Below are 115,343 nucleotides of genomic sequence, written 5' to 3' on the forward strand. Positions count from 1 at the left end.
GATCAGCCCCGGGTTGATGCCCTTGAGACGATCCTGGAAGGCCGGACCGACGTCCGTGAGCGGCGTGGTGCCCTGCATGCCGTCGAGCAGCGGTGCGGCCACCGACTCGCCGAGCGCGTTACCCATGTTGCCGTCCACGCCGTAGACCTTCATCCCGTCGGACGGGCCGATGCCGACCTCGTGCATACGGGTGATGATCTTCGCCGACTCCTCGAATCCGACCACCGCGACAGCGTCGGGGGCGAAGTCCTTGACCTGGTCGATCTCGGAGTTGAACGACTGCGCGTTGGGGTCGTAGATGATCTTCTGGATCTGGTCCTCGGGGATGCCCGCGTCGACGAGGTTCTTCTGGATGTTGTCGGCGAGCCCGGTTCCGTACGGGTCGTTGAGGGCCAGGATGGACACGCGCTGGCCGCCGTCGTCCGAGATGAGTTGCGACACAGCCTGAGCCTGCAACACGTCGGTGGGGGCGGTGCGGAAGTACTGGCCCTTGTCCGGGTAGCAGACGAACTGGTCGGACGTGTTGGCCGGGGAGAACATCACGACGCCGGCGCTGGACACCTTGTCGATGACCTTCAGCGACACCGAGGACGACGCCGCGCCGATGATCACCTGGGTGCCCGCGGCCAGTTCCCGGTCGACTGTGGTGTTCGCCGTGTCGGTGGTGGTGTCGCCCGAGTCGCCGGGAATCAGCTGGACCGGCTGGCCGAGGACACCACCGGCCGCATTGACGTCGTTGACGCCGAGCTGGGTGCCCGCCACCATCGGCGGTCCGAGGAAGGAGAGGCTTCCCGTGTCGGGGAGCAGAGTGCCGATCTTCAGCGGCGCCGTGGACGGGGCACCCGCTGCCGCCGCCTCTTCGGGCGTGCAGTCGGTGGAAACAGTGGTGGCCGAGGCAGAGCTGTCACTCCCACTCGCGGAGTCGTCGCCACTGTCCGAACTACAACCTGCCAGTGCGAGAGATGCCGCGCCGAGAACCGCGGCCGCCCGCACGAGGGTCCGTTTAGCCATCCAAACTCTCCTTAGATCACCTGAGTGCGGACGCCACCCGAGTTGGCGTCCGCTGTGGGATCAGACGCTAGCGGTCCGGCGGCTTTCGCGATCCGTCCAGAAAGGCTCGTGACCTTACTGTGATCTGAATACGACGAGTGTTTACGCGGCCGTAGCGTGGCAAGCCTCAGGCGCCGAGGAGAAGGCGCACGGAGTCGACGACACCTGACGCCGGAGACCCAGCGGTGGGCCGACGCCAGCCGATCCGCGGACTTCCCCGCCGGCGCCTGACGCCTCCGGCGAAAACGCGTCGCCCGTCGCCGATCTCGCGGGTCAGCTGGCGGGAGCTTCCCCACCGAGGGTCTCGAGCACCACCTGCGCGACCGCCTTCATCGTCGACCGGCGGTCCATCGCGGCCCGCTGGATCCACTTGAACGCTTCGGGCTCGGTCAGCGACTGCTTCTCCATCAACACGCCCTTCGCCCGCTCGACGATCTTGCGGGTCTCCAGACGCTCGGACAGATCGGAGATCTCCCGCTCGAGCGCGGTCACTTCCTTGAACCGGCTGGCCGCCAACTCGACCGCAGGAACCAGGTCGGCAGTGGAGAACGGCTTGACGAGATAGGCCATCGCCCCGGCGTCGCGAGCCCGCTCCACCAGCTCGCGCTGACTGAACGCTGTGAGAATGACCACGGGCGCAATACGTTTCGCCGCGATCTCCGAGGCCGCATCGATGCCGTCACGACGGGGCATCTTCACGTCCATGATCACGAGGTCGGGTTTGAGCTCCACCGCCAGGTCGACGGCGGCCTGCCCGTCACCCGCCTCACCGACCACGTCGTAGCCCTCTTCCCGCAGCATCTCGACCAGATCGAGCCTGATCAGCGCCTCGTCCTCGGCCACCACGACCCGTCGCGGCTGCGACGGCACACCTTGCTGCTGGGGAGCGTTCATGGCCACCATTCTCCTCTGCTCGGACGACCCCGGCACGGGGAGCGAACGTTAGAAGGGTACCGGTGGTTGACTCCCGACGGCGATCTTCTACAGTGGTACAGCGCAACACGCCCTCGTATCCCAATTGGCAGAGGAAACGGATTCAAAACCCGTCCAGTGTGAGTTCGAGTCTCACCGAGGGCACTGCCAGGATTTCTCGCGAATCGCAGGTCAGATGCATTCTCTGACCTGCGATTCGCATCTCGTCCCCCGTCACGGTGTTTGCGTCACCACTGGCCCGCGACCTGCCGGGTGGCGGCGTTGAGCCGGTTCCACAGGTTCACGGTGGCGATCGACAGGACCAGCGACGCGAGGGCCTGCTCGTCGTAGTGCCGGGCGGCCTCGTTCCACACGTCGTCGGGCACCGGGTCCGAACGGTCGCTCAACCGGGTCATCGACTCGGCCAGCGCCAGGGCCGCGCGTTCGGCGTCGCTGAAGTACGGAGCCTCCCGCCACGCGGCCACCGCGAAGATCCGCTCGTTGGTCTCGCCCTCCTTCTCCAGCTCACGCGAATGCATGTCGACGCACACGCTGCAGCCGTTGATCTGGCTCGACCGCAGATGGACGAGAGCGTGCGTCACCGGCGGCACGTCCGCCTTCGACGCTGCCTTTCCCAGAGCCAGCAGAGACTTCATGGCGTCGGGAACGATCATCGCGGGGTTGGTCATCCGGGCTTTCATGATTGCCTGCCTCCAAAGGTATTCGGGTGATCTGATGTCACACCGGGTGATTTTCGTTCTCACTGACATGACGAACCGCGACGGCAGAATGTGACAGATGAACGACGACGAAGTTCTGGCACACCGCTTCGAGGAGAGCCGGACGCATCTGTCTGCGGTCGCCTACCGGATGCTCGGCTCGATCAGCGAAGCGGAGGACGCCGTGCAGGAGGGCTGGCTCCGGCTCAGCCGTGCCGAGACCTCGGATGTGGAGAATCTGCGGGGCTGGCTGACGACGGTCGTCGCCCGGGTGTGCCTCGACATGCTCCGCTCACGGAAGATGCGCAGTGAGGAGCCCCTGGACGTCCATGTGCCGGATCCGATCGTGAGCGAGCTGGACGGGGCCGATCCCGAGCACGAGGCGGTGCTCGGTGATTCGGTCGGACTCGCGCTGCTGGTCGTGCTCGACACGCTGACGCCCGCCGAGCGGCTCGCCTTCGTGTTGCACGACATGTTCGCACTGTCCTTCGACGAGATCGCCCCGATCGCCGGACGCACCCCCGCCGCGTCCCGTCAGCTGGCGAGCCGCGCGCGCCGCCGCGTCCAGGGGTCGGGGCCGGTTCCGGATGCCGACCTGACCCGGCAGCGCGAGATCGTCGAGGCATTCATGGCCGCCTCGCGGGGCGGCCGGTTCGACGATCTCCTCGCCCTGCTCGACCCGGACATCGTCCTGCGGGCCGACGGCGGCGCGGACGGATCCTCTCTCGTGCGCGGAGCCCGCGCCGTCAGCGAGCAGGCCCTCACCTTCGCGCGCTTCGCTCCTTTCGCCCGGCTCGCCCTGGTGAACGGCGCCGCCGGGGTCGTGACCGCACCCGAGGGAAAGGCCATGTCCGTCATGGCCTTCACCGTCTCAGGTGGGAAGATCGCCCGGATCGACATCCTCGCCGACCCGCACCGCCTGCAGGTTCTGGGGCTCTCTTCCGCCGGCGACCGACGACCCCGCAGGTAGCGGCGGTTTTTTGTGCCCGATCCTGGGGATCTGCGCCGTCCTGCCAGTACCATGGTGGAACAGGTACGCCCTCGAGCACGGAGGTCACCCATGGAGCTCGGCACCGTCACTTTCACCTACGACGGGCGGGTAGCCCTTCGATTCCAGCAAGCGCTCTCGCACTCGCCGGAGAAGGTGTGGCGAGTTCTCACCGACCCGCAGTACCTGAAGGCCTGGTTCCCCGCCGACGTCGAATTCGACCTCACCCCGGGCGCCGAACTCGTCTTCCGGGTGACGCCGGAGCAGGTGCGCCGATTCGGGTTGCCCGCAGATCAGACCACCACCGGGACGGTCATCTCGGTGCATCCCGCGCACATCCTCGAGTACCTGTGGGACGCCGAGACCCTGCACTGGGAACTCGTCCCCGACGGCAGCGGAGGCTGCTGGCTGACGCTCACCCACACCGTGGAAGAAGAAGAATCCGCCTACGCCCACGCCGCCGGCTGGCACGCGGGACTCGAGGTGGTCGAAGCGCAACTGGACGGCCGCGAGGTCGACTGGTCCCCGTGGGATCGGGCCGACGAACTCGCCGCGTCCTACCGCAAGACGTCCTGACCACCGGATTCACCGACACGGGAGAAGCGCGTATCGCGGGCAGCACAACCACACCGGCAGCGACCTTCGTGAAGGAGGTCACCGGCGAGGCGACGCGACGCCGGGGTGTGCACGGCACCGACCTCGGCTGTCCCGCGCGCCTCGCCGACGGGAGAGTCGCGTTCTTCTTCGGCGACACGTTCAGCTCGCACGGCAGGCGGTGGCGCAGCCCCGTGATGTTGCGCTCCACCACCACCGATCTCCGGGGCGGCATCGAGTTCGACTCCGCGGCCGGCGGCCGGACGGCGCGGGAGATCCTGCCGAACGCGCACGATGTCCGCGAACTTCCCGACCGGGAATCGGCGGGCACCGAGTTCACCGTCGTTCCTGCCGACGCCGTCACGATCGGTGATCGGACGTATCTGTCCGTCGTCAGTGTGCACTCGTGGAGGTCACGTGCGTGGCCGACGAATTTCACGTATCTCGCCTGGTCCGACGACGGCGGCGAGAACTGGCACCGCTCACCCGCCCGCTGGGACAACCGTGGTGGGTCGCTCGATCAGCTGTGGACCATGGAGCGGCACGACGGCTACGTCTACGTCGTCTCGAGCGCGTTCGACCGCACCAATCCGGGTGGGATGATCCTCCGGCGGGTCCCCGAACCGTGCATCCTCGAGCCCGGAGCTTACGAAGAGTGGGGCTGGGACCGCGGCACGGGGTGGGCGTGGGGACAGCCCGCGACCCCGATCCTGCCGGGCCCCGTCGGCGAGATGTGCCTGCGACGGATCGACGGCACCTGGGTCCTCGCGTACTTCGATCCCGCCGCGTACGCGATCGTCACACGCACGGCGGAGCGCATCGACGGACCCTGGTCGGAACCGACCGTGCAGATCGCCGGCGGCGACTGGGGAGCGACGGACGGCACGTGGGCGCAGATCTACGGTGGATTCATCCATCCGGCGTCCACACTGGGCGAGCTGCATCTGTTTGTGTCGCAATGGAACCCGACGACCGGTGACCCTTATCGCGTCCTGCAGTTCACGACTCGGCTGGACGCCGGGTAGCCCGCCGCAGAGTCACCCGACGAGTTCCGACTCCGTCCACCGGCCCTCGCCCTCCAGTTCCACACCGCGGGAATGGAACTGGTTGAGGGTGCTGCGGTGACCCACACTCACCACGATGCTGTCCGGGAGTTCGGTCCGGAGCAGGGTGTAGAGCGTGTATTCCAGGCCCTCGTCGATGGCCGACGTGGCCTCGTCGAGGAAGATCACTGCGGGCCGTGCGATCAGCACCCGCGCGAACGCGAGACGCTGCTGCTCACCCGGCGACAGGATCCGCGTCCAGTCGGCGGTCTCGTCGAGCCGATCCCCCAGATTGCCGAGCGACACCTTCGACAACGCAGCGCGCACGACGTCGTCGGCCGCCGTCGGCTCCTTCGGATACGCCAGTGCGGTTCGCAGCGAACCGAGCGGCAGGTACGGCCGCTGGGACAGGAAGATGGCCTCTCCCGCGGGTCGCGACACCGTGCCGTCGGCGTACGGCCACAGATCGGCGAGCGTGCGGAGCAGGGTGGTCTTGCCCGAGCCGGACGGGCCCTTGACCAGCAACGACTGCCCGGGGGTCACGGTGAGCTCCAGGCCCTCGATGAGGGTCTGGCCCGTGGGGATGCGCACGTCCAGCTTCTCGACCTGGAGGTCGTCGCCCGACTTGCCGGTCTTCAGGATCGGAAGTTCGGCGGCGTGCTGGTTGTCGTTGGCCAGACCGTTGAGTCGGATGAGGGTGGCGCGGAAACTCGCGAAGTCGGCGTACGACTCACGGAAGAAGGACAGGGAGTCGTGGACCTGCCCGAACGCCTGCGACGTCTGCATCACGTCACCGAGCGACACCTGACCGGTGAACAGTCGGGGCCCCTGCACGAGGAACGGGAAGATGACGGCCGTCTGGTTGACGGTGAGGTTCCATCCACTGAACTTCAACGTCCGGAAGACGATCTGCCACATGTTCCGGATGACGTCCGCGAACCGTCCGGCAAGGGTGCGGCGCTCGACGTTCTCGCCGCGGTAGAACGCGATGCTCTCGCCGTACTCCCGCACCCGGATCAGCGCGTAGCGGAAGTTGGCGCCCAGTTTCTCGTTGAGGAAGTTCAGCTTGATGAGCGGCTTGCCGATCCAGAACGCCACCACCGTGGTCACCAGCACATAGATGTAGACGAGGAAGATCATCGCCCGCGAGATCTCGACGCCGAACACCGTCATCGGGCCGGACAGATCCCACAGGATCCCCGTGAACGACACGATCGACAGCACGGCCGTCACCGCGCCCATCGACAGCGAGCGGGACGTGGTCACGAAGTTGGTGATGTCGGCCTGAACGCGCTGGTCCGGGTTGTCGATCGCGTCGTCCAGGAACCGGTCACGGTAGTAGGCACGGCTGTCGAGCCAGTCGTCGACGAGATGGTGGTTGAGCCACGTCCGCCAGTCGATGTCGAGGGTCTGCCCGATCAGGTACTCGATCAGGGCCCGCACCACGTGGACGGTCGCCAGAAGGGCGAAGACGCGGAGGAAGTGCCAGAACGCCGACTCGTCCAGATTCTGGATCGAATCGTAGAAGTCGTTGTACCAGTAGGAGAACAGCACCGTCATCCGCACCGCGAAGACCGTCGACAGCAGCAGCACCGCCAGAATGGTCAACGGCTTGAGGCTGCGCCGCGGATTGAAGTACGGCGCGGCGAAGCGCCAGAACTGCCTCCCCCATTTGGTGAACCGCGCGAGCAGTATCACTACGACGACGAACGCGACGACAGTCATGACGTAGGCCTTGAGCAGCCACATTGCGCTGTCCCAGACGACGTTGTTCCAGTCCACGACCCATATCCCCGATCACGAGGTGAAACTCACCAGAAAAGATGGCGAAGTCTAACCCCGGACCTCGGTCATCGGCGAGAGATACGCACAGGACACGCGTCGATCCGCACCCACACATCGCCCGATGTCCCATTTGGGCGGTTTCGCCGCACGGGTGGGACATCGGGCAGAGAGAACGGGCGTCCGTCGACGGGCAGTCTACGAGTCCTTCTCGGGCTCAGGCTTTTTCAGGTTGCCCTCGTCGTCGACGTAATCGTCGAAGGCGGTACCCGACACCGTGCCGTCGGAGCCGGGCAGGACGACCGTCTCGCGGGCGCCCGGCTCGTAGCGGGCGTCGATCTCCTCCACCTTCTTCTTGGCTGCGGCCAGCGCCTCGTCGTCGGGAAGGGGAACTTCGGTCTCGGCCGGCCGGCCGGTGTTCTTCTGCTCGGGTGCGTCTGCGCTCATAGTGCACGTCCGTTCCGTTTCGGAGATTCCAGACCGACCATACGCCGCGGCCACCAGTTGGACTACCGTTCAAAACCTTTCGGTGGCAAGGAATGGCGGAGTCGCTACTTCCGCGGCGGGAAGTGGCGGATGAGACCTTCCTGGACCACGGTGGCCAGCAACTCGCCTTCCAGGGAGAAGAACCGCCCCGTCGCGAGGCCACGGGACCCTGCCGCAACCGGCGATTCGGTGGCGTAGAGCGTCCAGTCGTCGAACCGGAACGGCCGGTGGAACCAGATGGAATGGTTGACGGTGGCCGCGACGATCCGGTCCAGCCCCCACGACAGGCCGTGGGTGGTGATGATGGAATCCAGCACCGTGGTGTCCGACGAGTAGCCCATGACGGCCACGTGAATGAGCGGGTCGTCGGGAAGGTCGCCGTCCGATTTCATCCAGACCCGGTTGTGGGTGAGCTTCTCCCCCGTGCCCTTCATGATCCACGACGGGTCGTTCGCGTAACGCATGTCGATCGGCTTGAGGGCGTCAACGAACATCTTCAGTCGATCCTCGTACCCGAGGAAGTGGTCGCCCAGTGGCGGCAGCGTGTCCGGGAACGGGACGTCGGGCACCTCGACCGCGTGCTCGAGACCCTTGCCCCAGTCCTGGAACGCCGCCAGCATGACGAACAGTTCCTCACCGTTCTGCAGCGCCGTGACCTGTCGGTTCGCGAAGGCCCGTCCGTCACGGTGCCGCTCGACGCGGTATTCGATGGGTTCCTTGACGTCGCCGCCGCGGATGAAGTGAGCGTTGATCGCGTGCACGGCACGCTCGCCGCTCACGGTGCGGCCGGCGGCGACCAGTGCCTGGGAAATCAACTGGCCGCCGAACGTCCGGCTACCCACCTGCGCGGGATGCCGACCTCGGTACGTGTCCTCGCCGGTCTTCTCGAGATCGAGAAGTTCGAGCAGGGTCTGGAGATCGGTCTTCGCCGCGACTTCGCTCACCTAGTGGTCCTCTTCGCCGATTCTGTGGACGTGGATCAGGTTGGTCGAGCCTACGGTGCCGGGCGGCGACCCGGCCACGATGACCACCAGTTCACCCTTCTGGTACCGGCCCAACCCGAGCAGGGCGTGGTCGACCTGCCGCACCATGGCGTCGGTGCTCTCGACCGGGTCGACGATGAACGTCTCGGTGCCCCACGTCAGCGACAACTGGCTGCGCACCTCCGGCAGCGGGGTGAACGCCAGCAACGGCAGCGGCGTGTGCAGCCGCGCCAGCCGGCGCACCGTGTCCCCGGACTGGGTGAACGCGACCAGCGCCTTCGCGTCGAGGCGCTCCCCGATGTCGCGGGCGGCATAGGAGATGACACCGCGCTTGGTGCGCGGCACATGCGTCAGCGGCGGCACCTGGGTGGATTCGTTCTCCACCGCCTCGACGATCCGCGCCATCGTGCGCACCGTCTCCATCACGTACTTACCGACCGACGTCTCACCCGACAGCATCACCGCGTCCGCGCCGTCGAGGACCGCGTTCGCGACGTCGGACGCCTCGGCGCGGGTGGGCCGCGAGTTCTCGATCATCGACTCGAGCATCTGGGTGGCCACGATGACCGGCTTCGCGTTCTCCCGGGCGATCTGGATCGCCCGCTTCTGCACCAGCGGCACCTGCTCGAGCGGCAACTCCACACCCAGGTCACCACGGGCGACCATCACCGCGTCGAACGCCAGCACGATCGCCTCGAGGTTGTCGATCGCCTCCGGCTTCTCGAGCTTCGCGATCACCGGGATCCGGCGACCGACCCGATCCATCACGGCGTGAACCAGTTCCACATCGGCCGGCGATCGCACGAACGACAGGGCGATGAAGTCGACGCCGAGGCCGAGCGCGAACTCGAGGTCGGCGATGTCCTTCTCCGACAGCGCCGGGACCGACACGTTCATCCCCGGCAGGGACACACCCTTGTTGTTGCTGACCGGGCCGCCCTCGGTGACCCGGCAGATCACGTCGTTGCCGTCCACCCCGGAGACGACGAGACCGACCTTGCCGTCGTCGACCAGCAGGCGGTCACCGGCCTTGGCGTCCTCGGCGAGTTGCTTGTAGGTGGTCGACACCCGGTCGTGGGTGCCCTCGACCTCGTCGACGGTGATCCGCACTTCCTCACCGTTGGCCCACGTGGTGCGCCCCTCGGCGAACCGGCCGAGCCGGATCTTCGGGCCCTGCAGGTCGGCGAGGACACCGACCGCCTTCCCCGTCGCGTCCGAGGCGGCCCGGACGCGTTTGTAGTTCTCCTCGTGGTCGGCGTGTTCGCCGTGGCTGAAATTCAGCCGCGCCACGTCCATACCGCTTTCGACGAGCTCGCGAATACGGTCACCGGTGGCGGTAGCAGGTCCAAGTGTGCATACGATCTTCGTGCGTCGGTTCACGGCCTCGAGCCTAGTCGCCCCGCGCGCCCTTCTCCATTTAGACGACTGCCAGCGGGAGCGCCGTCGGATGCACCGGCGACGGGAGGTCCGACGCCCCGGTCAGATACACGTCGACGGCGTGCGCCGCGGACCTGCCCTCCGCGATCGCCCACACCACCAGCGACGCGCCGCGGTGCGCGTCCCCGCAGACGAAGACCCCGGGTGCGGTGGTCTGCCAGTCCGGGCCGCAGGAGAGCGATCCGCGCCGGGTGGGCGACAGCCCGTAGTCGTCGAGCAGCGGGCCGAGATCGACACCCTCGAATCCGATCGCGAAAAGCGCCAGTTCGCACGGTAATTCGATCTCCTCGCCGACCGGCGTGATGATGCGTTTGCCGTCCTCGCGGGTGACCCGGACCTCGGCGAGCACCATGGATCGGACGTTCCCGTTCTCGTCGCCGAGGAAACGCTGCACCGCGACCTGATACCGGCGGACACCGCCCTCGGCGTGCGCGGGCGACGTGCGCAGCACCATCGGCCACGCAGGCCACGGCGTCGCGGCCTCGTCCCGTTCCGTCGGCAACTCCGGGTTGTAGTCCAGCTGGGTCACCGACAGCGCACCCTGGCGGTGCGCCGTTCCGAGGCAATCGGCCCCGGTGTCGCCGCCGCCGATGATGACGACATGCTTGCCTTTGGCGGTGATCGTCGCGGGACCGTCACCCTCGCATTCCTTGTTCGAGGTGACGAGGTGTTCCATCGCGAGGTGGATCCCGTTCAGCTCCCGGCCTTCGACGGTCGTGTTGTCGCGGCCCCGGAGCGCGCCGATCGCGAGCACGACGGCGTCGAAGTTCTCGCGCATCTGCTCCACGGTGAGGTCGACGCCGACCTCGCAGTCGGTGACGAAGTGCGTACCCTCGGCGCGCATCTGCATCAGGCGCTGATCGAGGATCGCCTTCTCCATCTTGAATTCCGGGATGCCGTACCGCAGCAGTCCCCCGAGCCGGTCGTCGCGCTCGTACACGGTCACGTCGTGCCCCGCCCGGGTCAGCTGCTGTGCCGCCGCAAGGCCTGCCGGGCCGGAACCGACCACCGCCACCTTGCGGCCCGTCGCGATCATCGGCGGCTTGGGCACCACCGAGCCGGACTCCCAGGCGACGTCGGCGATGGCCTGCTCGATCCGCTTGATGGTGACGCTGCCGGTCGTGTGCGTGTCGGCGAGGGCGAGCACACACGCCGACTCGCACGGCGCCGGACACACCCGCCCCGTGAACTCCGGGAAGTTGTTGGTGGCGTGCAGCCGTTCACTGGCCGCCGACCAGCGGCCGCGCCGCACCAGGTCGTTCCACTCCGGGATCAGGTTGCCCAGTGGGCAACCCGCACTTCCCGAGTGGCAGAACGGGATTCCGCAGTCCATGCACCGCGCGGCCTGCTCGGACACCTCGGCGGCCCGCTCGGCCGGACTCTGCGGCACATACACCTCGTGCCAGTCGTGCACCCGCTCCGCGACCGGACGCTTGCGCGCCTCCTTCTTGACGATGTGCAGAAAGCCCTGCGGATCAGCCACGTGCCGCCTCCATGATCGCAGTGTCCACGTCGAGTCCCTCGGCCTTGGCGATCCGGGTCGCGTCCAGCACCCGCTGGTAGTCCACCGGCATCACCTTGGTGAACAACGCGGACCGCCGGGGCCAGTCGGCGAGCACCGACGCCGCCACCGCGGAACCGGTCCACCGGTGGTGCCGGGTGACCGCTCCGCACAACCAGTCGAGGTCGTCCGGGTCGGGTTGCAGGAGCTTCACCATCGCCGGGTTCACGTCCTCGGGGTCCAGGTCGAGGACGTACGCGATGCCGCCGGACATGCCGGCCGCCATGTTCCGGCCGGTCGGTCCGAGGATCACGACCCGTCCGCCCGTCATGTACTCGCAGGCGTGGTCGCCGACGCCCTCCACGACGGCCGACGCACCGGAGTTGCGCACCGAGAAACGTTCGCCGACGCGGCCCCGCAGATACAGCTCGCCCGAAGTGGCGCCGTAGAGGAGGGTGTTACCCGCGATCACCTGGGTTTCGGGGACGAACAGGACGTCGTCGGCGGGACGGACCACGATCCGTCCGCCCGACAATCCCTTGCCGACGTAGTCGTTGGCGTCACCGGTCAGGTCGATGGTGATGCCCGGCGGCAGGAACGCGCCGAGCGACTGCCCGGCGGAACCGGTGAACGTGAGCCGGATCGTGTCGTCCGGCAGCCCGGCGGCGCCGTACCGGCGGGTGACCTCCGCGCCGAGCAGCGTCCCGACGGTCCGGTTGACGTTGCGCACCGGCATCTCGATCTCCACGGTGTGCGCGTCCTCGAGGGCGCCCTCGGCCAGCTGGATGAGCGTGCGATCCAGCGCCCGGTCCAGTCCGTGGTCCTGATCGCGGTCCCGGCGCCGCTGCGGCAACGGCACACCGTCCGGCCCGGTGGGCACGGCGAAGATCGGGGTGAGGTCGAGTCCGCGGTTCTTCCAGTGCGCGATCCCCTGCGCGGTCTCGAGGACATCGGCATGACCGACGGCCTCGTCGATGCTGCGGAACCCGAGGTCCGCCAGGTACTGGCGCACGTCCTCGGCGACGAACCGGAAGAATTCCTCCACGAACTCCGGTTTGCCGGTGTAGCGCTTACGGAGCTCCGGGTTCTGGGTGGCGACACCGACCGGGCAGGTGTCGAGGTGGCAGACCCGCATCATGATGCAACCCGCCACGATCAGCGGGGCCGTCGAGAACCCGAACTCCTCCGCACCCAGCAGCGCCGCGACCACGACGTCCCGCGCGGTGCGCATCCCGCCGTCGCACTGGACGGTGATGCGGTCACGGAGACCATTGAGCACGAGTGTCTGCTGGGCGTCGGCCAGCCCGATCTCCCACGGCGCCCCGGCATGCTTCATCGACGTCAGCGGAGTGGCGCCGGTTCCGCCGTCGTTCCCGGAGATCAGGACCACGTCGGCGTGTGCCTTGCTGACGCCGGCGGCCACCGTTCCCACACCCACCGAGCTGACCAGCTTCACGTGGACCCGGGCCCGGTCGTTGGCGTTCTTCAGGTCGTGGATCAGCTGCGCGAGATCCTCGATCGAGTAGATGTCGTGGTGCGGCGGCGGCGAGATAAGCCCGACCCCCGGCGTCGAATGCCGGGTCTCCGCGACCCACGGGTACACCTTGTACGCCGGCAGCTGGCCGCCCTCGCCGGGCTTCGCGCCCTGCGCCATCTTGATCTGGATGTCGCTGGCGTTGATCAGGTAGTCGCTGGTGACGCCGAACCGCCCGCTCGCCACCTGCTTGACGGCGCTGCGGCGCGACGGATCGTAGAGACGGTCGACGTTCTCCCCACCCTCGCCCGTATTGGAGCGTCCGCCGAGATTGTTCATCGCGACGGCCATCGTTTCGTGGGCCTCGGCGGAGATCGAGCCGTAGCTCATCGCGCCGGTATTGAACCGGGTGACGATCCGCTCGACCGGTTCCACCTCGTCCAGCGGCACCGGCGGGCGCACGCCCTCGCGGAACGTAAACAGGCCGCGCAGTGCGCCACCGGCCTCGGCCAGCCGGTTGACCTCCTCGCTGTACTTCGCGAACACTTCGTGCTGACCGGTGCGGGTCGCGTGCTGCAGCAGGAACACCGTCTCCGGCGTGAACAGGTGCAGTTCGCCGTCGCGGCGGAACTGGTACTCGCCGCCGTCCTCGAGCCGCCGGTGGGCGAACTCGGCCGGGTTGTCCGGGTACGCCTGCCGGTGGCGGACGGTGACCTCGCGGGCGATCTCGTCGAGGCCGGCGCCGCCCAGCTTGCTGACGGTGCCTGTGAAGTACTCGTGGACGAGGCCGCGGTCCAGGCCGATCGCCTCGAACACCTGCGCCGCGGTGTACGAGCCGACGGTGGAGATGCCCATCTTCGACATCACCTTCAGGACACCCTTGCCGAGAGCGGTGAGGTAGTTCCGCACGGCGATCGTGTGCTCGACGCCGGTGAGTTCGCCCTCGGACACGAGGTCCTCGATCGACTCCATCGCGAGGTACGGGTTGACCGCGGCGGCGCCGTACCCGATGAGCAGCGCCAGGTGGTGGACCTCGCGGGCGTCACCGGATTCGACAACCAGCGCCACCTTGGTGCGCTCCTTGGTTCGCACCAGGTGATGGTGCACCGCGGCGACCGCGAGCAGCGACGGGATCGGCGCGCGGGTGTGGTCGGAGTCGCGGTCCGAGATCACCAGCGTCCGATAGCCGTCCGCGATCGCGGCGCTTGCCTGCGCCCGCAATTCCTCGATCGCCTCGGCCATCCCCGCACCGCCGCGCTCCACGTCGTACAGCGCACGCAGCACCGTCGCGGCCAGCCCCGGATGGTTGCCGTCGGCGTTCACGTTGATGATCTTGTTCAGCTCTTCGTTGTCGAGCACCGGCCACGGCAGCACGATCTGCCTGCACGACGCCGCGGTCGGCTCGAGCAGGTTCTGCTCCGGGCCCATGACCCGCGACAGCGACGTCACGATCTCTTCGCGGATCGCGTCGAGCGGCGGGTTCGTGACCTGCGCGAACAGTTCGACGAAGTAGTCGTAGAGTAGCCGCGAACGCTGCGACATGACCGCGATCGGGGTGTCCGTCCCCATCGAGCCGAGGGGCTCGCCGCCGGACGCGGCCATCGGCGCGAGCAGGATGCGCAGATCCTCCTCGGTGTACCCGAACGCCACCTGCCGTCGCACCACCGACTCGTGGTTGTGCTGCGCGTGCGGGCGATCAGGCAGCGTCTTCAGTTCGAGCAGACCGGCGTACAGCCACTCGGCGTACGGCCGCTCCGCCGCGAGCCGCATCTTGATCTCCTCGTCGGGCACGATCCGGCCCTCGGACGTGTCGACCAGGAACATCTGCCCCGGTTCGAGGCGGCCCTTCGCCACGACCTCCGCCTGCGGGACGTCGAGGACACCGCTCTCGCTCGCGAGGACCACCCGCCCGTCGACGGTCTGCCACCAGCGTCCCGGACGCAGGCCGTTGCGGTCGAGCACGGCGCCGACCACGGTCCCGTCGGTGAACGTCACGCACGCCGGTCCGTCCCACGCCTCCATCAGCGATGCGTGGAACTGGTAGAACGCCCGCCGGTCGGGGCACATCGACGTGTCGTTCTCCCACGCCTCCGGCACCATCATCATCACCGCGTGTGCCACGCTGCGGCCTGCAAGGTGCAGCAGTTCGAGCACCTCGTCGAACGACGCCGAATCCGACGCGTCGGGGGTGCAGATCGGATACAGCCTGCGCAGGTCGCCCGGGATCACCGAACTCGACAGCAGCGCCTCGCGGGCGCGCATGCGGTTCCGGTTGCCGCGGACCGTGTTGATCTCGCCGTTGTGCGCGACGAACCGGAACGGGTGCGCGAGCGGCCAGGACGGGAACGTGTTGGTCGAGAACCGGCTGTGCACGATCGCGATCGCACTCGCGATCCGGGGGTCGCGCAGGTCCGGGAAGTACCGCGACAGCTGGGACGTGGTCAGCATTCCCTTGTAGACGACGGTCCGGCTCGACAGGGACGGGAAGTACACGCCGCTGCCCTCGGACTCGACCTCGGGAGTGACCTGCTCGGCCCGCTTGCGCAGCGCGTAGACCAGGCGGTCGAGTGCCAGGCCGCCGGGCCGGATCCCGCCGACGGCGGGTGCGGTGACGAACAACTGGCTCATGTGCGGTTCGCAGGCCCGGGCCGTGGAACCGACGTCCGCGCCGTCCGGATCTACGGGCACCCGGCGCCAGCCGAGGATGTCGAGCCCCTCCTCGGCCGCGAGGTCGGACACGCGTCGTTGCGCGGCCGCCCGCGCCTGCGGGTCGTGCGGGAGGAAGCAGGTGCCCGCCGCGTACGTGCTGCTGCCGTCGTCGAGCGGCGCCGGGAGATCGAAGTCGACGACGTCCGCGAAGAATTCGGTGGGGAGCTGGAGGAGGATGCCGGCGCCGTCTCCGCTGTTCGGTTCCGATCCCGCCGCACCGCGGTGCTCGAGATTCTCGAGTGCGAGGAGTCCGTCGGAGACGATGGAGTGTGAGCGGCGGCCGTGCACGTCCGCCACCATCGCGACGCCGCAGGAATCGGCTTCCTGGTCCGGGTCGTACAAGCCCTGGGGACCGGGCAACTGAGAGAACAGCACCGATATACCTCCACATCGGCCAGGAAGACCACCAGTGTGTGCGCTCCGCACGTGCTGTCGGCGGCCTCCGCTAGCGGGGTCGCCACGACGGGCGCTAACTGCTTTTCGGGGGTCTACCGGGACAGCATCGGCCCGTGAAGGTTGTTACCGGACATACACCCGGCGCGCTCAGCTTACCAGGACCGATACCTCGCACGATATGCCGAATCCGGCCCCGGAAAGCACTGTGGCCCGTGTCGCATCAGCAACACGGGCCACAAATCGGCCGGGGATCGTCACTGCTCCCGCAGGGGTCGTCCGTACTTGTCCTTCACGCTCCCGGTCAGCATCATGATGCCGTCGACCAGCGGCCAGATTCCGCCGATTCCACAGGTGAGCCACGTGACGGCGATCTGCGCCACGGCGATGCCGGGCTGGTTCAGGTAGAATCGCCCGACTCCGAAGCCGCCGAGGAAGATCTGCAGCAGACCGGCGGTCAGCTTGGACTTGTCGGAGTACGGCTCACCCGTCAGCGGGTGCCTGCCGAACGGCGCCGACGGATCGGCGTACGCGTTGTAGCCGGCGGGGGCGTATCCGGGCGGCGGGAACCCCTGCTGGGGGTAACCCTGCTGCTGTCCGTACCCGGGCTGCTGATACCCGGGCTGCGGGTAGTCCTGCGACGACTGCGGAGCCGCCCCGTACTGCGCGCCGTAGTTGGGGTCGGGTGCGCCGTAGGTGGGACCGTCCGGTTGCTGCTGGGGGTTCTCGTACCCGGTGTAGGGCGCGGTCGGCGAAGTCGGCTCGCCCACGTTCGGGAACGGGGCCGTCGGCTCGGTGCCGCTCGGCGACGGGTAGGTCGGCGTGGACCCCCACCCCGGGCCGTTGCCGACACCGGAGTAGGTGTCCCAGCCCGGTCCGGTGCCGGTCGAACTCGGTGACGGCGTCGCGTCCGACGTGGCCGGCGGCTGGGACAGCGAAGCCTCGGCGGTGGCGTCGTAATCGAAGGGAGAGCCGAACTCGGGCGGCAGGCTCGACTCCGTGCTGTTCTCCGTGCCGTCGCTGCTCTTGCCCAGGTCGACCTTGTGTGCGTCCTCGGATGCACCCTTGCCGGAATCGTCGGATGCTTTTCCCGGTTCAGTCATTCGCGTCATCCTTCTTGCTGTCGATGGTCTTCGTGCCCGCCTCGCCGCCGGTACTCGCAGTACTCGCGGCCTTGTCGTCCGATACCGGCTCCGACGTGCCCTCGTCCTTGCCTGCGTCCTCGACGTTCTTCTCGGGCTCCTTCTCCGCGGTCTCGCCGTCGACCGGTTCGCCGTCGGCGGGCCGCAATTCGGCCGGGTCCTCGCGGCCCTTCGTGGCGGCGAAGAAGTACACCAGGGCCGCGACGAACACCAGGGCGGAGGTGAACGAGTTCACGCGGACGCCGGCGATGAGGCTCGCGTGATCGCTGCGCATCAGTTCGATCCAGAAGCGGCCGGCGCAGTAACCGGCCACGTACAGGGCGAACAGTCGGCCGTGACCGATGCGGAAGCGGCGATCGACCCACACGAGCAGGATCACGATCAGCACGTTCCACAGCGCCTCGTACAGGAACGTCGGGTGCACCACGAACGCGACCTCGCCGGTGGACACCCCGTCGATCAGCTGCGGCGACACCTGGCCCACGTCGTTGCGCCGCTCGAAGATCTCGAGCCCCCACGGCACGTCGGTCTCGCGACCGTAGAGTTCCTGGTTGAAGTAGTTTCCGAGCCGGCCGATCGCCTGCGCCAGCAGGATCGCGGGCGCGACCGCGTCGCCGAGCGCAGGCAGCGGGATGCCGCGACGGCGACACCCGATCCAGGCGCCGACACCGCCGAGCGCCACGGCGCCCCAGATACCGAGACCGCCCTGCCACACCTTCAGGGCGTCGACAGGGTCGCCGCCCTCCCCGAAGTACGTCGGCCAGTCGGTCATCACGTGGTAGAGACGGCCGCCGATCAGGCCGAACGGCACCGCCCAGATGGCGATGTCGAGGACGGTGCCCTTCTCGCCGCCGCGGGCGACCCAGCGACGGTCACCCCACACGATTGCGACGACGATCCCGACGATGATGAACAGCGCGTACGCCCGCAGGGCCACCGGTCCGACATACCAGACACCTTGCGGCGGACTCGGAATGTAGGCCAGTACGTCCACAGTGGAAGTCACGACGCCACGGTAGCGGAGCGAACGCCCTCGGCGAGTTCCTTCGTGAGCGAGCGCACCGCGTCCAGACCGCTCTCCGCGGCCGTGACCAGCGCAGATCCGACGATGACCGCATCGGCGTACGCGGCGATCTCGGCGGCCTGCGCGCCGGAGCGGACACCCAGTCCGACACCCACCGGAATGTCCGAGTGGGCGCGGATACGGGCCGTCAACTCGGGTGCCATCGACGACACCGCGTCACGGGCGCCGGTGACACCCATCGTCGACGCGGCGTACACGAAGCCGCTGCTCGCGTCCAGGGTCATCGAGAGACGTTCCTCGGTCGACGACGGCGCCACGAGGAAGATCCGGTCGAGGTCGTGTTCCTTCGACGCGGCGATCCACTCGCCGGCCTCCTCGGGGATGAGGTTGGGCGTGATCAGGCCGAGGCCGCCCGCGCTCGCCAGGTCGCGGGCGAACTTGTCGACGCCGTACTGCAGGACCGGATTCCAGTAGGTCATCACGACGGCCTTGCCGCCGACGGAGGCGATCGCCTCGACGACGGTGAACACGTCACGCACACGGACACCGTTCCGCAGCGCCGTCTCGGCCGCCGCCTGGATGGTGGGCCCGTCCATCACCGGGTCGGAGTAGGCGATGCCGACCTCGACGATGTCGCAACCGGACTCGACCATCGCCTTGAACACGTCGATGGACTCCTGCACGGTGGGGAAACCGGCCGGGAGGTACCCGACGAGCGCGGCGCGCTTCTCCTCGCGGCACTGCGCGAACGTCGGGGCGAGGCGCGAGAGTCGTTCGCTCACTTGGCCGAACCTTCCTTGTCAGTCGTGGTGGTCTCGGTCGAGTCGTCGGGATCGAACAGTCCGAACCACTTGGCGGCCGTGTCCATGTCCTTGTCACCGCGCCCGGACAGGCTGATGACGATGATTGCGCCCTCCCCCAGTTCTCGGCCCAGTCGCAGCGACCCGGCGACGGCGTGGGCGGACTCGATGGCCGGGATGATGCCCTCCCGCTCGGACAGCAGACGCAGCGCGTCCATGGCCTCCGTGTCGGTGACCGGCTCGTAGGTGGCGCGGCCGATGTCCTTGAGGAGTGCATGCTCCGGTCCGACACCGGGGTAGTCGAGGCCCGCGGAGATCGAGTGCGACTCGATGGTCTGGCCGTCCTCGTCCTGCAGCAGGTACGAGTACGCGCCCTGGAACGCGCCCGGGGTGCCCGCCGCGAACGTGGCGGCGTGCCGCCCGGTCTCGACGCCGTCACCGGCGGCCTCGTAGCCGACCAGCCGCACGGCCGGGTCGTCGAGGAACGCGTGGAAGATGCCGATGGCGTTGGAACCGCCGCCGACGCACGCCGTCACGGCGTCGGGCAGCCGACCCGTCAGCGCCTGCACCTGGGCACGCGCCTCCAGACCGACGACGCGCTGGAAGTCGCGGACGATGGTCGGGAACGGGTGCGGCCCGGCAGCGGTGCCGAAGCAGTAGTACGTGTTGTGGGCGTTGGTGACCCAGTCGCGCAGCGCCTCGTTGATGGCGTCCTTCAGGGTCCTCGACCCCGACTCGACCGACACCACCGAGGAGCCCAGCAACCGCATGCGGGCGACGTTCAGCGCCTGCCGCTCGGTGTCGACGGCACCCATGTAGATGACGCATTCGAGGCCGAGGAGCGCGCAGGCGGTGGCGGTGGCCACACCGTGCTGGCCGGCGCCGGTCTCCGCGATGATGCGGGTCTTGCCCATGCGCTTGGCGAGCAGCACCTGGCCGAGCACGTTGTTGATCTTGTGCGAGCCGGTGTGGTTGAGGTCTTCGCGCTTGAGGATGAGCCGGGCCCCACCGGCGAACTCGCTCATCCGTTTCGCCTCGAAGATCGGAGACGGACGGCCGGTGTAGTCGCGCTGGAGACGATCGAGTTCGTTCAGGAACGCGTCGTCGGCGCGGGCCTTCTCGTACTCGGCGGTGACCTCCTCGATCACTGCCATCAGGGCCTCGGGCACGTGCCGTCCGCCGTACACGCCGAAGTGTCCTCCGGCGTCGGGGTCGTGCGTCGTGCGCTCGGCGATTCCGGCGCTGGCAGTCGGCAGATTGCCACCCTTGAAGACGGTTTCCTGATTACGTGAAGTCACAGGTCCAGTCTGCCCCAACGCCGGGTTCCGCCGCCGTCCGGGTCAGTTCCGCCGACGCAGCCTCAGCGTGACGGCTTGGGGCAGGACGGGTGAGCGCCGGCGTTGACCAGATCGGCCACCGCCTTGCGCGGATCCCCGCTGGTGACGAGGCCTTCGCCGACCAGCACCGCGTCGGCTCCCGCGCCGGCGTACGCCAGCAGGTCGGCCGTGCCGCGCACACCGGACTCGGCGATCTTGATGATCTCGGTGGGCAGCCCGGGAGCGATCTCGCCGAACGTGTTCTTGTCGACCTCGAGCGTCTTGAGATTGCGGGCGTTGACACCGATGACCTTGGCGCCCGCCTCGAGCGCGCGGTTGGCCTCTTCCTCGGTGTGGACCTCGACGAGGGCCGTCATGCCCAGCGACTCCGTGCGGTCGATCAGCGACGCGAGCGCGTCCTGCTCGAGGGCGGCGACGATGAGCAGCACGACGTCGGCGCCGTGCGCGCGGGCCTCGTGGATCTGATACGGCCCGACGATGAAGTCCTTGCGGAGGATCGGGATGGTCACCGCGCGGCGGACGGCGTCGAGGTCCGCGAGGGACCCCTGGAACCGGCGCTCCTCGGTGAGCACGCTGATCACCCGGGCGCCACCGGCCTGGTAGGCGGCGGCCAACTCGGCGGGATCGGTGATGTCGGCGAGCGCGCCCTTCGAGGGGCTCGCGCGCTTGACCTCGGCGATGACTCCGATGCCCGGCTCGAGCAGGGCGGCCGCGGCATCGAGGGCCGGCGGTGCGGCAGCGGCGGCAGCCTTGACTGCGGCGAAGTCAAGGACGGCTTCGCGGGCGGCGACGTCGGCGCGCACCCCGTCGAGAATCGAGTCGAGAACGGTCATCGTGGCCCGAGTCCTTTCTGGGCAGAAACCCGATGTGAGGAACATCATCAGGGGTGAAGTCAGCCTAGATGGCACTCTGATTCTGTTTACGTTCGGGTCCCCGGGTCTTTGTCCGGTCCGTCAACTTTGTCGACAGGTTCGGCTTTCTTGTCTTCGACCGTAGGGTCCTCCCCCGCGTCCAGTGCGTCCCAGAGCATGCGCTGGGTGACGGGCCCCTCGGCCGAATCGGCGCCGGCCTTCTTCGCGGCGTCCCGTCGCGCACCGGGGCTGTCGTACTTGGAGGAGAGCCCGGCCCGCACCCGCGGACGGCGGACGAGTTCCACCGCGGCGGCGAGCGCCGCCAGGGCGCCCACCAGCGCCAGAACGGCGGGTCCGACGTGCACGGACACCGACTGGACCTCGGCGCGGCCCGGCAGCTCGGCCAGCCGGCCCGCGTCGTCGTCGGAGGCGCCGGAGACGATCAGCCCCACCGCGGGGACCGCGGCCCCGACGGCCACGACCGCGACGAGGACACCGAGCACCCGCAGCGCCCAGCCCTTCACGGCGAACGACGCGGCGATCGCGGCGACCAGGGTCAGCGCCAGCGGCGTGAGCGCCGCCGCCCACGTGCCGCCGACGAGCGCCGACGTGCGCTCCTCGCCGAGCCCGTCGGAGGAGGTGACCTCCACCCACGTCATCCGGGAGGCACCCCACAGACACAGAGCGGCGACCGCGAGCAGCAGCACCGAGATCATCGACCGGCGACGTCCCGCCTGCGCAGGTTCCCGGGCCGTCTCCGACGCGTCACTCACTGCGTGTCGCCTCCCAGGGTCTTCAGCGTGTGCGCCGCCGCGATCGCGCTGAGCACCGCCATCGCCTTGTTCCGCGCCTCGGTGTCCTCGTATTCGGGGTTCGAGTCGGCGACGACGCCCGCACCCGCCTGGACATACCCGATGCCGTCCTTGATCAGCGCGGTCCGGATCGCGATGGCCGTGTCGGCGTCGCCGGCGAAGTCGAGGTACCCGATGATGCCGCCGTAGATGCCCCGGCGCGTCGGTTCGAGTTCCTCGATCAGCTGCATCGCCCGGACCTTCGGCGCACCCGACAGCGTGCCCGCGGGGAAGCACGCGGTGACGGCGTCCAAGGCGTGCTTACCGTCCGCGAGGTGACCCGTGACGGTGGAGACGAGATGCATCACGTGGCTGTACCGCTCGATGTGGCGGTAGTCGTGGACCTTCACCGTGCCCGGTTCGCACACGCGCCCGAGGTCGTTGCGGCCCAGATCCACGAGCATCAGGTGCTCCGCGTTCTCCTTCTCGTCGGCGAGCAGGTCCTTCTCGAGCAGGATGTCTTCCTCCTCGGTGTGCCCGCGCCACCGGGTTCCCGCGATCGGGTGCGTGGTGGCGACGCCTTCCGACACGGTCACCAGGGCCTCCGGGCTCGAACCGACGATCGAGAACGCGGTCTCGCCGTCGCCGTTCGGCACGTTGAGCAGGTACATGTACGGGCTGGGGTTGGAGGCGCGCAGCATCCGGTAGACGTCGATCGGGTCCGCGGTGCAGTCGATCTCGAAGCGCTGCGACAGCACCACCTGGAATGCCTCGCCCGCCTCGATGTCTCCCACGAGTTTCTGCACGTCGGCGCCGAAACCTTCGGTGGTGCGCTGACGCCGGTAGTCGGGGGCGGGCTTCGCGAACGTGGACACGGTGGACGACGCCGGGGCTGACAGGGCGTGCGTCATCCGGTCCAGCCGCTCGACCGCGGAGTCGTAGGCCTCGTCGACGCGTTCGTCGGTGCCGTCCCAGTTGACCGCGTTGGCGATCAGGGTGATGGCGCCCTCGTGGTGGTCGACGGCCGCGAGGTCCGTCGCCAGCAACATGACCATCTCGGGGATCTGCAGATCGTCGGTGGCGTGCTCGCCGATCCGCTCGATCCGGCGCACCGCGTCGTAGCCGAGGAAACCCACCATGCCGCCGGTCAGCGGCGGCAGGTCGGGCAGCCGCTCGCTGCGGAGCAGTTCCAGCGTCTGGCCGAGGGCCGCGATCGGGTCGCCGCCGGACGGTGCGCCCGCGGGAACGTTGCCGTACCACGCGGCCTCGCCGTCGACGACCGTCAGCGCGGCGGGACTGCCCGCGCCGATGAACGACCATCGCGACCACGATCGGCCGTTCTCCGCCGACTCGAGCAAGAAGGTCCCCGGCCGGTTCGCCGCCAGCTTGGTGTACGCCGACAGCGGGGTTTCCGCGTCTGCCAACACCTTGCGCGTCACCGGGACCACCCGGTGTTCGGCGGCGAGAGCGTGGAACTGCTCGCGCGTGGTGGTCGAGTCGGACCCGCCGTCGGCCGGGGTGGCGGCGGACTCGGGTGCGGGAATGGTGGTGGGCTCGCCGTGCATGCCGACCATCATCCCAGGCGCACTCGTCGTGTCTGCGTGCGCGGGTAGCCTCGGCTCTCATGAAGCCAGGTCAGCTCGCACCGGAATTCACCCTGCCCGATCAGGACGGCATCGCGCGATCCCTGTCGAGCCTCCTCGAGGACGGCCCCCTGGTGCTGTTCTTCTACCCCGCGGCGTCGACGCCGGTCTGCACCGCCGAGGCCTGCCATTTCCGTGACCTCGGAATCGAGTTCTCCGCGGTGGGCGCGTCCCGCGCCGGGATCAGCACCGACGCGGTGGAGAAGCAGGCGTCGTTCGCGCAGGCGCAGTCGTTCGACTACCCGCTGCTGTCGGACGCCGACGGAGCCGTCGCGGAGAAGTTCGGCGTCCGGCGCGGACTGCTCGGCAAACTCGCCCCGGTGAAGCGGTCGACGTTCGTCATCGACACCGACCGCACCGTGCTCGAGGTCATCTCGAGCGAGTTCCGCGCCAACACGCACGGCGATCAGGCGCTCGCCTTCCTCCGGACGCGTCAGTCCACCTGAATCGACCGTTTGGCCAGCCCCATCCAGAAGCCGTCGATCAACTGCCGGGGGATCTGCTCCGGATCGCTCGAGGCGCCCAGCGTGACGAACAGCGGCGCGAAGTGCTCGATCGTCGGGTGGGCGTACGGCATGCCCGGCGCGAGCGAGCGGAAGTCGATGAGCGAATCGACGTCGCCCACGGCGAAACGCTCGTCCGCCCAGGCGTCGAACTCCGACGACCAGCCGGGCGCCTTCGCGTCGGGTGACGGGTCGCGCAGGAACGGCAGCCCGTGGGTGGTGAATCCCGAACCGACGATCAGCACACCCTGCTCGCGCAGGGGTCGCAGCCGCTCACCGAGGTGCAGCAGTCGCTGCGGGTCGAGCGTGGGCAGCGAGATCTGCAGGACCGGAATGTCGGCGTCGGGGTACATGACCGTCAACGGCACGTAGGCGCCGTGGTCCAGGCCGCGGTGCGGCTGGTGCGACACGGTCTCGTCGTCCGGCATCAGCGCCACGATCTGCGCCGCGAGTTCGGGGGCGCCGGGCGACTCGTACGTGGTCCGGTAGAAGCGCTCGGGGAAGCCACCGAAGTCGTAGACGAGGGGCGTGCCCGTGGTGGTGGATCCGATCGTGAGCGGCGCCGATTCCCAGTGCGCCGACACCATGAGGATGGCCTTCGGCCGCGGCAGGTCACCTGCCCACTTCGCCAGCTGCGACACCCACAGTTCGCTGTCGACCAGCGGAGGCGCACCATGACTGAGGAACAGTGCGGGCATCGTGGCGGTCATCGCGACTCCTTCGGATCCGAGATCCAACATCGACAGCCAATGTTGAACCTTCAAGTTACTATAGGAGTCAACCGATGGGCGCGGCAACTATTCCCCGGACACGATCCGGCCCGCGACGTGCTAACTATGTTGAACACGCTGCACGCGTGGATCGACGTACGGATGGAGGACAGCACTGATGAGTGGGAACGACGAGGGCAAGCCCGCAGAACCCGGCACCCGATGGCTCGACGCAGAGCAGCAGGAGGCCTGGCTCACCCTCATCGCCCTGGTCACCCGGCTCCCCGCCGCACTGGACACCCAGCTCCAACGCGACTCGGCACTCACCCACTTCGAGTATTTCGTCCTCGCCTCGCTGTCCGGCGAAGCCAACCGGCGCCTCCAGCTGTCCCTGCTCGCCCAGCGCGCCAACGCGTCACTGTCCCGGCTGTCGCACGTCATCACCAAGATGGAAAAAGCCGGCTGGGTGCGCCGCGAAAGCATCCGCGGCAGCCGCGGCTCCGACGCCGTCCTCACGGACGAAGGCATGGCCAAAGTAGTCGAGGCCGCACCCCCGCACGTCGAATCCGTTCGCTCACTGATCTTCGACGGACTGTCCGCCGAACAGGTCCGTCAGCTGTCCGAACTGTCCGGCGCCATGCTCACCCAACTCGACAAGAGCATCGCGTCAGGCACCGGCAGAGCCTGACTCACCCCAGCGGCGTCCCGCCGACACCCCAGCTGTCGCGCGGGACCTCGGTGATCGTCACCCACACCTTCGCGGGATCCTTGCCCGTCGCGTCGGCGTAGGCCTTGGTGACGGCCTCGATCGTGGCGCGCTTCTGCTCGGCGGTGAGCCCGGGGGTCTGGCTGATCTGAATGAGTGGCATGGCGAACATTCTGCCCGAGTGCCGGTGCGCTACTCCGCAGTGAGCAGCACGTCGGTGTCGAAGCAGGTGTGCGTGCCCGTGTGGCACGCCGCCCCCTCCTGGTCGACGACGAGCAGCACGGTGTCGCCGTCGCAGTCGAGCCGCACCTCGTGGACGTACTGCGTGTGACCCGACGTCTCGCCCTTCACCCAGTACTGCTGACGGGACCGGGAGTAGTACGTGCCCTTGCGGGTGTCGAGGGTGCGCGCGAGGGCCTCGTCGTCCATCCACGCCACCATCAGGACGTCGCCCGTCGACCGTTCCTGCGCGACAGCACTGAACAGTCCCGCCTCGTTGCGCTTGAGCCGTGACGCGATGGCGGGGTCGAGACTCATCGGACGGTGATCCCTTCTTCACGCATGGACTTCTTCACGTCGCCGATCGTCATGTCGCCGAAGTGGAAGACACTGGCCGCCAGGACAGCGTCCGCGCCGGCGCCGACCGCGGGTGCGAAGTGCTCGACGGCGCCCGCTCCCCCGCTGGCGATCACCGGCACGTGCACGGCGGCGCGCACCGCCCGGATCATGGGCAGGTCGAAACCGGCCTTCGTGCCGTCGGCGTCCATCGAGTTGAGCAGGATCTCCCCGACACCCAGTTCGGCGCCGCGGACCGCCCACTCGACCGCGTCGATACCGGTGCCGCGCTTGCCGCCGTGCGTCGTGACCTCCCACCCCGACGGGGTGTCGGGCTGACCCTGCGGCACGGTCCGCGCATCGACCGACAGCACGATGCACTGGGAGCCGAAGCGTTCGCTGAGTTCGCGGAGCAACTCGGGCCGGGCGATCGCGGCGGTGTTGACGCTGACCTTGTCGGCACCGGCGCGCAGCAACCGGTCGACGTCCTCGACGGTGCGGACACCGCCGCCGACCGTGAGCGGGATGAAGACCTGCTCCGCCGTCCGGCTCACCACGTCGAGCATGGTGCCCCGGTCCGCGGTGGACGCGGTGACGTCGAGGAACGTGAGCTCGTCGGCTCCCTGGGCATCGTATGCGGCGGCCAGCTCGACGGGGTCACCCGCGTCCCGCAGGTTCTCGAAGTTGACGCCCTTGACGACGCGTCCGGCATCGACGTCCAGACACGGGATCACTCGAACCGCCAGAGTCATTGCGTACGCCCTCCTGAAGGCTCGGAACGAGGATCACCCAGTGATCCGAGGATATCGAGAATTTCGCCGTGCACTCCGGGCGCTCCGGCGAGCACCGAGTCGGACGTCACGGTCCAGGGCTTGCCGCCGAGATCCGTCACCACACCACCCGCAGCGCGCACCAGCGCGACGCCGGCAGCGTTGTCCCACGCATTGTGGCCGAACACCACCGCGCCACCGAGTATTCCGGCCGCGGTGAACGCGAGGTCGACGCCGGTGGATCCGTGGATCCGGATCCGGGAGGACACCCGGCTGAGCTGCGCGAGGACCTGCAGCCGGTACGCGCCGGGGATGCGCCCGCGACTGTCGATGTTCAGTGCGCCCAAGCCCACGATCGACGACGCCAGCGACGTGCGACCGAGCGCAGGCAGGGGCGTGCCCCCTTCGAGCAGCGGACCGTCCGCGACGGCCGCATACCGGCGCCCGACGAGCGGCAGCCATGTGAGACCGAGAACGGGAACCCCGTCGTCGAGCAGCGCGAGCAGCGTGCCCGCCGTGGGCAGACCGGCCGAATAGTTGAACGTGCCATCGATCGGGTCGAGCACCCACACGGGTCCGCTGCCGAGGTCGGGGCCGCCGAACTCCTCGCCGTGCACGTCGATGCCGGTCCGGTCGCGCAGTTCGCCGGTCAGCCGCTTCTCGAGTTCGAGGTCGACGGCGGTCGCGAAGTCGTCGGGACCCTTGTGGACGGCGCTGGGCGCACCCACGCCCGAGACGAACCGGTTGTGCACGCCGTCGAGCAGCTCACTGGCGACGGCGAGGAGCTCCCGGGGATCACGGGACAGGGCCATGGCGGGAACTCAGCCCGAGACCGCGGCGAGCGCCTCGGGGAGGGTGAACCGCCCCGCGTACAGCGCCTTGCCGACAATGGATCCCTCGACCCCCTGATCGACGAGCCCGGCGATCGCCCGGAGGTCGTCGATGGTGGACACGCCGCCCGAGGCCACCACGGGAGCGTCGGTGGCCGCGCAGACCTGCGCGAGGAGTTCGAGATTGGGGCCGGTGAGGGTGCCGTCCTTGCTGACGTCGGTGACGACGTACCGGGAGCAGCCGTCCTTGTCGAGCCGGGCGAGCGTCTCCCACAGGTTTCCGCCCTCGGTGACCCAGCCGCGACCGCGGAGCTGGTATTCACCGTCGACGAGGCGCACGTCGAGACCGACGGCGATCTTCTCGCCGTACTTGGCGATGGCGCGGGCACACCACTCGGGGTTCTCGATGGCGGCGGTACCGAGGTTGACGCGGCCGCAGCCCGTGGCCAGTGCGGCCTCGAGCGACGCGTCGTCGCGGATCCCACCGGACAGTTCCACCTGGACGTCGAGCTCGCCCACCACGTCGGCGAGGAGTTCGCGGTTCGAGCCGCGACCGAACGCGGCGTCGAGGTCGACGATATGCACCCACTCGGCACCGTCGTTCTGCCATGCGAGGGCGGCATCACGAGGCGAGCCGTATCCGGTCTCGCTTCCTGCCTCCCCCTGGACGAGGCGAACAGCTTCACCGTTGACGACATCTACAGCAGGCAAAAGGACCAGGCTCACGTGCGACAACCCTAGTCGCTCAGCGGTCGGAACCCGGCTCCGGGTCCTCGGGATCGGGACCGTACGCGTTGCGGGTCATGCGTTTCGACACGAAGCCCATGGCCGCGATCGCACCTGCGACACCGAGCAGTCCGACGATCACCCCAAGGACGGGGCCCGGTTTCACCACCAGAATGATGGCGGTGGCGAGTACCAGCACCGCGGTGGCCGCGCCCATCGCGTACACGGCGAGCCTGCCGATCGACAGGTCGCCGCGCCCGTCCCCGGGCTCGGTCACAGACTGCGAACCCAGTTCCGGAGCAGCTCCGCGCCCGCGTCACCGGACTTCTCGGGGTGGAACTGGGTGGCGGACAGCGCGCCGTTCTCGACGGCGGCGAGGAACTTGCCGCCGTGGTCGGCCCACGTCAGGGCGGGGGGCGCCAGCCGCTCCGGTGTCGGCATGTCCCAGGACTGGGCCGCGTACGAGTGGACGAAGTAGAACCGGGTGTCGGGATCGATGCCGGCGAACAGCGTGCTGTTGTCGGGGGCCTCGACCGTGTTCCATCCCATGTGCGGCAGCACGTCGGCTTGGAGCCGGTCGACGGTGCCGGGCCATTCGCCGCAGCCTTCCGCCTCGACGCCGAACTCGACTCCGCGTTCGAAGAGGATCTGCATGCCGACGCAGATCCCGAGGACCGGCCGTCCGCCGGCCAGACGCTGACCGATGATCCGCTCCCCGCGGACCGCGCGCAGTCCCTCCATGCACGCGGCGAAGGCGCCGACGCCGGGAACGACCAGACCGTCGGCCGCGAGTGCGACCTTGTGATCGGATGTGACCTCGACGCGCGCGCCGGTCCGGGCCAGAGCGCGGGTGGCCGAATGCAGGTTGCCGGAGCCGTAATCGAGGACGGCAATCGTGGAGACGGTCATGACACAACCTTATCCGGCGGCTGCACGACGCCCGAGGGCGCGGCCGACGATCATCCCGGCGGCCGGGACCACCGCGACGGCCGTCGCCGCGACCGCGAACACCCAGGAGTACCCGGCCGCCGACGCGACAGCTCCGAGCGCCAGGGAACCGAAACCGGTTCCGGCGTCGAACCCGATGTTCCATCCGGCGCTCGCCGAGCCGAAACGAGCCGGTCCCGCGGCGGTGAAGATCATGACGAGGGACTCGTTCTGCACCGCCCCGAATCCGAATCCGAAGGCCAGGGCCGCGCACACCAGCAGCGGCACCGGCGCACTCGTCGCCGCCGCGACGGCGAACAGCACCAGGCCGAGGCACACGAACGTCAGGGCGGGAACCAGGGCGCGGCCCACCCCAAGCCTGTCGGAGAACGATCCCGCGGCGTATCGCCCGATCAGCGTCGCACCGCTGGAGACAGCGAGGATCACCCCGGCGAGCGAGGCCCGCTCCGAGATCGCGATGGGCAGCAGGCTGGACAGGCCGCCGAACGCGGCCGCGGAGATCGCGATCGCGAGCCACGGCGTGAGTAGGACCGCGAGCGGGATGCGGCCCTGCGACGCGCGATCCGCGGGGGCGTGGATCGCGGGGAGGCGCGCGATCGCGAGCACCGCGAAGGCGGGAATGAGGGCGCCGATCACGAAGACGGGGGTCGCGGACCAGTGCTGCATGATCGCGAGCCCCGCGGGCAGCCCGACCATCTGCGCGGCGGCCACCGCGATTCCCTGCGCACCCGTCGCCCGGCCGAGCACCTCGCGGGGAACGAGTTCGGCGACCAGCGCACTACTGGCGACGGTGAGCATGCCGAAGCCCGATCCCCGGACGGCAGACACGGCCAGCACCGGGATCGCCTCGGTCGACAGGAGGAGGAGCAGCGACGGCGGCCCGAGCAGCATGCAGCCGGCGGCGAGCACCCAGCGATGCCCCCACCTGCGCAGGAGCCGGGGCACACCGAGTTGGGTGATCACGGTCGCGGCCATGAACACGGCCGTCACGCTGCCGGCGAGCGTGTCGGAGCCACCGGACAGCGAGACGATCAGCGGCACCACGGGCAGCAGCACCGCCCAGCCGCCGAACGCCGCCGCGCCCATCACCATCGCGGCGGGCATGCCGCGGGTGCGGAGCAGGCCGCGGCGCGGCTCCACTGCGACGGGCACTACATCAACCTGAGAACGCCTGCCACGGCTGCCAGCACCGCCAGTGCCAGCAGCACGCCCGAGGCCAGTTTGTTGAACTTCCACATGGAGTACGCCCCGCCCGCCGCGATCCCCGCGGCGATGAACAGGACGTAGACGAGGACGACACTCACGAATGCGCCCGGATCACAGGCTGCCCTTGGTGGACGGCACACCCGTGACGCGGGGATCCGGTTCGACCGCCTCGCGTAGTGCGCGGGCGACGGCCTTGAACTCGGCCTCGGTGATGTGGTGCTGATCGCGTCCGTAGAGCACCCGCACGTGCAGGGCGATTCGCGCGTTGAGCGCGATCGACTCGAACACGTGCCGGTTGATCACCGTCGCGTACGGCACGCCCGGGTAGCCGCCGATGACGGCGTGCAGCAGGTGTTCGGGTTCGCCGGTGTGGACGCAGTACGGACGACCGGACACGTCGACCGATGCGTGGGCGAGCGTCTCGTCCATGGGGATGAACGCGTCACCGAACCGGCGGATGCCCTTCTTGTCGCCGAGCGCCTGACCGAGCGCCTGGCCGAGCACGATCGACGTGTCCTCCACCGTGTGGTGCGCCTCGATCTCGATGTCGCCCTTCGCGTGGACGGTGAGGTCGAAACTCGCGTGGGAGCCGAGCGCGGTCAGCATGTGATCGAAGAACGGGACCCCGGTGGAGACGTCGACGATGCCGGTGCCGTCGAGGTTCAGTTCGACGGTGATGCTGGATTCCTTGGTGGTGCGCTCCACGCGGGCGATGCGGTCGGTCATCCTCGGTCTCCTGAGCTGGTGAGTTCGGTGGCGGCGATCTCGTCGCTCGCCACGATGAAGGCGTCGTTCTCGGAGGCCAGACCGACGGTGGCGCGCAGGTACCCGGGGATGCCGACGTCCCGGATGAGCACTCCGCGGTCGAGGTAGGCCTGCCAGGCGTGGGCACTGTCGGTGAATTCACCGAACAGGATGAAGTTCGCGTCGCTGGGGATGACGCTAAACCCCGCGTCCTCCAATGCCTTCGACACCCGCACCCGCTCCGTGGCGAGCGCGTGCACGCTGGCGAGCGTCTCGTTCGCGTGCCGAAGCGCCGCGCGGGCAGCGGCCTGCGTGACCACCGACAGGTGATACGGCAGCCGGACCAGGAGCAGCGCCTCGATGAATGCCGGTGCGGCCGCGAGGTATCCGAGCCGGCCACCGGCGAACGCGAACGCCTTGCTCATCGTCCGCGACACCACCAGCTTCGACGGGTACTCGTCGATCAACGTCAGAGCGCTGGGCGCGTCGGAGAATTCGGCGTACGCCTCGTCGACGATCACGATGCCCGGTGCGGCGTCGAGGACCCGGCGCAGTTCCGCGATGCCGACGCTGTGCCCGGTCGGGTTGTTGGGACTGGTGACGAACACGACGTCGGGCCTGCGCTCGGTGATCGCCGCGGTCGCGGCGTCCACGTCGAGCGCGAAGTCGGCGCGCCGGAAGATCGGCAGCCACTCGGTCTCGGTGCCGTCCGCGATGATCGGGTGCATCGAATACGACGGCACGAAGCCCATCGCGCTGCGACCGGGACCGCCGAACGCCTGCAGCAGCTGCTGCAGGATCTCGTTGGACCCGTTGGCCGCCCACACGTTGTCGACCGTCACCGGCACCCCCGTCTGGCGGACGAGGTACGCGGCGAGGTCGGTGCGCAGTGCCACCGCATCACGGTCCGGGTAGCGGTGCAGTTCCCGCGCGGCCTCCCGCACGGACTCGGCGACGTCGTCGACGAGCGCCTTCGTGGGCGGGTGCGGGTTCTCGTTGGTGTTCAGCTGGACCGGGACGGTCAGCTGCGGCGCCCCGTACGCCGACTTGCCACGCAGATTCTCCCGGATCGGCAGGGCGTCCACCCCGATCGACGAACCCGGCGCATTCGCCGCGGTCACCGCAGCGCCTCGAACCGCAGCCGCACGGCCTCACCGTGCGCGGGCAGGTCCTCGGCGTTCGCGAGGGTGATGACGTGGCCGGAGACCTCCTTCAGCGCCGATTCGGAGTAGTCGACCACGTGGATGCCGCGCAGGAACGTCTGCACGCTCAGACCCGAGGAGTGCCGGGCGCAGCCCGCGGTGGGCAGGACGTGGTTGGACCCGGCGCAGTAGTCGCCGAGGCTGACCGGCGCCCACGGGCCGACGAACACCGCGCCCGCACTGGTCACCTTCGCGGCGACGGCGGTGGCGTTCTCGGTCTGGATCTCGAGGTGCTCGGCGGCGTATGCGTTGACCACCCGCAGTCCGGCTTCGACGTCGGAGACCAGGACGGTGCCCGACTGCGTGCCGGACAGCGCGGCGGTGACGCGCTCCTTGTGCTTGGTGATCTCGAGCTGCGCGGCCAGCGCCGTGTCGACGGCGTCGGCGAGTTCGACGCTGGATGTGACGAGCACGCTCGCGGCCATCACGTCGTGCTCGGCCTGGCTGATCATGTCCGCGGCGACGTGTACCGGGTCGGCCGTGTGGTCGGCGAGGATCGCGATCTCGGTGGGGCCCGCCTCGGCGTCGATGCCGACGAGTCCGCGGCAGAGGCGCTTGGCGGCGGTGACGTAGATGTTGCCGGGGCCGGTGATGAGGTCGACGGGGGCGAGTTCGGCGCCGTTCGTGTCGCTGCCGCCGTAGGTGAGGAGGGCGACAGCCTGACCGCCGCCGACGGCCCACACCTCGTCGACGCCGAGCAGGGCGGCCGCGGCGAGGATGGTCGGGTGCGGCAGACCACCGAACTCGGACTGCGGCGGCGACGCCACCACGAGGGACCGGACACCGGCGGCCTGCGCCGGGACCACGTTCATCACGACGCTGGACGGGTAGACGGCGTTGCCGCCGGGGACGTACAGCCCGACGCGGTCGACGGGCACCCACCGTTCGGTGACGGTGCCGCCCGGGACGACCTCGGTGGTGGTGTCGGTGCGGCGCTGGTCGGCGTGGACCTTGCGGGTGCGTTCGATCGCGACCTCGAGGGCGGCGCGGACGGCCGGATCGAGTTCGCCGAGCGCGCGGTCCAACTCGGACTGCGGCACCCGCACCTGCGCGGGACGGACGCCGTCGAACTTCTCGCTGAACTCGAGCGCCGCGTCGGCGCCGCGCTCACGGACCGCCTCGACGACGGGGCGAACCTGATGCAGGACCGCGTCCACATCCACTCCACCTCGAGGAAGTGCGGCGCGAAGTTCGGCCGTGGAAGGGGTACGACCACGAAGGTCGGTGCGGGCGAGCATGAGAGGTCCTCTCTGCGACTGTCGGGACACGGTGTCTCGGACGAGCGGACTGTTCGCGGAGAACAGGGCTCGACACCGATTATCCAGGATAGGCGCACCCCATTTTCACCGGTCGGCGGCCGACCGGGTTTCCGCCGGCACCGGTGCCGGCTCGTCCCACACCGGGGCGGGCTGGATCAGCGAGTGGATGAACCGCATCTTCTCCAGCACCGCGGCCGGAAGCACGAACGGATACAGGTCGTGGTGGCCCATCGACCTGTTCATCTGGTTGAGCGCCCACGACAGCGGCAGCCACCAGTCGATGATCTGGTCGAACCCCACGTCACCACTGAGTTCACTGCTCGTCGTCGCTCCGGCGGGCGCCATCGCGAAGGCTGCCGCCGTGTCGAGGGCATCGCGGATGTGCAGGTAGTGCGCGAAGGTCTCCGCCCAGTCCTCGGCGGGGTGCATCGTGGCGTAGGACGACACGAAGAGTCGGCCCCAGCCCTTCGGCGCGCCCTCGCGGTAGTGGCGTTTCAGCGCGGCCTGGTAGTCCTGGTCCGGATCCCCGAACAGTTCCTCGAACCGGGCGCGCTCGGCGTCGCCCCGGATCAGCATCACCTGGTAGTAGTGCCCGATCTCGTGCCGGAAATGGCCGACGAGCGTGCGATAGGGCTCGTCCATCTCGACGCGCAGCTGTTCCCGGTGCACGTCGTCGCCCTCGGCCAGGTCGAGGGTGATCACCCCGCCGGCGTGCCCGGTCACCACCCGGGTCCGTGCGCTCGACAGCAGGTCGAAGGCCAGCCCGGTGCCCGGGTCCTCGAACTTGGGGACGATCGGGAGACCGAGCTCGTCGAGTTCGAGAACGACCCGCCTCTTGTTGGTCTCGGCGGTCGCGAACGCGGCCATGCCCTCGTCGTCACCGTCCGCGGGACGCGTCCGCGTCAACCGGCACGACGTGCACAGGCTCTGGACGTCGTCGTTCCGGACGAGCCAGTTGCACTTCGCCGTGCCGGCATTCGCGCACCGCACCCAGGTTTCGCCGTCCACCTCCGCCCGGTCGGCGCCGTCGAGGACGACGATGGACCGGCTCGGCAGGTGGAATCCCAGGGCGCTGTCACATTTCAGGCAGAGACTGTTCTCGAACGACAGTCGTTGGCCGCATTTGCGACACATGAAGCTACGCACTGGTGTTCCCTCGGCTCGTCCCGCCCGCGTCCGAGAACGCAGGCGGGTGCCACGCTGGTGTGCGCGTCTCCTCGGAGGGTACCGCCGAGCCGGGGCGCCGAACCCGAGGGCCTAGAGGCGGGTGGAGTGCAGGAACCTCCTCGCCAGGTTTTCCTCGGTGGAGGCGCCGGGGGTCCACTCGGTGATCCACGGACCGGTGCCTTCGCTGGGGTCGACCACTCCCCGCTCCAGCCACGCATATCGTCCCTCGAGGATCGAGTGCGCGACCTGCTTGTCCACGTCGTCGGTGTTGTGCCACAGACCGTCGAACAGTTTCTCGACCCGCAGCGCCGACTGCCGGCAGAACACGTCGGCGAGTTCGTAGGCGGCCGCACCCTCGGCCTCGTTCTCCTCGCGCTGCATCTCCGCCTTGACGCACGTGGCGGACATCGCGAACAGTTCGGCGCCGATGTCCACGACCCGGCCGAGGAAGCCCTGCTGCTTCTCCAGCGCCGCCTGCCACCGGGCCATCCCGTAGAACGTGGAGCGGGCCAGCTTGCGGGAGTGCCGTTCGACGAACCGCAGGTGCTTGGCCAGGACGCCGAATTCGCTGTATGACGTCGGCACCTGCCCCTTGCCTGCCACGAGTTGCGGCAGCCACTTCGCGTAGAAACCGCTCGCCTTGGCGGCCGCGCGGGCCTTCGCACCGGTGTCGGCGTGCGGGTCCGCGAGATCGCCCGCCGCCGTGAGGTGCGCGTCCACGGCCTCGCGCGCGACCAGCAGCCGCATGATCTCGCTCGAGCCCTCGAAGATCCGGTTGATGCGCAGGTCGCGGTCCAGCTGCTCCACCGGCACCGCGCGTTCACCGCGGGCGGCCAGCGACGCCGCCGTCTCGTACCCGCGACCGCCGCGGACCTGGATCAGCTCGTCGGAGATGACGCAGGCCATCTCGGACGACCACAACTTGGCGAGCGCCGCCTCGATCCGGATGTCGTTGCGACCCTCGTCGTTCATCTGCGCCGACAGGTCCACCACGGCCTCGAGGGCATAGGTGGTCGCGGCCATGAACGACAGTTTGTTGGCGACGGCAGTGTGCTCGGCGATCGGCTTGCCCCACTGGACGCGGACGCCCGACCATTCGCGGGCGATCTTCAGCGACCACTTCCCGGCCCCGGCGCACATCGCCGGAATCGCCAGCCTGCCGGCGTTGAGGGTGGTGAGCGCGATCTTGAGTCCGTCGCCTTCCCGGCCGATCAGGTTCTCGGCGGGAACGCGGACCTTGTACATGCGGGTGACGCCGTTCTCGATCCCCCGCAGTCCCATGAACGCGTTGCGCCGTTCCACGGTGATGCCCGGGGTGTCGGCCTCGACGACGAAGGCGGAGATGCCGCCGCGGTGGCCTTCGCTCTTGGGTACCCGCGCCATGACGACGAGCAGTTCGGCGACGACGCCGTTGGTCGTCCACAGCTTCACGCCGTCGAGCTCGTAGGCGGCACCGCCCTCGATGGGGGTCGCGGAGGACGCCAGCCGCGCGGGGTCGGAACCGACGTCGGGTTCGGTGAGGAGGAAGGCGGAGATGGCGCCGCGGGCGCAGCGCGGCAGGAACTCGCGCTTCTGCTCGGGAGTGCCGGCCAGCTTGAGCGGTTCGGGGACGCCGATCGATTGATGCGCGGACAGCAGGGCGCCCAGGCTCGGATGCACCGAGGCGACGAGCATCAAGGCCCGGTTGTACGCGACCTGCGAGAGTCCGAGGCCGCCGTACTCCTCCGAGATCTTCAGGCCGAAGCACCCGAGGTCGGCGAGACCGCGGACGTATTCGTCGGGAATGCGCGACTGGGACTCGATGACGCTGCCGTCCATCTCCTCGCAGTAGGCACGGAGGCGAATGAGGAATTCCTCGGCCTTGGCGGCGTCCTCGGTGGCCGGGCGGGGGAAGGGATGAACCAGATCCAGCCGGAACCGTCCCAGAAACAGTTCTTTCGCGAAGGAGGGTTTGTCCCAGCCGGATTCCCTCGCCTCCTCCGCGACCGCTCGTGCTTCTTCCTCGGTGACCTTCGGAGCTGAGGTATCGACCATGACGCGCCTCCTACTGGCGGGTAGTCCTACTCACCAGTATCACCCAATCGGCGCACTCGGGACAGCGTTTCCGCTACTCTTCGGCCGATGCGGACTCCCTCGCGACTCCTGGGCGCCGGCGCGGTTCTGTTGTGCTTGCTGGCCCCAGCGACCGAGGCGCACGCCGCCCCTCTCCCCGACGACTTCCTGTGGGGCGTGGCGACGTCCGGGTTCCAATCGGAGGGTTCCTCACCCGACAGCAACTGGCGGCGGTATTCCGACTCCGGACGGACCCACGACGCGATCGGCAACTCGGTCGACTTCCGTCACCGGTACACCGAGGACATCGCCCGCGCCGCGGACCTGGGTGTCGACGTCTTCCGGTTCGGCGTCGAATGGGCCCGCCTGCAGCCCGCCCCGGGCGTGTGGGACGAGACCGAACTGCGGTACTACGACGACGTCGTCCACGAGATCACCAGCCGCGGCATGACCCCGATGATCACCCTCGACCACTGGGTGTATCCGGGGTGGGTCGCCGATCAGGGCGGCTGGGCCGAGCCGGACACCGTCGACTATTGGCTCGCGAACGCGCAGAAAGTGATCGAGCGCTATTCCGGTCTCGGTGCGCTCTGGATCACGATCAACGAACCGACCGTGTACGTGCAGAAGGAACTGACGTTCGGTGGCATCACCCCCGACCGGGCCCCGCAGATGCTCGACCGGCTCGTCGAGGTCCACCGCCGCGCCTACGACCTGGTCCACGAGAACGACCCCGGCGCCCGGGTGAGCAGCAACCTCGCATACGTCCCGGCCGCCATGGACGCGCTCGACGCCACCTTCGTCGACCGGATCCGCGACAAGCTCGACTTCCTCGGCATCGACTACTACTACGGCCTCTCCCCCGACAACCTCACCGCGGCACATGCGGTCACCGACGCCTTCTACGACATCAACCCCCAACCGGACGGCATCTACCACGCCCTGATGCGGTACACCGGAAAATTTCCGGGACTACCGCTGTACGTTGTGGAGAACGGCATGCCCACCGACGACGGGACACCGCGCCCGGACGGCTACACCCGGTCCGATCATCTCCGCGATCACGTCTACTGGCTGGAGCGGGCACGCGCGGACGGCGCCCCGGTGATCGGATACAACTACTGGTCGATCACCGACAACTACGAGTGGGGCACGTACCGTCCCCGGTTCGGCCTGTTCACCGTCGACGCGCTGACCGATCCCACCCTCACCCGCCGACCGACCGATGCGGTGACCACCTACCGGGACCTCGTCGCGAACGGGCTCCCGCCCGGCTACGGACCCGAACGCCCTGCCGCACTCTGTTCCCTCGTGAATCCGCCCCTCAGCTGCACCGATCCCCCGTAGAACGGGTGCCGCCCGGGGCGCGACGTACCATCACCTGGTGTCGTGGCAGATGTGGTGTGCAGTGCTCGGGGCCTCGTGCGTGATCAGTCTGTCCCCGGGGGCCGGCGCGATCGCGTCGATGGCCACGGGGATGCGGTTCGGGTTGCGTCGGGGCTACTGGAACATCGCGGGTCTCCAGCTGGGGTTGCTGCTGCAGATCGCGGTGGTCGCCGCCGGACTCGGGGCGCTGCTCGCGAACTCGACACTCGCGTTCACGGTGATCAAGTGGTTCGGCGTCGCGTACCTGGTGTATCTCGGCATCCGCCAGTGGCGGGCGAGTGCGACCGACGTGTCCGGCGTCGATGGCGAGGTCGCCGAGACCAGCGGTCCCGCGATGACCCTGCGCGGCTTCCTGGTCAATGCCAGCAACCCGAAGGCCGTCGTCTTCATGCTCGCGGTGCTCCCACAGTTCATCACCCCGTCGGCGCCCCTGCTCCCCCAGTACCTGATCATCGCCGCCACCATGATCGCGGTCGATGTCGTCGTCATGACCGGCTACACCGGGCTGGCGTCGAAGGTCCTGCGGCTGATGCGGTCACCACGCCAGCAGCGCGCCACCAACCGGACGTTCTCCGGATTGTTCTTCGTCGCGGCCACGTTCCTGGCGACGGTGCGCCGCGCCGTCTGACCGTGAGTACTTATCAACCGCGGGCGGTTGATAAGTACTCACGGGTGGGGTCACATGTCGAGGCCGAGATCCAGCACGGTGACGGAATGGGTGAGCGCACCGACCGCGAGGTAGTCGACTCCGGTTCCGGCGTACTCGGCCGCGACGTCCAGCGTGAGACCGCCCGACGACTCCAGCTTGGTGCCGGGGGCGTTCGCGTCACGGCGTTGCACGGCGATCTGCGTCTGCCAGAGCGGGAAGTTGTCGAGCAGCACCAGTTCGACGTTCTCGGCCAGCACCTCGTCGAGTTGCTCGAGGCTGTCGACCTCCACCTCGCACTCGATGTCCGGTGCCGCCGCGCGCACCGCCCGCAGCGCCGCCACCACCGAACCGGCGGCCGCGACGTGGTTGTCCTTGATCAGGGCCGCGTCGCCGAGCCCCATGCGGTGATTGACGCCGCCGCCCACCCGGACGGCGTACTTCTGCAGGCCGCGCAGTCCCGGCAGCGTCTTGCGACTGTCGCGGATCTTCGCGCCGGTGCCCTCGACCGCGTCCACCCAGGCGGACGTCGCCGTGGCGATGCCGGACAGGTGGCACACCAGATTGAGCATCGTCCGCTCCGCGGTGAGCAAACCCTGCGTGGGCGCGGTGACCGTCAGCACGGCCTGGCCGGGCACGACCCGGGCACCGTCGGCGACCCGGTCGAGAATCTGGTAGCGGCCCGCCCCGATCACCTCGTCGAGCACCAGCAGTCCCACGTCGAGGCCGGCGACGGTGCCGTGCGCACGGGAGACCACGGACGCCTTGGCCACCGCGTCGGCCGGGACCGTGGACGACGACGTCACGTCCGGTCCGTACCGCAGGTCCTCGTCCAGGGCGAGACGCACGAGCGCACGCACCTCGTCCGCGTCCAGACCGTCGGGAAGGACATGGTCGGACATCACAGCACTCCTGTCAGTTGGGGTTCGAGAAGCTCGAGTTCGCCGTCGCGCAGACGCACGTGCGTGCTGCGGCGCCACTCGTCGGACGTCTGCGGGTAGTCGCTGCGGGTGTGGCATCCACGACTTTCGGTCCGCGCCGCGGCGGCGAGTACCAGTGCGGACGCCGTCAGGGTCAGCGCGGCGTCTTCGAGCGCGGTCTCACCCTCGGGCACCGTGCGCGTCGCGCCGGCCAGGGCGGCGGCCACCGCCTCGAGTCCGGTGCCGTCCCGGACGACGGAGGCGTTGGCGGTCATCAACTGCTGCACCAGTTCCCGCGGTGCGGACGGCCGGGCACGCCGCTCGGGGTCGGTTGCCTCGACGCGGAGGCCGGCGCGTTCGACGCCCGCGGCGCCGACCCGCTCGCCGACCACCAGGCCTTCGAGAAGACTGTTGGAGGCCAGCCGGTTCGCTCCGTGCAGCCCGGTGCGGGCCACCTCGCCCGCGGCGTAGAGGCCGGGGACGGCGGTGCGCCCGTCGACGTCGGTGACCACTCCGCCGCACGAGTAGTGCGCGGCGGGCGCGACCGGGATCAGCTGTTCGCGCGGGTCGATCCCGGCGTCCAGGCACGAGGCCGTCACGGTCGGGAACCGCTGCGCGAAGCCGGACAGGTGACGCGCGTCGAGGTAGACGTGGTCGTGACCCAGTTCCCGAAGCCTCGACGCGATCGCCCGCGACACGACGTCGCGGGGGGCGAGGTCGCCGCGCGGATGCACACCCGCGGTCACCGATTCGCCGTTGGCGTCGACGAGGATCGCCCCCTCGCCGCGGACGGCCTCGCTGATCAGCGGACGCCGTCCGAGACCGCCGGGGGTGAACAGGACGGTCGGGTGGAACTGCACGAACTCGAGATCGGCGACGGCCGCGCCTGCGTCCAGCGCGAGAGCGACGCCGTCGGCGGTGGCTCCGGGCGGATTGGTGCTGCAGGCGTACAGCTGCCCGAGTCCGCCGGTGGCCAGGAGGACGGCCGGTGTGTGAACGACGCCGAGTCCGCGCGGCGAATCCACGAGAACGCCGGTGACGCCGCGCGCATCGGTGAGTACCCGTACGGCGCAACTGTCGAACAGGACCGGAAGCCCGGCGGCACCCAGGGCGCGCTGCACCTCGGCGCCCGTGGCGTCCCCGCCGGCGTGAATGATCCGCCGGGTGCTGTGCCCGCCCTCGCGGGTGCGCGAGACGGCGCCGTCGCGGCCGCGGTCGAACACCGCGCCCAGATCGGTCAACGCGGCCACGGCATCACGGCCGCCCGCGACGATCGACCGCACGGCGTCCTCGTCGCACAGGCCCACCCCGGCCTCGCACGTGTCGGCGACATGCGAGTCCACCGAATCGGTGACGGCGTCACCCACCACCGCGATACCGCCCTGCGCATACTGCGTCGCCGTGTCCGTCGCCCCGCCCTTGCTGACGGTGAGCACGGTCAGTCCGCGCAGCGAGGCGGTGCGGGCGGCCGTCAGTCCGGCCACCCCACCGCCCACGACCACGAGGTCGGCGTGCTCTTCCCAGGAAATCCCCCGGGCCGGGCTGCTCACTCGCCGCCGCCCGGGTTTCCGATCTCGATCATGCGCTGCACCGACTTGCGGGCACGCTCCGCGGTCGCGAGATCGACGTGAACCTCGTCCTTGCCCTCGAGCAGGCAGCGGAGCAGGGCCGCGGGGGTGATCATCTTCATGTACGGGCAGGACGCGCGGTCGTTGACGGCCTGGAAGTCGACCTCCGGCGCGGCCTTGCGCAGCTGGTGCAGCATTCCGACCTCGGTGGCCACGAGAACCTGCTTGGCCCCGGTCGCGCGGGCGGCGTCGAGCATCCCGCCCGTCGACAGGATCTTCACCTTGTCCTCGGGCACGAACCCTTCACCGGCCAGGTAGAGAGCCGAGGTGGCGCAGCCGCATTCGGGGTGCACGAACAGTTCGGCACCGGGGTGCGCCTTGGCCTGCGCGGTGAGCTCGTCGCCGTTGATGCCGGCGTGGACGTGGCACTCACCCGCCCAGATCTGCATGTTCTTGCGGCCGGTGACGCGCTTGACGTGTGCGCCGAGGAACTGGTCGGGCAGGAACAGGACCTCACGGTCGGGGTCGATCGACGCGACCACGTCGACGGCGTTGGACGACGTGCAGCAGATGTCCGTCAGACCCTTCACCTCGGCGGTCGTGTTGACGTACGACACGACGACGGCGTCGGGGAACTCCGCCTTCCACTCCCGCAGCTGATCGGCGTTGATCGAGTCGGCCAGCGAGCAGCCGGCGCGCTCGTCCGGGATCAGCACCGTCTTGGCGGGGCTGAGGATCTTCGCGGTCTCGGCCATGAAGTGCACGCCGCAGAACACGATGGTGTCCTCGGGGGCCTCGGCCGCGATGCGCGAGAGCGCGAGGGAGTCGCCGACGTGGTCGGCCACGTCCTGGATGGCGGGCAACTGATAGTTGTGCGCGAGGAGGGTCGCTCCCCGCTCACGCGCCAGCCGTTTGATCTCGGCAGCCCACTCTTCGCTCGCCTCGACGCCCGCGTAACCGCCGGGACCGTCCTGAATCTGCGGGTTGGTACCCGCCCACAACGTCGTGGTCGTCATGGCTTGCTCCTTCACCGTGAACTCGGGCGGGCTGGCCCGAATTTCCGCAATCGAGGTTTTCGACTTAGGATCGAAAACATGCCCAATAGTAACACCACGCATGAAGTGCTTACCGCGGTGTTCCAGGTTCGCCACTTCCCGGACCACATCACCGCAGGTCAAGGCGGTGATGCGCGTCACGCCGGTGAGCTCGCCGTGCTGCTGTGGCAACGGGCCCTCGATCCGCAGGCGGGCGCCTGGTCCCTGCCCGGCGGACTGCTCCACGAGGACGAGGACCTCACCACGTCCGCGCGACGCCAGCTGGCCGAGAAGGTGGACGTGCAGGAGGTCTCCCACCTCGAGCAGCTGTCGGTGTTCAGCGACCCCTATCGTGTGCCCGGCCCGCGCACCATCGCGTCGACCTTCCTCGGGCTCGTCCCCCTTCCCGCCGACCCGCAGCTGCCGCCGGACACCGCGTGGCACCCGGTGTCCGCGCTCCCCGAGACGGCGTTCGACCACGGCACCGTCGTCCGGCACGCCCGGACCCGCCTCGCGGCCAAGCTTTCCTACACCAACATCGCGTTCGGATTGGCCCCCGACGAGTTCTCCATGTCGACGCTGCGCGAGATCTACTGCGCCGCACTCGGGTACCAGGTGGACGCGACCAACCTCCAGCGCGTCCTCGGGCGACGTGGAGTGCTGACTCCCACCGGGAACACGGCGCCGTCGGGCCGCGCCGGTGGGCGCCCGGCCGCGCTCTACCGGTTCACCGACTCCACGCTGCGGGTGACGGACGAGTTCGCGGCGCTTCGACCGCCGAGCTGACCCTGCGCGTCAGGCGGCCTCACGCCTGGGCGAGACCCCGCCAGAACGTGTCCGACGCGGCGGTGACGACTTCGTCCACCGGCGCGCCGTCGAGCATCCCGCCTGCGGCGAGGGTGGCGATCCCGTGGAACGTCGCGAACGCGACGAGGGCGATGCGCGAAGCGTCCCCGGGTCCGATGTCGCCCGCGGCCTGGGCTTCGGTGACGATCCGGACCGTCAGGTCCATCGAGGCGTGGCCGGCCTCCACGACCCGGGAGGCGGCTCCGGGCGCGTGCTTGTTGCCGTACATCAGGGCCAGCAACTCCCGGTGTGCGAGTGCGAAGCTCACGTAGGCGCCGGCGAGCGCGGCGAAGCGGGCCCGGGCGTGCGGTTCCGCCTCCTCGACCGCGAGTTCGAGGGCGGCCGTGAGGCGCAGGAAACCGGACTCCGCGAGTGCGTCGAGCAGCGCCTGTCGGTCGCGGAAGTGCTTGCTGGGTGCAGCGTGGCTGACCCCGGCCTCGCGGGCGAGCTGCCGCAGGGAGAGTCCGTCGACGCCGTCCTTCTCGAGCGTGCTCTCGGCGCGCGCGAGCAGCACCCGGCGAAGACTCCCGTGGTGGTAGGGCTGTTCGGCGACGGGCATGCCGCCAGCCTAGCAAGATGTTGTCATTGACTACATAGATGGCAGTGACTACATTCGAAGGACACCCACCGCCAGGAGCAGACATGTCCTTCGACGTATCCGGAACCACCGTCCTCATCACCGGCGCCAGCGCGGGCCTCGGTGTCGAATTCGCTCGCCGGTTCGCCCGGCGGGGTGCAGATCTCGTCCTCGTCGCCCGCCGCGCCGACCGGCTCGAACAACTCGCCACCGAACTCCGCGCCGCGCACCACGTGTCGGTCACCGTGCTCCCGTTCGACCTCGCGACACCAGGCGCCGGGGAGCGGTTGCGCGGCGAACTCACCGCCCGCGACATCCGCGTCGACTCACTGATCAACAACGCGGGATTCGGGACGCACGGAGATTTCGCGTCCGCCGACCTCGAGCGCCTCACCTCCGAGATCCAGCTCAACGTCACCACCCTCGTCGAGCTGTCGCACACATTCCTGCCCGACCTGCTCCGGGGACGCGGCGCACTCGTGAACGTGGCGAGCACCGCCGCGTTCCAGCCGACTCCCGGCATGGCCGTCTACGGGGCGACCAAGGCGTTCGTCCTCAATTTCACGGAGGCGTTGTGGGCCGAGGCGCGAGGCACCGGCCTCACCGTGCTCGCCGTCTGCCCGGGCCCCACCCGCACCGAGTTCTTCGACGTCGTCGGCTCCGAGGACGCCGCCGTCGGCCGGATGCAGACCGCGGATCAGGTGGTGTCGACAGCCCTGCGCGCCCTGGACCGGCGCAGCACCCCGCCGAGCGTCGTCTCCGGGCTGATGAACTGGGTGTCGTCGGTCAGCACCCGATTCGCGACTCGCCGCATCGGCGCTCTCGCCAGCGGGCGCCTCCTCGGGGACGTGCGGATGCGGACGTCGGTCACGAGGTAAGCGTCGCGTCGCGCTCTTCCGGCTCGTCGAGTTCGACCGGGGGACCACTGACGCCGAGATCGTCGTACGGATTGAGCGCGGCGAGCACCAACGTCACGACGCAGGCGACGAGGGGCTGGAAGATCAGCACCAGCAAGGTCCCGATCCCTGGCGCGACCGCCACGACCGTGCCGGCGGTCGAGGTGTCGGGGTCGGGAAACCGCAGCGCCGCCACGCCGATTCCACCGAGCGCCATCACCCCGGCCCCGACGACACTGCCCGCGAGAACCGCGCCCAGCGCCACCGGGCCGCGACTCGTCCGCGCCGTCCACGCCGCGACCGCGGTGAGAATGCCGACCACCAGGCCCGCGCAGGCGAACATCCCGATCGCGTCGAACCGGTGCACGCTCTCCCCTGTCAGCGACACCCCGCGGTCGGGGGCGACGACCAGCAGGTGCTCGGGCGGTGCGAGGACTCCCCACAGCACCCCGGCGAGCGCGCTCGCCACCACCGTCCCGCAGAAGATTCCGGCGGCAGATCGAAGCCTGAAGCGCGGGAGCGTGGTCACCCGTCCGACGCTACCGCCGTCCGCCGTAGATCGAGTCGAACACACCGTGGCGGGAACATTTCGCCCACCAGCCGTCCGGGCTGATCTGCACCACCATCCGGCGGCCGCACGCCTCGCAGAAGCGGGGCGGCTCCAGCCCCAACTGCGCGGCGGTGGGCACGGCGTCGTCCACACCGGCCACCACGCGGCGGCCGGTGTACGGGTTGTAGCGCTCCTCGGGGGCGTCGACCCGGCCCTCGAGGCCGTCGGGGCGGTCGCCCATGGTCGCGTCTGCCATGATCGTCACAGGGTGTCGTTCAGGGCCTTGATCGGCATCTGCAGATCGACGAGCAGGTCGAGATCCTGTTCGGCCGGGCGGCCGAGGGTCGTGAGGTAGTTGCCGACGATGACGGCGTTGATGCCGCCGAGGATGCCCTGCTTGGCCCCGAGGTCGCCGAGCGTGATCTCGCGCCCGCCCGCGAAGCGGAGGATGGTGCGGGGCAGCGCGAGGCGGAACGCGGCCACCGACTTGAGGGCCTCGCTCGCGGGCAGGACCTCGAGGTCGCCGAACGGGGTTCCGGGACGCGGGTTGAGGAAGTTCAGCGGCACCTCGTCGGGTTCGAGTTCGGCGAGGTTGGCCGCGAACTCGGCGCGCTGCTCGAGGCTCTCCCCCATGCCGAGGATGCCGCCGCAGCACACCTCCATGCCCGCCTCGCGCACCATGCGGAGGGTGTTCCAGCGCTCGTCCCACGTGTGGGTGGTGACGACGTTCGGGAAGTGGGACTTCGACGTCTCCAGGTTGTGGTTGTAGCGGTGCACACCCATCGCGGCGAGCTGGTCGACCTGCTCCTGGGTGAGCATGCCCAGCGAGCAGGCGATCTGGATGTCGACCTCGTTGCGGATCGCCTCGATGCCGGCAGCGACCTGGGCGAGCAGCCGCTCGTCGGGGCCGCGGACGGCGGCGACGATGCAGAATTCGCTTGCGCCGGACTTGGCGGTCTGCTTCGCAGCCTCCACGAGCGACGGAATGTCGAGCCACGCCGCACGCACCGGCGACTGGAACAGGCCGGACTGCGAGCAGAAGTGGCAGTCCTCGGGGCAGCCGCCGGTTTTGAGGCTGATGATGCCCTCGACCTCGACCTCGGGACCGCACCACTTCATGCGCACGTCGTGCGCGAGGGCGAGCAGTTCCTCGAGCCGATCGTCGGGAAGTTGCAGGACCTCGAGCACCTGACTCTCGTTCAGCGCGTCACCGCGCTCGAGAACCTGCTCACGCGCGAGGGCGAGGATGTCTGTCTGTACCGGGGCCGATGTCACACGTATCTCCTGGAAAACGGGCCGATCACGTGCCGTGAATCGACGGAACCGAAAAATTGAACACCGTACAAGTTGAACGGTGTTCACGTTAGATCCGTGGTGGAATACTGTCAAAGCCGGGCGGGCTTTTCGACGAGATTGGGAGATCACACAGTGCAGTTGCGACGCGGCGACGTACTCGACGGCGCAATGGCCATCCTCGACGAGTTCGGCCTCGCCGACCTCACGATGCGGAGGCTCGCGACGGCTCTCGGCGTGCAGCCGGGCGCCCTGTACTGGCATTTCCCCAACAAGCAGACCCTGCTCGGGGCGCTCGCCGACAAGATTCTCGAAGACGTCGACGCCCCGGTCACGGCCCCCGACTGGGACGCGGAATTCACCGAACTGGCCCATCGACTCCGCACCGCACTGCTCGCTCACCGCGACGGCGCCGAACTGGTCTCCGCCACGTACGCGTCGCGCATGACCAACTCCCGGGTCCGGGAAAGCTTCGCAGCAGTCGGCCTGCGATCCGGACTGTCCCGCGAACACGCGGAACTGTCGTCGTTCTCGCTGCTGTACTACGTCCTCGGCCACACGGTCGACGAGCAGTCGCGGGCGCAGATGGAGTCGGCAGGCGCCCTCACCCGGGCCGCCCTCTCCCCCGACGCCCCACAGTCTCCGATCGCGGCGTACGACGAGGACCTCCTCGACGGCGATCCGGCGGTCCGGTTCGACTTCGGCCTGTCGCTGTTCGTCGACGGAATTCGCGCACGCTTGAAAGACTCCGCCCACCGCCCCTGAGCGCGCACAATTGAGTCGACGCCGCGTCGGCCACTCGAGGACCGCGCGGCGCCTCCGACGGCCCAGGGACGGACGCGATGACGTCTTCACTCGGCCGCCGCACCGGAACGGTTCTCGCGGCGGCACTCGCACTGTCGCTCCTCGGCGCGCCCACCCCCTCGGCGGCACAGACCGCAGGCGGCGATCCGGGTGCGGTCGTCGCCGCGACGCCGGTGGCACCGGACGCGCGGCCGCCGGGCGTCGCCGACGCCACGTACGTCACCTACTGGACGACGGGGCCGATGGACGAACCCGCGCTCAGCACCGGCGCGGTTCTCCTGCCCCCCGGCGCGGCGCCACCCGGCGGGTGGCCCGTCGTGTCCTGGGCCCACGGCACGGTCGGTATCGCCGACAAGTGTGCGCCGACGGTGACGGGAAAACTCGTCGGACCGTACGTCCAGCACTGGCTCGACCAGGGATACGCCGTCGTCGCAACGGATTACGTCGGCCTCGGCACACCGGGTGTGCACCCGTACCTGGACGGCCCGACGGAGGCGCACGGCGTGATCGACATGGTGCGCGCGGCGCGGACCGTCACGCCGTCCCTGTCGAACCGGTGGGTCGCCCTCGGTCAGTCGCAAGGCGGCCATGCCGCTCTCGTCGCCGCGTCGATGGCCACCACGTACGCACCCGAACTCGACTTCCGCGGCACCGTCGCCACCGGCGCCCCGTCCAATCTGGAGAATCTCGCGCCGCTCGTCGGCCCGGGTTTCCCGGACGTGCCCCTCACCGGGAGCACGGTGTTCGTGGCGTACGCGCTCGCCGGATTGCGGGCGTCGCGGCCCGACCTCGACGTCGACAGCTACCTCACACCGCTCGGCGTCGACGTCCTGAATCGCGTCGAATCGCTCTGCTACGAGGAGGCGGCCCCGCAACTCGACGGCATCTCGATCGGCCAGTTGATGTCCCGTCCCCTCGACGACCCGGTGGTGCTGGCAGCGCTACGCACCACGCTGGGCGTGCCCGTGCGGGGCTACGACCGGCCGCTGTTCATCGGGCAGGGCCTGTTCGACGACGTCGTCCCGATTCCTCTTGCCTGGAAACTGACGGCGGACCTCGCCGCGAACGGGCAGCAGTTCGTGTTCCGGACGTATCCGACCGGCCATCTCTACACGATGCCGGCGTCCCTGCCCGACACCACTCCGTTCGTCCGAAGCCTGTTCGGCTAGCAAAATTCACTGGTAAGACCACTTGACCTCTTACCTATTGCCACCCTAGTGTCGCGGTCATGATGTTCGAGCCGATCGCGCGGAAATCCGCCTCCACCGAAGTCTTCGACCAGATCACCGCGCGTGTGCTGGGCGGCGACCTCGCCGCCGGTGACGCCCTGCCGAGCGAACGACGCCTGGCCGAAGCCTTCGGGGTGTCCCGGCCCGCGGTCCGGGAAGCGATCCAGAAGCTGGCCCAGGCCGGACTCGTCGACGTCCGGCAGGGCGACGCCACCTCGGTCCGCGACTTCCGCCAGCACGGCGGACCCGAACTGCTGTCCCAGCTGCTCGTCCGCGACGGGATCCCCGATTGGGCGGTGGTGCGCAGCGTTCTCGAGGCCCGGCGGATGATCGGCGTGCAGGTCGCCCGGCTCGCCGCCGGCCGGGCCACCGACCAGTCGGGTGCCGCTCTCCGCGACGCCGTGGATCGTCTCGCCTCCGACAGCGACCCGGTTGCGCAGCAGGTCGGCGCCCTGGCCTTCTGGGAGCGTGTTGTCGACACGGCCGATTCCATCGCATTCCGGCTCATCTTCAACAGCCTCCGCAACGCGTACGAACCGACCATGACGGCGATGGCCGCAGTCATGGTCGCGGAAGTCGGCCGCACCGACCTGTACCACCAGCTGGCCGAGGCGATCACCGCCCACGACGAAGTCGCCGCGGCACAGACCGCCACCACACTCCTCGACCTCGGCACGGCCGCCGTCACGGCCGTGATCGACGCACTGCACCAGAACAATTCGGAGAAGGACACATGACCACGAAACCTCCCGCAGATCGCCGCCAACGCAGGTCGATCACCCTCCGCGACGCCGCAGACCAGTTCCGCCGACACCCGTCCCCGTGGATGATCGGCGGCATGCTGGTCGCCGCGGTGGCCGCCCGCCTGATCGTCGGCGACTGGCAGCCGACCGACGCCGTGCTTCCGCTGGTGATGCTGGCCGTGTTCCCGTTCGCCGAATGGGTCATCCACGTCTGCATCCTGCACTGGAAACCCCAAAAGGTCCTGGGCCTGACCGTCGATTCGCTGCTCGCCCGGAAGCATCGCGAGCATCACGTCGACCCCCGGGACGTACCGCTGGTCTTCATCCCGTGGCAGACGCTGACGTGGCTGATTCCCGTTCTCGTGGCCCTCTCGCTGCTCGCGTTCCCGCGCACCGGACTCGGACTGACGTTCCTGGTGGTGCTGAGCATTCTGGGCGTCCTCTACGAATGGACGCACTACCTCATCCACAGCGACTACAAGCCGAACTCCCGCCTGTACCGTGCGATCTGGCGCAACCACCGCCATCACCACTACAAGAACGAGCACTACTGGTTCACCGTCACCACCTCGGGAACCGCCGACCGGATCCTGGGCACCGACCCGGACCCCGAATCGGTCGAGAAGTCGCCCACCGCCCGGAACCTCCACGCCGTGCGCTGACGCACCCGTGAGTACTTGTCAACCGCCCGCGGTTAACAAGTACTCACGGGTGCCGGAGGCGCTAACCGCGGCGAAAGAGCTTGTTGCCCAACCAGACGATGGGGTCGTACCGTCGATCGACCACCCGCTCCTTCATCGGAATGATGGCGTTGTCGGTGATCTTTATCCCCTCGGGGCACACCTCGGTGCAGCACTTGGTGATGTTGCAGAGCCCGAGGCCGAACTCTTCCTGCGCCGCGTCACGACGGTCGGCCGTGTCGAGTGGATGCATCTCCAGTTCGGCGACGCGGATGAAGAAGCGGGGGCCGGAGAACGCCGGCTTGTTGTCGTCGTGGTCACGGATGACGTGACAGGTGTTCTGGCAGAGGAAGCACTCGATGCACTTGCGGAATTCCTGCGACCGTTCGACGTCGACCTGCTGCATCCGGTACTCGCCCGGCCCGAGCCCCGGGGGCGGGGTGAACGACGGGATCTCCCGCGCCTTCGCGTAGTTGAACGACACGTCGGTGACGAGATCCCGGATGACCGGGAACGCCCGCAACGGCGTGACCGTCACCACCTCGTCTTCCGTGAACGTCGACATCCGCGTCATGCACAGCAGCCGTGGCTGGCCGTTGATCTCCGCGGAACACGATCCGCATTTGCCCGCCTTGCAGTTCCATCGCACCGCCAGGTCCGGGGTCTGCGTCGCCTGCAACCGGTGGATGATGTCGAGCACCACCTCACCTTCGTTGACGGGAATGGAGTAGTCCTGGAGGGCGCCGCCGTCCGCGTCGCCGCGCCAGACCCGGAACTGCGCGTCGTAACCCATCTCAGGCCTTCCTTCCCGGGTGTCCCGCGAGTTCGGCGTCGGTGTAGTACTTGGCGAGTTCGTCGATGTCGAAAAGCTCCAACAGCTCTGAGCGCATCGGGAGCTGGAGCTCGCGGGTGACGGTGACGTCCGGCACCACCGAATCGGGATGTGCGGACATGTCGCCGACCACGCTGCACACCAGCAGGGTGTTGCGCCACTCCGCCTCCATGCTCGGGTGGTCGTCGCGGGTGTGCCCGCCGCGACTTTCCGTGCGTAGCAGCGCCGCCTGGGCCACGCATTCGCTGACCAGCACCATGTTCCGCAGGTCGACGGCGAGGTGCCATCCCGGGTTGAACTGGCGGTGCCCCTCGACCTCCACGCCCCCGATGCGGCCCTTGATCTCGGTGAGCTTCTCCAGGGCACGGACGATCTCGTCTTCCTTCCGGATGATGCCGACGAGGTCGTTCATGGTCTGCTGCAGTTCGGTGTGCAGCGTGTACGGGTTCTCGGTGGCGCCACCCTCCCCGACCGCGGGATCGAACGGCGACAACAACATCCGCGCCGCCGCATCGACGGCGTCCGCGGACACGACCGGCCGGCCCTGCAGCGACTTCACGTACTCCGCCGCCCCCAGTCCGGCGCGGCGCCCGAACACCAGGAGGTCGGACAACGAGTTGCCGCCGAGCCGGTTGGAACCGTGCATCCCGCCCGAGCACTCCCCCGCGGCGAACAGCCCCGCGACGCTGGACGATCCGCTGTCGGGGTCGACTTCGATGCCCCCCATCACGTAGTGGCAGGTGGGCCCGACCTCCATCTGCTCCTTGGTGATGTCGACGTCGGCGAGTTCCTTGAACTGGTGGTACATCGAGGGCAGCCGCCGAACGATCTCGTCAGCGGGCATCCGTGAGGCGATGTCGAGGTACACGCCGCCGTGCGGGGTCTGCCGTCCGGCCTTGACCTCGGAATTGATCGCCCGGGCCACCTCGTCGCGGGGCAGGAGATCCGGTGTGCGGCGGTTGTTGTCGGAATCCTTGTACCAGCCGTCGGCCTCTTCCTCGGTCTCCGCGTACTGCCCTTTGAAGACCGGCGGGATGTACGAGAACATGAACCGCTCGCCCTCGGAGTTCTTCAGGACCCCGCCGTCACCGCGGACGCCTTCCGTCACGAGGATGCCCTTGACGCTGGGCGGCCACACCATGCCGGTGGGGTGGAACTGCACGAACTCCATGTTGATGAGGTTGGCGCCCGCGCGCAGGGCGAGGGCGTGACCGTCGCCGGTGTACTCCCACGAATTCGACGTCACCTTGAACGACTTGCCGATCCCGCCGGTGGCCATCACGACGGCGGGGGCCTCGAACAGGACGAAACGTCCACTCTCGCGCCAGTATCCGAACGCACCCGAGATCCGGTCGCCGTCCTTGGTCAGCTCGGAGATGGTGCACTCGGCGAAGATCTTGATCCGGGCCTCGTAGTCTCCGGTGGCGGCGAAATCCTCCTGCTGCAGCGACACGATCTTTTGCTGCATGGTGCGGATCAGTTCGAGCCCGGTGCGGTCACCGACGTGGGCGAGCCGCGGATACGTGTGACCGCCGAAGTTACGCTGGCTGATCCGGCCGTCGGGGGTCCGGTCGAACAGGGCCCCGTACGTCTCGAGTTCCCACACCCGGTCGGGAGCCTCGCGGGCGTGCAGTTCGGCCATTCGCCAGTTGTTGAGGAACTTGCCGCCGCGCATCGTGTCCTGGAAATGGGTCTGCCACGTGTCCTTCTCGTTGGCGTTTCCCATCGCGGCGGCGCAGCCACCCTCCGCCATGACCGTGTGCGCCTTGCCGAACAGCGACTTGCAGACGACGGCGACGGACAGGCCCTGTTCCCGGGCCTCGATGACCGCTCGCAGTCCGGCGCCGCCGGCACCGATGACCACGACGTCGTACTGGTGCCGTTCGACTTCCGTCATTCCACTCCCTCTTCGATGAAGTCAGTTGATGAGGCGCAGGTCGGAGATGGTCCCGCTCGCCACGAGCATCACGTAGAAGTCGGTGATGATCAGTGTGGCGAGGGTGGTCCAGGCGAGCTGCATGTGCCGGGTGTTCAGTGTGCTGACCCAGGTCCAGAGCCGGTACCGGATCGGGTGCTGGGAGAAGTGGGTGAGCCTGCCGCCCATGACGTGCCTGCAGGAATGGCAGGAGACGGTGTACGCCCAGAGCAGGATCACGTTGCAGACCATGATGAGTGTGCCGAGCCCGATTCCGAATCCGCCGTCGGCGCCGTGGAACGCGCGGATCGCGTCGTACGTGTTGATCAGCGAGACGACGAGTGCGACGTAGAAGAAGTAGCGGTGTGCGTTCTGGACGATCAGCGGCAGGCGCGTCTCACCCGTGTAGGTGCTATGGGGTTCCGCGACCGCGCACGCGGGCGGCGAGAACCACACCGACCGGTAGTAGGCCTTGCGGTAGTAGTAGCAGGTGAGCCGGAAGCCGAGCAGGAACGGCAGCACCAGGAACCCGAGCGGGATGATCATCGGCAACTCGCCGATGGGTGTCCCGAAGTCGCTCGAACCGGGCACACACGAATCGCTCAGGCACGGCGAGTAGAACGGCGTCAGGTAGTGGTAGTCCTCGACGAAGTACGCGGTGCGGACCCACGAGCGGACCGATGCGTACACCACGAAGACGGACAGGCCGAGCACCGTCAGCAGCGGGGCCAGCCACCACCGGTCGGTGCGGAGCGTGCGTTCCGCGATCCGGGCACGCGTCGGCGCCCCCACACCGGCACTTTCGGAATCCTTCGGCGGCGCGCTCATCCGCGCTCGTAGTGGAGCCCGCCCAGCCCCTCGTCATCGATACCGAGCCACATCGACGCGTCGTACGGGGTGTCCGACACCTTGATTCGCTCCACCGGTTCGCGGTGGACGACGTTCGGTGGCGAAGAGTCGAGTTCCCGCGCGTCGATCTCGAGCCGCTCCAGATCGTTGCTCAGTCGCCGCACGGATGCGGCGTCGCCGTACATCGATCGTAACGAACCGACAGCGCGCCGAAGGCGGTCGATGGTGCGATTCAATTCGAGCATTTCGGAGGTCGACATGTGACCCCTCCCAACCCAGCCGGATGTAGCCGTGACATGAATCACACTACCGATATTCGGAGGGGACGGTGCCGCTTTCGGAACCTCGGAAACTCCGTTGCGATGAATTTCGCGGGGCGGCCGAGTCCATATCTGCAGGACCACCGACAACGCACACCCACCGGGAGGACATCATGGCCGACGCCACGATCGGAAGCATCCTGCTCGCGAGCACTCACCCCGACCGACTGCGGGACTGGTACACCGCCGCGTTCTCGCCGAAGGTCGAACGCACCCCCGGCGAACCGGGCTACGACGTCCTCGACTTCGACGGCTTCTACATCATGCTCGACCGGCGCGACGACGTCGGCGACACCAATCCCGAACCCGGCCGCGTACTCCTCAACGTCGAGGTCACCGACGCCCGCGCCGCAGCACACCGGATCGACGAACTCGGTGCGACGTGGTTGTCCCCGCTCGAGGATCGTGACGGCAGCTGGTTCGGCACCGCCGTGGACCCCGACGGCAACTACGTCCAGATCATCCAGCTCAGCGCGCAGGCGCGGGCCGAGATGTCCTGACCGACAGCACGGAAGGAGAACAGACATGTTGAGCAATGCGCGAGCATTCAGCGGTTTCGCCGTCGACGACATCGCCGCGGCCCAGTCCTTCTACACCGACACCCTGGGCCTCGAGGTCACCGAGGATGAGATGGGACTACTGGGCCTGCATCTCCCGAAGGGGCCGGTGGTGCTGATCTATCCCAAGCCCGACCACACGCCGGCGACGTTCACCATCCTGAATTTCGCCGTGGACGACGTGGAGAAGGCCGTCGACGCGCTCACCGAACGTGGGGTCCGGTTCCTGCGGTACGACGGCTTCGATCAGGACGACAAGGGGATTATGCGCGGCAACGGTCCCGACATCGCGTGGTTCACCGACCCCGCGGGAAACGTGCTGTCGGTGCTCGCCGAATCCTGACCGCCCCAGCTCAGAGCCGCGTGAGCGTCGACTTCAGCCAGGTGCTGTCGAACCACGTGGATGCGGCCGCACCGAACGACGCAGAGGCCAGGCGTCCGCTGCCTGCGGGCACCGAGCCGACGACGTCGACCCCGGTCACGGCGGGCAGGTCGTCGAGATTGCACCGCTCGGCGAGCCCGGGCTCGTCCGGCCAGGACCCGATCACCGTTCCGGCGCAGGCGAGACCGGCCGCCGACAGTGCCCGGATCGTGAGCTCGGTGTGGTTGAGCGTGCCGAGGCCTGCCGCGGCGACCACGACAGCCGGTGCGTCGAGGGCGAGCGCGAGATCGACGAGCGTGAAGCCCTCGGCGCCCAGCCGCACCAGCAGGCCGCCTGCACCCTCGACGAGCACCAGATCGTGCCCGTCGTCGAGCGCGCGGATCGTCTCGACCACGTCGGCGCACCGCAGCATCGGCAGGCCGCTGCGCCGGGCCGCGGTGTCGGGGGCGAGTGGTTCGGGGTAGCGGGCCAGCTCCACCACCGCCGTCACACCGGACAGTCTGGTCACCTCGACCAGATCGCCCGGCTCTCCCGGGGCGACGCCGGTCTGCGCGGGCTTGCACACCGCCACGGACAGGCCCGCTTCATGTGCAGCCGCCGCGAGCGCCGCCGTGACCACCGTTTTGCCGACATCCGTCGACGTGCCGGTGACCACCAGGATGCTCACGCCGACGCTCCCACCAGGACGTCCGTCAGCACGGCTTCGATCCGCGCCAGTTCGTCCTCATCGAGCGTCGCGCGCGCGGTGAGCCGCAGACGCGACGTGCCTTCGGGCACCGACGGGGGCCGGAAGCAGCCGACGTGCAAGCCCTGTTCCCGGCAGGCGGCGGCTGCGTCGACGGCGCGTTGCGGGTCGCCGAGGATCACGGAGACGACGGCGGACTCGGGTGTCCCGGCGCCGGTGAACCGGGCGAGATCCCGCGCACGGTCCAGGACGGACTCCGCACGGTGGGGTTCACGCCGCAGAACGGCGAGGGCCGCCCGTGCCGCGCCGACGGCCGCGGGGGCCAGGCCGGTATCGAAGATGAACGTGCGCGCGGCGTCGACGAGATGCGCGCGCACCTTCTCCGACGCCAGCACCGCACCGCCCTGGCTGGCCAGCGACTTCGACAGCGTGGCCGTGACGACGATGTCGGGTTCGCCCGCGAGACCCACCTCGTGCACGAGTCCGCGGCCCCCTGCGCCGCGGACTCCGACACCGTGCGCCTCGTCCACGACGAGGAACGCGCCGTGCTCGCGGCACACCCGGTGGAGGTCGACGAGGGGTGCGAGATCCCCGTCCGCGCTGAACACCGAGTCGGTGACGACCAGCGCCCGCTCCTCCGGCCGGGTGGCCAGTGCGCTGCGGACGAAGTCGAGATCGGAATGCGGTGCGACGGCCACGCGGGCCCGCGACAGCCGACACGCGTCGACCAGTGACGCGTGGCTGCCCGCATCGGAGACGATCAGCGATCCGGCGCCGGACAGCGCGGTGACGGCACCGAGATTCGCGGTGTACCCGGAGGAGAACACCAGCCCGGCGTCGGCGCCGACGAACTCGGCGAGTTCGGTTTCGAGGAGTTCGTGTTCGGTGGTCGATCCCGTGACCAGACGCGAGCCGGTGGCCCCCGCACCCCAGCGGCGCAGCGCGGTCATCGCGCCGTGCAGCACCTCCGGGTGCCGTACGAGACCGAGGTAGTCGTTGGACGCCAGATCGATGAGCGCGTTGCCGGGCGTGCGTGGACGCAACTCGCGGCGCAGTCCCGCGGCGCGCCGCTGGTCCTCGACGTCGTCGAGCCAGGTGGTGAAGGTGCGGTCGGTACTCACCCCCGGCACGATACGCGACTTGAACGGTGTTCAACCCGGGTGGGCCCGGTTTTCCTCGGGTGGCTAGGGTCGAGACCGTGACCTCCCCGAGCCTGTCCGTCGACGACATCACGTCCCTCGATGCCTCGCTTCTCTGGCATCCGTACGGCGCCTTCCCCGCCTCGACCACCCCGCTCGTGGTGGCCGAGGCGAGCGGGACCCGCCTCATTCTCGCCGACGGACGCGAACTCGTCGACGGCATGAGTTCGTGGTGGGCCGCGGTCCACGGCTACCGGCATCCCGTCCTCGACGCGGCGGCGACGGCGCAGCTCGGGCGGATGAGTCACGTGATGTTCGGCGGGCTCACCCACGAACCGGCCGCGCGGCTCGCCCAGCTGCTCGTCGAGATCACCCCGGACGGACTCGACAAGGTGTTCCTCGCCGATTCCGGTTCGGTGTCCGTCGAAGTCGCCGTCAAGATGTGCCTGCAGTACTGGCGCAGTCGCGGCAGGCCGGAGCGGCACCGGCTGCTCACCTGGCGCGGCGGGTATCACGGCGACACGTTCGCCCCGATGAGCGTCTGCGACCCGGACGGGGGCATGCACTCCCTGTGGACGGACGTCCTGGCACGGCAGGTCTTCGCCGGACCCCCGCCCCGCGAGTTCGACCCGCGGTACGTCGCGGAGTTCGAGCGCCTGGTGGCCTTGCACACCGACGAACTGGCGGCCGTCATCGTCGAACCGGTGGTGCAGGGCGCCGGTGGCATGCGCTTCCACGACCCCCGGTACCTGTCGGAGCTGCGGCGGATCTGCGACGAGCACGGGCTCCTGCTGGTGTTCGACGAGATCGCGACCGGTTTCGGCCGCACCGGCGAGCTGTTCGCCGCGGACCACGCCGGCGCCCGCCCCGACATCATGTGCGTCGGCAAGGCCCTCACCGGCGGGTACATGACCCTCGCGGCGACGCTTTGTTCCACCGACGTCGCCGAGACCATCAGCTCCGGGGAGGCCGGCGGGCTGATGCACGGTCCCACGTTCATGGCCAACCCGCTCGCCTGTGCCGTCGCGGTGGCGTCGATCGAACTCCTGCTGTCGCGCGACTGGCGAGGCGAGGTCGAGGCCGTGCGTCGCGAGCTCGAATCGGGGCTCGCACCGGCCCGGGAACTCCCCGGCGTCCGGGAGGTCCGGGTGCTCGGCGCGATCGGTGTGATCGAACTCGCCGAACCCGTCGACATGCGTGCCGCCACCGACGCCGCGGTGGCCGCCGGGGTCTGGTTGCGGCCGTTCCGGAACCTGATCTACTCGATGCCGCCGTACGTGTGCACCACCGGCGACGTGCGGAAGATCACAACCGGAATGCTTGCTGCGGCACGGAGCTCCGCCCCGGGCCGATAGCCCGATCTCGTCGAGCTGAGAGCAACGCCGACGCGGGCTAGTGTTCTCGATATGGAAGCAAGCGAGTCGACCGGCACCACGCCCATTCCCGTGTGGCCCGGCAGCGCCTACCCACTGGGCGCCACCTACGACGGAGCCGGGACGAACTTCTCCTTGTTCTCCGAGGTCGCCGAGGCGGTCGACCTGTGCCTGATCGCGAAGGACGGCACGGAGACGCGGATTCGCCTCGACGAGGTCGACGGTTACGTGTGGCACGCGTACCTGCCGACCGTCGTTCCCGGTCAGCGGTACGGGTACCGGATCCACGGCCCCTGGGATCCCGCGGCCGGGCACCGCTGCGACCCCAGCAAGCTCCTCCTCGACCCCTACGGCAAGGCGTTCGACGGCGAATTCGACGGAGACCGGTCCCTGTTCTCCTACGACATCGACGCGCCCGCCGAGTCCGCCCCCGAGGAATCGGAGGACGCCGCGCTGATCGTCGACACGGACGACGACATCGAGGCCGAGGACGAGGCGGAGGCCGAGCTCGCGGCGGAACCCGAGGAGACCTCGGCGCCCGGACTGCCCGGACACGACTCGCTCGGCCACACGATGACGACGGTGGTGATCAACCCGTTCTTCGACTGGGCTGCCGACCGCGCACCGAAACACCCGTACCACGACACCGTGATCTACGAGGCCCACGTCAAGGGCATGACGGCGACGCATCCCGGTGTGCCGGAAGAGCTTCGCGGCACGTATGCGGGCCTCGCGCATCCGGTGATCATCGACCACCTCGTCGACCTCGGGGTCACCGCGATCGAACTGATGCCGGTGCATCAGTTCATGCACGATCAGACGCTGCTCGACAAGGGGCTGCGGAACTACTGGGGTTACAACACGTTCGGCTTCCTCGCCCCGCACACCGGGTATTCGTCGGCGGAGAAGCCGGGCGCCGCGGTGTCGGAGTTCAAGGCGATGGTCCGCTCGTTCCACGAGGCGGGCATCGAGGTCATCCTCGACGTCGTCTACAACCACACCGCCGAGGGCAACCACCTCGGTCCGACCATCTCGTTCCGCGGCATCGACAACGCCGCCTACTACCGGCTCGTCGACGGCGACGCCGAGCACTACATGGACTACACGGGCACCGGGAACAGTCTCAACGCCCGGCACCCGCACACGCTGCAACTGATCATGGACTCGCTGCGGTACTGGGTCACCGAGATGCACGTCGACGGATTCCGGTTCGACCTCGCGTCCACGCTCGCCCGTGAACTGCACGACGTCGACCGGCTCTCCGCGTTCTTCGACCTCGTCCAGCAGGATCCGATCGTCAGCCAGGTCAAGCTCATCGCCGAACCGTGGGACATCGGCGAGGGCGGGTACCAGGTGGGCAACTTCCCGGGCCTGTGGACGGAGTGGAACGGCAAGTACCGGGACACCGTCCGCGACTACTGGCGCGGTGAACCCGCGACGCTCGGCGAATTCGCGTCCCGGCTCACCGGCTCCTCCGACCTCTACGAGGCGACCGGGCGCCGCCCCGGCGCGAGCATCAACTTCGTCATCGCCCACGACGGGTTCACCCTGCACGACCTGGTGTCGTACAACGAGAAGCACAACGAGGCCAACGGCGAGGGCAACAACGACGGCGAGAGCCACAACCGGTCCTGGAACTGCGGTGTCGAGGGACCGACGGACGACCCGGAGATCCTCGATCTGCGCGGGCGGCAGAGCCGCAACATCCTGGCTACCCTGCTGCTCAGCCAGGGGACGCCGATGCTGGCGCACGGCGACGAGATGGGCCGCACCCAGCAGGGCAACAACAACGTGTACTGCCAGGACTCGGAACTGTCCTGGATGGACTGGTCGCTGGCGGACGCCAACGCCGACCTGGTCGAATTCACCAAACGGGTGATCGCCTTGCGGATGAAGAATCCGGTGTTCCGTCGTCGCCGGTTCTTCGAGGGCACGCCCATCCGCAGCGGTGACCAGACCCGCGACATCGCGTGGCTCACGCCGGCCGGCGAGGAGATGACCCCCGAGGACTGGGACAGCGGTTTCGGGAAGTCCCTGGCCGTATTCCTCAACGGCGAGGGCATCCCCGAACCCAACCACCGCGGCGAGCGGGTGGTCGGCGACTCGTTCCTGTTGTGCTTCAACGCGCACGACGAGGAGATCGAGTTCTCCACGCCGAACTCCGATTACGCCGACGAGTGGGCGGTCGTGCTCGACACCGCCGTCCCGACGGGGGCGAAGGAAGCGGTGATCAAGGCCGGGGATCCGCTGCAGGTCGAGGCCCGGTCGCTGGTCGTGCTGCGCCGGACCGCCTGAGCCGGGGACGACGATGTCGATCACGTCCACCTACCGGCTGCAACTGCGCGGTGACTGCTTCACCCTGGCGGATGCCGCCGCCGTCGCCGACTACCTGGACGACCTCGGGATCTCCCACGCCTATCTGTCGCCGATCCTGACGGCCACCACCGGATCGACCCACGGGTACGACGTCACCGACGTGACCCGCGTGTCCCCCGCGCTCGGCGGGCGGGAGGCGCTGGCCGCGCTGTCCCGGGAGGTGCGGGGCCGCGGCATGGGTCTCGTCGTCGACCTCGTCCCCAATCATGTGGGTGTCGCGAATCCGCGTGAGAACCCGTGGTGGTGGGACGTTCTCACGCACGGTCGCCGCTCCGAGTACGCCGAGTTCTTCGACATCGACTGGAGCGACGACAACGGCGCAGGCGGCCGGCTCGCGCTGCCCGTCCTCGGATCGGACGCCGATCTCGAGTCGCTGACCGTCGACCGCTCGGGACCCGAACCTCTGCTCGCGTTCTACGAGCACCGTTTCCCGATCACCCCCGGCACCGATGCCGCCGAGCCGACGGCGGTGCACGACGCGCAGTCGTACCGCCTGGTCCCGTGGGACTCCGGTCTCATCGGGTACCGGCGATTCTTCGCGGTCAGCGAACTGGCCGGTATCCGTCAGGAAGACCCGCGCGTGTTCGAGGCCTCGCACCGCGAACTGCGGAGCTGGGTGGCGGACGAGTTGATCGACGGCGTGCGCATCGACCATCCCGACGGGTTGTCCGATCCGGCCGAATATCTCGACCGGCTGCGCGGGCTGATCGGCGCGGACCGGTGGCTCGTGATCGAGAAGATCCTCGGCCACACCGAACCACTGGACGACCACCTGCCGATCGCGGGCACCACCGGTTACGACGCATTGGCCGAAGTCGGCGGCGTCTTCGTCGACGCGTCGGGAGCCCCCGCGCTCACCGCTCTGTCGGCGTCCCGCACGGGTGACCGGGGTGACGCGACGTGGATTCACGAACACGAAACCGCGATCAAACGCGACGTCGCCGGAACCATTCTCGCCCCGGAGGTCCGGCGCCTCGTCCGTGCGATCCGCGCGGAAACCGGCACCGACTGCAGCGATACGGACCTGCGTGACGCCGTCGTGGACGTCGTCGCGGCCATGCCCGTGTACCGGTCCGACTACAGTCCGCTGGCCGGGCTGGCGAAACGGGTGATCGGCGACGTCCTGCGGCGTGAACCGCACTGGTCCGACGCACTCTCTGCCCTCGGCGCCGCCCTGATCGCCGGCGGTGAGGCGGCCACCCGATTCCAGCAGGTGTGCGGCGCGGTGATGGCGAAGTCCGTGGAGGACTGCCTGTTCTACCGCACCGCCCGGCTGGTGTCGTTGCAGGAGGTGGGCGGCAATCCGGCGAACGTCGGCGTCTCCCCCGCCGAATTCCACCTGGCCGCAGCCGAGCGAGCCACCCGGTGGCCGCGGGCGATGACGACGCTGTCGACGCACGACACCAAGCGCGGGGAGGACGTCCGGGCCCGGATCGGCATCCTGTCGCAAGTGCCGGACCTGTGGGCCGAATGCGTCGATCAGTGGGAACGCATCGCACCCAGCCCCGATCCCGTGACCGGACTGTTCCTGTGGCAGAACCTGTTCGGGGTGTGGCCGGTCGACGGCCGGGCCGCGGCCGACGTGCCCGACTTCCGCGAGCGCGTCCACGCGTACGCGGAGAAGGCGGTCCGCGAGGCCGGGACCCGGACGTCGTGGCACGACGTGAACGAGGACTTCGAGCGCGACCTCCACAGTTGGCTGGACACGGTGATCGACGGCACCGTCGGCAAGGCGCTCGGCTCGCTGTGCACCCAGCTTGCCCCGCACGCCTGGTCGGACTCGCTCGGTCAGAAGCTGCTGCAGCTGTGCGGACCCGGGATCCCGGACGTGTACCAGGGAACCGAGCTGTGGGAAGACTCGCTCGTCGACCCGGACAATCGCCGTCCCGTGGACTACGACATACGACGGAGCCTGCTCGCGGGGCTCGGCACTCCTCCCGTCGATGCGACGGGCGCCGCGAAGATGCACATCGTCCGCACGGCTCTGCGCCTGCGCCGGGAACGTCCGGACAGCTTCGTCGGCGGGACCTACACGCCGGTGTTCGCGTCGGGGACCGCGGCGGAGCATCTGATCGGCTTCGCTCGCGGACGGCAAGGGTCGGCGCCGGACGTCGTGGCACTGGCCACCCGCCACACCGTCGGACTGGAGCAACGTGGCTGGGGCGACACCACCGTGCCCCTCCCGGACGGCACCTGGACCGACCTGCTCACCTCCCAGACGTACACCGGCGGCCGCATCGGCACCGCGACGCTGTTCGCCCGCTATCCCGTGGCGCTTCTGACCCTGTGAGTACTTGTTAACCGCCCGCGGTTGACAAGTACTCACAGGGGTACTGGCCTTGTATGTCGCGACGTGTGGTTGCCCGGGCGTACGGAGGGCCGGAGGTCCTCGCGGTCGTCGACGCGGAGGCTGTGAATCCCGCCCCCGGCGAGGTGGTGATCGAGGTTCGCGCCATCGGGGTCAACCCGATCGACTACAAGCTCTACAGCGGCGCGTTCGGCGCCGACCCGGACGTCTTGCCCATGGGTCTGGGCAGCGAGGCCGCGGGCATCGTCGGCGAGGTGGGTGACACCGCGGCGGGGCCGGTGGGCCCGATCTCGGTGGGCGACGAGGTGATCGTGTACCCGGTGTCCGAGTCGTACGCGGATCGACTTGTCGTGTCCGGTGATTCGGTGATCCCGAAACCGGCGTCGTTGCCGTGGAACGAGGCGGCCGGACTTCTCGCCGTGGGTGCCGCCGCGGTCGACACCCTCGACACGGCGAACGTCGGCGCCGGCGACCTCCTGCTCGTGCACGGAGCTTCCGGCGGCGTGGGGTCGTTCGTCGTGCAGTTGGGGCGGGCCCGCGGTGCCACGATCATCGGTACCGCGCGCCCCGAGCACCACGACTACGTCCGCTCGCTCGGTGCCACCCCCGTGTCCTACGGCGCCGGCCTGGACGGTCGGGTCCGCGTCCTGGCACCGGACGGGGTGGACGCCGTGATCGATACCGCGGGCAGTGACGAGGCGATCGACGTCTCCGTGGACCTGGTGCGGGACCGGTCGCGGTTGGTGACGACCGTTCCCGGCCCCCGCCCGGCCGAAGCCGGTTTCCGGATCGTGGGCGCGCTGGGGCCGGAGGGTATGGAGCCGCGTAAACGGGCCCGCGTCTTCCTCGTCGACCTCGCGGGCAACGGCGACGTGCGGGTGCGCGTGGCGCGCACGTACGCGCTGACGGAGGCAGCGCGCGCTCATGCCGATCTTCGGAAGCCGCACGCGGCGGGCAAGTTCATCCTGCTGCCGTAGGCCCGACGCACCTCGGATCAGTGGAGCAAACTCGCCCGGATCGTCGCTTTCACCCAGTTCCGGTACTCGACGACATCCCACCCGCACTGCCGTCGCAGCATCGAGTACACCTGCGGCGACACGACCGTGAACAGCACGTCGGCGGCCCGCTGGACGGAGATTTCGGGACGCAGCAGTTCGTGCGCGGCGAGTCCCTCGGCGAGCGTCATCGCATTCTCGGCCGAGGCCCGCGCTCCCTCGTCGGCGAACCGCCGCATGTCGTCGTCCGCTCCCGAGGATTCGATCGACGTCGTCATCAGCGTTCCGGCGCGCTCCAGGACGTCGGTGCTGAATCCGACCATCTGGTCGAGGATCCGTTCGACGGGGTCGCCGTCCCGGGGTGCGGGCGTGTGGGTCGCGGCGGTATCACCGTCGATGGCCGTGTGCAGGGCCTCGTGGAACAGTTCCGCCTTGCCGCCGGGGAACGCGGTGAACACCGTGCGGGTCGACACCCCGGCGGCCTCGGCCACGTTCCGCACCGTCGTGCTGACGTATCCACGGTCGACGAACAGCCGGGCCGCGGCGTCCCGGACGAGGAGGCGGGTCCGGCGCGCCGATTCCGCACGAAGCGGCGAGCTGTAGGACCTCTTGGCGGATTCGGGCATGGGCTCACGATAGACGCATTCGATACATCAATCGTGCAACCAATGTGGCACAGCGATTTGCCACACATCGACCAGGCGAAACGCCCGATACCTACGACTTCGGGTGTTCCACCCAGGCATCGGATCCGGGAAACACGAGCGCCTCGTGGCCGTCGTCGTACCGGACGAGATAGGGCGGTTCGCCGTTCTCTCCGTGTACCTCCACGACCTCGGCGGTCGTCTCGTGCACTCCGACCACCCTGCCCTGGACGTGCAACCGGTCTCCCACTGCTACGTGCATGACTGCTCCTCGCGACGTTCGAGTCCGTACCCCCCAGCTTGCTACTTCCGGAACCGGGGCGAAAGGGTCGACTCGCCGCCATCTCTGCCGGCGTGTGCCATCGTGGGGACATGGCTACGTATCGATACCTCGACAAGGACCGTAACGTGCTCGAGGAGCAGGACTTCGGCACCGTGCAGGACGCCGAGGAACACCGGTTGTCCGTTCTCGGCGCCGAGATCATCGAGGAGGTCGAGGACTCCGGCACGTCCGAGAGCTGACTGTTCTGCGCGGCCCGCCGCATCGAGGCATGCTGATCGGGTGCACACATTCGAGGTATGGGCCCCGATTCCGGATTCCGTTTCTGTGGAGGTCGACGGCCGACGCCACGACATGACCCCGTCACCGGACGGATGGTGGCGAGCCGACGTCGACGCGTCGCCGGATTCGCGGTACGCGTTCGTCCTCGACGACAGCGACACCCCACTTCCCGATCCCCGGTCGCCGCGACAGCCCGATGGAGTGCACAGCGCGTCCCAACTCCACACCCTCGACGAGAGCCTCTGGACCGACTCGCGGTGGACCGGGCGGCAGCTCGCCGGCTCCGTCGTCTACGAACTGCACGTCGGCACGTTCTCTCCGGAGGGCACGTTCGCGGCCGCCGTCGACCGGCTCGACCACCTCGTCGAACTCGGCGTCGACTTCGTGGAACTGATGCCCGTCAACGGTTTCAACGGGACCCACAACTGGGGATACGACGGCGTTCTCTGGTACACGGTGCACGAGGGTTACGGCGGGCCGGACGGGCTGCAGACCCTCGTCGACGCGTGCCACGCCCGCGGTCTCGGCGTCGTCCTCGACGCCGTGTACAACCACCTCGGACCGTCCGGCAACTACCTCGACCGGTACGGCCCGTACCTCGCGCAGGGCGCCAACACGTGGGGCCGGAGCATCAACCTGGACGGACCGGACAGCGGCGAAGTCCGCCGCTACATCATTGACAACGCGCTGCGGTGGTTCCGTGAGTTCCACATCGACGCGCTCCGCCTCGACGCGGTCCACGCACTCGTCGACCACACCGCCACCCATCTTCTCGAGGACCTGGCCATCGAGACCCGCCGGCTGTCCGCGCACCTGAGGCGGCCGCTGACGCTCATCGCGGAGAGCGACCTCAACGATCCGCGCCTGATCACGTCGCGCTCGGCAGGCGGCTGCGGCCTCGACGCGCAGTGGGACGACGACGTGCATCACGCCATCCACGCCGCCGTCTCGGGCGAGAGGCAGGGCTATTACGGAGATTTCGGTTCGATGGCCTGCCTCGCCGACACCCTGCGCCAGGGGTGGTTCCACGCGGGCACGTTCTCGACGTTCCGCGGTCGCACCCACGGCAGGCCGCTGGACACCCGCCGGACCCCGGCCAGTTCGCTGGTCACGTACACGTGCACGCACGATCAGATCGGCAACCGGGCGATCGGCGACCGCCCCGGCACGTATCTCGATTCCGGGCAGCTCGCCGTGAAGGCCGCGCTCGTGCTGTGCTCGCCGTTCACGCCGATGCTGTTCATGGGTGAGGAGTGGGGTGCGAGCACCCCGTTCCAGTTCTTCACCTCCCACCCCGAACCGGAACTCGCGAGGGCGACGGCCGAGGGGCGCAAGGCCGAGTTCGCGGAGCACGGCTGGAGCACGGACGACGTCCCCGACCCACAGGACCCGGAGACGTTCGAGCGGTCCAAGCTCGACTGGGACGAACTGGTCCGCGAACCGCATGCCCGGCTGCTCGACTGCTATCGCTCGTTGCTGCGCCTACGGCGGGAGCGCGCCGAGCTGACGGATCCGTGGCTGGAGAACCTGTCCGTCGACTACGACGAGGCGGAGCAGTGGATCGTGGTGCACCGCGGCGCACTTCGTCTCGCGTGCAATCTGGGTGCCGAACCGGTGACCGTCCCGGTCGGCGGCTCCCCCGTCTTGTGGTGGGAGCCGCCGACCCAGGACGAGACCGCGTCGGCGACGGTGCTACCGGGTCACTCGTTCGTGGTGCTCGACAGCTCGCCCTGACGGTCGCGCAGCATCCGCAGGACGAGGATGGCGGTCGCGAACAGGATCACGGCCGTCGCGCCGGCGGCGACGTGCATGCCGTCGACGAACGCCGACTGCGCGGACTCCAGGAACACCGTCCGGGCCGTCTCCGGGAGGTGCTGGGCCTCCGCGACGGCGGCACCGAGCGTGCCCTGGGCGGACTCGACCTGTTCCGCCGGCAGCATCGATGTGTCGAGGCCGTTCCGGAAGATCGCCATGACGACGCTGCCGAGCACGGCGACGCCGAGTGCGATACCGAGTTCGTATGCCGTCTCGGACACCGCGGAGGCGGCGCCGGCCCGTTCGGGCTCGACGGCGCTGACCACGAGGTCGGAGGTCAGGGTCAGTGCGATACCGACACCGGCGCCCGCGAGGCCGAAGCCGATCACGAACATCGTCGGGGCACCGTCCACGCCGAGCGTGAGCATCAGTGCCGCACCCACAGCCGCGATCGCGAGACCGCCGCCGAGCACGTGCGAGGTGGCCCACCGGCGCACCATCCAGGCCGCCGCGAGTGCGGTGACCGCGCTCATCAGCATGCCGGGCAGCATCAGCACACCCGATTCGAACGCGCTGTTGCCCAGCACCAACTGCAGGTACTGCGAGCCGAAGAACAGCACACCGGCCAGCGCGAAGATGGACAGCAGGTTGGTGAGGACGGCGGTCGAGAACGCCGGCTTGGCGAACAGGCCGATGTCGATCATCGGGTCCTTCATCCCCTTCTGCCTGCGCACGAACACCACACCGGACACGACGCCGACGAGTCCGACGGCGAGCAGCACCGGGTCGACACCGTGCACCACGGTCTCCTTGACCGCGTACACCAGCGGCAGCATCGTCGTCATCGACAGCGCGGCGCTGAGAAGGTCGAAGCGCCCCGGGGCGGGGTCCTTGGACTCGGGAATCACGAGCGGTCCCACGGCGATCAGAACCAGCATCACGGGGATGTTGATCAGGAACACCGAGCCCCACCAGAAGTGCTCGAGCAGCCAGCCGCCGATCAGCGGGCCGGCCGCGGTACCGCCACCGGCCATCGCACCCCACACTCCGATGGCGAGGGTCCGCTGGCGCGGGTCGACGAAGATCGTGCGGATCAGGCCGAGTGTCGCGGGCATCAGCGTCGCCCCCGAGATTCCCTGCAGCACGCGGGCCGCGATCAGCATCTCGGGTGTCGGCGACCACGCTGCGATCAGCGAGGCGATGCCGAATCCGGCGGCGCCGAGGAGCAGCAGACGACGCCGTCCGATCCGGTCGCCGAGCGTGCCCATCGTGATGAGCAGGCCGGCGAGGACGAACGAGTAGACGTCGATGATCCACAGCAGCTGCGTGCTGCTGGGTTCGAGGTCGGCGCTGATGAACGGCAGCGCGAGGTCGAGCACGGTGCCGTCGACGGCGATCAGGAGGACGGCGAAGGCGAGGACGACCAATCCGAGCCAGTCTCGGCGTGATGCGGAGGACTGACCTGGCGCACCGTAGGCGTCGTTGATCCCGCGATCCGTGGAGACAGACATTTATCTTCCTGCGACTTTCCGATTCGAGAGCTGGCACGGCGAGAACCGTCCAGCCGGTACAGTTCCGTTACCTTATCGTGAACCGTCCGGACGGTAAAGTTATTTCCCGGGTACAGTCCCTCTCCATGGCTGCCGGAACGCGCGATCGAATACTCGACGCCCTCGAGAAGCTGCTGCTCGACGTGGGGATAGCCCAGGTGACCCTCGAAGCGGTCGCTACGGAGGCCGGGGTGTCCAAGGGCGGACTGCTCTACCACTTCCCCAGCAAGGAAGCGCTGCTCGCCGCCATGGTGCGCCGGCTCGGCGAACGAGCGGACGCCCAGCTCGCCGACGCCGTCTCCGGCGGCACCTCGCTGTCCGAGTGGTATCTGCAGGTTCCCGACGCGAGCACCACCGAGGAACTCGCCCTCTACCGTTCGACCATCGCCGCGCTACGGAGCGTCGACGGTCAGCACGACGAGATCCAGAAGGCCGTCACCGAAGTGATGCGCGGCTGGGACGAAGGTCTCCAGAGCGAGATCGACGACCCGGTGCAGGCCGAGATCGTGCGCCTCGTCGGCGACGGCATCTACCTGGCCGCTCTGCTCGGGCTCCCCATGCCCGAGCCCGAGCTGTACACGAAGGTCGTCGCGCGGCTGCTGCAGAAGTAGCGGCTCAGGTGAGGTAGCGGTACGCCGGGCTCCCCGGCTCCAGGCGTTCCACCTGCATCCGGGACTGCTCCATCCGCTCGAGCAGCTCGCCGAGCCCCTCGGCCTTGCCGAGTTCGATACCCACCAGGGCGGCGCCGGTCTCCCGGTTGTTGCGCTTCACGTACTCGAACAGGGTGATGTCGTCTTCGGGGCCGAGCACCTCGTCCAGGAAGCGGCGCAGCGCGCCCGGCTCCTGCGGGAAGTCGACGAGGAAGTAGTGCTTCAGGCCGAGATTCACCAGCGAACGTTCCAGGATCTCGCCGTACCGCGAGACGTCGTTGTTGCCTCCGGAGATCAGGCACACCACCGTGGACCCCGGTTCGAACGTGATGTTCCCGAGGGCCGCCACCGACAGGGCGCCCGCGGGCTCGGCGATGATGCCCTCGTTCTGGTACAGCTCGAGCATCGTGGTGCACAGTGCGCCCTCGTCGAGGTTGGCCATCACGAAGCTCTCGGGATCGAGCCGGATCGTGGTGGACCGGTCGGACTGGCCCAGTGACGTGTGCGTCACCACCTCGGCGCCCAGGGCGGACACCACGGCGTAGGGAAGGTCGCCGACCCGCTTCACCGAGGCGCCGTCGACGAACGGGTCGATCTCCGTCAACGTCACGGGACCACCGGCGACCAGGGCCGCCGTCATCGACGCCGCCCCCGTCGGCTCCACCCCGACGATGGCCGTGCGGGGTGCGTGCGCACGCAGATACGTGGCGATGCCGGCGATGCATCCGCCGCCACCGACCGGGACGAGCACGGTATCGGGGGCCGCACCGAGCTGCGCGAGGATCTCGGCGGCGATGGTGCCCTGACCGGCCGCGGTACGGGCGTCGTCGAACGGCGCAACCATCGTCGCGCCCGTCCGCCGCACGTCGGCGGCGGCCGCAGCGGCAGCGGCGTCGTACGTCTCCCCCGTCAGGATCAGCTCGACGAACTCGCCGCCGTGCGCGCGGATGCGATCCCGCTTCTGTTTGGGGGTGTTCGACGGAACGTAGATGCGGCCGGTGATTTCCATTGTCCGGCAGGCGAACGCGACGCCCTGCGCATGGTTGCCCGCGCTGGCCGTCACCACTCCGGCCGCACGCTCGCCGGCATCGAGCTGCGCCATGAGGTTGTAGGCGCCGCGCAGCTTGTAGGAGCGGACGACCTGCAGATCTTCGCGCTTGAGGTAGACGTTCGCACCGGTCAGCGACGACAGGCGCTCGCTCCGCTGCAAGGGGGTCGCGTCGATCACGTGGGAAATTCGCTCGATGGCCGCATCGATGTCGCCCACCGTCAGGGGCGAGGTGATGTTCTGGGCTGCGGTATCGGGCGATGTGGACACCCGGATATGTTCCCACTCTCCAGCCACGGGATACCAGTCGGGTTCAGCCGCGCGGATCGAACTGGGACGGTCGCGGAACATTGCGGACGTTCGACTTCGCCATCTTCACGGCCTCGCCGACACCCCCGTTCATCACCATCTTCGACAACGCCAACGCGAAACCGGTGACCTGCCCGCCAGTGATGGTCGGTGGCAGCGACAACGCCAGCGGGTCGGTGACCAGATCGACGAGCGCCGGTCCGTCGTGATCGAACGCCTGCCGGAGGCCCGATTCGATGTCGGCCGGATCCTCGATCCGGCGGGCGAAGATGCCCAGGGCCGACGCCACCGCCGCGTAGTCGACGGGTGCCACGTCCACCCCGAAATCCGGCAGCCCGTCCACCAGCATTTCCAGCTTGACCATCCCCAGAGTGGAATTGTTGAACACCACGATCTTGACCGGGAGCCGGTACATCGCGACCGTCACCAGTTCCCCCAGCAGCATCGACAGCCCGCCGTCGCCCGACACGGACACCACCTGCCTGCCCGGCGCGCACACCTGGGCGCCGATCGCGTGGGGCAGGGCGTTCGCCATCGATCCGTGCAGGGCCGAGGACAGGAACCGCCGCGACCCGTTCGGTGTCAGGTAGCGCGCCGTCCACACGTTCGACATTCCCGTGTCGGTCGTGAAGATCGCGTCGTCGGCGGCGAGGTCGTCGAGGATCGACGCCGCATATTCGGGGTGGATCGGGATGCGCTGCTTGGCGGGTTTGGTGTACGCACCGACCACCTTGTTCATCAGTGTCCGGTGCTTGTCGAGCATGTCGTCGAGGAATCGGCGATCGTCCTTCCGCCGGATCAACGGGGCGAGGGCACGCAACGTGCTCGCCACGTCGCCGTGCACGGCCAGGTCGACGTTCGTTCTCCGGCCGATTCGTTGTGCGGCCCAGTCGATCTGCGCGGTGCGGACTCCGTCGGGCAGGAACTGGTTGTACGGGAAGTCCGTTCCGACGAGCAGCAGGAGGTCGGCGCCGTGCATCCCGTCGTGCGCCGCCCCGTACCCCAGCAGCCCCGTCATTCCGACGTCGAAGGGGTTGTCGTACTGAATCCATTCCTTGCCGCGGAGCGTGTGGCCGATCGGCGCACCGATCGTGTCGGCCAGGCTCAGCAACTCCTCGCGCGCCTCCCGCACACCCTCGCCGGCGAAGATCGCGACCTTTCCCGCCGCGTTCACGGCGTCGGCGAGCGCCTGCACGTCGGCCTGGTCGGGCACGATCGCCGGTGCGCCGGTCCGCGGCACCGACGGCGCCTTCCCCTCGGCGGGCCGGTCCGCGATGTCGCCGGGCAGCGTGATGACCGCGACACCGGACAGCGCGGTCGCGTGCGCGATGGCGGACGCCGTCACGCGTGGCGCCTGGGCGGGACTTCCGATCAGCTCCGCGTACCGGGAGCACTCGACGAACAGGCGGTCCGGGTGGGTCTCCTGGAAGAAGCCGAGTCCGATCTGCTCGCTCGGGATCTGCGCCGCGATCGCAAGTACCGGCGCCCCCGAGCGGTCCGCGTCGTAGAGGCCGTTGATCAGGTGCAGGTTTCCCGGGCCGCACGAGCCGGCGCACACCGCCAGCTTGCCGGTGACCTGCGCCTCGGCTGCCGCGGCGAACGCGGCGGCCTCCTCGTGACGCACGTGAATCCAGTCGATTCCGCCCTTCGCCGCGCCGCCCGACCGCCGGACCGCGTCGACGACGGGATTGAGGCTGTCGCCCACGATTCCGTAGATCCGCTGGACGCCGGCGTCCTGGAGTTGACGTACCAACTGATCGGCAACGGTTTTCGCTCTCATCGGGCCTCCGGTCGGGGGACGGTCGAACGGCGAAGGACAGCGGGGCGCGGGTCAGGCGGGTTCGAGCACGAACACCGGGATCTCCCGATCGGTATTCTTCTGATACTCGGCGTAGTCCGGGAACGCGGCGACGGCGCGGTCCCACCAGGCGGTCTTCTCCTCGCCCGTCACCTCACGGGCCACCATGTCCTGTGTGGTCGAGCCGTCGCGGAGTTCGACGTGCGGCTCGGCTTTCACGTTGTAGTACCAGACCGGGTTCTTGGGTGCGCCGCCGAGCGAGGCGACGATCGCGTACGTCCCGTCGTGTTCGACACGCATCAACGGCGTCTTGCGGAGTTTGCCGGATTTCGCGCCACGCGTGGTCAGCAGGACGACGGGCCTGCCGCCCAGCGTCGTGCCCTTTGCTCCATCGGTGGATTCCATCAACTCGGCCTGATCTGCTGCCCACTTGGACGTACTGGGCTCGTATTCACCTGTGAGTGGCATGCGTCCAGTCAACACCTGATGCGCGAGAACGCGCCACCGATTCCACCGAACGAGCGCACATGCGAAGAACCACATCCGATTGTTCGTTGCGCCGAACTCCGGGTTCCGAGTACCCTGATCCCACGCGGGGGATGTCCGCTCCCCCGACCCGCGCCAGTGAGGTGACCTGCGATGACGACACACGACGCATGGGTGCGCCGCGAGATTCGCCGCAGCAACCCTGCCCGCACCGTCGATCTCGCCGGCACCGCGTGGCCCCTGTACAAGCTGGAAGCGCTGGCTGTCGCGCTGCTGGTCTTCGTCACGATCCTCGTCGTCACCCAGACACTGCAGGCGGCCGTCCTCACCGCCGCCGCGGTGGCCGTCGTCGTGTGGTGGGCGCGGCGCCTCTACCCGCCGCGCCCCTAGCCGTCACACGGACAGGCAGCTCGGTCCGAGCAGCGCCTTGAGATCGCCCATCAACGCCGACGACGGTTCCACCCGGAGCACGTCGTCCACCTTCCACAACGTGACCTCGGTGCCGCCGATCACCCGCACGTGCACGTCCGAGGTGCCCGGATGGCGCGTGAGGACCTGACGCAGCGCGCCGAGCTTGTCCTTGGTGCACTGACGCAGCGGCAGACTGACCGCCAGCGGCTTCGCGACCCCCACCGCCGAGAGATCCGGCACCGCAAGGTCGTTGGCGATAAGTGAGATCCGGTCGTCACGAATCGACACGCGCGCCTTGACGAGCACGACGGAGTCCTCCGTGACGTCCATCCCGTACACCGAGTAGGCCTGCGGGAAGAACAGCACCTCGATACCACCGGTCAAATCCTCGAGCTGCGCGGACGCCCAGGTGAGACCGTTCTTGTTGATCCTCCGGTTCACCGACGCGAGGATGCCGCCGACGGTGACCTGGGTGCCGTCCTTGATGTCGCCTTCGAGGATGGTCGGGATCGCGGTGTCGGACTGCGCCGACAGCACGTGTTCGACGCCGTTGAGCGGGTGCCCGGACACGTACAGTCCCAGCATTTCCCGTTCCAGCGCCAACCGGTGCTTCGAGTCCCACTCTTCCTCGGGGATCTTCACGTTGAAGACCGAGGAGATCGACTCGTCGGCGTCGTCGCCGCCGAAGAGGTCGAACTGTCCGATCGCCTCCGCCTTCTTGGTGCCCATCACCGCGTCGATGGCGTCGGCGTGGACGAGCATGAGTCCCTTGCGCGGATGGCCCAGCGAGTCGAACCCGCCTGCCTTGATCAGCGATTCGGTGACCTTCTTGGAGCAGGCGGCGGCGTCGATCTTGTTGAGGTAGTCGGAGAAGTCGACGAACTTGGACTTCTCCTTGCGCGCCTTGATGATCGAGCCCACGACGTTGGCGCCGACGTTGCGGACGGCGCCCATTCCGAACCGGATGTCCTCACCGACGGAGGCGAAGTTGACCTCCGATTCGTTGACGTCCGGCGGCAGCACGGTGATACCCATCTTGCGGCAGTCCGCGAGGTAGATGGCGGCCTTGTCCTTGTCGTCACCGACCGAGGTGAGCAGACCGGCCATGTACTCGGCCGGATAGTTGGCCTTGAGATACCCGGTCCAGAACGACACCAGGCCGTACCCGGCCGCGTGCGACTTGTTGAACGCGTACCCGGCGAACGGGAGGATGGTGTCCCACAGTGCCTTGATGGCGGGCTCGGAGAATTCGTTGGCGAGCATGCCCTCCCGGAAGCCGGCGTACGCCTCCTCCAGAACCGAGAGCTTCTTCTTACCCATGGCTCGGCGGAGAATGTCGGCCTGTCCGAGCGAGTACCCGGCCACCTTCTGAGCGATCTGCATGATCTGCTCCTGGTAGACGATCAGGCCGTACGTGTCGGCCAGGATCTCCTTCAGGGGCTCCTCGAGTTCCGGGTGGATGGGTTTGACCTCTTGCCGCCCGTTCTTGCGGTCGGCGTAGTCGTTGTGCGCGTTCATGCCCATCGGACCGGGCCGGTACAGCGCGAGCACCGCGACGATGTCCTCGAAACCGGTGGGCTGCATACGGCGCAGCAGGTCGCGCATCGCGCTGCCGTCGAGCTGGAACACGCCGAGAGTGTCTCCGCGCGAAAGCAGTTCGTACGTGGCTTGATCGTCGAGCGCGAGGGTGTCGAGATCGAGGTCGATCCCCCGGTTGGCCTTGATGTTGTCGATGGCGTCACCGATGACGGTGAGGTTCCGCAGTCCGAGGAAGTCCATCTTCAGCAGGCCGATGGCCTCGCACGACGGGTAGTCCCAGCCGGTGATGATGGCGCCGTCCTGGGCGCGCTTCCACACGGGAATCGCGTCCATCAGCGGTTCGGACGACATGATCACCGCGCAGGCGTGGACGCCGGCGTTACGGATCAGGCCCTCGAGTCCCTTGGCCGTCTGGTAGATCTTCGCGACGTCCGGGTTGGAGTCGATGAGGGCGCGAACCTCCACCGCTTCCTTGTAGCGCTCGTGGTTCGGGTCGGTGATGCCGGACACCGAGATGTCCTTGGCCATGATCGGCGGCGGCAGCGCCTTCGTGATCTGGTCGGCGATCGCGAAACCGGGCTGACCGAACTGGACTCGGGCGGAGTCCTTGATGGCCGCCTTCGTCTTGATGGTGCCGAACGTGATGACCTGGGCGACGCGGTCGCTGCCCCACTTGTCCGTCGCGTAGCGCACCATCTCGCCGCGACGGCGATCGTCGAAGTCGATGTCGATATCGGGCATGGAGACGCGCTCGGGGTTCAGGAACCGCTCGAACAGCAGGCCGTGCGGGATGGGGTCGATGTTGGTGATGCCCATCGCGTAGGCGACGAGCGAACCGGCCGCCGAGCCTCGGCCGGGGCCGACGCGGATGCCGACCTCCCGGGCGTGGTTGATGAGGTCGCCGACGACGAGGAAGTAGGCGGGGAAACCCATTTCGAGGATGACGCCGATCTCGTAATCGGCGCGGGCGAGGTACTCCTCGGGGGGTCCGTCGGGGAACCGGCGGTCCAGTCCGCGCATGACCTCCTTGCGCAGCCAGGTGCCCTGCGTCTCGCCCTCGGGGACCGGGAAGATCGGCATCCGGTCGTGGTGCGCCCACACGTCGTCGTACGACTGGACCCGCTCGGCGATCAGCAGTGTGTTGTCGCACGCGCCGGGCACCTGGTCGTCCCACAGCGCCCGCATCTCCGCGGCCGGCTTCAGGTAGTAGCCGTCGCCGTCGAATTTGAACCGGGTGGGGTCGGACAGTGTCTTACCGGTCTGGATGCAGAGGAGGGCCTCGTGGTTCTCCGCGGCTTCCTTGGTGACGTAGTGGCAGTCGTTGGTGGCGAGCGGCGGAATCTCGAGCTTCTTGCTGATCTCGAGCAGGCCCTCGCGCACCCGTCGCTCGATCGACAGTCCGTGGTCCATCAGCTCGAGGAAGAAGTTGTCCTTGCCCCAGATCTCCTGCCACTTGGCGGCGGCCTCGAGCGCCTCGCGGTCGTGGCCGAGTCGCAGCCGGGTCTGGATCTCACCGGACGGGCAGCCCGTGGTCGCGATGATGCCCTCGTGGTGGGTGGCGATGAGCTCTTCGTCCATCCGCGCCCACTTGCCGAGCTGGCCCTCGATCGACGCGAGCGAGGACAGCTTGAACAGGTTCCGCAGACCGGTCGCGTTCTCCGCGACCATCGTCATGTGGGTGTACGCACCGCTACCGGAGACGTCGTCGGACTTCTGGCTGCGGTCGCCCCACAACACGCGCTTGGTGTTGAAGCGGGACTCGGGCGCGATGTACGCCTCGATGCCGATGATCGGCTTGATGCCCTGCTTCTTCGCGACGTTGTAGAACTCGCTGGCGCCGTACATGTTGCCGTGGTCGGTCATGCCGACCGCCGACATCCCCAGTCGCTCGGCCTCTTCGAACAGGGGGCCGACCTTGGCCGCACCGTCGAGCATCGAGTACTCGGTGTGATTGTGCAGATGTACGAACGAGTCAGCCACGTGCGCCTCTCTGAAGGTCTGGGAGCCTCACGAGTGTAGGCCCTCGGACCGACAGCACCGGTCGCCGACGGCGGGTGTCGGAGAAGTCGTGACGCGAGTTACTGGACGGGCGCCTGGGACGGTTCGGTATTTCGCCGCTCGCGCCGGACCCGTACCAGCGCATCGGTACTGAAGATCGCGAGTGCCACCCAGATCAGCGCGAAACCGATCCACCGCGACGCGGGCATGTCCTCGTGAAGAACGGCGACACCCCACGCCATCTGCAGCGCCGGTGTCAGGTACTGCAGCATGCCGAGTGTGCGCAACGGCACCCGTTGCGCGGCCGCGCCGAACAGCAACAGCGGCAGCGCGGTCACCGGTCCCGCGGCCAGCAGCAGCAGGGTGTGACCGATCCCGAACCCGAGGAACGTGCCGGCCCCGGTGAGGGCGAGGAACACGAGGTAGCCGATCGCGACGGGCGCGGCCACGATTCCCTCGGCGGTCAGGCTCGTCCGCGGGTCGAGCGGCATCACCTTCTTGCACAGCCCGTACAGGGCGAACGACGCGGCCAGGGTCAGCGCGATGTACGGCGGATGCCCGTAGTCGACGGTGATCACGATCACCGCGGTTGCGGCGAGCGCGAGGGCGACGATCTGGGCGGGGACGAGCCGTTCCCGGAAGATCACGACCCCGAGCAGCACGCTCACCAACGGGTTGATGAAGTAGCCGAGCGCGGTCTCGACCACCCGGTCCGAGGTGACCCCGTAGATATAGGTGCCCCAGTTCACCGCGATGGCCGTCGACGCGGCCGAGACCAGGAGCCAGGTGCGCACACTCAGCCCGCGCAGCGACCGGAGCCGGCCCGAGACCGCGAGGACGACGAACATGAGCGCGAGCGTCCACACCACCCGGTGCGCGAGGATCTCCACCGACCCGGCCGGGCCGAGCAATCCGAAGAACGCCGGGAACGCGCCCCACAGCACGTAGGCGCCGACTCCGCAGGCGGCGCCCACGGTTTCCGCCTTCCTCGCCTTCACGAACCGCTCCCCGGGACGATGCCGTCGTCGGGGCCGGGCGCGACGATCTCGACCTGCTCCGGCAGCAGCGGGCGCACGGCGAACCGCCCGGCGACGGCGTCGGCTCCGAGTGCCTCGACCGCCCGGACGTCCGGGGCGGACCGCAGCGCGGTGAGGGCTTCGTGATCACCGCGGACGACGACACCGATCACGCACGCGCAGTTCCGGGCGAGTTCCTCCGACGACACCGCCGCGATCTGCGCCTGCCGCTCCGTTTCGCCCGTCATCGCCTGGGCGCGTCCGGCGGCCAGGACGCTCGCCCGTGCGAGCGCCGCATCGCCTGCCGCGACGGACACGGGAACGAGGGGTGTCTGCACCCGGTCCAGGGGCACACGGAAGAGAACCTGCGACACCCGGGTGCCGGAGGCGGCGTCCCGGACGACCTCCGTCGTCACCGGACGCGTGAACGACACCAGCGCCCAGTGCTCTCGGCGCCCGTCCGCCGCGTCGAGTGATCGGTCCGCCCGGGCCAGGAAATCGGCCACCACTTCCCCGTTGTCCGGGCCCAGCGTGTCCGTCGACACGGGTGCCCGGCGGACAGGGTGCAGTGCTCCGAGCACGACCGTCACCGCGATCAGGACGACGGCGGTGAGCACTGCCGGCACCGCCGGACCGCTCGGGTGCGGGTGCCTCAAATCAGCTCGCCCGCAGAACCCCGAGAGCGTCCTCGAGATCCTTCGGATACTTGGACGTGATCTCGACCCACCGCCCGTCCGCGGGATGCGCGAAACCGAGCGACCGGGCGTGCAGCCACTGCCGCTCCAGCCCGAGACGTTCCGCCAACCGCGGATCGGCCCCGTACGTGAGGTCGCCGCAGCACGGGTGCCGCAGTGCGGCGAAGTGGACGCGGATCTGATGGGTCCGGCCCGTTTCGAGGTGGATGTCCAGCAGGCTCGCCGCCTGGAACGCCTCGACCGTGTCGTAGTGCGTGATGCTGGGCTTGCCGTCCGCGGTGACGGCGAACTTCCAGTCGTTGCTGCGGTGCCTGCCGATCGGCGCGTCGATGGTTCCGCTGCTCGGATCCGGGTGACCCTGCACCAGCGCGTGGTACCGCTTGTCGATGGTCCGCTGCTTGAATGCGCGCTTGAGGAGTGTGTAGGCGCGTTCCGACGTGGCCACCACCATCACTCCGGACGTGCCGACGTCCAGCCGATGCACGATGCCCTGGCGCTCGTGCGCACCGGACGTCGAGATCCGGAAGCCTGCGGCGGCGAGTCCGCCGATCACCGTCGGACCGGTCCAGCCCACACTGGCGTGGGCGGCGACACCGACCGGTTTGTCGACGGCGACCACGTCGTCGTCGGCGTACAGGATTTCCATGCCCTCGACGGGTTCCGCCTCGATGGTCAGCGGACGCGGCGGTTCGGGCAGTTCCACCTCGAGCCAGGCGCCTGCGGACAGGCGATCCGACTTGCCGACGGGCGCGCCGTCGACGAGCACCGAGCCTTCCTCGGTGAGCTGAGCCACCGCGGTGCGCGACAACCCGAGTAGTCGAGCGAGTCCGGCGTCGACCCTCATCGCTTCGAGCCCGTCCGGGACCGGCATCGATCGTGTTTCCCTCACTTCTCTACCCCCTTACGTGTTCCGTCCGGTTCCAGCCCGATCAGGGTGAGCACGACGAGCAGGATCGCACCGCACACGATGCCGGAATCCGCCACGTTGAACACCGGCCACCAGCCGACGGACACGAAATCGACGACGTGCCCCTGCATCACTCCCGGCGCCCGGAAGAACCGGTCGACGAGGTTGCCGAGGGCGCCGCCGAGTACCAGCCCCAGACCGAGCGCCCACCACGGCGACCGCAGCGTGCGGCCGATGCGGACGACGCCGATCACCACACCCACGGCGACGAGCGTGAGGAGCCACGTCATGCCGGTGGCCATCGAGAACGCCGCGCCCGGGTTGCGCACGAGCCGCAGCGAGACGATGTCCCCGATCAGCCAGACCGGCCGGCCGGGCTCGATGTTGGCGACGGCGAGGATCTTCGTCAGCAGGTCCGTGGCCAGGACGACACCTGCGATCACGAAGAGCAGCAGCCTGCGCTGATGCTTCACCGGCTGCGGCGGTGCGCTGCCGGACGGGTCACCGTCGTTTCGGTCTTCGGCGTCGGTCTCGTTCTCTGCCGTGGGGTCTTGACTCACCCGTTCATCATCCACTACGGAGGCAAGCCTCCGTTCACGCGCTCCCGCGCGCACTAACCTGGGGGCGTGCCACTGTTCTCGAAAGCTCTGCGACCCGGATTCTGCCTACTCGCCGCAACCCTCTCCCTGGTCGCTCTGACCGCCGGGTGCGGAGATGACGGCGACTCCTCGGAGTCGAACCCCGCAGGGTCCACGTCCACGCCCGCCGAAGTGACCGTCCCGATCTCCGCGACCACCGTCGAACTGATCCAGCCCGGCGAGGAGCCGCGCGAGGTGATCCAGCGCAGACCGCCGGTGGGGGTCACGCAGCAGGTGCAGTTGATCACCGACGCACAGGTGTTCCAGCAGATCGACGACCAGCCCGCCCAGGACTTCTCCTCACCCGAGATCACACTTCCCCTCACCGCCGCCGTCGGGCAGTCGACCGACGACACCGACGGCGGCACCACGGTCGACCTCACGCTCGGTGACGTCACCAGCCCCGACGACCGGCTCGGCAGCGCGCTCGAGGCCAGTGCCGGTTCGGGCGCCGGATTCACCGTCGACCCCACCGGTGCGATCACCGCACTGCGACTGCGTCCGGACGCCGAAGCTCAGGACATCGCCCGTTCCGCGATCGAGCAGGCGTTCTACCAGGCCGTGTACCGCACCGTCCCGTTTCCGGCGGAGCCCGTCGGTGTGGGCGCCCAGTGGACGATCCACCAGCAGGTGATGAGCGGCATCGCCCTCGACCAGACCACGGTGGCCACCCTGACCGCCCGGGACGGCAACCGCCTCACCGTCGACTACACGATCGACCAGAAACCGAAGTCCCCCGTCTGGGAGCTGCCCGGGGAGGCGGGCACGCTGAACGTCGACCAGTACGTGATGCAGGGCTCGGGCACCATGACCGTCGACCTCGGCCTTCCGCTGCCCGTCACCGGGACGGTGACCGTGCGCGGTGACCAGGAGTACAGCGACCCGGACGGCTCCACCCGCCTGCACCAGACCACGTCGAACTCGGTCCGGTGGGGGTCCTGATGCGCCGCGGAACCGTCGCCGCATCCTGTTCCCTCTTCGCGGTGCTCGCACTGTCGGCGTGCTCGTCGACCGCGTCCGGCGACTCCGGTGCCGGCGCATCACTCGCGCCGCTCGGACCGGTGGTGACCGTAGCGCCGGATGCGGCGGGCACACCGTTCACCGATCGGGGCGCGCTGAAGGCGGCTCTCCTCGACGTCGGGGACCTTCCCGTCGGCTTCACCCCCGTGCCCGATCCCGAGGACGATCTGGGGCTGCCTCCGGCGTCGGGGTCGGCGGACTCCGACAAGTCGAGCACGGATCCCGCGGAATGCGGCGCCGTTCTGTCGCCCGTCGCGGATCAGCGTGCGGGCGCGGTGGCGTCGGCGTCCGGCTGGTTCACCGGCCCCGGCTTCGCGACCATCGACCAGGACGCGGCCAGTTACGGCACCGGCGCCGACGCCTCCGCGGCGTTCGCGGCGGTGCAGGACCGGCTGGTGGGATGCACCGAGTACACCGGCACGGACGCCGACGGCGTGCAGGTGCAGTACCGGGTCGGCGGCCGCGAGCAGCAGCCCGCGGGTGACGCATCGGTGGCGTTCCGGCTCGTCACCACCAGCGAGGGCGTCAGTCTGGTCTCGGACGTGGTGGTGGTCGTCGTCGGGAGCACCGTCACTCAATTGGTCGCGACGGGCCAGGACCCGATCGACGCCGGCGTCCTCGGCGACCTGACGGCCACCGCCGTCGCGAAGCTCGCACCCGCCCCCGCCGGCTGAACCGACCAGGCCACGAACCACCGATGCCGGTGTCCCCGAGGGGACACCGGCATCGGTGGTAGAACACGGCGATCCGTCAGGACCGCGTCATGCGGCCTGGAATCAGGCAGGGCATGCAGGCGAGGTCAGCTGCGCGAGCGACACGATCTGGCATGCGGTGATCTTCGACAGCTTCCACGTTCCGTTCTCGCCGGGAACGAAGATGGCCGGGACGCCACCCTGCTGGACCTGGCCGTTGACGGTCAGCTGCAGCTGGCCGCTGGCGGTGCCGTCACCGTTGTCGATGACCGGGTCGAGAACGGTGACCTCGGCGTTGTTGGCCTTGGCTGCGGCGGCGACCTGGTTGATGAGCTCCGGATCCTGCTCCGAGCCCTCGACCATCGCGGACTTGACCTCGAGCGGCGTGGCCGGATCGAGGCCCTGCACCAGAAGCGCGTTGAGATCGGCCGCGGTGGGCACCTCGATGGCTTCCGAGGTCTCGGCAGCTGCGGAAGTCGTCGTCGTGGTCTTGGTCGCCGTGTCGCTCTCGTCGGAGCCACACGCGGACATCGTGAGGGCTGCGGCGATTGCTACTCCGGCAACCGTGATCTTACGAAGCTTCAACTCAATAACCTCTTCATTCTCGGTGTTCGTTCTCGGACGATCTGAGCATCTATCGCTACCCGGGCCAACATTACCCAAGGGTAAGCATCAGCGCCCGAGGCTACCTTCTCGTGGAGCCGGTCTCCACTCCTTCGTCCGGGCGGTGGGTCCGGTCACTCGAGCGAGCCTTCCACATCGGCCTGTTCGAGTTGTGCGTCGTCCTCCTTGAAGGTCCGCGCCTTCCCCGGACCCGTTGTGCGCGTTTCGAATCGGACGGTCACGACACCGTGACCCGCCCCCTGCACCCAGCCGTGACCGAAGTCCGGGTGCGTCACGTCGAGACCGGGATGCCACCGGGTGTCGATCGCCCGGGCGGGTGCGGGTGTGGGCGCGGAGAGGCCGTCGTCGGCGCCCGCCTCCGTGATCTTCGACTCCTGATAACCCGGGACGTCCAGGTCCAGTTCGGGGAACAGCGAGCCCTGGCGGACCGTCGACAGTCCGGCGAATCCCACCCCGACCAGACGCACCGGCCCGAGTTCGAGCGGATCGATCACCTGCCGCTGCGCCGCCGCGACGAGGATCTGACGGTCGAGGGTCGCGTAGGGCAGCGTGACCGAGCGCGTCACGATGCTCATGTCCGCCTTCTTCAGCTTCAGCACCACCGTCCGCGCGGCCCGGCCGTCCTTCTGCAGGCGCCCGAACGCGGACGCAGCGCTCGACTCGACGGCACCGCGCAACTCCGCCATCGTGACGATGTCGGTGGCGAAAGTCGTCTCCGCACTGACCTGTTTGGACTCGGCGCGTTCGGCGACCGGCCGATTGTCGATGCCCTGCGCCAACCGGTGCAGGCCCGGTCCGACCGTGGTGCCCAGAATGGACGCCACCTCCGATTCCGGGGTCCGCGCGAAGCCGCCGATGGTCTCGATGCCGAGCCGCTTCAGCTTCTCCTCCGCGACCGGGCCGATTCCCCACAGCTTCCGCACCGGAAGCTCGTCCAGCACCGCATGCTGCTCGTCCGGCGGGATCACCGTGATCCCGTCGGGTTTGGCCAGACCGGACGCGATCTTGGCCACCTGCTTGCCCGACCCGGCGCCGATGGACGCGACCAGTCCCGTCTCCTCGAGCACCAGGGCGCGCAGTCCCTCGCAATAGCGTTGCACCGTGCCCGCATCCGCCCCGGCCAGCTCGATGGGTTCGCCGAACGCCTCGTCCATCGACAGTTGCTCGAGCACCGGCATCGGGCCGCGGAGCGCGTCGAACACGGACTTGCTCAACATGCCGTAAAGGCGACCCCGCGGCGGCAGCACCACCGCACCCGGACCCACCAGCCGGCGGGCCTGATGCATCGGCATGGCCGAACGCGCGCCGAACACCCGCGCCTCGTAGCTGGCGCCGGCAACGACGCCGCGCCCGCCGAGACCACCGACGAGAACCGGGCGGCCGCGGAGCGTCGGCCGGGTGAGCTGCTCGACCGACGCGAAGAACGCGTCCATGTCGAGGTGCAGCACCCACCGACGACTCACCTGATGCAAAATACCCGCCCGGTCCGACAGGTCACGCCTTCGCGATCGCCGCCCGCACACCCTCACCGAGCTCGACGGCGTCGCCCGGCGCCTCGGCCAGTTCCAGTTCGACGGCAAGGATCTCACCCGCGATCAGCTCGCGGTGCGCGAGCGCCCAGTCCCGCCGCTCTTCGGGCACGTCGAGGACGACGGTGATCCGATCGGACACCTCGAGCCCGGCGGCGCGCCGCGCGTCCTGCAACTCGCGGATCCGGTCCTTCGCCCACCCCTCGGCTTCCAGTTCCTCGGTGACCGCCGAGTCCAGGACGACCAGACCGGCCCCGTCGGGCAGGGCTGCCGTCGACTCCGGTTCGGCGGCCACGAGCCGCTGCGTGTACTCCTCCGGCAGCAACTCGATCCCCGCCGCGACGACGACGCCGTCCGAATTCTCCGACCAGTCACCGGCCTTCACGGCCTTGATGACGGTCTGCACGTCCTTGCCCAGGCGCGGTCCCGCGGCGCGCGCGTTGACGACGAGCTCGAACCGGCCGTGCACGTCCACGTCGGTGGTGAGGTCGACCTTCTTGACGTTGACCTCGTCGGCGATGAGACCCAGGTACGGGCGCAGGCGCTCCGCGTCGTCGGACGCGACCGTCACCTCGGGCAGCGGCAGCCGCACCCGGAGGTTCTGCGCCTTGCGCAGTCCCAGCACCGTCGAGCACACCGACCGCACCTCGTCCATCGCCGACACCAACTCCGCATCCGCCGGCAGCTGACCGTGGGCCGGCCAGTCCGCGAGATGCACGGACCGTCCGCCGGTCAGTCCTCGCCAGATGACCTCGCTGATCAGGGGCAGCAACGGAGCGGCGAGCCGGGTGACCACCTCGAGCACCGTGTGGAGGGTGTCGACGGCGTCCTTGTCCTCGTCCCAGAAGCGCGAACGCGACCGCCGCACATACCAGTTCGTCAGCGCGTCGCAGAACGTGCGCAGTTCGTCACACGCCCCGGCGATGTCGTTCGTCTCGAGCGCGCCGGTGATGGCGTCCCGGGTTCCGGCCAGCTTCGCGAGGATGTACCGGTCCAGGACGTTCGTCGAATCCGTGCGCCACTCACCGGACGTCGGCGCGTACAGCTGCAGGAAGCTCCACGCGTTCCACAGCGGCAGCAGCGCCTGCCGGACACCCTCGCGGATGCCCTGTTCGGTGACGACGAGGTTTCCGCCGCGCAGGATCGGCGAGGACATGAGGAACCAGCGCATGGCGTCCGAGCCGTCCCGCTCGAACACCTCCTTCACGTCCGGGTAGTTGCCCTTGGACTTGCTCATCTTCAGTCCGTCTTCACCCAGGACGATGCCGTGAGCCGCAACGGTCTTGAAGGCGGGACGATCGAACAGCGCCGTCGCCAGCACGTGCAGCGTGTAGAACCAGCCGCGGGTCTGCCCGTTGTACTCGACGATGAAATCGCCCGGGAAGTGGCCGTCGAACCACTCACGGTTCTCGAACGGGTAGTGCACCTGCGCGTACGGCATCGAGCCGGACTCGAACCAGCAGTCGAGGACCTCGGGGACACGCCGCATCATCGACTTCCCGGTCGGGTCGTCCGGGTTCGGGCGCACCAGGTCGTCGATCATCGGCCGATGCAGATCCGTCGGCCGCACCCCGAAGTCGCGCTCGAGTTCGTCAAGCGAGCCGTACACGTCCGTGCGCGGGTACGCCGGGTCGTCGGACACCCACACCGGAATCGGGCTGCCCCAGTACCGGTTGCGGCTGATGTTCCAGTCGCGGGCGCCCTCGAGCCACTTGCCGAACTGTCCGTCGCGGATGTGCTCGGGCACCCACGTGATGTCCTGGTTCAGCTCGACCATGCGGTCGCGGAACTTGGTGACCGCGACGAACCACGACGGGACCGCCATGTAGATCAGCGGCTGCCCGCTGCGCCAGCTGTGCGGGTACGAGTGCTCGATCGTCTCGTGCCGCAGCAACTTTCCAGCAGCCTTGAGGTCCTTGATGATCACCGGGTTCGCGTCGAACACCTGGAGACCCTCGTACGGCGGCACCATCGCCGTGAACTTGCCGCCCGGGTCGAGCGGCTGCACGATCTCGATCCCGTTCGCCGTGCAGTACTCCATGTCCTCTTCACCGAAAGCCGGTGCGAGGTGGACGATTCCGGTACCGGACTCGGTGGTGACGTAGTCGGCGGAGATGACGCGGTGCGCGTTCTCGTGACCGACGAAGAAGTCGAACGGCGGGTCGTAGTGGAGCCCGACGAGGTCCGCACCCTTGTGCTCGGACAGCACCTCGGGTGCCTCGCCGAGTTCGCGGGCATAGTGCCCCAGCCGATCCTTGGCGAGCACGTAGCGTTTGCCGTCCGCGCCCGTCACCTGGACGTAGTCGATGTCCGGGTGCACCGCGACCGCGAGGTTGGACGGCAGCGTCCACGGCGTGGTGGTCCAGATGATCGCGTTGGCTCCGTCGAGCGGGCCCTCGCCGTGCAGCGGCATGTCGACCGTGACGGCGGGATCCTGGCGCATCTTGTACGCGTCGTCGAGCCGGGTCTCCTGGTTCGACAGCGGCGTCTGCTCGTACCAGCTGTACGGCAGCACACGGAAGCCCTGGTAGATCAGGCCCTTGTCGAACAGTTCCTTGAACGCCCACATGACCGACTCCATGAAGTCGAGGTCCAGGGTCTTGTAGTCGTTGTCGAAGTCGACCCACCGGGCCTGCCGGGTGACGTAGTCGCGCCACTCGTCCGTGTATCGCAGCACGGAGGACTTGCAGTACTCGTTGAACTTCTCGAGACCCATGACGTCGATCTCGGACTTGTCCTTGATGCCGAGCTGCTTCTCCGCCTCGAGTTCGGCGGGCAGTCCGTGGCAGTCCCAGCCGAATCGGCGCTCGACCTTGTTGCCGCGCATGGTCTGGAACCGCGGGATCAGATCCTTGACGTACCCCGTCAGGAGGTGGCCGTAGTGTGGGAGACCGTTCGCGAACGGCGGACCGTCGTAGAACACGAATTCGGGGGCGTCGTCACGCTGGGCGACCGACGCCCGGAAGGTGTCGTCCTCGTCCCAGCCGGCCAGCACACGCTGCTCGATCTGGGGAAACCGGACACCCGCGTCCTGGGAGACGCCGTAGTCGACCTTGGGGTAGGACTCGTTGCTGCTGGTCACGTTGCTGGTGTCGGTCACCGCGATCTCCTCGTGCCTGACGTACTCGGCACGGGGACGACGGAGACGCCTCCTGCGTCACCACCGCGGTACCACCCCGCTTGCACCCCGGAGGGCGCCTCTCGGTGCCGGGCTGTGACGGGCCCACCCGTTCGGTTCTACTGAGCCGGCGTGCCGGCCGTTCTTCCGAAGGCTCCCCGGTGATGGCCGGATCGTCGCCGCGAAACTCGGTTACTGAATTATTCGCTGAATGCAGTCTAGCCGCCACCGCCGCGGGGCGGCTCAATCGGCACCGGGATACGGCAGCTCAGTCGCCCTCGTCGGATCCGGGCGCCGTGTCCGCGTCCCGTGTGGGACCGCGGTCACCGGGGACACCGCTCGTGGGTTGCCCCGGAACGGCCGCCGCCTTCTTGCCTGCAAGGGCGCTGACGAGCAGCAGGACCGCTCCGGCGACGCACACCACGATGCATCCCCAGGCCCACACGACCGAACCGGTCATGAGAGCCACCACTAGGAGAGCGAACCCCACCGCTGCAAGAGCGAGTGTCACGACCAGCACGGCTCAACCTCTATCCGGGCCGCTGGCTGGGCAACTACCGCGCGCTCAGTCAGCTATTGCCCTTGGCGTAGGACTGGCTGTAGTTGGACTGCGATCCACCCTGCGCGAACGAATCCTGACCGCCGTCCACCGGAACTGCGGATCCCCGCTGCTCCAGTTCCTCGAGCTGCGACTCCAGGTACGACTTCAGGCGCACACGGTATTCGCGCTCGAACGTCTTGAGCTGCTCGATACGACCCTCGAGCACGGAACGCTGCTGGTTGATCGTCGCCATGATCTCGGTGTGCTTCTTCTCCGCGTCCGCCTGCAGCGCATCGGCCTTCTCCTTGGCCTGGCGCAGCTGGGTCTCGGACCGGGTCTGAGCGTCGGTGATCAGTGCTTCCGACTTCTGGCGGGCGTCCGCGATCATCGTCTCGGAACGGGTCCGTGCGTCGCTGACCAGCTGCTCCGAGTTGGTGCGCGCGTTGCCGAGCAGCTGCTCGGACTCCGTCTTCGCGTCACTCGTGAGGCGGTCCGCCATCTCCTGGGCGAGACCCAGAACCTTGGCGGCCTGCATGTGAGCGTCGGCGCCCTGGGCGGGAGCGGCCGCGGCCGCAGCGGCGGGAGCCGGTGCCGGCGCCGGCGCGGGAGCCTTGGGCTGCTCGACCACGCGAGCCGGCTCCGCCTTGGGGGCGGGAGTCGGTGCTGCGGACCCGGAGCGTGGAGCCTTCTTCGCATCGGCGAGCTCCTTGTCGAGCTCCCCTACTCGCTGCCGAAGGTCGGCGTTCTCCTCGATCAGGCGCGACAACTCTTGCTCGACGAGGTCGAGAAACGCATCGACTTCGTCTTCGTTGTAGCCCCGCTTACCGATCGGTGGCTTGCTGAACGCGACATTGTGCACATCAGCGGGAGTCAGCGGCATGGAAGGATCCCTTCACGCGTCATTTGGCGGTCTAGCAAGCATTCAGTTACAGCGCAGTCTACGTAACGGTGAAACAAGACTGGATCAATGGGGTCCATTCTGTCACACCAGACCCGTAGCACGCGCTTGTCCCTGAACGATCGACATCAGGATGAAGACGATGAACAGCAAGACCATGATGGATAGATCCAACCGCACCCCACCGAGATTGATCGGGGGGATCAACCGCCGTAGCAGTTTGACCGGTGGATCGGTGACCGTAAAAATCGCCTCGAGAATGACGACCACGACGCCGGTTGGCCGCCAGTCTCGTGCGAAGGTCCGTACGAACTCGACAATGATTCTGCCGATGAGTAGCAGCCAAAAGACAAACAGTATCAAGTAGATCACCGAGAACAAGGCCACACCTTCACTCTGCCTGAGAATGTCCGGCCGATCAAAACGAGCCGCGTGGCCAGGGCTTTCTCCGCCACAGCCGCCGCGGCCCGCGCCGTTTCGGACGTTCGGATCCCGATGGTCGTTTCCCCCGCTCCCCGGTTTACTTCTGGCTGTAGAAGCCGGTTTCCGCGATGCGGCGACGCTCCTCGGCGGACACGTCGATGTCTGCGGGTGAGAGCAAGAACACCTTCGTGGCCACCTTGTCGAAGGACCCGCGCAGCGCGAATGCCAGTCCGGCGGCGAAATCGACGAGGCGCTTGGCGTCCGCGTTGCTCATCTCGACGAGGTCCATGATGACGGGGGTGCCGTCACGGAACCGCTCGCCGATGGTGCGGGCCTCCCCGTAGTCGCGGGGGCGCAGCGTGGTGATCTTGGACAGCGGCCCACCTTCGTCGAAGAGGGGTCCGCGACGACTCTCCACCCGCTCGGACCGCGTGTCGACGGCCAGCGCGCCACGGGTGCTGCCGCGCACCGCACCGCTCGCGCTGGGACGGGCCGACCGGACGGCCACGGGTTCGACCCGGGACGAGTGCCGGGGGCCGTCGTACCGGTCGAAGTCGTCGTCGAGGTCGTCCCGGCGGCCGGGAGCATAGGCAGCCTTGCTGAAGGCCGGCTCGGCGAAGTCACGGTCGTCACGGTCGAGGTACGGATCACGTCCACTGTCGCGGGCCGGTCGAGCAGCCCTGCGCGCAGGTTCCGGCTCGTCCAGGTACTCGTCCTCGTAGTCGTCGAGGGGAACCATGCCGAAGTAAGCCTTGAACTTGTGCAGACTGCTCATTGATCGACCTTCCTTGGCGCGGCGGACAGGATCCAACTGCGACCGGTCGCAGCGGTGTGGACGGGTTGGCGATCACCTGGGCGATCTATTTCGAGGTTATAGGCCTCGAACCCAACAGCGCGGTTCCGACACGCACGCACGTCGACCCGTGTCGGACAGCGTGCTCGAGATCATTGGTCATGCCCGCTGAGAGGTCCGTCGCACCCGGATGGTCGCGCCTGAGCCGCGCGTGTATCTTCTCCAGTTCCTCGAACGCCGCGTCCGGGTCGGCGTCGATCGGCGGAACCGCCATCAGTCCGCGGTATTCGAGTCCCGGCGACGACTGCACCTCCGCGGCAAGGTGTTCGAGGTCGGCGATCGCGGCACCGCCGCGCTGCGGATCGCCGTCCAGACTGACCTGCAGCAGCACCCGCAGGGGCTCGGGCCGCTCCCCCGCCTCGAGAGCCGCGGTCGCCGCGCGGCCGAGGGCGCCGACGAGTCGTTCACTGTCCACCGAGTGGATGGCGTACGCCCAGTGCGCGACGGCCTTCGCCTTGTTGCGCTGGAGGTGTCCGATCATGTGCCACCGCACCGACGGATCCGTCACCACGGTGCGGAACTCCGCGATCTTGGCCGTGGCCTCCTGCTCCCGCGACTCCCCGAATTCGCGGCACCCGAGTTCGTACAGGATCCGCGCGTCGGATTCGGGGAAGAACTTGGTGACGGGCAGCAGCGACACCTCCGCGGGGTCGCGACCGGCGTCCCGGCACGCCGCGTCGAGCCGTGCGCGCACGGCGCCGAGCGCAGCCTCGATCTCCCCGACCCTGCTCATCGTTTCCACTCCCACACCGATCCTCACCGCCGTCGGCGGTCGTCGTCACACGCTGTCTTGCCCAGTATCCATCCAGATCACCGCCGCGAGCCGACCGGTCGGGGCCTGCCGGCGATGACTGAACAGTGTCTGGTCCTCGATGGTGCAGCGCGGATCCTCCGCCACCCCCGCGACACCCGCGTCGAGCAGTTGCTTCCGCAGGCCCGCCCGCAGGTCGAGGCCGGGGGTGCCCTTGACGGTGCGGGTGGCGCTGCCGGGAAGGAACTTCTCGACGTCGGCTTGCATCGCCGCGGGGACCTCGTACTGTCGGCCGCTGGCCGCCGGACCCAGGAATGCGCCGATCCGGTCGACGCGCGCCCCCTGCTCGACCATGACGTCGAGCACCCGCGGAACGATGCCGATGCGGGCGCCGATCCGGCCGGCGTGGACTGCGGCGATCACTCCGGCCTCGTCGTCGGACAGCAGCACCGGGACGCAGTCGGCGCTGAGGGTCGCGAGTGCGATCCCCGGAACCGTCGTCACCAGCGCGTCCGTGGCGGGTACCGGCACGTCGGTGGGCCCGTCGACCACGGTCACGTTGCGACTGTGGATCTGCTCCATCCAGATCAGGCGGTCGAAGGCCACGCCGATGTTGTCTGCCAGTCGACGCCGGTTCGCCTCCACCGCGGCCGGATCGTCGCCGACGTGATCACCGAGGTTGAACGTGTCGTACGGTGCGACGGAGTGCCCTCCGGCACGGGTGGTGACGACCCGGCGAACCCTGAAATCGGGGGTGGACGGTGAACTCAACGACGCATGAAGGAGGGCACGTCGACTTCGTCTTCACCCTCCTCGTCGGACACCGGCACCGCGCGGGACTGACCGTTTCCCGGAAGCGGCGGCAGACTGCTCGGGCTCTGGTGGGAGCTGATCGTCTCGCGGGTCACCGACATCGGCTCGCTGTGCTGGTCGGCCGACTGTCCGACCTCGCCCGCGCGCCCGGCACCGATGGCGCTGCGACCGGCAGCGCCCGACTCGACCGGCCGGCGGGCGGGGGCGCCGCCGTCGAACCCGGCGGCGATGACGGTGACCCGCACTTCGTCGCCGAGCGAATCGTCGATGACGGTGCCGAAGATGATGTTCGCGTCGATGTGGGCAGCTTCCTGCACCAGCGACGCCGCCTCGTTGATCTCGAACAGGCCGAGGTCGCTGCCACCGGCGATCGAGAGCAGCACGCCGCGCGCACCCTCCATCGACGCCTCGAGCAGCGGAGAGTTGATCGCCGATTCCGCGGCCTTGATGGCGCGGCCCTCGCCGCGCGATGATCCGATGCCCATCAGCGCGCTACCCGCGCCGGACATGACGCCCTTGACGTCGGCGAAGTCGACGTTGATCAGACCGGGGGTGGTGATGAGGTCGGTGATGCCCTGGACACCGTTGAGCAGCACCTCGTCGGCGCTGCGGAACGCGTCCATGAGGCTGACGGCGGCGTCGCCGAGCTGCAGGAGGCGGTCGTTCGGGATCACGATGAGGGTGTCGCACGATTCGCGCAGCGACTGGATGCCGGTGTCGGCCTGGCCGCCGCGGCGCTTGCCCTCGAAGGAGAAGGGGCGGGTGACGACACCGACGGTGAGGGCTCCGAGCTTGCGCGCGATACTCGCCACGACCGGTGCGCCACCGGTACCCGTGCCGCCGCCCTCGCCTGCGGTCACGAACACCATGTCGGCGCCCTTGAGGACTTCCTCGATCTCGTCCTTGTGGTCTTCTGCGGCCTTGCGGCCGACTTCGGGATCCGCGCCGGCGCCGAGCCCGCGGGTGAGTTCCCGGCCGACGTCGAGCTTGACGTCGGCGTCACTCATCAGCAGCGCTTGCGCGTCGGTGTTGACGGCAATGAACTCGACTCCCTTGAGTCCCTGCTCGATCATCCGGTTGACTGCGTTCACGCCGCCGCCGCCGATGCCGACGACCTTTATTACGGCGAGGTAGTTGTGCGGGGGCGTCATCGGCTCTCGCCTTCCATGAGTGTGTATCACGCTTTCGTACAGATCGGTCCAGCCTGAACTCTCAACCTCAACCATAGGGTTACGGTTATGTCAAGTGCTGCTCGACTAGAGCGAAACGCTATGCACCGGCATAGGGATACGCCATTAGGCGCGCCGAGACGCGCCGAGTTATTTGACGAACTCGCCCGCAACTGTTTCGCATCCGGGTCACGACCCCTCACCGCACCGTCGGCAGGTCGGGACTCGACACGTCGTACGTCTGCCCGGGCTGGGTGAGCAGCGGCAGGGTGACCGCAGCCTTGCGCTCGGACTTCTCCGTACCGCCCCACACCACGATCCGGCCGTCGAGCAGCGTCACCGAGATATCCGAAATCGACTTCGCCGCAACCTGTCCCACCTGACCGCGCAGCTGAGGCGGCATCGACTCCAGCACCTCGATCGCCGCCGCCGTCGACGGGTCGCCCCACCCCGGCGACTCCGTCACCAGACGCGGCACCCCGGGCGGCGGCGGTGCGATCTCGTAGTCCACGGCCTCCGCGTCGAGCAGATGGGTACCGCCGGGGCTGTCGACGAACACGACGGGCACCCGCTCGGTTACCGTGACCCGGATGGTGGACGGGTACACCCGCTGGACGCGCGCGGACGCCACCTTCGGGATCGCGGCGACCCGCTGAGCCGCGCCCTCCGTGTCGACACGCAGCAACGGCTGCCCCTGCGGCACCGCCAGCACCTGGCGAATCTGCTCCTCGGAGATCGACATCGCCCCCGCGACATCCGTCTTCCGCACCGACAGCAGCGGAGTGAACCAGGCGACGAGACCGAGCGCCACGACCACGACGACACCGACGGCGCCCATCACTGCCGGCCGCCGGTACCACGGCCGCCGCGGTGTCTCCACCGCCGCGGACTTCCGTGCCGCCGAGGCCGATTCGCGGGTGCGCCGCGTTCCGGGCTCGGTGACCGTCGAGGTGCGCCGACGCGAGGACGCCCGATCGCTCGCCGTCGCGCGGGCACCGGCCGCAGCCCCCGGCCGCGGACTTCGCTGGACGTCGCGGCGAACCGGGCGGTCCGGCCGCTCGGACCGGCCCCGACGCTCCCGCGTCATCGCGACGGGTGGTGGTGCGGAGCCGCACGCAGAGCGTCGAGGATCTGGTTGCCGAGCATCGTCACGTCACCGGCACCCATGGTGATCACCACGTCCCCGGGGGACGCGAGTGCCGCGACCTGACGCGGTGCCTGCGACAGGTCGGGCTGGTAGTGCACCGGCTTCGACACCGACAGCGCGACCAGGGCGCCGCTGACACCCGGGAGCGGTTCTTCCCGCGCGCCGTACACGTCGAGGACCACGACCTCGTCGGCGAGATCCAGGGCGTGTCCGAACTCTTCCGCGAATGTTGCTGTGCGGGAGTACAGGTGGGGCTGGAACACCACGATGACCTTGCCGCTGCGCACCGAGTCCTCGTATTCTCGGCGGTCGGCCTCGTGGGGCTGGCGCACCAGATCGGCGGCGGCGCCGAGCACGGCACGCACCTCCGTCGGGTGATGCGCGTAGTCGTCGAACACGCGGACCCCGTGCTCGCGGCCGGTGAACTGGAACCGGCGGTGCACTCCCCCGAATCCGGCGATGCCTTCGAGGATCTCGTCCACGTCGGCGCCTGCCTCCCGGGCGGCGAGGAGAGCGGCCAGCGCGTTGAGCGCCATGTGCCTGCCGGGCACACCCATCCGGACCGTCCTCGGCGACTGCTCGCCGGCCAGCTGGAACTGCAGGACTCCGCCGACGTCCCTCGCCTCGAAGCTGAGCAGTCGCGCGCCGACCTCGACGCCGTCGACCGACGCGAAGGCCCCGTCCGCGTTCTCGGCGCTGCCGTATCCCAGCACCCGCACACCGGGCAGCCCTCGCGCCGCCACCCGCTGCGCGAGCGCCGCGGACCCTGGATCGTCGAGACAGGCGACGAGCAGACCGCCGGGCGACAGACGGGCCGCGAAATCGTCGAACACCTGGATGTACGCCTCGGTGCTGCCGAAGTAGTCGAGGTGGTCGGCTTCGACGTTGGTGACGACGACGACGTCCGGGTCGTACTGGAGTAGCGAACCGTCGCTCTCGTCGGCCTCCGCGACGAACACGTCGCCGCTGCCGTGGTGCGCGTTGGTTCCGGCCTCGTTGAGTTCGCCGCCGACCGCGAACGACGGATCGAAACCGCAGTGTTGCAGCGCCACCACCAGCATCGACGTGGTCGACGTCTTGCCGTGGGTGCCGGAAACCAGCAGGGTGCGGTGCCCCTGCATCAGCGACGCCAGCACCGCGGGCCGCAGGATCACGGGAATCCCGCGCCTGGCCGCCTCCACCAGTTCCGGGTTGTCCTTGGGGATGGCGGCGTGGGTGGTGACCACGACGGTCGGGCCGCCGGGCAGCAGGTCGAGCGCGCCGGCGTCGTGGCCGATGCGGACCTGCGCGCCGCGGGCACGCAGGGCGAGGACGCCGCGGCTCTCCTTGGCGTCCGATCCGGACACCTGCCCTCCCCTGGCCAGCAGGATCCGCGCGATTCCGGACATTCCGGCGCCGCCGATCCCGACCATGTGGACTCGTTCCAACTCCGCGGGCAGGTCGGTCATCGGGTTCCCCTTGTCAGCGCGGCCACGTCGAGCACGATCCGCGCAACCTCGGTGGCTGCGCTGCGGTGACCCGCGCCGGCCGCCCGTCGCCCCATGTCCTCGAGCTGTGCGGGGTCGCGCAGCAGAGGGATCACGGTCTCCGCGACGAATCGGGCGGACAGGTCTCCGTCGGCGACAATCATTCCACCTCCGGCGGCGACCACCGGTCGCGCATTCAGTTCCTGCTCCCCGTTGCCGTGGGGCAGCGGCACGTATACCGCGGGAAGTCCCACCGCCGACACCTCCGCCACCGTCATCGCGCCCGACCGGCAGATCACCGCGTCCGCGGCCGAATACGCGAGGTCCATCCGCGACAGGTAGGGAACGGCCACGTAGGGCGGGCCGCCCGGGGTCGCGGGAACGTCGAGGGTGTTCTTCGGTCCGTGCGCGTGCAGAACGGCCACACCGGCCGCGGCGAGCGACTCCGCCGCGCCCGACACGGCCTCGTTGAGCGACCGCGCACCCTGCGAGCCGCCGAAGACGAGCAGCACCGGACCCTCGGCGGGGAGCCCGAAGTGTGCACGCGCCTCCGCGCGCAGAGCCGCCCGGTCGAGACCGGTGATCGACGCCCGGACCGGGATCCCGAGGATCTCCGCCTCCGAGCGGCCGCGAGCGGACACTCCGGAACCGGCGACCGCCGCCAGGACCCGGGCGGCGCGGCGGGCACCGATCTTGTTCGCGATCCCGGCGCTGGCGTTCGCCTCGTGCACCACGATCGGAATGCGGCGCCTGCGGCGGAGCAGACCGGGGCCGGCCGCCAGGTATGCGGGCAGCGCGACGTACCCGCCGAAACCGACGACGACGTCGGCGCCGGTCGCGTCGAGCACCTCGCGGGTGCGGCGCACCGACGCGCGTACCCGGCCGGGAAGCCGCAGCAAGTCGAGGGTGGGTTTACGGGGCAGCGGCACCGGCGGAATGAGCTCGAGCGGATAGCCTCGCTCGGGAACCAGGGTGGTTTCGAGGCCGCGCGCCGTGCCGAGAGCGGTCACCACCGCGGTGTCGTCGATCGCCTTGATCGCATCGGCCACTGCCAGAGCCGGCTCGATGTGCCCGGCGGTACCACCACCGGCCACGATCACCGACAGGGTGGACTTGTCGCCGTTCACCTACGAAATCCTCGCTCTCCTGCTCGGCCACCCGAGCTTCGCTGTTGACGTGCACCTCGTTCGGGGGTGCGGCCCTTGCCGCGTTCGGGGCGGCCCTTCTCGTATGTGACGCTGCGGGTCCGCGGGGCCATCTCGCGACCGGCCCTCCGCCGGGCTTCGGCGCGGCGCACCGCCTCGGCGCGTGCCGCGTCGGCCCGCACCGGCGAATACGCCTCCGGCTTGCGGAGACGCAGAAGACGACCGAACGGGCCGTCCTGCCCGGAGTGCAGCGCCGCGACCGCCTCCGGTTCGTGCCGCGCCGCGTTGGCGACGAGGCCGAACATGAACAGTGTGGTGGCCGTCGACGTTCCGCCGGCCGACACCAGCGGCAACTGCAGGCCGGTGACGGGCAGCAGCCCGATCACGTACCCCACGTTGATGAACGCCTGCCCGGTGATCCACACCGTCGCCGTTCCGGTGAGCAGGCGCAGGAACGGGTCGGCGGACCGGGCCGCGATGCGCAGGCCCGTGTACACGAACAGTCCGAACAAGCCGAGGACGGCGGCGCCGCCGAGGTATCCGAGCTCTTCGCCGATGATCGCGAAGATGAAGTCGTTGTGGGCGTTCGGCAGGTAGCTCCACTTCGCGCGGCTCTGCCCCAGCCCTCGTCCGAGGATCCCGCCGTCCGCGAGCGAATACATCGCCTGCCGCGACTGGTACCCGATGCCCTGCGGGTCGGAACCGGGATTGAGGAACTCGCGCACGCGAGCGGAGCGGTAGCCGGCGGTGAGCGCGAGGATCACGATTCCGCCGAAACCGGTGCCGAGGATGGCGACGAACAGTTTCAGCGGCAGGCCCGCGAACCACAGCAGCGCCATCAGGATGATGGCCAGCGAGACCGTCGTGCCGAGGTCGGGCTGCAGGATGATCAGGACGAACGCGACGAGCGCGGCCGGCACCAGCGGAACGAGCATGTCCCGGATACTGGAGATGTCGCTGCGCCGCGACGCCAGGATGTGCGCACCCCACACGGCCAACGCGATCTTGGTGAGCTCGGCGGGCTGCAACGAGAATCCCGCGACGACGAACCAGCCGCGGGTGCCCTGGGACACGGTGCCGATGCCGGGTATGAGGACCAGAACCAGCAGGATGATCGTGACCGCGAAGGCCGGGAACGACAGGGCGCGCATCACCCGGACCGGGATCTGCAGCGCCGCGTAGAACAGGCCGAGCCCGAGAGCCGCGAACAACGCCTGCCGGGTGAAGAGGGTGTACGCCGAACCGTCGGAGGCGTAGGCCTCGACGCTCGACGACGACAGCACCATCACCAGGCCGAGGACCGTCAGCAGAAACGCGATGGTGACCACGAGGTGGAACGACGCCAGAGGTCGCGACAGCCAGGCCCCGATCCGGGTGCGCGGGCCGCGCGGAGGTGCGGTGCGGGTGCGGGGACCGGATGGTGCACGCTTCGCCACACCGGGGGCGGCCGCCGTGCGAGCCGGGGACCGCTGTCCCTCGGGGACGCGTCGGGTGCGGGCTCCGGCGGAGGTCATCGCAGCGTCCTGGAGATGTCCGACGCGTCGAGCCCGCCGACGGCTTCCGCGAAGCTGTCCCCCCGGTGGCCGTAACTGGCGAACATGTCGAGCGAGGCCGCCGCGGGCGCCAGGACGACGGAATCCCCTGCCGTTGCCAGCGCAGCCGCCTCACGCACGACGACACCCATCACGGCGTCGCTGTCGGTGTCCGCCGGCAGCACCACCACCCGGTGCGTCGCGGTCTGCTGGACTGCACTCACACCTGCATCGTCTCCCGTTTCCACAGTGACCACGGGAACCTCGGGGGCGTGTCGCGCAAGGGACTCTGCGATCTGCATCGCATCGCGGCCGAGCAGGACGGCGCCGGCGAGGCGACCGGCCACCTCCCGGACGAGGTCGTCGACCCGCGCACCCTTCAGCAGACCCCCGGCGATCCACACCACCCGCTCGTGGGCGAGTATCGACGGGCGGGCGGCGTGCGGGTTGGTGGCCTTGGAGTCGTCGACGAACGTCACGCCCCCGACCTCGGCGACGAGTGCCGCGCGGTGCGGGCCCACGACGTGGGCGGCCAAACCTGCGGCGACGGCGTCCGGCGGAACTCCGATCGCCCGTGCCAGAGCCGCCGCGGCCAGGGCATCCATCAGTCCGGCAGGCCCGGGCGGAGTGATCCCCTCGGTCGGGGCCAGCCGCTCGCCGTCCGCGAACGCGCGGTCGACGAGGTACCCGTCCTCGACACCCAGCTCGCCCGGCGCCGGCACGCCCAGCCGGAAACCCAGGGTCCGGGCTGCGAGGGACGATGAGAAGAGAGAGGACGCGACCTCGTCGTCGAGGCCCAGCACCGCGACCTCACCGGTCAGGGCGCGCGCCTTCGCATCGATGTACGGCTGCATCCCGCCGTGCCAGTCCAGATGATCTTCGGCGATATTGAGGATCGCGCCTGCGGCCGGCCGGACCGACGGCGCCCAGTGCAGCTGGAACGACGAGAGTTCGACCGCCAGCGCCTCCGCCCGGGGTTCGGTGTGCCGCAGGGCGTCGAGCACCGGAAGCCCGATGTTGCCGCAGGCCAGACTCGGCAGCTCGGCCGCCTCGAGGATGGACTGCAGCATGGAGGTCGTCGTGGTCTTGCCGTTGGTGCCGGTGACCACCAGCCACCGTCGCGGCGGGCCGTAGAGCCCGGCCCGGTCCACGTGCCACGAGAACTCGATGTCGCCCCAGATCGGTACCCCGTCCCCGGCGGCGAGCGAGAGCAGCGGTGCGTCCGGGCGGAACCCCGGGCTCGTCACGACCAGCGCGAACTCGGCGACCCGGTCCCGCTCGGCGAGCAGATCGTCGATCGGGACGGTCGCGGCGCCGAGCCGCGCGCACTCGGCGAGGGCGTCGACGTTCGCGTCGGTCACGGTGACGAGCGCACCGAGGTCACGAAGAGGTTCGATGGTGGCCCGGCCGGAGACACCCGCACCGGCGACGAGGACGCTGCGACCCCGCAACCAGTCGAGCCCGCCGTGTTCCTCTGCCACGTCGTCAGCCCCCGATCGCTGCCAGGTACTCGCTGTAGAACAGCGCGAGCCCGATCGCGGAGGCGATGGCGGCCAACAACCAGAACCGGATGATCACCGTGGTTTCCGCCCACCCTGCGAGTTCGAAGTGGTGGTGGAACGGAGCCATCCGGAACACTCGTCTTCGGCTCGACCGGAACACCGCGACCTGGATCACGACCGATGCCGCCTCGGCGACGAACAGCGCGCCGATCACGACCATCAGCAGTTCGGTGCGCGTCGTGATCGACAGTCCGGCGAGCATGCCGCCGAGTGCCAGCGAACCGGTGTCGCCCATGAAGATCTTCGCCGGCGCCGCGTTCCACCACAGGAATCCGATGCACGCACCGGCACCGGCCGCGCAGATCAGGGCCAGGTCGAGCGGATCTCGGACGTCGTAGCAGCCCTTGCCGGGGCTCGTCTCGCACGCGTTGCGGTACTGCCAGAACGTGATGATCACGTACGCGCCGAGGACCAGGCTCATGGACCCGGCAGCGAGACCGTCGAGGCCGTCGGTGAGATTGACCGCGTTCGACCAGGCGCTCACCAGGAGGTAGCAGAACGCGACGAACACGACGGAGCCCATCGTGACCGTCGCGATGTCACGCACGTACGACAGGTGCTCGCTGCCCGGTGTGAGGTCGTTCGCGCCCCGGAACTGCAGCGCGAGAATGCCGAACGCCACTGCCGCGATGAGCTGTCCGACCAGCTTCGCCGTCTTGTTCAGTCCGAGGTTGCGCTGCTTGCGGATCTTGATGAAGTCGTCGAGGAACCCGACCCCGCCGAGCGCCGTCGTGAGACCGAGAACCAGCAGTCCCGATGCCGACGGCCCGTCCGCGTTGTAGCCGATGCCGATCAGGTGCGAACCCCAGTAGCCGGCCCACAGTCCGGCGAGGATGGCGACGCCACCCATCGTCGGGGTGCCGCGCTTCGACTGGTGGCTCGCCGGACCTTCGACACGGATCTCCTGGCCGAATCCCTGACGGGAGAAGGCCTTGATGAGAACGGGGGTCAGCAGAATCGAGACGGCGAGCGCGATGCCCGCCGCGAAGAGGATCTGTCTCACCGCGTAGCCTCCGAACCCTTCTGTCCCGTGCTTCCCGCCAACACCGTGTCCGCGACCTCCCACAATCCGATGGACTGCGACGCCTTGACCAGCACCAGATCACCCGGCGCCAGTTCCGCTTCGAGCAAGGCGACCGCACCGGCGATGTCGGGGACGAGGATCGACTCCTCACCCCACGAACCCTCCATGACCGCACCCTGATGCATGGCGCGGGCGGGCCTGCCGGTTCCGACGATGATCAGCCTGCTCACGTCCAGTCGGACGGCGAATCTGCCGATGGCGTCGTGTTCGACCACTGATTCTGGACCCAGCTCGGCCATTTCTCCGAGCACCGCCCAACTCCGGCGCGCCGCACCCCGGCCCGTCCTGGCCATCGACACCAGCGCCTTCAGGGCCGCCCGCATCGAGTCGGGGTTCGCGTTGTACGAATCGTTGACGACGGTCACACCGTCCGGCCGGTCGCGGACGTCCATCCGGCGCGCCGAGACGGCGGCGGCACCGGAGAGGGCCTGCGCGATCTGCTCGAGGTCCGCCCCGCATTCGAGCGCCACCGCCGCTGCGGCGAGCGCGTTGCCGACCTGGTGTTCGCCGTGCACGGCGAGCTCGACGGCGACACTGCCCACCGGCGCCGTGAGAGTGAAACGCGCCCTTGCCTTCTCGTCGAGCACGATGTCGGTGGCCCGCACGTGCGCGGACTCCGACCGGCCGACGAGGACCACACGGGCCGACGTGCGCGGGGCCATGGCTGCCACCAGCGGATCGTCGGCGTTGAGGATCGCGACACCACCCTCGTCCGCCGAGGGCAGCGACTCCGCGAGTTCGCCCTTGGCGGCGGCGATCGCGTCACGCGAACCGAATTCGCCGAGGTGCGCCGTACCCACGTTGAGGACGACCCCGATCTTCGGGGGTGCGATGTTCGCGAGGGAGGCGATGTGGCCGCGGCCGCGGGCCGACATCTCCAGAACCAGAAATCCCGTGTCCGCGTCCGCGCGCAGCGCGGTCCACGGGTGGCCGAGTTCGTTGTTGAACGATCCGGGCGGCGCGACGACGGGGCCGAGGGGGCGCAGGACGGCGGCGAGCAGATCCTTGGTCGACGTCTTTCCCGCCGATCCGGTGACGCCGACGACGGTCAGCCCCTTCGCGGTGAGGCCGTCGACGGAGGCGCGCGCGAGCTTCGCGAGGGCCGCGAGCACGGCGGCGCCCGATCCGTCGGTGTCGTGTTCGAGAGCCATCGCCTTGCTCGGGATGTCGCTGGGCGTCGGGGTGACGACGATCGCGGGGACGCCGACCGGGCGCGCGGCCAGGACCGCGACCGCACCGGCCTCGACCGCCGACGCCGCGTGATCGTGGCCGTCCACGTGGGCGCCGGGCAGGGCGAGGAACAGCCCCCCGGCGGTGACCTTGCGCGAGTCGAACTCCACCGTTCCCGTCACCTCGGCCGACGGATCGGCGACGCCGTGCAGTTCGCCGCCCACGATCTCGGCGATGCGAGCGAGTGTCATCGGGATCATCGCGCTCCTCCGACCTGTCGCTCGATCGCGTCGCCCAGTACGTCGCGGTCGTCAAATGGGTACTTCACCCCGTGTATCTCCTGACCGATCTCGTGTCCCTTGCCTGCGACCAGAACCACGTCGCCTGCCTGCGCCCAGCCGACGGCGTCGGCGATCGCCTTCGCTCGGTCCGCTACTTCCCACACCTGTCCCCGCTCGGATTCGGGCACTCCGAGAGCGCCCTCGCGGACCGCGGCCCTGATCTTCGCCGGGTCCTCGGTGCGGGGGTTGTCGTCCGTGATGATCAGCAGGTCGGCACCGCGCGCGGCCGCGGCGCCCATCAGCGGCCGCTTGCCTGCGTCGCGATCGCCGCCCGCACCCACGACGACAGCGACGCGACCGCGCACCTGCTCGCGCAGCGTCGCGATCACGGCCTCGACCGCTGCGGGCTTGTGCGCGTAGTCGACGACGGCGAGGAAGTCCTGTCCCCGGTCGATCCGCTGCACCCGGCCCGGCACGTCGACCCCGGCGATGCCCCGGGCGGCGTCGCGCGGATCGACACCCAGCGCCGCGCACAGCGCGACGGCGAGGGAAGCGTTGGCGACGTTGTACTGCCCCGGCAGACGGAGCTCCACGTCGAGTGTCGTGCCCTCGGCCGTGGTGAGCGCGAAGGTCTGCGAGCCCGAGAGCGACACCGTCGCCGGGCCCGCCGTCCACACCGCGCCCTCGCTGTCCGGCGTGGTCGCGACCGTCGTCACGATCGAGTGCGCACCGCGGGCGACGTCGGCCATCCGCTGTCCCCACACGTCGTCGATGCAGATGACGGCGTGCTGGGCGTGCACGGACGAATCGGCCGCGAAGAGCCGCGCCTTCGCGGCGAAGTAGTCCTCGAAGTCGCGGTGGAAGTCCAGGTGGTCCTGGGAGAGGTTCGTGAAGGCGCCCACATCGAAGCGGACTCCGTCGACGCGGCCGAGCGACAGCGCGTGGCTGGACACCTCCATCACGACGGTGTCGATCCCCTGCTCGAGCATCACGGCGAACAGGGCGTGGAGCTGCGGCGCCTCGGGGGTCGTCAGTGCGCTCGGCACCCGGCGGCCACTCATCCGGGTCTCGATGGTGCCCACGAGACCGGTCGTCCGCCCCGCGGCGGTGAGCGCGGCTTCGACGAGATACGAGGTCGTGGTCTTCCCCGACGTCCCGGTGATGCCGATGACCTGCATCTTCTCCGAGGGCCGGCCGTAAATGGTTGCCGACAGCTCACCGAGGACGCCGCGTGGGTCGTCGTGGACGAGCACCGGCATGTCCGAGCCCAGCGCGGACACCAGCGCGAATCCGGCCTCGTCGGTGAGGATCGCGGTCGCGCCGCGTGCGAGAGCGTCGGCGGCGAATTCCGCGCCGTGCGCGCGGGCCCCGGGAAGGGCCGCGAACAGATCGCCCTCGACGATCCCCTGGGCGCGGAGATCCACCCCGGTGACGATGACGTGCTCGGCGGTTCCGGTGGGTGCCTCGACCCTCGCTCCGGCGAGCGCTGCCAGAGCGCTCACCGTGGTACGGACCGGCTGGGCGGGGCGAAGGCTGTCTGTGACCTTCACCTCCACTGACGCCGACTGCGGGCGGGACGGAACAGGCACCGGGCTCCTCTCGGATGTCGACTCTCACTGACAACGGCATAGTGCACGGATCGATACAGCGTGCTACCTCGGCAGTTCCCTGCGTCCACGGGAAAGTCCGTGTCCACTGAACGGCCGACGTGTCAGATTACCGCGAGCGCTCTCGGAACCCGATTCGGCCGACCTTCGCTCAATCGGCCTGCAGCACCAGCCTGCGTCCGGGGTCCGGGGACATCGGCACGCTGTCGCGCTGCAGCATCCAGGACGCGACGTTGTGGAACAGCGGCGCCGCGGATTGGCCGCCGGAACCGTCCGCGCTGCGTGTCGGCGCGTTCAGCATGATTCCGACGACGTACCGCGGGTTGTCGGCGGGGGCGATCCCGGCGAACGTGATCCAGTAGTTCGAGTTCGAGTAGCACTTGCAGGCGGGGTCGACCTGCTGGGCGGTGCCCGTCTTGCCGCTGATCTGGTACCCGTCGACGGCTGCCTGCACCCCGGTACCGCGCTGGTTGCCCGTGTCGTTCTGGGTGACGGAGCGGAACATGTCACGGACGGTGGACGCGGTCTGGGGGCTGACGACCGTCACCTCCTCGGGCGCCTCGGTCTCCGTCCGGTTCCCCGACGCGTCGACGGTCGCCTTGACGATGCGCGGCGGGATGCGAACGCCGTCGTTGGCGATCGCCTGGTACATGCCGGTCATCTGCAGCAGCGTCATCGACAGGCCCTGACCGATCGGCAGGTTCGCGAACGTGCCCCCCGACCACTGGTCGCGGCTGGGGACGCTGCCCGCGCTCTCGCCGGGTAGTCCGACGTCGGTGCGCTGGCCGAGCCCGAACCTGGACAGCATGTCCGCGTAGCGGTCCTCCCCCACCCGCTGGGCGAGCATCAGGGTGCCCACGTTCGAGGACTTCCCGAACACACCCGTGGCCGTGTACGGGGCGACCCCGTGGTCCCACGCGTCCTTCACCGACACACCCGACATCTGAATGTTGCCGGGAACTTCGAGAACTTCGTCCGGTGTGGTCAGCCCGTACTCGATCGCGGCGGCCGCGGTGACGATCTTGTTGACAGAGCCCGGTTCGAACGGCGTGCTCACCGACAGGTTGCCCATCTCCGCGGTCCGCGGATTGTTGCCCACCCCGATCGCCGGGTTGAACGTGCTGTCGTTCGACATCGCGAGCACCTCACCGGTGTGGGAGTCGAGCACGACCGCCGAGGCGTCCTTCGCACCGGACTTGTCCTTGGCCATCTGCACCTGCTGCTGAACGTAGTACTGCAGGTCGGAGTCGATGGTGAGCTCGACGCTCGACCCGTCCACCGCCGGTTGCTTGTCACGCCAGCTGCCGGGAATCACCGCGCCGTCGGAGCCCCGGTCGTAGGTCTGGGAGCCGTCGGTGCCTGCCAGGGTGGAGTCGAGCGAGTCCTCGAGGCCGAGCAGTCCGTGGCCGTCCCAGCCGGTGGCGCCGACGAGGTTGGCGGCAAGGGATCCGCCCGGATACTCGCGGATGTCCTGGCGTTCGAGTCCGACCTCCGGGAACTTGTCGCTGATCTGCGCCGCGATGTTGGGGTCGACGCTGCGCGCGAGATAGACGAACGTGTCGTCGCCGTGCAGTTTCTCCTTCAGATCCTTCTCGGGTGCGGCGTCGCCGAGCCGGTCGTGGATCTCCTTCGCGATCGCGTCGAGACGGGAGTCGACGTCGGGGGCGGTGTCGCTCTTGGCCTTCGCCTCCTCGAGTTCCTTCCGCACCCGTGCGGGCTGGAACGTCAGGGCCTTCGCTTCCATCGTGAACGCAATGGGGTTGGAGTTGCGGTCGGTGATCGACCCGCGCAGCGCCGGATCCACCTCGGTGGTGGTGCGCTGGTTCGCCGCCTCCGCGGACAGTTGTGGTGCGTCGATGACCTGGATCCACAGAAGCTGCACTGCGGCGAGGCCGAGCGCCAAGAACATCACCAGGCGTCCGTACCGTTGCCTGAACGGAAAGGACGCCGAACCGGCGCCCTTGGGGCGCCGGGGACGACTTCTCGGTGCGCTTCGATTCACCGGCGACCGCCGGACGGTGGAGCAGTCGTCGGAGCGGTGGTCGAGGGGATCACGGGAACCAATTGTTCACCCTGAGCTTGGATCTCCGTGCCATTGCCGGGCTGCGGCGTGGCGCGCGGCGACTGCGTCGTCGTCCCGCGGTTGGGGGCGGTCGCGACGGCGTTGCCGCGCTGGGTGGGCGGGACGGCGACATCCAGCGGCGGCACGGGTGCACCGGACGCCGGGGCCGGCTTTCCGACGACCTCGACGCTGCCGTCGGGATGGACGACGAGGCGAGCGGGATCGTTGGCGGGCACCATGCCGAGCTTGGCCGCTTCCTCTGCCAGTTTCGGGGCGGAGTTGGCGGTCTCGACGTCACGCTGCAGCGCGGCCTTCTCCTCCGCGAGTGACTGGTTGTGAGCGCGGGCGGCGCTCAGCTGGTACGAGTCCTCGGCGGAGCGGGTGGTCAGCAGCAGTGTCATGGCCAGACCCATGGCGAGCAGAACGAGGATCGTCGCCACGAACGGGATGCGGGCGGTGAGCGTACCGGTGCGGTTCTTGCCGGAGACGGCGATCGCGGACCCACTGTGCACGGCCGCACGCTGGGTGCGCTTCTTGTACGCCCGCTCAGCCGCGCCCGTCCGGTTGGCCGCCCGCGCGGGCCGCATCTCGGTGGAACTCACCTGAACCGTCATGCCGCCGACCTCCTGGCAATTCTTTCTGCAGCGCGCAAACGCACCGGGGCTGATCGTGGGTTCTCTTCGACTTCCTGTTCGGACGCCCGCTCCGCCCCTCGTGTGAGGATCCGGAACTCCGGTCCCATCCCCGGTAGTTCGACAGGAAGCCCCTCGGGGCTCTTCGACTTCGACCTGGGAGTGATTTCCTGCTTGACGACCCGGTCTTCCAGGGATTGGTACGACATGAACACGACGCGTCCCCCGACGGTCAACGCGTCGAGTGCAGCCGGGACCGCGGCGCGCAGTGAATCGAGCTCGCCGTTGACCTCCACTCGAAGGGCCTGGAACGTCCGCTTGGCGGGATGTCCCCCGGTACGGCGGGTCGCCGCAGGAATGGAGCGGTACAGCAGTTCGACCAGCGCTGCGCTGGTGGTGAACGGCTCCTTCGCGCGCTGCCGGACGATCTCCGACGCGATCTTGCCCGCGAAGCGCTCCTCGCCGTACGTGCTGAGGATACGAGCGAGATCTCCGTGGCTGTACGTGTTGAGGACCTCGGCCGCGGTGATGCCGGTGGTCGGGTCCATCCGCATGTCGAGGGGCGCGTCGATCGAATACGCGAACCCCCGATCCGATTCGTCGAGCTGCATCGAGGAAACGCCGAGGTCGAAGAGGATCCCGTGCACCGACTCCTGCGCGGGCAGGCCCGCCTGGTCGAGCGCGTCCTCGATGCCGTCGTAGCGGGTGTGCACGAACGTGATGCGATCGGCGAACGGTGCGAGCCGTCCGCCGGCGATCTCGAGCGCGTGCGGATCACGGTCGAGGGCGATGAGCCTCAGCTGAGGGTAGGTCCGCAGGAAGTGCTCGGAGTGTCCGCCGAGACCGAGGGTCGCGTCGATCATGACGGCTCCCCCGCCCTGCGGGTCGTTCACGGTGAGGGCGGGACCCAGCAGTTCGTCGGCGCGGTGAAGCAGAACCGGAATGTGACCGAAACCATCGGCGGGCGAGGAATCTTCCCCCTCGTGATCCACCATGATCCCTCCGGCTCCTGCTCTGTGGTGCGGGTGAAGCGCCCGGTGCCGGGGTTCACTGCTCGAACTTCTCTTGTCGGCCAGTTGCCGTGGCGAATGCTTCGAGGTCCCTGCCCGAAATGAAAACCTGGCGCTGGGGAAGTGCGTCAGGGTTCCGTCGGACAGAGGCCTCGCGGCATTCGCGGGGACGCGGTCACGCTCAGACGATCTCGCCGAGCACGACTCCTGTTGCCTGCGAGTAGTTCTCCTCGTTCGCCTCGACGTAGGTCTGCCAGGCTTGCGCATCCCAGATTTCGAGGAAATCGACCGAACCGATCACTACGCAGTCCTTGGAGAGACCCGCGTAACGACGGTGATCTGCCGAGAGGGTGATGCGCCCCTGGGCATCTGCGTGCTGCTCGTCGGTACCTGCCGCCAGTCCGCGAACGAAGGCTCGCGCCTCCGGATCGCTTCTCGACGCGGCCGCGGCCTTGCGTGCGAGAGCGGTGAACTCTTCCCGGGGATACACCGCGAGGCTGTGATCCTGACCCTTGGTGACCATCAACCCTCCCGCCAGCGCATCCCGGAACTTTGCGGGCAACGTGAGCCGCCCCTTGTCGTCGAGCTTCGGCGTGTAGGTACCGAGAAACACTCGACACCTCCCACCGCGTTCATATCGAACGCCGTATGCCCGGGCGGTTCACCTTCGCTCCCCGCTGCGCACCACAGTACCCCACTTTCCCCCACCCACAAGGTGGATAACGGCGTGTTGTTCCCCAATTTGCCCAATACTTGCTGGTCAACGCTCATTGCAGATGGTGGGGGAAAATTCCCGACGTGATCACCGCCACGAGCGGAGCCGATCGGGCTCGTCCCCACAACAGGGCAGGATGGCGCAAAAGCCCAGGTGAAAGCCCAACGCGAGGGGGCGGCGCCCCCGTCTCGCGGTTCGTCGCGGAGCAGAGGGGGGAAAGTGGGGAAACGGGGTGGGTGAGGGTGGGGATTCGTGGGCGGGACGGTTCACTGGCCCCACCGGATCGACCCGCCTCCGCACCCGGGCGACCCGGGACCGGGCCCCGACACAGCAGTGGCGGCGCGGCATCACATGCCACGCCGCCACTGGGCTGCTGAGCGGGTAGTACTACTCCTGCTCGAATCTCTTCTTGAAGCGGTCTTCCATTCGCGACGAGAATCCGCCACTCTTGCGCCCGCTTCGGGGCTTACCGCGATCGGCACGGCCGGTCTCACCTTGCGTGGTCGAGCCACCACGTGAGGACTGTCCGGACTTGCTCTTTCCTCCACCCCACAGGAGGAGGACTCCGGCACCGAACATGACGATGAAGCCGATCAGGCTGATGACGGGAAAACCGCCCGGCTTGATCGGAAGGGCGACGCCGGCGATGAGCAGGACCAGCCCCAGAACGAACAGGGCCACCGCCTGCAATCGACGACGACTCGATGCCGCACGCATGCGACCGCCTCGCACAGTGGAGGCGAACTTGGGATCCTCGGCGTAGAGAGCGCTCTCGATCTGGTCGAGCATGCGCTGCTCGTGCTCGGAGAGTGGCACGGTACCTCCCCCGGCACTGGAGTGTTGGCCACCGCCTCACGGTGCGAGACGGTGGGTAACCGACTTTGGCGGCTACCTAGATTTAATAATACGAGCAGTTCGATCCCCGTACCACCTACTCCACGTACGAGTTCCCGACCAACCTTACGGACTCCCGCACCGAACCCCGTTCGGGGCACCGCAATGTCGCGGACGTCCCACCGTTTTCCCGCCGTTTCCGGGCCCGCCGCCGACTAGGACGCCCGCAGATCGAGACCCGCGCCACGTCCGATGTGATCTTCGACGGCCTGGAGAAAGCGTCCGACCTCGACGAAGAACTCGTCGGCCTCGAGATCGGTGAGGGTTCGCGACATTCCCGCCTCGATCGCGGCGCGGGTGGCGGAGTGCCCGGCGAAGTAGTCGGCCCAGTTCACGAATTCGGGCGCCGCGTCGGCCATGAGAACCCAGGCGTTACGCGTTCGTGTCCGTCTGCGCCCCGCCGCGGGCCCCTCGACGGCGGCCAGCACTGCGCCCGCCCCGCGGAGCGCGGCCAGATACGCGCTGTGGAATCGATCCGCCGGCCCACCGGCCCCCACCGATTGAGCGAGGAGCGCGTCGGCGCGATCGAGCAGCACCGAACCCCGCCTGGAGCCCGGGTTGCGTACGTCACCCGGTCGGCGTGAGTTCCCAGAGGTCGGTCCCGTGACCGGGTTCGTCATCACTTCGAACACCTCCAAAACCCCGGTGCAACCACCCCGCCGGGCGTAGTCAGGTCGTGAGTTCGGGGGCCGGCGATGCTCGCTTCCCTCGAGCATCGCCGGATCCCCGCTATCGAACATCTGTTCGACCTATTCAATATAGCTGGACCCACCGACACGTCGTCAAGAGAAAGGTGAGACCGGTCGACACGAACGCTGACCAGACTCCGCTCGTGGTCGAACTCTCGGCCACCGAGTTCCGCGACCGCCTGCACGAGGCGCTGTCGATCTACGTCGCCGCCATGGGCTATCCCCACGGCACCGAATACCACCGGGCGCCGATGTGGAACGAGCACCTGCAGCGTTCGGGGTGGCGGGGCGTCGGCGCGCTCGTCCCGACCGGTGACGGATCCACCGACAACGGGGCCGCCCGGCTCGTCGCCGTCGCCTACGGCTACCGCGGGGCGCCCGAACAGTGGTGGCACCAGCAGGTCCGTTCGGGTCTGCGCCACACGGGGTGGACCCGGGACCAGATCGACGTGATCCTCGGCAACTACTTCGAACTCACCGAACTCCACGTCCACCCGGACGCCCAGGGACACCGGCTCGGCGAGACCCTGCTCCTCCGCCTCCTCGAACGCAGGCCCGAACGCGGGGTGCTGCTCTCCACCCCCGAAGTGGCGGACGAGGACAACCGCGCCTGGCGGCTGTATCGCCGCCTCGGCTTCAGAGACGTCCTGCGCCACTTCCGATTCGCCGGGGACAACCGGCCGTTCGCGGTGCTGGGACGCGGGCTTCCCCTGTGATCGACGCGGTGGTGGTGGGGTCGGGACACAACGCCCTCGTGTCGGCGTGTTACCTCGCGCGATCCGGCTGGTCGGTCGAGGTGATCGAACGCGACACCGTGCTCGGCGGCGCGGTGTCCACGGTGGAACGCTTCCCCGGGTACAAGGTCGACCGCGGTTCGTCCGCGCACATCATGGTCCGTCACACGGGGATCGTCGAGGAACTCGATCTCGGTTCGCACGGACTGCGGTACCTCGACTGCGATCCGTGGGCGTTCGCCCCCGCCCCGGCGGGTTCGGATCGGCCGGGCATCGTGTTCCGCCGCAGCCTGGATGCGACGTGCCGGTCCATCGAGGAGTCCTGCGGCGCCGCGGATGCCGACGCGTACCGCCGGTTCGTGGCGGTGTGGGGTCCGCGCAGCGCACGCGTCATGCGCGCGTTCTCGAATCGGCCGACCGGGCCTGCGCTGCTCTCGTCGTTCTGGGGGCTCGACACGGGCGGCGGCGGCAGCGACCTGTCCCGGCAGTTCCTCGGTTCCGGTGACGCGCTGCTCGACGAGTACTTCGACGACGAGCGTCTCAAGGCCGCCCTCGCATGGTTCGGCGCCCAGTCCGGTCCGCCGATGTCGGAGCCGGGGACGGCGCCGATGGTCGGATTCGCGGCGCTGATGCACACCATTCCGCCCGGCCGTGCCGTCGGCGGCAGCGGAGCCCTGACCGCGGCTCTCGCCGCGAGGCTGCGGGCCGACTCCGGGACCGTCTCGCTCGGCGACTCGGTGGTCTCGTTGAGCCGCGACGGCGACTCCTGGACGACGCGGACGGCGTCCGGCCGGGAGATCCGCTCACGGGCCGTGATCGCGGGCTGTCACGTGCTGACCACACTCGGCCTGCTCGAGCGCGGCGGGTACGACGCGCAGACCCTCCACCGGTGGCGTCGCCGGATCCGCGTCGGCCCGGGGATCGGGATGGTGGTGCGGTTGGCCACCGACGCCCTCCCCGCCTATCCGAGTGCGCCCGACGCCTCGGTCACCCACGGGCTCCAGCTACTGGTCTCGGATCGCGCGCACCTGCGGCTCGCGCACGGCGCGGCGCTCGCCGGGGAACTCCCGCCGCGGCCCGCGGTGCTGGGAATGAGCTTCAGTGGCCTCGACCCCACCATCGCACCCGAGGGCAGGCACCAGGTGACCCTGTGGTCGCAGTGGCAGCCGTACCGGCTGAGCGGCGGCAGGCGCTGGAGCGACCTCGCCGGACCGGAGGCCGATCGGATCGTCGCCGAGATCGACGCGCTGGCACCCGGTTTCGGTCAGTCCGTCCTCGACCGGCACGTGCAGTCGCCGCAGGACCTCGAAGACGAGATGGGGTTGCTCGGCGGCAACGTCATGCACGTGGAGATGTCGCTGGACCAGATGATGATGTGGCGTCCCCTCCCCGAACTGTCCGGGCACCGGGTGCCGGGCGCCGACCGCCTGTACCTCACCGGCGCCTCCACCCACCCGGGCGGCGGGGTGTCCGGCGCGAGCGGTCGCAGCGCCGCACGCATCGCGCTCCACGACGACCGGCGGGGCCTGGGACGCCTGCGACGCCGGCGATGACCTCCCGCCTGCCCCTGATCCTCGCCGGCGCGGCGGTCGCGGCGCAGATCGTCTACCCGCTGGTGCACGGCGGTACCCGCGACGTGGTCACCGTGCTCGTCGTCGCGCTGCTGGCCGCGGCGTCCGTCACCCACGCGGCCGTCACCCGGGGTGCCCGCTGGACGGTGGGACTGGTGCTCGTCACCGCAGGGCTCGGTCTGTGCTCCGAGGTCGTCGGCACGGCCACCGGCTTCCCCTACGGCTGCTACGACTACAGCGTCGACCGGCTCGGGCCCGCACTCGCCGGGGTGCCTCTCGTGGTGCCGTTCGCCTGGACGGCCGGGTTCTATCCGGTGTGGTGTGTGGCGTCCGTGCTCGCGCGCGGCCCGCACCGACGGCTGACGCGCATCGCGCTGACGACGATCGGTGTCGTCGGCTGGGACCTGTACCTCGACCCGCAGATGGTCGCGGACAGGCAGTGGCACTGGTGTGTCACCGACGCCGGCCTGCCCGGTACCGAACACATTCCGCTGACCAACTACGCCGGGTGGTTCGTCGTCGCGGCCGTGATGGCCGTCGCCGTGGACCGCATCGACCGTCGACTGGACGCCGGGACCCGGCACCGTGACGGTGTCCCGATCGGGTTGTTCCTGTGGACGTGGCTCGGTTCGGCGCTGGCCCACTCGGTGTTCCTGGGCTCTCCCGAGTTGCGGTATTCGGCGATCTACGGGTGGTTGGCGATGGGAATCCTGGGAGTTCCGCTGCTCGTGTCGCTGCTTCGGCCGCGCGCCCGGCGACCCGGGACCCACGACACGCACCCTCACGCCTGACACCGATCCACTCCCCTGGCACGATACGACTGTGCAGCCGCCCTCAGTTCCGACCTCGACCCGCTCGCGGAGGGCTTTGTCCCTCGCGGCCCTCGGGCTCCTCCTCGTGCCCCTCCTCGCGGGATGCCTGCGGGTTCAGGTGTCGATGGGGGTGTCCGCCGACGACCGGGTCTCCGGCCAGATCGTGGCCGCCGCCGTGCCGGCGAACGATCAGGACAAGGGCCCGCAACTCACTCCGCCCGACTCGCTGTCGGACAAGGTGCGCGTCCAGGAGTACAAGAAGGACGGGTACGTCGGCAGCCAGGCGTTCTTCAGCGACCTCACGTTCGGCGACGTGCAGCAGCTCGGCACCATGTCGGAGCAGGCCAACGGGAGTTTCCAGATCTCGCTCCAGCGGACCGGCGACCTCGTGACCCTCGACGGGAAGGCCGATCTCAGTTCGGTCCCCGCGCAGGGCACGGACGTGCAGTTCACGATCGCCTTCCCGGCGCGCGTCGCCACCACCAACGGCACCCGCGAGGGCGACTCGATCGTGTCGTGGAAACTTCCCGCCGGCGACACCTCGACGATCCGCGCCGAGGTGCGCTACTCGGACCCGAGCACCCGCAGCTTCGCGGGCTGGGCGGGCATCATGGCCGGCGTGACGCTGGGCGTCGCCGTGATCGTCGGTGCGCTGGCCTGGATGGCCCGCAACAAGGATCCGGTGATCGGCAGCGGTCGCGCACGGGACCACTCGGAGGTGTGACCTCTCGCCCGATCGAGCGGGTCGTCCGGATCGGCTCCCTGATCTCGGTTCTCGGACTCGCCACCACCGTCGTCAACCTGTGCCGCGCCCCGCGCCTCCCCACGGCGGCCCGCCCGGTCACCGAACCCGTCACCGTCTGCATCCCGGCCCGGGACGAACGTGACCGGCTGCCGGACCTGATCGGTGACCTGCGAGAACAGCGAGGCGTCGACGATCTGCGGGTGTTCGTCTACGACGACGCCTCCACGGACGGGACCGCCGACGTCGCGGACGCTGCGAGCGGCGCGGACCCCCGCTTCTCCGTGGTGCGGGGGACCGCGGAACCGCCGCCGGGCTGGGTGGGCAAACCCGCGGCCTGCCATCGGCTGAGTGAGCACGCCTTCGCCCGGGGCCGCGGTGACGGCGGGATACTCGTGTTCCTCGACGCCGATGTGCGGTTGCGTCCGGGTGCCCTGAAGGCCGCCTGCGCCGCACTGCGCGAGTCCGAGGCCGCGCTGGTCTGCCCGTGGCCGTTCCAGCAGGCGGGGTCGGTGACCGAGGCGCTGGTGCAGCCGCTGCTCGCGTGGTCGTGGGCGGCGACGCTGCCGATCCGCGTGGCCGACCGGTCGCGGCGCCCGTCGACGGCGGTGGGCTGCGGGCAGTTCATGGTGTTCGATTCCGCCGCGTACCGCAGGGTCGGAGGTCACCGGGCCGTCGTGGACAGCGTGACCGAGGACCTCGACATCGCGCGGCTGCTCCGCACTCGGGGTCACGCGACCGCACTGGTCGTGGCCGGCCGGTCGGCGTCGTGCCGGATGTACGAGGACGCCGGCGCGCTGCGCCGCGGTTACGACCGCTGGCTGTGGACGGCATTCGGCTCCCGCCTCGGCGCCGTGGCGGTCCTCGGTGCGGCGAGTGTGGCGTACCTCGCGCCGCCGGTCGCGTTCGCGGCCGGACGGGGACGCGTGCGCCGGTGGGGTGCGGTGGGATATCTCGCGGCCACGACGTCGCGGCTGTGCGCCCGGGCACTCGAACGCGGTGGCCGCATCACCGCCGCCGACGTGGCCGGGGCGGTCGCGCACCCGCTGTCCGTCGCCGCGGTGACGGCACTGACGGTGTCGTCACACCGCAATCACCGCCGCGGGCGCACCCGGTGGAAGGGGCGGAGCCTCAGCTGACCCGCGCCGGGGTGACCGCGGCGGGAACCGCCACACCCGACCCGACCTTGTCGCCGAGCCGGGCCAGCACCTCGCTCGTGGCGCGCGCGAAGTTGAGGGTGATGAAGTGCAGGCCGGGTGCGCCCTCCGCGATGAGGCGTTCGCTCATCTCGGTTGCGACGTCGATGCCGATCTCGCGCACGGCGGCGCGGTTCTCCTCCGGACCGTCCCCGGCAGCCGCGGCGAGACGGTTCTCGAGGTGCGCCGGGAGACGCGACCCCGACAGTTCGAGCACGCGGCGGACCGACCGCAGCGACGTGATCGGCATGATCTCGGGGATGATCGGCTTGGCGCCCTGTTCGGGGTCGTACGCCGACACCCGGTCGCGTAGCCGCAGGTAGTCGTCCACGTCGAAGAACATCTGGGTGATCGAGTACTCGGCGCCTGCCCGCAGCTTCGACACCAGGTACCGGGTGTCGTGCGCGAGATCGGGCGCCCGGTAGTGGCCTTCCGGGAACGACGCGACGCCCACATGGAAGTCGCCGAGGTCGCGGACGAGCCGCACGAGGTCCTCGGCGTACTCGACGCCGTCCGGATGCTTCTCCCACTCGCCCAGCGGGTCACCGGGCGGGTCGCCGCGCAAGACGAGGATGTTGCTGATTCCGCGGTCGGCGTAGGCGCCGACCATCGACCGCAGTTCGTCGACGCTGTGCGACACGGCCGTGAGGTGCGCGACCGGCAGGAGGGTGGTCTCCTCGGCGAGCTGCCCGGTGACGCGGACCGTGCGGTCCCGCGTCGACCCGCCCGCACCGTAGGTCATGGACACGAAGGCCGGACCCATCCGCTCGAACTCCCGGACGGCACGCCACAGGCGAGCCTCGGCGGCCTCGTCACGCGGCGGCGAGAACTCGACGGAAAAGGGGACCCGTCCGTCGCTGGACGACCGGATCCGGTCGACGATGGACGGAGTGCGGGTCACCCAACCTTCGCTGG

Annotated in this window: 110 protein-coding genes and 1 tRNA gene (1 of these 111 only partly in view); 31 read left to right on the forward strand and 80 right to left on the reverse strand. The window is 68.9% G+C overall.

What is annotated here, in order from left to right:
- On the reverse strand, positions 1-1,011 hold the 5' portion of the coding sequence (locus QM693_RS12795) for an ABC transporter substrate-binding protein (protein WP_007295814.1). The gene continues 312 nt to the left of window position 1, outside the view; the window shows 1,011 of its 1,323 coding nt (coding positions 1-1,011); the start codon lies at positions 1,009-1,011; the stop codon falls past the left edge of the window.
- A gap of 312 nt (positions 1,012-1,323) precedes the next feature.
- Positions 1,324-1,953 carry an ANTAR domain-containing response regulator gene (locus QM693_RS12800; protein WP_283352520.1) on the reverse strand — a complete coding sequence of 210 codons (630 nt, stop codon included), beginning with the start codon at positions 1,951-1,953 and terminating at the stop codon, positions 1,324-1,326.
- 100 nt (positions 1,954-2,053) lie between these two features.
- Between QM693_RS12800 and QM693_RS12805 the strand changes: the two genes are divergently transcribed.
- Positions 2,054-2,127: transfer RNA gene (locus QM693_RS12805), tRNA-Leu, on the forward strand.
- A gap of 83 nt (positions 2,128-2,210) precedes the next feature.
- Here the strand turns inward: QM693_RS12805 and QM693_RS12810 are convergent.
- Complete coding sequence (locus QM693_RS12810; RefSeq protein WP_105413705.1) at positions 2,211-2,663, reverse strand: carboxymuconolactone decarboxylase family protein; 453 nt, start codon at positions 2,661-2,663, stop codon at positions 2,211-2,213.
- Positions 2,664-2,760: 97 nt separating this feature from the next.
- Between QM693_RS12810 and QM693_RS12815 the strand changes: the two genes are divergently transcribed.
- From QM693_RS12815 to QM693_RS12825, 3 genes are all read left to right on the forward strand, one after another.
- Entirely contained in the window at positions 2,761-3,651 is an 891-nt protein-coding gene (locus tag QM693_RS12815) for a sigma-70 family RNA polymerase sigma factor (protein ID WP_283352521.1), read from the forward strand.
- A gap of 90 nt (positions 3,652-3,741) precedes the next feature.
- Positions 3,742-4,245, forward strand: coding sequence for an SRPBCC family protein (locus QM693_RS12820; RefSeq protein ID WP_005260370.1), 504 nt, complete (start codon positions 3,742-3,744; stop codon positions 4,243-4,245).
- Between the two features lie 68 nt (positions 4,246-4,313).
- Complete coding sequence (locus tag QM693_RS12825; protein ID WP_283352602.1) at positions 4,314-5,288, forward strand: glycoside hydrolase family 183 protein; 975 nt, start codon at positions 4,314-4,316, stop codon at positions 5,286-5,288.
- Between the two features lie 12 nt (positions 5,289-5,300).
- Here the strand turns inward: QM693_RS12825 and QM693_RS12830 are convergent, their stop codons facing one another.
- The 13 genes from QM693_RS12830 to QM693_RS12890 all read right to left on the reverse strand — a co-directional run bounded on the left by QM693_RS12830 (position 5,301) and on the right by QM693_RS12890 (position 23,581).
- Positions 5,301-7,088, reverse strand: a complete 1,788-nt coding sequence (locus QM693_RS12830; RefSeq protein WP_005247472.1) for an ABC transporter ATP-binding protein/permease — start codon at positions 7,086-7,088, stop codon at positions 5,301-5,303.
- Between the two features lie 198 nt (positions 7,089-7,286).
- Positions 7,287-7,535 (reverse strand): hypothetical protein, encoded by a 249-nt coding sequence (locus tag QM693_RS12835; protein ID WP_009473659.1) that lies wholly within the window; start codon positions 7,533-7,535, stop codon positions 7,287-7,289.
- 104 nt (positions 7,536-7,639) lie between these two features.
- Positions 7,640-8,518 carry an acyl-CoA thioesterase gene (locus tag QM693_RS12840; protein WP_009473660.1) on the reverse strand — a complete coding sequence of 293 codons (879 nt, stop codon included), beginning with the start codon at positions 8,516-8,518 and terminating at the stop codon, positions 7,640-7,642.
- Complete coding sequence (gene pyk, locus QM693_RS12845) at positions 8,519-9,937, reverse strand: pyruvate kinase (protein ID WP_009473661.1); 1,419 nt, start codon at positions 9,935-9,937, stop codon at positions 8,519-8,521.
- A 37-nt stretch (positions 9,938-9,974) separates the two neighbouring features.
- On the reverse strand, positions 9,975-11,477 hold the full coding sequence (locus tag QM693_RS12850; RefSeq protein WP_283352522.1) for a glutamate synthase subunit beta: 1,503 nt from the start codon (positions 11,475-11,477) through the stop codon (positions 9,975-9,977).
- Positions 11,470-16,053, reverse strand: coding sequence for a glutamate synthase large subunit (gene gltB, locus QM693_RS12855; RefSeq protein WP_283352523.1), 4,584 nt, complete (start codon positions 16,051-16,053; stop codon positions 11,470-11,472). Before gltB ends, QM693_RS12850 begins: the two co-directional genes overlap by 8 nt.
- Before the next feature lie 275 nt (positions 16,054-16,328).
- Entirely contained in the window at positions 16,329-17,174 is an 846-nt protein-coding gene (locus tag QM693_RS12860) for a TM2 domain-containing protein (RefSeq protein ID WP_283352524.1), read from the reverse strand.
- Positions 17,167-18,219, reverse strand: a complete 1,053-nt coding sequence (lgt, locus tag QM693_RS12865; RefSeq protein WP_283352525.1) for a prolipoprotein diacylglyceryl transferase — start codon at positions 18,217-18,219, stop codon at positions 17,167-17,169. Before lgt ends, QM693_RS12860 begins: the two co-directional genes overlap by 8 nt.
- On the reverse strand, positions 18,216-19,019 hold the full coding sequence (gene trpA, locus QM693_RS12870; protein ID WP_009473666.1) for a tryptophan synthase subunit alpha: 804 nt from the start codon (positions 19,017-19,019) through the stop codon (positions 18,216-18,218). Before trpA ends, lgt begins: the two co-directional genes overlap by 4 nt.
- Complete coding sequence (gene trpB, locus QM693_RS12875; protein WP_005247488.1) at positions 19,016-20,335, reverse strand: tryptophan synthase subunit beta; 1,320 nt, start codon at positions 20,333-20,335, stop codon at positions 19,016-19,018. The genes trpA and trpB overlap by 4 nt, the downstream gene beginning before the upstream one ends.
- A 62-nt stretch (positions 20,336-20,397) precedes the next feature.
- Positions 20,398-21,207: an indole-3-glycerol phosphate synthase TrpC gene (gene trpC, locus QM693_RS12880; protein ID WP_283352526.1), complete on the reverse strand. Its 810-nt coding sequence runs from the start codon at positions 21,205-21,207 to the stop codon at positions 20,398-20,400.
- A gap of 86 nt (positions 21,208-21,293) precedes the next feature.
- Positions 21,294-21,998: a TIGR02234 family membrane protein gene (locus tag QM693_RS12885; RefSeq protein ID WP_280782507.1), complete on the reverse strand. Its 705-nt coding sequence runs from the start codon at positions 21,996-21,998 to the stop codon at positions 21,294-21,296.
- The gene (locus tag QM693_RS12890; protein ID WP_280782508.1) at positions 21,995-23,581 is read right to left on the reverse strand and encodes an anthranilate synthase component I; all 1,587 of its coding nucleotides are present in this window, start codon (positions 23,579-23,581) and stop codon (positions 21,995-21,997) included. Before QM693_RS12890 ends, QM693_RS12885 begins: the two co-directional genes overlap by 4 nt.
- A 59-nt stretch (positions 23,582-23,640) precedes the next feature.
- Between QM693_RS12890 and QM693_RS12895 the strand changes: the two genes are divergently transcribed.
- Positions 23,641-24,105, forward strand: coding sequence for a peroxiredoxin (locus QM693_RS12895; protein WP_009473669.1), 465 nt, complete (start codon positions 23,641-23,643; stop codon positions 24,103-24,105).
- Here QM693_RS12895 and QM693_RS12900 read toward each other — a convergent pair.
- Positions 24,093-24,872 (reverse strand): dioxygenase family protein, encoded by a 780-nt coding sequence (locus QM693_RS12900; protein ID WP_283352527.1) that lies wholly within the window; start codon positions 24,870-24,872, stop codon positions 24,093-24,095. The genes QM693_RS12895 and QM693_RS12900 overlap by 13 nt on opposite strands.
- Positions 24,873-25,050: 178 nt before the next feature.
- Here QM693_RS12900 and QM693_RS12905 point away from each other — a divergent pair, with 178 nt between their 5' ends.
- Positions 25,051-25,560: a MarR family winged helix-turn-helix transcriptional regulator gene (locus QM693_RS12905; RefSeq protein WP_105413693.1), complete on the forward strand. Its 510-nt coding sequence runs from the start codon at positions 25,051-25,053 to the stop codon at positions 25,558-25,560.
- Position 25,561: 1 nt separating this feature from the next.
- Here QM693_RS12905 and QM693_RS12910 read toward each other — a convergent pair whose 3' ends face one another.
- The 14 genes from QM693_RS12910 to QM693_RS12975 form a co-directional block, all read right to left on the reverse strand.
- Complete coding sequence (locus tag QM693_RS12910; protein WP_005247502.1) at positions 25,562-25,741, reverse strand: tautomerase family protein; 180 nt, start codon at positions 25,739-25,741, stop codon at positions 25,562-25,564.
- A 29-nt stretch (positions 25,742-25,770) separates the two neighbouring features.
- A complete protein-coding gene (gene hisI / locus QM693_RS12915; protein ID WP_061044217.1) occupies positions 25,771-26,115 on the reverse strand; it encodes a phosphoribosyl-AMP cyclohydrolase in 345 nt (114 codons plus the stop codon).
- Positions 26,112-26,885, reverse strand: a complete 774-nt coding sequence (gene hisF, locus QM693_RS12920; RefSeq protein WP_005247506.1) for an imidazole glycerol phosphate synthase subunit HisF — start codon at positions 26,883-26,885, stop codon at positions 26,112-26,114. The genes hisI and hisF overlap by 4 nt, the downstream gene beginning before the upstream one ends.
- The gene (locus QM693_RS12925) at positions 26,882-27,715 is read right to left on the reverse strand and encodes an inositol monophosphatase family protein (RefSeq protein ID WP_280782513.1); all 834 of its coding nucleotides are present in this window, start codon (positions 27,713-27,715) and stop codon (positions 26,882-26,884) included. The genes hisF and QM693_RS12925 overlap by 4 nt, the downstream gene beginning before the upstream one ends.
- A gap of 9 nt (positions 27,716-27,724) precedes the next feature.
- Complete coding sequence (priA, locus tag QM693_RS12930) at positions 27,725-28,459, reverse strand: bifunctional 1-(5-phosphoribosyl)-5-((5-phosphoribosylamino)methylideneamino)imidazole-4-carboxamide isomerase/phosphoribosylanthranilate isomerase PriA (protein ID WP_005247511.1); 735 nt, start codon at positions 28,457-28,459, stop codon at positions 27,725-27,727.
- 19 nt (positions 28,460-28,478) lie between these two features.
- Positions 28,479-28,736 carry a hypothetical protein gene (locus QM693_RS12935; protein WP_283352528.1) on the reverse strand — a complete coding sequence of 86 codons (258 nt, stop codon included), beginning with the start codon at positions 28,734-28,736 and terminating at the stop codon, positions 28,479-28,481.
- Positions 28,733-29,368: an imidazole glycerol phosphate synthase subunit HisH gene (gene hisH / locus QM693_RS12940; RefSeq protein WP_283352529.1), complete on the reverse strand. Its 636-nt coding sequence runs from the start codon at positions 29,366-29,368 to the stop codon at positions 28,733-28,735. Before hisH ends, QM693_RS12935 begins: the two co-directional genes overlap by 4 nt.
- Positions 29,369-29,377: 9 nt before the next feature.
- On the reverse strand, positions 29,378-30,559 hold the full coding sequence (locus QM693_RS12945) for an MFS transporter (protein ID WP_283352530.1): 1,182 nt from the start codon (positions 30,557-30,559) through the stop codon (positions 29,378-29,380).
- On the reverse strand, positions 30,559-30,711 hold the full coding sequence (locus tag QM693_RS12950; RefSeq protein ID WP_007297398.1) for a CG2302 family histidine operon protein: 153 nt from the start codon (positions 30,709-30,711) through the stop codon (positions 30,559-30,561). Before QM693_RS12950 ends, QM693_RS12945 begins: the two co-directional genes overlap by 1 nt.
- Before the next feature lie 13 nt (positions 30,712-30,724).
- Positions 30,725-31,339, reverse strand: a complete 615-nt coding sequence (hisB, locus tag QM693_RS12955) for an imidazoleglycerol-phosphate dehydratase HisB (RefSeq protein ID WP_005247522.1) — start codon at positions 31,337-31,339, stop codon at positions 30,725-30,727.
- Positions 31,336-32,478, reverse strand: coding sequence for a histidinol-phosphate transaminase (locus tag QM693_RS12960; protein ID WP_283352531.1), 1,143 nt, complete (start codon positions 32,476-32,478; stop codon positions 31,336-31,338). Before QM693_RS12960 ends, hisB begins: the two co-directional genes overlap by 4 nt.
- Positions 32,475-33,797 (reverse strand): histidinol dehydrogenase, encoded by a 1,323-nt coding sequence (gene hisD, locus QM693_RS12965; protein WP_005247527.1) that lies wholly within the window; start codon positions 33,795-33,797, stop codon positions 32,475-32,477. Before hisD ends, QM693_RS12960 begins: the two co-directional genes overlap by 4 nt.
- 105 nt (positions 33,798-33,902) lie before the next feature.
- A complete protein-coding gene (locus QM693_RS12970) occupies positions 33,903-34,964 on the reverse strand; it encodes a zinc-binding metallopeptidase family protein (RefSeq protein ID WP_283352532.1) in 1,062 nt (353 codons plus the stop codon).
- A 111-nt stretch (positions 34,965-35,075) separates the two neighbouring features.
- A complete protein-coding gene (locus QM693_RS12975; RefSeq protein ID WP_283352533.1) occupies positions 35,076-37,019 on the reverse strand; it encodes an acyl-CoA dehydrogenase family protein in 1,944 nt (647 codons plus the stop codon).
- Positions 37,020-37,106: 87 nt separating this feature from the next.
- Between QM693_RS12975 and QM693_RS12980 the strand changes: the two genes are divergently transcribed.
- The gene (locus QM693_RS12980) at positions 37,107-38,384 is read left to right on the forward strand and encodes a glycoside hydrolase family 1 protein (protein WP_283352534.1); all 1,278 of its coding nucleotides are present in this window, start codon (positions 37,107-37,109) and stop codon (positions 38,382-38,384) included.
- A gap of 37 nt (positions 38,385-38,421) precedes the next feature.
- Positions 38,422-39,051 (forward strand): LysE family transporter, encoded by a 630-nt coding sequence (locus QM693_RS12985; protein ID WP_164062963.1) that lies wholly within the window; start codon positions 38,422-38,424, stop codon positions 39,049-39,051.
- A gap of 50 nt (positions 39,052-39,101) precedes the next feature.
- Here QM693_RS12985 and nadC read toward each other — a convergent pair whose 3' ends face one another.
- The 3 genes from nadC to nadA are packed head-to-tail and all read right to left on the reverse strand — an operon-like array spanning position 39,102 to position 42,573.
- On the reverse strand, positions 39,102-39,971 hold the full coding sequence (gene nadC / locus QM693_RS12990) for a carboxylating nicotinate-nucleotide diphosphorylase (RefSeq protein ID WP_283352535.1): 870 nt from the start codon (positions 39,969-39,971) through the stop codon (positions 39,102-39,104).
- Positions 39,971-41,539: an L-aspartate oxidase gene (locus tag QM693_RS12995; RefSeq protein ID WP_283352536.1), complete on the reverse strand. Its 1,569-nt coding sequence runs from the start codon at positions 41,537-41,539 to the stop codon at positions 39,971-39,973. Before QM693_RS12995 ends, nadC begins: the two co-directional genes overlap by 1 nt.
- Entirely contained in the window at positions 41,536-42,573 is a 1,038-nt protein-coding gene (nadA, locus tag QM693_RS13000; RefSeq protein WP_005247541.1) for a quinolinate synthase NadA, read from the reverse strand. The genes QM693_RS12995 and nadA overlap by 4 nt, the downstream gene beginning before the upstream one ends.
- 78 nt (positions 42,574-42,651) lie before the next feature.
- Between nadA and QM693_RS13005 the strand changes: the two genes are divergently transcribed.
- Complete coding sequence (locus tag QM693_RS13005; protein ID WP_283352537.1) at positions 42,652-43,377, forward strand: NUDIX hydrolase; 726 nt, start codon at positions 42,652-42,654, stop codon at positions 43,375-43,377.
- 19 nt (positions 43,378-43,396) lie between these two features.
- Here the strand turns inward: QM693_RS13005 and QM693_RS13010 are convergent, their stop codons facing one another.
- Positions 43,397-43,996: a TetR/AcrR family transcriptional regulator gene (locus QM693_RS13010; RefSeq protein ID WP_283352538.1), complete on the reverse strand. Its 600-nt coding sequence runs from the start codon at positions 43,994-43,996 to the stop codon at positions 43,397-43,399.
- 83 nt (positions 43,997-44,079) lie between these two features.
- Here QM693_RS13010 and QM693_RS13015 point away from each other — a divergent pair, with 83 nt between their 5' ends.
- Positions 44,080-44,892 (forward strand): SDR family NAD(P)-dependent oxidoreductase, encoded by an 813-nt coding sequence (locus tag QM693_RS13015; protein ID WP_280782526.1) that lies wholly within the window; start codon positions 44,080-44,082, stop codon positions 44,890-44,892.
- On the opposite strand, the gene QM693_RS13020 is transcribed toward QM693_RS13015, so the two are convergent.
- The 3 genes from QM693_RS13020 to bioB are packed head-to-tail and all read right to left on the reverse strand — an operon-like array spanning position 44,882 to position 46,735.
- On the reverse strand, positions 44,882-45,439 hold the full coding sequence (locus tag QM693_RS13020; protein WP_280782527.1) for a DUF2567 domain-containing protein: 558 nt from the start codon (positions 45,437-45,439) through the stop codon (positions 44,882-44,884). The genes QM693_RS13015 and QM693_RS13020 overlap by 11 nt on opposite strands.
- A 10-nt stretch (positions 45,440-45,449) precedes the next feature.
- Positions 45,450-45,725: a biotin synthase auxiliary protein BsaP gene (gene bsaP, locus QM693_RS13025; RefSeq protein WP_283352539.1), complete on the reverse strand. Its 276-nt coding sequence runs from the start codon at positions 45,723-45,725 to the stop codon at positions 45,450-45,452.
- Positions 45,722-46,735: a biotin synthase BioB gene (gene bioB / locus QM693_RS13030; protein ID WP_005260291.1), complete on the reverse strand. Its 1,014-nt coding sequence runs from the start codon at positions 46,733-46,735 to the stop codon at positions 45,722-45,724. Before bioB ends, bsaP begins: the two co-directional genes overlap by 4 nt.
- Positions 46,736-46,888: 153 nt before the next feature.
- Here bioB and QM693_RS13035 point away from each other — a divergent pair, with 153 nt between their 5' ends.
- The 4 genes from QM693_RS13035 to QM693_RS13050 all read left to right on the forward strand — a co-directional run bounded on the left by QM693_RS13035 (position 46,889) and on the right by QM693_RS13050 (position 50,191).
- The gene (locus tag QM693_RS13035; protein ID WP_283352540.1) at positions 46,889-47,518 is read left to right on the forward strand and encodes a TetR/AcrR family transcriptional regulator C-terminal domain-containing protein; all 630 of its coding nucleotides are present in this window, start codon (positions 46,889-46,891) and stop codon (positions 47,516-47,518) included.
- A gap of 77 nt (positions 47,519-47,595) precedes the next feature.
- Positions 47,596-48,726: a lipase family protein gene (locus tag QM693_RS13040; protein WP_283352541.1), complete on the forward strand. Its 1,131-nt coding sequence runs from the start codon at positions 47,596-47,598 to the stop codon at positions 48,724-48,726.
- A gap of 59 nt (positions 48,727-48,785) precedes the next feature.
- Positions 48,786-49,523 carry a FadR/GntR family transcriptional regulator gene (locus tag QM693_RS13045; protein WP_283352542.1) on the forward strand — a complete coding sequence of 246 codons (738 nt, stop codon included), beginning with the start codon at positions 48,786-48,788 and terminating at the stop codon, positions 49,521-49,523.
- Entirely contained in the window at positions 49,520-50,191 is a 672-nt protein-coding gene (locus tag QM693_RS13050; RefSeq protein WP_283352543.1) for a sterol desaturase family protein, read from the forward strand. Before QM693_RS13045 ends, QM693_RS13050 begins: the two co-directional genes overlap by 4 nt.
- A gap of 61 nt (positions 50,192-50,252) precedes the next feature.
- Here the strand turns inward: QM693_RS13050 and QM693_RS13055 are convergent, their stop codons facing one another.
- Genes QM693_RS13055 through QM693_RS13070 form a run of 4 tightly spaced genes read right to left on the reverse strand, consistent with a single transcriptional unit; the run spans position 50,253 to position 54,065 of the window.
- On the reverse strand, positions 50,253-51,002 hold the full coding sequence (locus QM693_RS13055) for a succinate dehydrogenase/fumarate reductase iron-sulfur subunit (RefSeq protein WP_105413673.1): 750 nt from the start codon (positions 51,000-51,002) through the stop codon (positions 50,253-50,255).
- A 1-nt stretch (position 51,003) separates the two neighbouring features.
- The gene (locus QM693_RS13060; protein ID WP_283352544.1) at positions 51,004-52,938 is read right to left on the reverse strand and encodes a fumarate reductase/succinate dehydrogenase flavoprotein subunit; all 1,935 of its coding nucleotides are present in this window, start codon (positions 52,936-52,938) and stop codon (positions 51,004-51,006) included.
- A gap of 21 nt (positions 52,939-52,959) precedes the next feature.
- The gene (sdhC, locus tag QM693_RS13065; protein WP_283352545.1) at positions 52,960-53,784 is read right to left on the reverse strand and encodes a succinate dehydrogenase subunit SdhC; all 825 of its coding nucleotides are present in this window, start codon (positions 53,782-53,784) and stop codon (positions 52,960-52,962) included.
- Complete coding sequence (locus QM693_RS13070; RefSeq protein ID WP_009473700.1) at positions 53,781-54,065, reverse strand: Rv0250c family protein; 285 nt, start codon at positions 54,063-54,065, stop codon at positions 53,781-53,783. The genes sdhC and QM693_RS13070 overlap by 4 nt, the downstream gene beginning before the upstream one ends.
- A gap of 173 nt (positions 54,066-54,238) precedes the next feature.
- Here QM693_RS13070 and QM693_RS13075 point away from each other — a divergent pair, with 173 nt between their 5' ends.
- Together QM693_RS13075 and QM693_RS13080 are read left to right on the forward strand one after the other, a co-directional pair.
- The gene (locus QM693_RS13075; protein WP_280782534.1) at positions 54,239-54,625 is read left to right on the forward strand and encodes a VOC family protein; all 387 of its coding nucleotides are present in this window, start codon (positions 54,239-54,241) and stop codon (positions 54,623-54,625) included.
- 25 nt (positions 54,626-54,650) lie between these two features.
- Positions 54,651-55,025 carry a VOC family protein gene (locus QM693_RS13080; protein ID WP_283352546.1) on the forward strand — a complete coding sequence of 125 codons (375 nt, stop codon included), beginning with the start codon at positions 54,651-54,653 and terminating at the stop codon, positions 55,023-55,025.
- A gap of 10 nt (positions 55,026-55,035) precedes the next feature.
- On the opposite strand, the gene bioD is transcribed toward QM693_RS13080, so the two are convergent.
- Positions 55,036-55,731: a dethiobiotin synthase gene (gene bioD, locus QM693_RS13085; protein ID WP_283352547.1), complete on the reverse strand. Its 696-nt coding sequence runs from the start codon at positions 55,729-55,731 to the stop codon at positions 55,036-55,038.
- A complete protein-coding gene (locus QM693_RS13090; protein WP_283352548.1) occupies positions 55,728-56,879 on the reverse strand; it encodes an 8-amino-7-oxononanoate synthase in 1,152 nt (383 codons plus the stop codon). The genes bioD and QM693_RS13090 overlap by 4 nt, the downstream gene beginning before the upstream one ends.
- Positions 56,880-56,947: 68 nt before the next feature.
- On the opposite strand from QM693_RS13090, the gene QM693_RS13095 reads away from it, so the two are divergent.
- The 4 genes from QM693_RS13095 to QM693_RS13110 are packed head-to-tail and all read left to right on the forward strand — an operon-like array spanning position 56,948 to position 63,922.
- On the forward strand, positions 56,948-58,243 hold the full coding sequence (locus tag QM693_RS13095) for an adenosylmethionine--8-amino-7-oxononanoate transaminase (protein WP_283352549.1): 1,296 nt from the start codon (positions 56,948-56,950) through the stop codon (positions 58,241-58,243).
- Between the two features lie 51 nt (positions 58,244-58,294).
- A complete protein-coding gene (gene glgX, locus QM693_RS13100; protein WP_283352550.1) occupies positions 58,295-60,556 on the forward strand; it encodes a glycogen debranching protein GlgX in 2,262 nt (753 codons plus the stop codon).
- Between the two features lie 13 nt (positions 60,557-60,569).
- Positions 60,570-62,927 carry a malto-oligosyltrehalose synthase gene (treY, locus tag QM693_RS13105; protein ID WP_283352551.1) on the forward strand — a complete coding sequence of 786 codons (2,358 nt, stop codon included), beginning with the start codon at positions 60,570-60,572 and terminating at the stop codon, positions 62,925-62,927.
- A gap of 53 nt (positions 62,928-62,980) precedes the next feature.
- Complete coding sequence (locus QM693_RS13110; protein WP_283352552.1) at positions 62,981-63,922, forward strand: NADP-dependent oxidoreductase; 942 nt, start codon at positions 62,981-62,983, stop codon at positions 63,920-63,922.
- Between the two features lie 17 nt (positions 63,923-63,939).
- Here QM693_RS13110 and QM693_RS13115 read toward each other — a convergent pair whose 3' ends face one another.
- Complete coding sequence (locus QM693_RS13115; protein WP_283352553.1) at positions 63,940-64,566, reverse strand: TetR/AcrR family transcriptional regulator; 627 nt, start codon at positions 64,564-64,566, stop codon at positions 63,940-63,942.
- A gap of 91 nt (positions 64,567-64,657) precedes the next feature.
- Positions 64,658-64,846: a DUF1918 domain-containing protein gene (locus tag QM693_RS13120; RefSeq protein ID WP_005247576.1), complete on the reverse strand. Its 189-nt coding sequence runs from the start codon at positions 64,844-64,846 to the stop codon at positions 64,658-64,660.
- A 110-nt stretch (positions 64,847-64,956) separates the two neighbouring features.
- Between QM693_RS13120 and QM693_RS13125 the strand changes: the two genes are divergently transcribed.
- On the forward strand, positions 64,957-65,106 hold the full coding sequence (locus QM693_RS13125) for a hypothetical protein (RefSeq protein ID WP_198601994.1): 150 nt from the start codon (positions 64,957-64,959) through the stop codon (positions 65,104-65,106).
- A gap of 40 nt (positions 65,107-65,146) precedes the next feature.
- Entirely contained in the window at positions 65,147-66,880 is a 1,734-nt protein-coding gene (treZ, locus tag QM693_RS13130; protein ID WP_280782542.1) for a malto-oligosyltrehalose trehalohydrolase, read from the forward strand.
- Here treZ and QM693_RS13135 read toward each other — a convergent pair.
- Positions 66,847-68,412, reverse strand: coding sequence for an MFS transporter (locus tag QM693_RS13135; RefSeq protein WP_283334275.1), 1,566 nt, complete (start codon positions 68,410-68,412; stop codon positions 66,847-66,849). The two genes, treZ and QM693_RS13135, sit on opposite strands and share 34 nt — an antisense overlap.
- 125 nt (positions 68,413-68,537) lie before the next feature.
- On the opposite strand from QM693_RS13135, the gene QM693_RS13140 reads away from it, so the two are divergent.
- A complete protein-coding gene (locus QM693_RS13140; protein WP_283352554.1) occupies positions 68,538-69,062 on the forward strand; it encodes a TetR/AcrR family transcriptional regulator in 525 nt (174 codons plus the stop codon).
- 4 nt (positions 69,063-69,066) lie between these two features.
- Here the strand turns inward: QM693_RS13140 and ilvA are convergent, their stop codons facing one another.
- The 3 genes from ilvA to QM693_RS13155 are packed head-to-tail and all read right to left on the reverse strand — an operon-like array spanning position 69,067 to position 72,724.
- Entirely contained in the window at positions 69,067-70,419 is a 1,353-nt protein-coding gene (gene ilvA / locus QM693_RS13145) for a threonine ammonia-lyase IlvA (protein ID WP_283334274.1), read from the reverse strand.
- Positions 70,420-70,462: 43 nt separating this feature from the next.
- On the reverse strand, positions 70,463-72,238 hold the full coding sequence (locus tag QM693_RS13150; RefSeq protein WP_280782545.1) for a pyruvate dehydrogenase: 1,776 nt from the start codon (positions 72,236-72,238) through the stop codon (positions 70,463-70,465).
- A 51-nt stretch (positions 72,239-72,289) separates the two neighbouring features.
- The gene (locus tag QM693_RS13155; protein ID WP_280782546.1) at positions 72,290-72,724 is read right to left on the reverse strand and encodes a nitroreductase family deazaflavin-dependent oxidoreductase; all 435 of its coding nucleotides are present in this window, start codon (positions 72,722-72,724) and stop codon (positions 72,290-72,292) included.
- A 171-nt stretch (positions 72,725-72,895) separates the two neighbouring features.
- Here QM693_RS13155 and QM693_RS13160 point away from each other — a divergent pair, with 171 nt between their 5' ends.
- Positions 72,896-73,132 (forward strand): hypothetical protein, encoded by a 237-nt coding sequence (locus tag QM693_RS13160; RefSeq protein WP_280782547.1) that lies wholly within the window; start codon positions 72,896-72,898, stop codon positions 73,130-73,132.
- Positions 73,133-73,135: 3 nt separating this feature from the next.
- Here the strand turns inward: QM693_RS13160 and dnaE are convergent, their stop codons facing one another.
- From dnaE to lspA, 5 genes are all read right to left on the reverse strand, one after another.
- On the reverse strand, positions 73,136-76,672 hold the full coding sequence (gene dnaE / locus QM693_RS13165; RefSeq protein ID WP_283352555.1) for a DNA polymerase III subunit alpha: 3,537 nt from the start codon (positions 76,670-76,672) through the stop codon (positions 73,136-73,138).
- A 98-nt stretch (positions 76,673-76,770) separates the two neighbouring features.
- Complete coding sequence (rarD, locus tag QM693_RS13170) at positions 76,771-77,688, reverse strand: EamA family transporter RarD (protein WP_005574447.1); 918 nt, start codon at positions 77,686-77,688, stop codon at positions 76,771-76,773.
- Positions 77,685-78,362, reverse strand: coding sequence for a hypothetical protein (locus QM693_RS13175; protein WP_283352556.1), 678 nt, complete (start codon positions 78,360-78,362; stop codon positions 77,685-77,687). Before QM693_RS13175 ends, rarD begins: the two co-directional genes overlap by 4 nt.
- A gap of 1 nt (position 78,363) precedes the next feature.
- Entirely contained in the window at positions 78,364-79,290 is a 927-nt protein-coding gene (locus tag QM693_RS13180; protein WP_029537355.1) for an RluA family pseudouridine synthase, read from the reverse strand.
- Complete coding sequence (gene lspA / locus QM693_RS13185) at positions 79,287-79,883, reverse strand: signal peptidase II (RefSeq protein ID WP_280782551.1); 597 nt, start codon at positions 79,881-79,883, stop codon at positions 79,287-79,289. Before lspA ends, QM693_RS13180 begins: the two co-directional genes overlap by 4 nt.
- 51 nt (positions 79,884-79,934) lie before the next feature.
- Between lspA and QM693_RS13190 the strand changes: the two genes are divergently transcribed.
- Positions 79,935-80,888 carry a hypothetical protein gene (locus tag QM693_RS13190; protein WP_280782552.1) on the forward strand — a complete coding sequence of 318 codons (954 nt, stop codon included), beginning with the start codon at positions 79,935-79,937 and terminating at the stop codon, positions 80,886-80,888.
- Positions 80,888-81,640 carry a sensor domain-containing protein gene (locus tag QM693_RS13195; RefSeq protein ID WP_283352557.1) on the forward strand — a complete coding sequence of 251 codons (753 nt, stop codon included), beginning with the start codon at positions 80,888-80,890 and terminating at the stop codon, positions 81,638-81,640. Before QM693_RS13190 ends, QM693_RS13195 begins: the two co-directional genes overlap by 1 nt.
- Before the next feature lie 102 nt (positions 81,641-81,742).
- Here the strand turns inward: QM693_RS13195 and QM693_RS13200 are convergent, their stop codons facing one another.
- The 24 genes from QM693_RS13200 to QM693_RS13315 all read right to left on the reverse strand — a co-directional run bounded on the left by QM693_RS13200 (position 81,743) and on the right by QM693_RS13315 (position 109,220).
- Positions 81,743-82,243, reverse strand: coding sequence for a WKL family lipoprotein (locus QM693_RS13200; protein WP_005247603.1), 501 nt, complete (start codon positions 82,241-82,243; stop codon positions 81,743-81,745).
- A 152-nt stretch (positions 82,244-82,395) separates the two neighbouring features.
- On the reverse strand, positions 82,396-83,745 hold the full coding sequence (locus QM693_RS13205; RefSeq protein WP_491930788.1) for a DNA polymerase IV: 1,350 nt from the start codon (positions 83,743-83,745) through the stop codon (positions 82,396-82,398).
- Between the two features lie 31 nt (positions 83,746-83,776).
- The gene (ileS, locus tag QM693_RS13210) at positions 83,777-86,911 is read right to left on the reverse strand and encodes an isoleucine--tRNA ligase (RefSeq protein ID WP_280782554.1); all 3,135 of its coding nucleotides are present in this window, start codon (positions 86,909-86,911) and stop codon (positions 83,777-83,779) included.
- 286 nt (positions 86,912-87,197) lie between these two features.
- On the reverse strand, positions 87,198-87,449 hold the full coding sequence (locus QM693_RS13215) for a hypothetical protein (protein WP_283334269.1): 252 nt from the start codon (positions 87,447-87,449) through the stop codon (positions 87,198-87,200).
- A 49-nt stretch (positions 87,450-87,498) separates the two neighbouring features.
- Positions 87,499-88,350, reverse strand: coding sequence for a DivIVA-like cell division protein Wag31 (gene wag31, locus QM693_RS13220; RefSeq protein ID WP_283352558.1), 852 nt, complete (start codon positions 88,348-88,350; stop codon positions 87,499-87,501).
- Between the two features lie 102 nt (positions 88,351-88,452).
- Positions 88,453-88,755: a YggT family protein gene (locus tag QM693_RS13225; protein WP_005247609.1), complete on the reverse strand. Its 303-nt coding sequence runs from the start codon at positions 88,753-88,755 to the stop codon at positions 88,453-88,455.
- A gap of 133 nt (positions 88,756-88,888) precedes the next feature.
- Positions 88,889-89,566: a cell division protein SepF gene (locus QM693_RS13230; protein ID WP_283334268.1), complete on the reverse strand. Its 678-nt coding sequence runs from the start codon at positions 89,564-89,566 to the stop codon at positions 88,889-88,891.
- A gap of 85 nt (positions 89,567-89,651) precedes the next feature.
- On the reverse strand, positions 89,652-90,377 hold the full coding sequence (locus tag QM693_RS13235) for a YggS family pyridoxal phosphate-dependent enzyme (RefSeq protein ID WP_283352559.1): 726 nt from the start codon (positions 90,375-90,377) through the stop codon (positions 89,652-89,654).
- A gap of 45 nt (positions 90,378-90,422) precedes the next feature.
- Positions 90,423-91,166, reverse strand: a complete 744-nt coding sequence (gene pgeF / locus QM693_RS13240) for a peptidoglycan editing factor PgeF (protein ID WP_283352560.1) — start codon at positions 91,164-91,166, stop codon at positions 90,423-90,425.
- Positions 91,163-92,359: a cell division protein FtsZ gene (gene ftsZ, locus QM693_RS13245; protein WP_105413648.1), complete on the reverse strand. Its 1,197-nt coding sequence runs from the start codon at positions 92,357-92,359 to the stop codon at positions 91,163-91,165. Before ftsZ ends, pgeF begins: the two co-directional genes overlap by 4 nt.
- A 217-nt stretch (positions 92,360-92,576) precedes the next feature.
- The gene (locus tag QM693_RS13250; RefSeq protein ID WP_283334265.1) at positions 92,577-93,464 is read right to left on the reverse strand and encodes a cell division protein FtsQ/DivIB; all 888 of its coding nucleotides are present in this window, start codon (positions 93,462-93,464) and stop codon (positions 92,577-92,579) included.
- Positions 93,461-94,972, reverse strand: a complete 1,512-nt coding sequence (gene murC / locus QM693_RS13255) for a UDP-N-acetylmuramate--L-alanine ligase (RefSeq protein ID WP_283334264.1) — start codon at positions 94,970-94,972, stop codon at positions 93,461-93,463. Before murC ends, QM693_RS13250 begins: the two co-directional genes overlap by 4 nt.
- Positions 94,969-96,117, reverse strand: coding sequence for an undecaprenyldiphospho-muramoylpentapeptide beta-N-acetylglucosaminyltransferase (gene murG, locus QM693_RS13260; RefSeq protein ID WP_283334263.1), 1,149 nt, complete (start codon positions 96,115-96,117; stop codon positions 94,969-94,971). Before murG ends, murC begins: the two co-directional genes overlap by 4 nt.
- On the reverse strand, positions 96,114-97,649 hold the full coding sequence (ftsW, locus tag QM693_RS13265) for a putative lipid II flippase FtsW (protein WP_105413645.1): 1,536 nt from the start codon (positions 97,647-97,649) through the stop codon (positions 96,114-96,116). The genes murG and ftsW overlap by 4 nt, the downstream gene beginning before the upstream one ends.
- The gene (murD, locus tag QM693_RS13270) at positions 97,646-99,148 is read right to left on the reverse strand and encodes a UDP-N-acetylmuramoyl-L-alanine--D-glutamate ligase (RefSeq protein WP_283352561.1); all 1,503 of its coding nucleotides are present in this window, start codon (positions 99,146-99,148) and stop codon (positions 97,646-97,648) included. Before murD ends, ftsW begins: the two co-directional genes overlap by 4 nt.
- A 4-nt stretch (positions 99,149-99,152) precedes the next feature.
- Positions 99,153-100,232: a phospho-N-acetylmuramoyl-pentapeptide-transferase gene (mraY, locus tag QM693_RS13275; RefSeq protein WP_005247625.1), complete on the reverse strand. Its 1,080-nt coding sequence runs from the start codon at positions 100,230-100,232 to the stop codon at positions 99,153-99,155.
- Entirely contained in the window at positions 100,229-101,743 is a 1,515-nt protein-coding gene (locus QM693_RS13280; protein ID WP_283334261.1) for a UDP-N-acetylmuramoyl-tripeptide--D-alanyl-D-alanine ligase, read from the reverse strand. The genes mraY and QM693_RS13280 overlap by 4 nt, the downstream gene beginning before the upstream one ends.
- The gene (locus tag QM693_RS13285) at positions 101,740-103,353 is read right to left on the reverse strand and encodes a UDP-N-acetylmuramoyl-L-alanyl-D-glutamate--2,6-diaminopimelate ligase (RefSeq protein ID WP_283352562.1); all 1,614 of its coding nucleotides are present in this window, start codon (positions 103,351-103,353) and stop codon (positions 101,740-101,742) included. Before QM693_RS13285 ends, QM693_RS13280 begins: the two co-directional genes overlap by 4 nt.
- A 169-nt stretch (positions 103,354-103,522) precedes the next feature.
- Positions 103,523-105,373, reverse strand: coding sequence for a peptidoglycan D,D-transpeptidase FtsI family protein (locus QM693_RS13290; protein WP_283352563.1), 1,851 nt, complete (start codon positions 105,371-105,373; stop codon positions 103,523-103,525).
- Entirely contained in the window at positions 105,370-106,047 is a 678-nt protein-coding gene (ftsL, locus tag QM693_RS13295; protein ID WP_105413640.1) for a cell division protein FtsL, read from the reverse strand. Before ftsL ends, QM693_RS13290 begins: the two co-directional genes overlap by 4 nt.
- Positions 106,044-107,060 carry a 16S rRNA (cytosine(1402)-N(4))-methyltransferase RsmH gene (rsmH, locus tag QM693_RS13300; RefSeq protein WP_105413639.1) on the reverse strand — a complete coding sequence of 339 codons (1,017 nt, stop codon included), beginning with the start codon at positions 107,058-107,060 and terminating at the stop codon, positions 106,044-106,046. Before rsmH ends, ftsL begins: the two co-directional genes overlap by 4 nt.
- 196 nt (positions 107,061-107,256) lie before the next feature.
- Positions 107,257-107,688: a division/cell wall cluster transcriptional repressor MraZ gene (gene mraZ, locus QM693_RS13305; RefSeq protein WP_283352564.1), complete on the reverse strand. Its 432-nt coding sequence runs from the start codon at positions 107,686-107,688 to the stop codon at positions 107,257-107,259.
- Between the two features lie 489 nt (positions 107,689-108,177).
- On the reverse strand, positions 108,178-108,606 hold the full coding sequence (locus tag QM693_RS13310) for an SCO2097 family morphological protein (RefSeq protein ID WP_009473745.1): 429 nt from the start codon (positions 108,604-108,606) through the stop codon (positions 108,178-108,180).
- A gap of 233 nt (positions 108,607-108,839) precedes the next feature.
- Complete coding sequence (locus QM693_RS13315; RefSeq protein ID WP_009473746.1) at positions 108,840-109,220, reverse strand: SAV_6107 family HEPN domain-containing protein; 381 nt, start codon at positions 109,218-109,220, stop codon at positions 108,840-108,842.
- A gap of 257 nt (positions 109,221-109,477) precedes the next feature.
- On the opposite strand from QM693_RS13315, the gene QM693_RS13320 reads away from it, so the two are divergent.
- Genes QM693_RS13320 through QM693_RS13340 form a run of 5 tightly spaced genes read left to right on the forward strand, consistent with a single transcriptional unit; the run spans position 109,478 to position 114,371 of the window.
- Positions 109,478-110,089, forward strand: coding sequence for a GNAT family N-acetyltransferase (locus QM693_RS13320; protein WP_283352565.1), 612 nt, complete (start codon positions 109,478-109,480; stop codon positions 110,087-110,089).
- Positions 110,086-111,660: a phytoene desaturase family protein gene (locus tag QM693_RS13325; protein ID WP_283352566.1), complete on the forward strand. Its 1,575-nt coding sequence runs from the start codon at positions 110,086-110,088 to the stop codon at positions 111,658-111,660. Before QM693_RS13320 ends, QM693_RS13325 begins: the two co-directional genes overlap by 4 nt.
- Positions 111,657-112,469, forward strand: a complete 813-nt coding sequence (locus QM693_RS13330; protein ID WP_283352567.1) for a carotenoid biosynthesis protein — start codon at positions 111,657-111,659, stop codon at positions 112,467-112,469. The genes QM693_RS13325 and QM693_RS13330 overlap by 4 nt, the downstream gene beginning before the upstream one ends.
- Before the next feature lie 31 nt (positions 112,470-112,500).
- The gene (locus tag QM693_RS13335; RefSeq protein WP_280782570.1) at positions 112,501-113,214 is read left to right on the forward strand and encodes an LppM family (lipo)protein; all 714 of its coding nucleotides are present in this window, start codon (positions 112,501-112,503) and stop codon (positions 113,212-113,214) included.
- Positions 113,211-114,371, forward strand: coding sequence for a glycosyltransferase family 2 protein (locus QM693_RS13340; RefSeq protein WP_283352568.1), 1,161 nt, complete (start codon positions 113,211-113,213; stop codon positions 114,369-114,371). The genes QM693_RS13335 and QM693_RS13340 overlap by 4 nt, the downstream gene beginning before the upstream one ends.
- Here QM693_RS13340 and metF read toward each other — a convergent pair.
- Positions 114,364-115,329, reverse strand: a complete 966-nt coding sequence (gene metF / locus QM693_RS13345) for a methylenetetrahydrofolate reductase [NAD(P)H] (RefSeq protein ID WP_283352569.1) — start codon at positions 115,327-115,329, stop codon at positions 114,364-114,366. The genes QM693_RS13340 and metF overlap by 8 nt on opposite strands.
- Between the last annotated feature and the right edge of the window lie 14 nt (positions 115,330-115,343).

It is taken from the genome of Rhodococcus sp. IEGM 1305 (genome assembly GCF_030058635.1).
Lineage (GTDB): Bacteria > Actinomycetota > Actinomycetes > Mycobacteriales > Mycobacteriaceae > Rhodococcus_F > Rhodococcus_F opacus_D.

Coding starts and splice junctions, on each gene's coding strand:
- QM693_RS12800 (WP_283352520.1), bottom strand. CDS start 1,953: ATGGTGGCCATGAACGCTCCCCAGCAGCAAGGTGTGCCGTCGCAGCCG.
- QM693_RS12810 (WP_105413705.1), bottom strand. CDS start 2,663: ATGAAAGCCCGGATGACCAACCCCGCGATGATCGTTCCCGACGCCATG.
- QM693_RS12815 (WP_283352521.1), top strand. CDS start 2,761: ATGAACGACGACGAAGTTCTGGCACACCGCTTCGAGGAGAGCCGGACG.
- QM693_RS12820 (WP_005260370.1), top strand. CDS start 3,742: ATGGAGCTCGGCACCGTCACTTTCACCTACGACGGGCGGGTAGCCCTT.
- QM693_RS12835 (WP_009473659.1), bottom strand. CDS start 7,535: ATGAGCGCAGACGCACCCGAGCAGAAGAACACCGGCCGGCCGGCCGAG.
- QM693_RS12860 (WP_283352524.1), bottom strand. CDS start 17,174: ATGACTGAACCGGGAAAAGCATCCGACGATTCCGGCAAGGGTGCATCC.
- trpC (WP_283352526.1), bottom strand. CDS start 21,207: ATGACCGTTCTCGACTCGATTCTCGACGGGGTGCGCGCCGACGTCGCC.
- QM693_RS12890 (WP_280782508.1), bottom strand. CDS start 23,581: ATGCACGGCGAGCCCACCACCATTCCCGCACCCGAGTCCGCCGCCACC.
- QM693_RS12895 (WP_009473669.1), top strand. CDS start 23,641: ATGAAGCCAGGTCAGCTCGCACCGGAATTCACCCTGCCCGATCAGGAC.
- QM693_RS12900 (WP_283352527.1), bottom strand. CDS start 24,872: ATGACCGCCACGATGCCCGCACTGTTCCTCAGTCATGGTGCGCCTCCG.
- QM693_RS12905 (WP_105413693.1), top strand. CDS start 25,051: ATGAGTGGGAACGACGAGGGCAAGCCCGCAGAACCCGGCACCCGATGG.
- QM693_RS12910 (WP_005247502.1), bottom strand. CDS start 25,741: ATGCCACTCATTCAGATCAGCCAGACCCCCGGGCTCACCGCCGAGCAG.
- hisI (WP_061044217.1), bottom strand. CDS start 26,115: ATGAGTCTCGACCCCGCCATCGCGTCACGGCTCAAGCGCAACGAGGCG.
- hisF (WP_005247506.1), bottom strand. CDS start 26,885: ATGACTCTGGCGGTTCGAGTGATCCCGTGTCTGGACGTCGATGCCGGA.
- QM693_RS12925 (WP_280782513.1), bottom strand. CDS start 27,715: ATGGCCCTGTCCCGTGATCCCCGGGAGCTCCTCGCCGTCGCCAGTGAG.
- hisH (WP_283352529.1), bottom strand. CDS start 29,368: ATGACCGTCTCCACGATTGCCGTCCTCGATTACGGCTCCGGCAACCTG.
- hisB (WP_005247522.1), bottom strand. CDS start 31,339: ATGACCGACCGCATCGCCCGCGTGGAGCGCACCACCAAGGAATCCAGC.
- hisD (WP_005247527.1), bottom strand. CDS start 33,797: ATGCTCGCCCGCACCGACCTTCGTGGTCGTACCCCTTCCACGGCCGAA.
- QM693_RS12975 (WP_283352533.1), bottom strand. CDS start 37,019: ATGGTCGATACCTCAGCTCCGAAGGTCACCGAGGAAGAAGCACGAGCG.
- QM693_RS12980 (WP_283352534.1), top strand. CDS start 37,107: ATGCGGACTCCCTCGCGACTCCTGGGCGCCGGCGCGGTTCTGTTGTGC.
- nadC (WP_283352535.1), bottom strand. CDS start 39,971: ATGTCCGACCATGTCCTTCCCGACGGTCTGGACGCGGACGAGGTGCGT.
- nadA (WP_005247541.1), bottom strand. CDS start 42,573: ATGACGACCACGACGTTGTGGGCGGGTACCAACCCGCAGATTCAGGAC.
- QM693_RS13005 (WP_283352537.1), top strand. CDS start 42,652: ATGCCCAATAGTAACACCACGCATGAAGTGCTTACCGCGGTGTTCCAG.
- QM693_RS13010 (WP_283352538.1), bottom strand. CDS start 43,996: ATGCCCGTCGCCGAACAGCCCTACCACCACGGGAGTCTTCGCCGGGTG.
- QM693_RS13015 (WP_280782526.1), top strand. CDS start 44,080: ATGTCCTTCGACGTATCCGGAACCACCGTCCTCATCACCGGCGCCAGC.
- QM693_RS13040 (WP_283352541.1), top strand. CDS start 47,596: ATGACGTCTTCACTCGGCCGCCGCACCGGAACGGTTCTCGCGGCGGCA.
- QM693_RS13045 (WP_283352542.1), top strand. CDS start 48,786: ATGATGTTCGAGCCGATCGCGCGGAAATCCGCCTCCACCGAAGTCTTC.
- QM693_RS13050 (WP_283352543.1), top strand. CDS start 49,520: ATGACCACGAAACCTCCCGCAGATCGCCGCCAACGCAGGTCGATCACC.
- QM693_RS13055 (WP_105413673.1), bottom strand. CDS start 51,002: ATGGGTTACGACGCGCAGTTCCGGGTCTGGCGCGGCGACGCGGACGGC.
- QM693_RS13060 (WP_283352544.1), bottom strand. CDS start 52,938: ATGACGGAAGTCGAACGGCACCAGTACGACGTCGTGGTCATCGGTGCC.
- sdhC (WP_283352545.1), bottom strand. CDS start 53,784: ATGAGCGCGCCGCCGAAGGATTCCGAAAGTGCCGGTGTGGGGGCGCCG.
- QM693_RS13070 (WP_009473700.1), bottom strand. CDS start 54,065: ATGTCGACCTCCGAAATGCTCGAATTGAATCGCACCATCGACCGCCTT.
- QM693_RS13075 (WP_280782534.1), top strand. CDS start 54,239: ATGGCCGACGCCACGATCGGAAGCATCCTGCTCGCGAGCACTCACCCC.
- QM693_RS13080 (WP_283352546.1), top strand. CDS start 54,651: ATGTTGAGCAATGCGCGAGCATTCAGCGGTTTCGCCGTCGACGACATC.
- glgX (WP_283352550.1), top strand. CDS start 58,295: ATGGAAGCAAGCGAGTCGACCGGCACCACGCCCATTCCCGTGTGGCCC.
- treY (WP_283352551.1), top strand. CDS start 60,570: ATGTCGATCACGTCCACCTACCGGCTGCAACTGCGCGGTGACTGCTTC.
- QM693_RS13110 (WP_283352552.1), top strand. CDS start 62,981: ATGTCGCGACGTGTGGTTGCCCGGGCGTACGGAGGGCCGGAGGTCCTC.
- QM693_RS13115 (WP_283352553.1), bottom strand. CDS start 64,566: ATGCCCGAATCCGCCAAGAGGTCCTACAGCTCGCCGCTTCGTGCGGAA.
- QM693_RS13120 (WP_005247576.1), bottom strand. CDS start 64,846: ATGCACGTAGCAGTGGGAGACCGGTTGCACGTCCAGGGCAGGGTGGTC.
- QM693_RS13125 (WP_198601994.1), top strand. CDS start 64,957: ATGGCTACGTATCGATACCTCGACAAGGACCGTAACGTGCTCGAGGAG.
- QM693_RS13135 (WP_283334275.1), bottom strand. CDS start 68,412: ATGTCTGTCTCCACGGATCGCGGGATCAACGACGCCTACGGTGCGCCA.
- QM693_RS13140 (WP_283352554.1), top strand. CDS start 68,538: ATGGCTGCCGGAACGCGCGATCGAATACTCGACGCCCTCGAGAAGCTG.
- QM693_RS13150 (WP_280782545.1), bottom strand. CDS start 72,238: ATGAGAGCGAAAACCGTTGCCGATCAGTTGGTACGTCAACTCCAGGAC.
- QM693_RS13155 (WP_280782546.1), bottom strand. CDS start 72,724: ATGCCACTCACAGGTGAATACGAGCCCAGTACGTCCAAGTGGGCAGCA.
- QM693_RS13160 (WP_280782547.1), top strand. CDS start 72,896: ATGACGACACACGACGCATGGGTGCGCCGCGAGATTCGCCGCAGCAAC.
- QM693_RS13195 (WP_283352557.1), top strand. CDS start 80,888: ATGCGCCGCGGAACCGTCGCCGCATCCTGTTCCCTCTTCGCGGTGCTC.
- wag31 (WP_283352558.1), bottom strand. CDS start 88,350: ATGCCGCTGACTCCCGCTGATGTGCACAATGTCGCGTTCAGCAAGCCA.
- QM693_RS13230 (WP_283334268.1), bottom strand. CDS start 89,566: ATGAGCAGTCTGCACAAGTTCAAGGCTTACTTCGGCATGGTTCCCCTC.
- QM693_RS13235 (WP_283352559.1), bottom strand. CDS start 90,377: ATGAGCAGGGTCGGGGAGATCGAGGCTGCGCTCGGCGCCGTGCGCGCA.
- ftsZ (WP_105413648.1), bottom strand. CDS start 92,359: ATGACGCCCCCGCACAACTACCTCGCCGTAATAAAGGTCGTCGGCATC.
- QM693_RS13250 (WP_283334265.1), bottom strand. CDS start 93,464: ATGACGCGGGAGCGTCGGGGCCGGTCCGAGCGGCCGGACCGCCCGGTT.
- murC (WP_283334264.1), bottom strand. CDS start 94,972: ATGACCGACCTGCCCGCGGAGTTGGAACGAGTCCACATGGTCGGGATC.
- ftsW (WP_105413645.1), bottom strand. CDS start 97,649: ATGACCTCCGCCGGAGCCCGCACCCGACGCGTCCCCGAGGGACAGCGG.
- QM693_RS13280 (WP_283334261.1), bottom strand. CDS start 101,743: ATGATCCCGATGACACTCGCTCGCATCGCCGAGATCGTGGGCGGCGAA.
- ftsL (WP_105413640.1), bottom strand. CDS start 106,047: ATGACGGTTCAGGTGAGTTCCACCGAGATGCGGCCCGCGCGGGCGGCC.
- rsmH (WP_105413639.1), bottom strand. CDS start 107,060: ATGGTGGATCACGAGGGGGAAGATTCCTCGCCCGCCGATGGTTTCGGT.
- QM693_RS13330 (WP_283352567.1), top strand. CDS start 111,657: ATGACCTCCCGCCTGCCCCTGATCCTCGCCGGCGCGGCGGTCGCGGCG.